General features: G+C 68.7%; 102 protein-coding genes (1 of these 102 running past the window's edge). 44 read left to right on the forward strand and 58 right to left on the reverse strand.

Annotated elements, in window-relative coordinates; all coding sequences use genetic code 11:
* A protein-coding gene (locus AC1DSC_RS21845) for a histone deacetylase family protein (RefSeq protein WP_012748473.1) crosses the window boundary here: on the reverse strand, positions 1 to 910 show its 5' portion. It extends 44 nt beyond the left edge of the window; the window shows 910 of its 954 coding nt (coding positions 1-910); it begins with the start codon at positions 908 to 910; the stop codon falls past the left edge of the window.
* An 86-nt stretch (positions 911 to 996) separates the two neighbouring features.
* Here AC1DSC_RS21845 and AC1DSC_RS21850 point away from each other — a divergent pair, with 86 nt between their 5' ends.
* The 5 genes from AC1DSC_RS21850 to AC1DSC_RS21870 are packed head-to-tail and all read left to right on the forward strand — an operon-like array spanning position 997 to position 6,757.
* The gene (locus tag AC1DSC_RS21850; protein ID WP_012748474.1) at positions 997 to 1,917 is read left to right on the forward strand and encodes an AAA family ATPase; all 921 of its coding nucleotides are present in this window, start codon (positions 997 to 999) and stop codon (positions 1,915 to 1,917) included.
* A 25-nt stretch (positions 1,918 to 1,942) separates the two neighbouring features.
* Positions 1,943 to 2,914: a DUF58 domain-containing protein gene (locus AC1DSC_RS21855; protein WP_012748475.1), complete on the forward strand. Its 972-nt coding sequence runs from the start codon at positions 1,943 to 1,945 to the stop codon at positions 2,912 to 2,914.
* A gap of 46 nt (positions 2,915 to 2,960) precedes the next feature.
* Positions 2,961 to 4,982: a transglutaminase TgpA family protein gene (locus AC1DSC_RS21860; protein WP_012748476.1), complete on the forward strand. Its 2,022-nt coding sequence runs from the start codon at positions 2,961 to 2,963 to the stop codon at positions 4,980 to 4,982.
* Between the two features lie 52 nt (positions 4,983 to 5,034).
* A complete protein-coding gene (gene mltB / locus AC1DSC_RS21865; protein WP_012748477.1) occupies positions 5,035 to 6,126 on the forward strand; it encodes a lytic murein transglycosylase B in 1,092 nt (363 codons plus the stop codon).
* A 4-nt stretch (positions 6,127 to 6,130) separates the two neighbouring features.
* Positions 6,131 to 6,757, forward strand: coding sequence for an HD domain-containing protein (locus AC1DSC_RS21870; protein ID WP_012748478.1), 627 nt, complete (start codon positions 6,131 to 6,133; stop codon positions 6,755 to 6,757).
* A gap of 31 nt (positions 6,758 to 6,788) precedes the next feature.
* Here the strand turns inward: AC1DSC_RS21870 and AC1DSC_RS21875 are convergent, their stop codons facing one another.
* The 16 genes from AC1DSC_RS21875 to glpD form a co-directional block, all read right to left on the reverse strand.
* Complete coding sequence (locus AC1DSC_RS21875) at positions 6,789 to 7,292, reverse strand: hypothetical protein (RefSeq protein WP_012748479.1); 504 nt, start codon at positions 7,290 to 7,292, stop codon at positions 6,789 to 6,791.
* Positions 7,289 to 8,368, reverse strand: coding sequence for a beta-ketoacyl synthase N-terminal-like domain-containing protein (locus AC1DSC_RS21880; protein ID WP_012748480.1), 1,080 nt, complete (start codon positions 8,366 to 8,368; stop codon positions 7,289 to 7,291). Before AC1DSC_RS21880 ends, AC1DSC_RS21875 begins: the two co-directional genes overlap by 4 nt.
* Positions 8,365 to 8,643 (reverse strand): acyl carrier protein, encoded by a 279-nt coding sequence (locus tag AC1DSC_RS21885; RefSeq protein WP_012748481.1) that lies wholly within the window; start codon positions 8,641 to 8,643, stop codon positions 8,365 to 8,367. Before AC1DSC_RS21885 ends, AC1DSC_RS21880 begins: the two co-directional genes overlap by 4 nt.
* Positions 8,640 to 9,797 carry an ABC transporter permease gene (locus AC1DSC_RS21890; protein WP_012748482.1) on the reverse strand — a complete coding sequence of 386 codons (1,158 nt, stop codon included), beginning with the start codon at positions 9,795 to 9,797 and terminating at the stop codon, positions 8,640 to 8,642. The genes AC1DSC_RS21885 and AC1DSC_RS21890 overlap by 4 nt, the downstream gene beginning before the upstream one ends.
* A 9-nt stretch (positions 9,798 to 9,806) precedes the next feature.
* Positions 9,807 to 10,715, reverse strand: a complete 909-nt coding sequence (locus tag AC1DSC_RS21895) for an ABC transporter ATP-binding protein (protein ID WP_012748483.1) — start codon at positions 10,713 to 10,715, stop codon at positions 9,807 to 9,809.
* A gap of 338 nt (positions 10,716 to 11,053) precedes the next feature.
* Positions 11,054 to 12,034 (reverse strand): BtrH-related acyltransferase DarH, encoded by a 981-nt coding sequence (gene darH, locus AC1DSC_RS21900; protein WP_012748484.1) that lies wholly within the window; start codon positions 12,032 to 12,034, stop codon positions 11,054 to 11,056.
* The gene (locus AC1DSC_RS21905) at positions 12,031 to 12,426 is read right to left on the reverse strand and encodes a DarG family dialkylresorcinol biosynthesis protein (protein WP_012748485.1); all 396 of its coding nucleotides are present in this window, start codon (positions 12,424 to 12,426) and stop codon (positions 12,031 to 12,033) included. The genes darH and AC1DSC_RS21905 overlap by 4 nt, the downstream gene beginning before the upstream one ends.
* Positions 12,427 to 12,428: 2 nt before the next feature.
* Complete coding sequence (locus AC1DSC_RS21910) at positions 12,429 to 13,562, reverse strand: beta-ketoacyl-ACP synthase III (protein ID WP_012748486.1); 1,134 nt, start codon at positions 13,560 to 13,562, stop codon at positions 12,429 to 12,431.
* Complete coding sequence (locus AC1DSC_RS21915) at positions 13,552 to 14,532, reverse strand: dialkylrecorsinol condensing enzyme (RefSeq protein WP_150106791.1); 981 nt, start codon at positions 14,530 to 14,532, stop codon at positions 13,552 to 13,554. The genes AC1DSC_RS21910 and AC1DSC_RS21915 overlap by 11 nt, the downstream gene beginning before the upstream one ends.
* Positions 14,533 to 14,695: 163 nt before the next feature.
* Positions 14,696 to 16,429: an ABC transporter substrate-binding protein gene (locus AC1DSC_RS21920; protein ID WP_012748488.1), complete on the reverse strand. Its 1,734-nt coding sequence runs from the start codon at positions 16,427 to 16,429 to the stop codon at positions 14,696 to 14,698.
* Positions 16,430 to 16,543: 114 nt separating this feature from the next.
* Complete coding sequence (locus AC1DSC_RS21925) at positions 16,544 to 16,852, reverse strand: DUF2160 domain-containing protein (RefSeq protein WP_012748489.1); 309 nt, start codon at positions 16,850 to 16,852, stop codon at positions 16,544 to 16,546.
* Positions 16,853 to 16,867: 15 nt separating this feature from the next.
* Positions 16,868 to 17,680 (reverse strand): carbohydrate ABC transporter permease, encoded by an 813-nt coding sequence (locus AC1DSC_RS21930; RefSeq protein ID WP_018907388.1) that lies wholly within the window; start codon positions 17,678 to 17,680, stop codon positions 16,868 to 16,870.
* A 328-nt stretch (positions 17,681 to 18,008) separates the two neighbouring features.
* Complete coding sequence (locus AC1DSC_RS21935; RefSeq protein WP_018907389.1) at positions 18,009 to 18,899, reverse strand: carbohydrate ABC transporter permease; 891 nt, start codon at positions 18,897 to 18,899, stop codon at positions 18,009 to 18,011.
* 145 nt (positions 18,900 to 19,044) lie between these two features.
* Positions 19,045 to 20,115 carry an ABC transporter ATP-binding protein gene (locus AC1DSC_RS21940; protein ID WP_062366553.1) on the reverse strand — a complete coding sequence of 357 codons (1,071 nt, stop codon included), beginning with the start codon at positions 20,113 to 20,115 and terminating at the stop codon, positions 19,045 to 19,047.
* Position 20,116: 1 nt separating this feature from the next.
* The gene (locus AC1DSC_RS21945) at positions 20,117 to 21,190 is read right to left on the reverse strand and encodes an ABC transporter ATP-binding protein (protein ID WP_369663096.1); all 1,074 of its coding nucleotides are present in this window, start codon (positions 21,188 to 21,190) and stop codon (positions 20,117 to 20,119) included.
* Entirely contained in the window at positions 21,190 to 22,863 is a 1,674-nt protein-coding gene (glpD, locus tag AC1DSC_RS21950) for a glycerol-3-phosphate dehydrogenase (RefSeq protein WP_369663097.1), read from the reverse strand. Before glpD ends, AC1DSC_RS21945 begins: the two co-directional genes overlap by 1 nt.
* A 121-nt stretch (positions 22,864 to 22,984) precedes the next feature.
* Between glpD and AC1DSC_RS21955 the strand changes: the two genes are divergently transcribed.
* Positions 22,985 to 23,752 (forward strand): DeoR/GlpR family DNA-binding transcription regulator, encoded by a 768-nt coding sequence (locus tag AC1DSC_RS21955; RefSeq protein WP_012748495.1) that lies wholly within the window; start codon positions 22,985 to 22,987, stop codon positions 23,750 to 23,752.
* A gap of 365 nt (positions 23,753 to 24,117) precedes the next feature.
* Positions 24,118 to 25,611 carry a glycerol kinase GlpK gene (glpK, locus tag AC1DSC_RS21960; protein ID WP_369663098.1) on the forward strand — a complete coding sequence of 498 codons (1,494 nt, stop codon included), beginning with the start codon at positions 24,118 to 24,120 and terminating at the stop codon, positions 25,609 to 25,611.
* Positions 25,612 to 25,614: 3 nt separating this feature from the next.
* Here the strand turns inward: glpK and AC1DSC_RS21965 are convergent, their stop codons facing one another.
* The gene (locus tag AC1DSC_RS21965; RefSeq protein ID WP_369663099.1) at positions 25,615 to 26,076 is read right to left on the reverse strand and encodes an SH3 domain-containing protein; all 462 of its coding nucleotides are present in this window, start codon (positions 26,074 to 26,076) and stop codon (positions 25,615 to 25,617) included.
* Between the two features lie 35 nt (positions 26,077 to 26,111).
* Between AC1DSC_RS21965 and AC1DSC_RS21970 the strand changes: the two genes are divergently transcribed.
* Positions 26,112 to 27,956, forward strand: a complete 1,845-nt coding sequence (locus AC1DSC_RS21970; protein WP_369663100.1) for a phosphoethanolamine transferase — start codon at positions 26,112 to 26,114, stop codon at positions 27,954 to 27,956.
* Between the two features lie 24 nt (positions 27,957 to 27,980).
* Here the strand turns inward: AC1DSC_RS21970 and AC1DSC_RS21975 are convergent, their stop codons facing one another.
* The 3 genes from AC1DSC_RS21975 to AC1DSC_RS21985 all read right to left on the reverse strand — a co-directional run bounded on the left by AC1DSC_RS21975 (position 27,981) and on the right by AC1DSC_RS21985 (position 32,987).
* Positions 27,981 to 28,937 (reverse strand): alpha-E domain-containing protein, encoded by a 957-nt coding sequence (locus AC1DSC_RS21975; RefSeq protein WP_012748499.1) that lies wholly within the window; start codon positions 28,935 to 28,937, stop codon positions 27,981 to 27,983.
* 11 nt (positions 28,938 to 28,948) lie between these two features.
* Positions 28,949 to 30,442, reverse strand: coding sequence for a circularly permuted type 2 ATP-grasp protein (locus AC1DSC_RS21980; protein WP_012748500.1), 1,494 nt, complete (start codon positions 30,440 to 30,442; stop codon positions 28,949 to 28,951).
* A 91-nt stretch (positions 30,443 to 30,533) separates the two neighbouring features.
* On the reverse strand, positions 30,534 to 32,987 hold the full coding sequence (locus AC1DSC_RS21985) for a DNA internalization-related competence protein ComEC/Rec2 (protein ID WP_369663101.1): 2,454 nt from the start codon (positions 32,985 to 32,987) through the stop codon (positions 30,534 to 30,536).
* 140 nt (positions 32,988 to 33,127) lie between these two features.
* Between AC1DSC_RS21985 and AC1DSC_RS21990 the strand changes: the two genes are divergently transcribed.
* The 4 genes from AC1DSC_RS21990 (at position 33,128) to AC1DSC_RS22005 (ending at position 40,973) form a co-directional block, all read left to right on the forward strand.
* A complete protein-coding gene (locus AC1DSC_RS21990; RefSeq protein ID WP_436287862.1) occupies positions 33,128 to 36,670 on the forward strand; it encodes a transglutaminase family protein in 3,543 nt (1,180 codons plus the stop codon).
* Between the two features lie 84 nt (positions 36,671 to 36,754).
* Complete coding sequence (locus AC1DSC_RS21995; protein WP_369663103.1) at positions 36,755 to 39,490, forward strand: circularly permuted type 2 ATP-grasp protein; 2,736 nt, start codon at positions 36,755 to 36,757, stop codon at positions 39,488 to 39,490.
* A gap of 47 nt (positions 39,491 to 39,537) precedes the next feature.
* Positions 39,538 to 40,518 carry a transglutaminase family protein gene (locus AC1DSC_RS22000; protein WP_012748504.1) on the forward strand — a complete coding sequence of 327 codons (981 nt, stop codon included), beginning with the start codon at positions 39,538 to 39,540 and terminating at the stop codon, positions 40,516 to 40,518.
* On the forward strand, positions 40,515 to 40,973 hold the full coding sequence (locus tag AC1DSC_RS22005) for a RidA family protein (protein WP_012748505.1): 459 nt from the start codon (positions 40,515 to 40,517) through the stop codon (positions 40,971 to 40,973). Before AC1DSC_RS22000 ends, AC1DSC_RS22005 begins: the two co-directional genes overlap by 4 nt.
* Positions 40,974 to 40,998: 25 nt before the next feature.
* Here AC1DSC_RS22005 and AC1DSC_RS22010 read toward each other — a convergent pair whose 3' ends face one another.
* The 11 genes from AC1DSC_RS22010 to AC1DSC_RS22060 form a co-directional block, all read right to left on the reverse strand.
* On the reverse strand, positions 40,999 to 41,658 hold the full coding sequence (locus AC1DSC_RS22010; protein ID WP_369663104.1) for an aspartate/glutamate racemase family protein: 660 nt from the start codon (positions 41,656 to 41,658) through the stop codon (positions 40,999 to 41,001).
* A gap of 44 nt (positions 41,659 to 41,702) precedes the next feature.
* Positions 41,703 to 43,157 (reverse strand): MFS transporter, encoded by a 1,455-nt coding sequence (locus AC1DSC_RS22015; protein ID WP_369663105.1) that lies wholly within the window; start codon positions 43,155 to 43,157, stop codon positions 41,703 to 41,705.
* A 208-nt stretch (positions 43,158 to 43,365) separates the two neighbouring features.
* Complete coding sequence (locus AC1DSC_RS22020) at positions 43,366 to 44,202, reverse strand: MurR/RpiR family transcriptional regulator (protein WP_012748508.1); 837 nt, start codon at positions 44,200 to 44,202, stop codon at positions 43,366 to 43,368.
* 50 nt (positions 44,203 to 44,252) lie between these two features.
* Positions 44,253 to 45,281 (reverse strand): LacI family DNA-binding transcriptional regulator, encoded by a 1,029-nt coding sequence (locus AC1DSC_RS22025; protein ID WP_012748509.1) that lies wholly within the window; start codon positions 45,279 to 45,281, stop codon positions 44,253 to 44,255.
* A 124-nt stretch (positions 45,282 to 45,405) separates the two neighbouring features.
* Entirely contained in the window at positions 45,406 to 46,392 is a 987-nt protein-coding gene (locus tag AC1DSC_RS22030; protein ID WP_369663106.1) for a 2-hydroxyacid dehydrogenase, read from the reverse strand.
* Between the two features lie 2 nt (positions 46,393 to 46,394).
* On the reverse strand, positions 46,395 to 47,348 hold the full coding sequence (locus AC1DSC_RS22035; protein ID WP_369663107.1) for a sugar kinase: 954 nt from the start codon (positions 47,346 to 47,348) through the stop codon (positions 46,395 to 46,397).
* 10 nt (positions 47,349 to 47,358) lie between these two features.
* Entirely contained in the window at positions 47,359 to 48,102 is a 744-nt protein-coding gene (locus AC1DSC_RS22040; RefSeq protein ID WP_369663108.1) for a sugar phosphate isomerase/epimerase family protein, read from the reverse strand.
* On the reverse strand, positions 48,102 to 48,857 hold the full coding sequence (locus AC1DSC_RS22045; protein WP_369663109.1) for an amino acid ABC transporter ATP-binding protein: 756 nt from the start codon (positions 48,855 to 48,857) through the stop codon (positions 48,102 to 48,104). Before AC1DSC_RS22045 ends, AC1DSC_RS22040 begins: the two co-directional genes overlap by 1 nt.
* 32 nt (positions 48,858 to 48,889) lie before the next feature.
* Entirely contained in the window at positions 48,890 to 49,696 is an 807-nt protein-coding gene (locus AC1DSC_RS22050) for a transporter substrate-binding domain-containing protein (protein ID WP_012748514.1), read from the reverse strand.
* Positions 49,697 to 49,746: 50 nt separating this feature from the next.
* Positions 49,747 to 50,400 (reverse strand): amino acid ABC transporter permease, encoded by a 654-nt coding sequence (locus AC1DSC_RS22055; RefSeq protein WP_307596546.1) that lies wholly within the window; start codon positions 50,398 to 50,400, stop codon positions 49,747 to 49,749.
* A gap of 29 nt (positions 50,401 to 50,429) precedes the next feature.
* Positions 50,430 to 51,101 (reverse strand): amino acid ABC transporter permease, encoded by a 672-nt coding sequence (locus AC1DSC_RS22060; protein WP_012748516.1) that lies wholly within the window; start codon positions 51,099 to 51,101, stop codon positions 50,430 to 50,432.
* 135 nt (positions 51,102 to 51,236) lie between these two features.
* Here AC1DSC_RS22060 and AC1DSC_RS22065 point away from each other — a divergent pair, with 135 nt between their 5' ends.
* Entirely contained in the window at positions 51,237 to 52,937 is a 1,701-nt protein-coding gene (locus tag AC1DSC_RS22065) for a hypothetical protein (RefSeq protein ID WP_369663110.1), read from the forward strand.
* Positions 52,938 to 52,941: 4 nt separating this feature from the next.
* On the opposite strand, the gene AC1DSC_RS22070 is transcribed toward AC1DSC_RS22065, so the two are convergent.
* On the reverse strand, positions 52,942 to 53,472 hold the full coding sequence (locus tag AC1DSC_RS22070) for a cysteine hydrolase family protein (RefSeq protein WP_307596548.1): 531 nt from the start codon (positions 53,470 to 53,472) through the stop codon (positions 52,942 to 52,944).
* A gap of 72 nt (positions 53,473 to 53,544) precedes the next feature.
* Positions 53,545 to 55,137 carry an esterase/lipase family protein gene (locus AC1DSC_RS22075; protein WP_012748519.1) on the reverse strand — a complete coding sequence of 531 codons (1,593 nt, stop codon included), beginning with the start codon at positions 55,135 to 55,137 and terminating at the stop codon, positions 53,545 to 53,547.
* Positions 55,138 to 55,335: 198 nt separating this feature from the next.
* On the opposite strand from AC1DSC_RS22075, the gene AC1DSC_RS22080 reads away from it, so the two are divergent.
* Positions 55,336 to 56,439, forward strand: a complete 1,104-nt coding sequence (locus AC1DSC_RS22080; RefSeq protein ID WP_369663111.1) for an MBL fold metallo-hydrolase — start codon at positions 55,336 to 55,338, stop codon at positions 56,437 to 56,439.
* Positions 56,440 to 56,451: 12 nt separating this feature from the next.
* On the opposite strand, the gene AC1DSC_RS22085 is transcribed toward AC1DSC_RS22080, so the two are convergent.
* From AC1DSC_RS22085 to AC1DSC_RS22105, 5 genes are read right to left on the reverse strand one after another with little or no spacing between them, the layout of a single operon-like run.
* Positions 56,452 to 56,640, reverse strand: coding sequence for a hypothetical protein (locus AC1DSC_RS22085; protein WP_012748521.1), 189 nt, complete (start codon positions 56,638 to 56,640; stop codon positions 56,452 to 56,454).
* A complete protein-coding gene (gene parC, locus AC1DSC_RS22090; RefSeq protein WP_028256241.1) occupies positions 56,640 to 59,045 on the reverse strand; it encodes a DNA topoisomerase IV subunit A in 2,406 nt (801 codons plus the stop codon). The genes AC1DSC_RS22085 and parC overlap by 1 nt, the downstream gene beginning before the upstream one ends.
* Before the next feature lie 46 nt (positions 59,046 to 59,091).
* Entirely contained in the window at positions 59,092 to 60,213 is a 1,122-nt protein-coding gene (locus AC1DSC_RS22095; RefSeq protein WP_028256240.1) for a Kelch repeat-containing protein, read from the reverse strand.
* A 43-nt stretch (positions 60,214 to 60,256) separates the two neighbouring features.
* Positions 60,257 to 61,144 (reverse strand): lytic transglycosylase domain-containing protein, encoded by an 888-nt coding sequence (locus AC1DSC_RS22100; RefSeq protein ID WP_049809385.1) that lies wholly within the window; start codon positions 61,142 to 61,144, stop codon positions 60,257 to 60,259.
* Between the two features lie 26 nt (positions 61,145 to 61,170).
* Complete coding sequence (locus tag AC1DSC_RS22105; protein ID WP_012748525.1) at positions 61,171 to 63,168, reverse strand: DNA topoisomerase IV subunit B; 1,998 nt, start codon at positions 63,166 to 63,168, stop codon at positions 61,171 to 61,173.
* A 178-nt stretch (positions 63,169 to 63,346) separates the two neighbouring features.
* Between AC1DSC_RS22105 and AC1DSC_RS22110 the strand changes: the two genes are divergently transcribed.
* The 6 genes from AC1DSC_RS22110 to AC1DSC_RS22135 all read left to right on the forward strand — a co-directional run bounded on the left by AC1DSC_RS22110 (position 63,347) and on the right by AC1DSC_RS22135 (position 68,301).
* On the forward strand, positions 63,347 to 64,570 hold the full coding sequence (locus AC1DSC_RS22110; RefSeq protein WP_012748526.1) for an MFS transporter: 1,224 nt from the start codon (positions 63,347 to 63,349) through the stop codon (positions 64,568 to 64,570).
* A gap of 23 nt (positions 64,571 to 64,593) precedes the next feature.
* Positions 64,594 to 64,734, forward strand: a complete 141-nt coding sequence (locus tag AC1DSC_RS22115) for a hypothetical protein (protein ID WP_012748527.1) — start codon at positions 64,594 to 64,596, stop codon at positions 64,732 to 64,734.
* 5 nt (positions 64,735 to 64,739) lie between these two features.
* A complete protein-coding gene (locus AC1DSC_RS22120; RefSeq protein WP_012748528.1) occupies positions 64,740 to 65,309 on the forward strand; it encodes a class I SAM-dependent methyltransferase in 570 nt (189 codons plus the stop codon).
* A gap of 43 nt (positions 65,310 to 65,352) precedes the next feature.
* The gene (gene dapA / locus AC1DSC_RS22125) at positions 65,353 to 66,279 is read left to right on the forward strand and encodes a 4-hydroxy-tetrahydrodipicolinate synthase (protein WP_370880727.1); all 927 of its coding nucleotides are present in this window, start codon (positions 65,353 to 65,355) and stop codon (positions 66,277 to 66,279) included.
* Between the two features lie 145 nt (positions 66,280 to 66,424).
* Complete coding sequence (bamC, locus tag AC1DSC_RS22130; protein ID WP_012748530.1) at positions 66,425 to 67,519, forward strand: outer membrane protein assembly factor BamC; 1,095 nt, start codon at positions 66,425 to 66,427, stop codon at positions 67,517 to 67,519.
* A 5-nt stretch (positions 67,520 to 67,524) separates the two neighbouring features.
* On the forward strand, positions 67,525 to 68,301 hold the full coding sequence (locus AC1DSC_RS22135) for an MBL fold metallo-hydrolase (protein ID WP_012748531.1): 777 nt from the start codon (positions 67,525 to 67,527) through the stop codon (positions 68,299 to 68,301).
* An 81-nt stretch (positions 68,302 to 68,382) separates the two neighbouring features.
* Here AC1DSC_RS22135 and AC1DSC_RS22140 read toward each other — a convergent pair whose 3' ends face one another.
* The 3 genes from AC1DSC_RS22140 to AC1DSC_RS22150 all read right to left on the reverse strand — a co-directional run bounded on the left by AC1DSC_RS22140 (position 68,383) and on the right by AC1DSC_RS22150 (position 70,402).
* On the reverse strand, positions 68,383 to 68,658 hold the full coding sequence (locus AC1DSC_RS22140; RefSeq protein WP_012748532.1) for a hypothetical protein: 276 nt from the start codon (positions 68,656 to 68,658) through the stop codon (positions 68,383 to 68,385).
* A gap of 93 nt (positions 68,659 to 68,751) precedes the next feature.
* Positions 68,752 to 69,267, reverse strand: a complete 516-nt coding sequence (locus tag AC1DSC_RS22145; protein ID WP_012748533.1) for a hypothetical protein — start codon at positions 69,265 to 69,267, stop codon at positions 68,752 to 68,754.
* Complete coding sequence (locus AC1DSC_RS22150) at positions 69,257 to 70,402, reverse strand: JmjC domain-containing protein (protein WP_012748534.1); 1,146 nt, start codon at positions 70,400 to 70,402, stop codon at positions 69,257 to 69,259. Before AC1DSC_RS22150 ends, AC1DSC_RS22145 begins: the two co-directional genes overlap by 11 nt.
* Positions 70,403 to 70,416: 14 nt before the next feature.
* On the opposite strand from AC1DSC_RS22150, the gene AC1DSC_RS22155 reads away from it, so the two are divergent.
* The gene (locus tag AC1DSC_RS22155) at positions 70,417 to 70,941 is read left to right on the forward strand and encodes an FKBP-type peptidyl-prolyl cis-trans isomerase (RefSeq protein WP_012748535.1); all 525 of its coding nucleotides are present in this window, start codon (positions 70,417 to 70,419) and stop codon (positions 70,939 to 70,941) included.
* Between the two features lie 78 nt (positions 70,942 to 71,019).
* On the opposite strand, the gene AC1DSC_RS22160 is transcribed toward AC1DSC_RS22155, so the two are convergent.
* The 4 genes from AC1DSC_RS22160 to coaBC form a co-directional block, all read right to left on the reverse strand.
* On the reverse strand, positions 71,020 to 71,520 hold the full coding sequence (locus tag AC1DSC_RS22160; protein ID WP_012748536.1) for an outer membrane lipoprotein: 501 nt from the start codon (positions 71,518 to 71,520) through the stop codon (positions 71,020 to 71,022).
* Positions 71,521 to 71,694: 174 nt separating this feature from the next.
* Positions 71,695 to 72,141, reverse strand: coding sequence for a dUTP diphosphatase (gene dut, locus AC1DSC_RS22165; RefSeq protein ID WP_012748537.1), 447 nt, complete (start codon positions 72,139 to 72,141; stop codon positions 71,695 to 71,697).
* Positions 72,142 to 72,143: 2 nt separating this feature from the next.
* Positions 72,144 to 72,593: a hypothetical protein gene (locus AC1DSC_RS22170; protein WP_018905901.1), complete on the reverse strand. Its 450-nt coding sequence runs from the start codon at positions 72,591 to 72,593 to the stop codon at positions 72,144 to 72,146.
* Complete coding sequence (gene coaBC / locus AC1DSC_RS22175) at positions 72,593 to 73,816, reverse strand: bifunctional phosphopantothenoylcysteine decarboxylase/phosphopantothenate--cysteine ligase CoaBC (protein ID WP_028256232.1); 1,224 nt, start codon at positions 73,814 to 73,816, stop codon at positions 72,593 to 72,595. Before coaBC ends, AC1DSC_RS22170 begins: the two co-directional genes overlap by 1 nt.
* A 123-nt stretch (positions 73,817 to 73,939) precedes the next feature.
* Here coaBC and AC1DSC_RS22180 point away from each other — a divergent pair, with 123 nt between their 5' ends.
* From AC1DSC_RS22180 to AC1DSC_RS22215, 8 genes are all read left to right on the forward strand, one after another.
* Entirely contained in the window at positions 73,940 to 75,619 is a 1,680-nt protein-coding gene (locus AC1DSC_RS22180) for a CTP synthase (protein WP_012748540.1), read from the forward strand.
* Complete coding sequence (gene kdsA / locus AC1DSC_RS22185) at positions 75,616 to 76,473, forward strand: 3-deoxy-8-phosphooctulonate synthase (protein WP_012748541.1); 858 nt, start codon at positions 75,616 to 75,618, stop codon at positions 76,471 to 76,473. The genes AC1DSC_RS22180 and kdsA overlap by 4 nt, the downstream gene beginning before the upstream one ends.
* Positions 76,470 to 76,760 (forward strand): DUF1330 domain-containing protein, encoded by a 291-nt coding sequence (locus AC1DSC_RS22190; protein ID WP_012748542.1) that lies wholly within the window; start codon positions 76,470 to 76,472, stop codon positions 76,758 to 76,760. Before kdsA ends, AC1DSC_RS22190 begins: the two co-directional genes overlap by 4 nt.
* 34 nt (positions 76,761 to 76,794) lie before the next feature.
* On the forward strand, positions 76,795 to 78,078 hold the full coding sequence (eno, locus tag AC1DSC_RS22195; protein ID WP_012748543.1) for a phosphopyruvate hydratase: 1,284 nt from the start codon (positions 76,795 to 76,797) through the stop codon (positions 78,076 to 78,078).
* A 17-nt stretch (positions 78,079 to 78,095) separates the two neighbouring features.
* Entirely contained in the window at positions 78,096 to 78,374 is a 279-nt protein-coding gene (ftsB, locus tag AC1DSC_RS22200; RefSeq protein WP_012748544.1) for a cell division protein FtsB, read from the forward strand.
* Positions 78,375 to 78,473: 99 nt separating this feature from the next.
* A complete protein-coding gene (pnuC, locus tag AC1DSC_RS22205; RefSeq protein ID WP_369663113.1) occupies positions 78,474 to 79,100 on the forward strand; it encodes a nicotinamide riboside transporter PnuC in 627 nt (208 codons plus the stop codon).
* Complete coding sequence (locus AC1DSC_RS22210; protein WP_369663114.1) at positions 79,097 to 79,798, forward strand: AAA family ATPase; 702 nt, start codon at positions 79,097 to 79,099, stop codon at positions 79,796 to 79,798. The genes pnuC and AC1DSC_RS22210 overlap by 4 nt, the downstream gene beginning before the upstream one ends.
* A gap of 3 nt (positions 79,799 to 79,801) precedes the next feature.
* Positions 79,802 to 80,767 carry a hypothetical protein gene (locus AC1DSC_RS22215; protein WP_062366497.1) on the forward strand — a complete coding sequence of 322 codons (966 nt, stop codon included), beginning with the start codon at positions 79,802 to 79,804 and terminating at the stop codon, positions 80,765 to 80,767.
* Between the two features lie 54 nt (positions 80,768 to 80,821).
* On the opposite strand, the gene hslO is transcribed toward AC1DSC_RS22215, so the two are convergent.
* Entirely contained in the window at positions 80,822 to 81,829 is a 1,008-nt protein-coding gene (gene hslO, locus AC1DSC_RS22220; protein ID WP_012748548.1) for an Hsp33 family molecular chaperone HslO, read from the reverse strand.
* Between the two features lie 123 nt (positions 81,830 to 81,952).
* The gene (locus AC1DSC_RS22225; protein WP_278876574.1) at positions 81,953 to 82,477 is read right to left on the reverse strand and encodes a gamma carbonic anhydrase family protein; all 525 of its coding nucleotides are present in this window, start codon (positions 82,475 to 82,477) and stop codon (positions 81,953 to 81,955) included.
* A gap of 37 nt (positions 82,478 to 82,514) precedes the next feature.
* Between AC1DSC_RS22225 and AC1DSC_RS22230 the strand changes: the two genes are divergently transcribed.
* Positions 82,515 to 83,327, forward strand: a complete 813-nt coding sequence (locus AC1DSC_RS22230; RefSeq protein ID WP_369663115.1) for a ferritin-like domain-containing protein — start codon at positions 82,515 to 82,517, stop codon at positions 83,325 to 83,327.
* Between the two features lie 9 nt (positions 83,328 to 83,336).
* Here the strand turns inward: AC1DSC_RS22230 and AC1DSC_RS22235 are convergent, their stop codons facing one another.
* The 6 genes from AC1DSC_RS22235 to AC1DSC_RS22260 form a co-directional block, all read right to left on the reverse strand.
* The gene (locus AC1DSC_RS22235) at positions 83,337 to 83,813 is read right to left on the reverse strand and encodes a MaoC family dehydratase (RefSeq protein ID WP_012748551.1); all 477 of its coding nucleotides are present in this window, start codon (positions 83,811 to 83,813) and stop codon (positions 83,337 to 83,339) included.
* A 39-nt stretch (positions 83,814 to 83,852) separates the two neighbouring features.
* Positions 83,853 to 84,986: a thiolase family protein gene (locus AC1DSC_RS22240; RefSeq protein ID WP_369663116.1), complete on the reverse strand. Its 1,134-nt coding sequence runs from the start codon at positions 84,984 to 84,986 to the stop codon at positions 83,853 to 83,855.
* 93 nt (positions 84,987 to 85,079) lie between these two features.
* Positions 85,080 to 85,670 carry a TetR/AcrR family transcriptional regulator gene (locus tag AC1DSC_RS22245; RefSeq protein ID WP_028256225.1) on the reverse strand — a complete coding sequence of 197 codons (591 nt, stop codon included), beginning with the start codon at positions 85,668 to 85,670 and terminating at the stop codon, positions 85,080 to 85,082.
* Positions 85,671 to 85,714: 44 nt separating this feature from the next.
* Positions 85,715 to 86,671, reverse strand: a complete 957-nt coding sequence (locus AC1DSC_RS22250; RefSeq protein WP_028256224.1) for a Bug family tripartite tricarboxylate transporter substrate binding protein — start codon at positions 86,669 to 86,671, stop codon at positions 85,715 to 85,717.
* Positions 86,672 to 86,717: 46 nt separating this feature from the next.
* Positions 86,718 to 87,629 carry a site-specific tyrosine recombinase XerD gene (gene xerD, locus AC1DSC_RS22255; protein ID WP_062366489.1) on the reverse strand — a complete coding sequence of 304 codons (912 nt, stop codon included), beginning with the start codon at positions 87,627 to 87,629 and terminating at the stop codon, positions 86,718 to 86,720.
* Positions 87,630 to 87,698: 69 nt separating this feature from the next.
* Positions 87,699 to 88,673, reverse strand: coding sequence for a tripartite tricarboxylate transporter substrate binding protein BugE (locus tag AC1DSC_RS22260; protein WP_012748556.1), 975 nt, complete (start codon positions 88,671 to 88,673; stop codon positions 87,699 to 87,701).
* A 106-nt stretch (positions 88,674 to 88,779) separates the two neighbouring features.
* Between AC1DSC_RS22260 and AC1DSC_RS22265 the strand changes: the two genes are divergently transcribed.
* Positions 88,780 to 89,697: an AEC family transporter gene (locus tag AC1DSC_RS22265; RefSeq protein WP_369663117.1), complete on the forward strand. Its 918-nt coding sequence runs from the start codon at positions 88,780 to 88,782 to the stop codon at positions 89,695 to 89,697.
* On the opposite strand, the gene queG is transcribed toward AC1DSC_RS22265, so the two are convergent.
* Positions 89,694 to 90,782: a tRNA epoxyqueuosine(34) reductase QueG gene (queG, locus tag AC1DSC_RS22270; RefSeq protein WP_018905885.1), complete on the reverse strand. Its 1,089-nt coding sequence runs from the start codon at positions 90,780 to 90,782 to the stop codon at positions 89,694 to 89,696. The genes AC1DSC_RS22265 and queG overlap by 4 nt on opposite strands.
* Here queG and tsaE point away from each other — a divergent pair.
* The 3 genes from tsaE to AC1DSC_RS22285 all read left to right on the forward strand — a co-directional run bounded on the left by tsaE (position 90,768) and on the right by AC1DSC_RS22285 (position 93,254).
* Positions 90,768 to 91,277 (forward strand): tRNA (adenosine(37)-N6)-threonylcarbamoyltransferase complex ATPase subunit type 1 TsaE, encoded by a 510-nt coding sequence (tsaE, locus tag AC1DSC_RS22275; protein ID WP_369663118.1) that lies wholly within the window; start codon positions 90,768 to 90,770, stop codon positions 91,275 to 91,277. The genes queG and tsaE overlap by 15 nt on opposite strands.
* Positions 91,274 to 92,830: an N-acetylmuramoyl-L-alanine amidase gene (locus AC1DSC_RS22280; protein ID WP_018905883.1), complete on the forward strand. Its 1,557-nt coding sequence runs from the start codon at positions 91,274 to 91,276 to the stop codon at positions 92,828 to 92,830. The genes tsaE and AC1DSC_RS22280 overlap by 4 nt, the downstream gene beginning before the upstream one ends.
* Before the next feature lie 133 nt (positions 92,831 to 92,963).
* Positions 92,964 to 93,254, forward strand: a complete 291-nt coding sequence (locus tag AC1DSC_RS22285) for a glycine zipper domain-containing protein (protein WP_230537887.1) — start codon at positions 92,964 to 92,966, stop codon at positions 93,252 to 93,254.
* 72 nt (positions 93,255 to 93,326) lie between these two features.
* On the opposite strand, the gene AC1DSC_RS22290 is transcribed toward AC1DSC_RS22285, so the two are convergent.
* Positions 93,327 to 93,995: a DedA family protein gene (locus AC1DSC_RS22290; protein ID WP_012748562.1), complete on the reverse strand. Its 669-nt coding sequence runs from the start codon at positions 93,993 to 93,995 to the stop codon at positions 93,327 to 93,329.
* 199 nt (positions 93,996 to 94,194) lie between these two features.
* Between AC1DSC_RS22290 and mutL the strand changes: the two genes are divergently transcribed.
* The 4 genes from mutL to AC1DSC_RS22310 all read left to right on the forward strand — a co-directional run bounded on the left by mutL (position 94,195) and on the right by AC1DSC_RS22310 (position 98,932).
* Positions 94,195 to 96,078: a DNA mismatch repair endonuclease MutL gene (mutL, locus tag AC1DSC_RS22295; protein WP_369663120.1), complete on the forward strand. Its 1,884-nt coding sequence runs from the start codon at positions 94,195 to 94,197 to the stop codon at positions 96,076 to 96,078.
* 185 nt (positions 96,079 to 96,263) lie between these two features.
* Entirely contained in the window at positions 96,264 to 97,262 is a 999-nt protein-coding gene (locus tag AC1DSC_RS22300; protein ID WP_012748564.1) for an alpha/beta hydrolase, read from the forward strand.
* Between the two features lie 33 nt (positions 97,263 to 97,295).
* Positions 97,296 to 98,285 (forward strand): tRNA (adenosine(37)-N6)-dimethylallyltransferase MiaA, encoded by a 990-nt coding sequence (gene miaA / locus AC1DSC_RS22305; protein WP_369663121.1) that lies wholly within the window; start codon positions 97,296 to 97,298, stop codon positions 98,283 to 98,285.
* Positions 98,282 to 98,932: an ABC transporter ATP-binding protein gene (locus tag AC1DSC_RS22310; RefSeq protein ID WP_369663122.1), complete on the forward strand. Its 651-nt coding sequence runs from the start codon at positions 98,282 to 98,284 to the stop codon at positions 98,930 to 98,932. Before miaA ends, AC1DSC_RS22310 begins: the two co-directional genes overlap by 4 nt.
* Before the next feature lie 5 nt (positions 98,933 to 98,937).
* Here the strand turns inward: AC1DSC_RS22310 and AC1DSC_RS22315 are convergent, their stop codons facing one another.
* Positions 98,938 to 99,894 (reverse strand): threo-3-hydroxy-L-aspartate ammonia-lyase, encoded by a 957-nt coding sequence (locus AC1DSC_RS22315; protein ID WP_369663123.1) that lies wholly within the window; start codon positions 99,892 to 99,894, stop codon positions 98,938 to 98,940.
* Between the two features lie 114 nt (positions 99,895 to 100,008).
* On the opposite strand from AC1DSC_RS22315, the gene AC1DSC_RS22320 reads away from it, so the two are divergent.
* From AC1DSC_RS22320 to AC1DSC_RS22340, 5 genes are all read left to right on the forward strand, one after another.
* On the forward strand, positions 100,009 to 100,713 hold the full coding sequence (locus tag AC1DSC_RS22320; protein ID WP_012748568.1) for a GntR family transcriptional regulator: 705 nt from the start codon (positions 100,009 to 100,011) through the stop codon (positions 100,711 to 100,713).
* Positions 100,710 to 101,585 carry a phytanoyl-CoA dioxygenase family protein gene (locus tag AC1DSC_RS22325; RefSeq protein WP_369663124.1) on the forward strand — a complete coding sequence of 292 codons (876 nt, stop codon included), beginning with the start codon at positions 100,710 to 100,712 and terminating at the stop codon, positions 101,583 to 101,585. The genes AC1DSC_RS22320 and AC1DSC_RS22325 overlap by 4 nt, the downstream gene beginning before the upstream one ends.
* Before the next feature lie 4 nt (positions 101,586 to 101,589).
* Positions 101,590 to 102,951: an NAD(P)H-dependent oxidoreductase gene (locus AC1DSC_RS22330; RefSeq protein ID WP_369663125.1), complete on the forward strand. Its 1,362-nt coding sequence runs from the start codon at positions 101,590 to 101,592 to the stop codon at positions 102,949 to 102,951.
* Positions 102,952 to 103,099: 148 nt separating this feature from the next.
* Positions 103,100 to 103,471 (forward strand): YciI family protein, encoded by a 372-nt coding sequence (locus tag AC1DSC_RS22335; protein WP_369663126.1) that lies wholly within the window; start codon positions 103,100 to 103,102, stop codon positions 103,469 to 103,471.
* On the forward strand, positions 103,468 to 104,697 hold the full coding sequence (locus AC1DSC_RS22340; RefSeq protein ID WP_278876029.1) for an RNA polymerase sigma factor: 1,230 nt from the start codon (positions 103,468 to 103,470) through the stop codon (positions 104,695 to 104,697). Before AC1DSC_RS22335 ends, AC1DSC_RS22340 begins: the two co-directional genes overlap by 4 nt.
* 19 nt (positions 104,698 to 104,716) lie before the next feature.
* Here the strand turns inward: AC1DSC_RS22340 and AC1DSC_RS22345 are convergent, their stop codons facing one another.
* Entirely contained in the window at positions 104,717 to 106,120 is a 1,404-nt protein-coding gene (locus tag AC1DSC_RS22345; protein ID WP_369663127.1) for a serine hydrolase domain-containing protein, read from the reverse strand.
* A 100-nt stretch (positions 106,121 to 106,220) separates the two neighbouring features.
* Between AC1DSC_RS22345 and AC1DSC_RS22350 the strand changes: the two genes are divergently transcribed.
* Positions 106,221 to 108,824: an FtsX-like permease family protein gene (locus AC1DSC_RS22350; protein ID WP_369663128.1), complete on the forward strand. Its 2,604-nt coding sequence runs from the start codon at positions 106,221 to 106,223 to the stop codon at positions 108,822 to 108,824.
* Positions 108,825 to 109,286: the final 462 nt, after the last annotated feature.

The following is a 109,286-nucleotide window of genomic DNA, read 5'->3' on the forward strand; positions in this document are numbered from 1 at the left end:
CGAGGGCGTCCAGGTTGTAGCCCCCTTCGAGCATCGAGACGATGCGGCCCTGCGCATGGCGCCGCGCGACGTCCCGCACGCGGCCGGTGATCCAGGCGAAGTCGTTCTCGGTGAGGCCGAGCTGGCCCAGGTCGTCCTCGCGGTGGGCGTCGAAGCCCGCGCTCACGAAGATCATCTCGGGCGCGAATTCCTCGAGCCGGGGCATCCAGGCGGCCTCGATCAGCTCGCGCACGTCCATGCCCCTGGTGTAGGCCGGGATCGGCAGGTTGAGCATGTTGGAGGCCGGGTGCTCGGTGCCGCTGTACGGATAGAACGGATGCTGGAAGAAGCCCACCATCAGCACGCGCGGATCGTTCGACAGGATGTTCTCGGTGCCGTTGCCATGGTGCACGTCGAAATCGACGATGGCCACGCGCTCCAGCCCGTGCACCTCGAGCGCATGCCGCGCCGCAATGGCCACGTTGTTGAGGAAGCAGAAGCCCATGGCCTGTTCGTAGCAGGCGTGGTGCCCGGGCGGGCGCACCGAGCAGAACGCGTTGTCGACCTCGCCCGCCATCACCGCGTCGGTGGCGGCAATGGCGGCGCCCGCGGCGCGGCGCGCGGCCAGCAGGGTGAAGCGGTTCAGAATGGTGTCGGGGTCGAGCTGCGCATGGCGGGGGCCGCCCGCCGGCTCGTCTGCCACCAGGCGCTGGTGCAGCGATTCGAGGTGTTCGAGATGCGCCTCGCTGTGTGCGCGGGTGATCTGGGCCAGGGTGGCCAGCGGCACGTCGCGGTGTTCGAGGGCATCGCCCACGCCGGTGAGCAGCAGCCTGTCCTCGATGGCGTCGAGCCGTTCGGGACATTCGGGGTGGCCCCGGCCCATGTCGTGCTTCCAGCAATCGCGATGTGTGAAGTAGCCGGTCTTGCCCATGTGTTTGCCGTGTCTCTGTCGTATCTAGACCTCACACGGCATGGGGCCGCGCAGTCTTACGGTATCGTTTGCATATGGATACAAATATGGACGTTGCTGCGAAGCTTGCCACTTTGCTGAGTCAGCTTAACACGGTGATCGTGGGCAAGGAGCCCCAGGTGCGCGACTGCGTGGCCTGCCTGCTCGCGGGCGGGCACCTGCTGATCGAGGATGTGCCGGGCGTCGGCAAGACCACCCTCGCCCATGCGCTGTCGCACACCTTCGGGCTGCAGTTTTCCCGCGTGCAGTTCACCGCCGACCTGATGCCGGGCGACCTTTCGGGCGTAGCGATCTACGACCGGGGCCAGCAGGCCTTCGTCTTCCACCCCGGGCCGATCTTCGCGCAGGTGCTGCTGGCGGACGAAATCAACCGCGCCAGCCCCAAGACGCAGAGCGCGCTGCTCGAGGCCATGGAAGAAAAGCAGGTCACCATCGAAGGCGAGACGCGGCCGCTGCCCACGCCCTTCTTCGTGATTGCCACGCAGAACCCGCAGGACCAGCTCGGCACCTTCGCCTTGCCCGAATCGCAGCTCGACCGCTTCCTCATGCGCATCTCGCTGGGCTACCCCGACCGCGCCGCCGAACGCGAGCTGCTCTCGGGCGCCGACCGCCGCGAAATGCTGGCCACCCTGCCCGCGCTCCTGACCGCGGGCGAGCTCACTGCGCTGCAGCAGCGCGTGCAGCAGGTGCATGCGGCCGAGCCGCTGCTGAACTACGTGCAGGACCTGATCGCGGCCACGCGCTCCGGCCGCTGGTTCCTGCAGGGCCTCTCGCCGCGCGCCGGCATTGCCGTGCTGCGCGCCGCCAAGGCGCAGGCACTGCTGGCCAACCGCAACTACGTTGCGCCCGACGACGTGCAGTCGATCCTGCCGCAGACCATTGCGCACCGCCTCACGCCGGTGGGCGACGCGGGCCGGGGCGCGGTGGAGCAGGTGCGCGCGATGATCGCGGACGTGCCGCTGCCGTGAAAACAAGCACGCCCGCCGGCCGCCGATGATCGCGTCGCTACGCTCGCGCATCGACGGCTGGTTCCTGTCGCGCCGGCCGCCTTCGGACACGCTCGAGCTCACGCAGCGCAACGTCTACATCGTGCCCACGCGCGCCGGCTGGACGCTGGGCGCCACGCTGCTGGTGCTGCTGATCGCGTCGATCAACTACCAGCTCAACCTCGGCTACCTGCTGACCTTCCTGCTCGCGGGCAGCGTGGCCGTGGGCATGCACGTGAGCCACGCCACGCTGCGCGGCCTGGCCATGCACATGATGGCGCCGGAGGCGCACTATGCGGGCGCCGCCGCGGTCTTTCGCGTGGTGCTGCACAACACGCGGCGCAGCGTGCGCTACGGCATCGGCATGGCCGTTCGCGGCAGCGGCCAGTGGGCCTGGACCGACGTCCCGGCCGAGGGCAGCGCCACCGTCGAGATCGCCTTCAAGCCCGAGCGGCGTGGGCTCCATCCAGTGCCCACGCTCACCGCCGAAACGCGCTTTCCGCTTGGCACCTTCCGCGTCTGGACGGTGTGGCGCCCGGCCGCGAAGATGCTGGTCTATCCCGCGCCCGAGGCGCATCCGCCGCCGCTGCCGCCGGGCGAGCCGCTGTCGGGCCCGGCCGCCACCTCGGCCGCGCTGCGCGCGCAGGCCGCCGGCGAATACGACGGCCTCCGTGCCTACCGGCGCGGCGATCCACTCAAGCTCGTGGTCTGGAAGAAGGCGGCCCGCGCGCAAGCCACCGGCTCGGAAGACCTGGTGAGCCGCGACACGCAGCAGACGCAGCGCGAAGAACTGTGGCTCGACGCCCAGGCCACCCAGCTGGCCGACACCGAAGCCCGGGTGTCGCGGCTGTGCGCCTGGGTGCTGATGGCGGACCGCGTGGGCGTGGACTACGGCATCCGCGTGGCCGCGCGCGTGGTGCAGCCCTCGCAGGGCGAAGCCCACCGAAGAGCCTGCCTGGAGGCGCTGGCGCTATGTTGAATCATCCGAACGCCGCTCGTTCTTCTCCAGGCCGGGAGCCGCGCACATGAACAAGTTCATGCGCGAGATCTCGGCGCTGCCACGGGACGCCCGGGACACGCTGTTCCTGCTTGCGGTGATTGCGCTCATCGTGCTGCCGCAGGCCGCGAACCTGCCCTGGTGGTGCACCGCCATCACGGCGATGGTGCTGGTGTGGCGCAGCACGCTCGCCGTGGAGGCCCGTCCGCTGCCGGGCAAGTGGGCGCGCGTGGGCCTGCTGGTGCTGGCGCTGGCCGCCACCTTCGCCACCCACCGCACCCTGCTGGGGCGCGACGCCGGGGTCACGCTGATCGTGATCCTGCTCGCGCTCAAGACGCTGGAGCTGCGCGCGCGCCGCGACGCCTTCGTCATCTTCTTCCTGGGCTTCTTCGCGATGCTCACGAACTTCTTCTACTCGCAGTCGCTGATGACCGCGGTCGCCATGCTGCTGGCGCTGCTGGGCCTGCTCACCGCGCTGGTCAATGCGCACATGCCGGTGGGCAAGCCGCCATTGATGCAGGCCGCGCGCACCGCCAGCTGGATGGCCCTGGCGGGCGCGCCGATCATGCTCGCGCTGTTCCTGCTGTTTCCGCGCTTTGCGCCGCTGTGGGGCACGCCCGCCGATGCGATGGCCGGGCGCACGGGCCTGTCGAACACCATGCGCGTGGGCACCATTGCCGAACTCGCGCTCGACGACAGCATTGCGGCGCGCATCAAGTTCGACGACAACCGCGCGCCGCCCCAGAGCCAGCTGTATTTCCGCGGTCCGGTGCTCGCGCAGTTCGACGGGCGCGAGTGGAGCGCGCTGCCGTCCTGGGCGCGCGGCGCGCCGCCATCGGGCAACCTGCGCACCAGCGGCCCGCCGGTGCGCTACGAGGTCACGCTCGAGCCCAACCACCGCCCCTGGCTGCTCACGCTCGATGCGGCGCCCACCGCACCGCAGGCGCCCGGCTATGAAGTCACGGGCACGCCCGACCTGCAATGGGTGGCGACCCGCCCCATCTCCGATCTCGTGCGCTACCGCGCCGAGAGCTACACGCAGTTCCACAGCGGCCCGCTGCGGCAGACGGCCGCGCTGCGGGCCTACCTCGCGCTGCCGCCCGGATCGAACCCGCGCACCGCCGCGCTCGCCGCGGAAATGCGCGCCCAGCCCGCGCTGGCCAGCGGCGGCACCCAGGCCTTCATCCGCGCCGCACTGCAGCGGCTGCGCACCGGCGGCTACAGCTACACGCTGGAGCCCGGCGTCTACGGCAACGACACGGCCGACGAGTTCTGGTTCGACCGCAAGGAAGGCTTCTGCGAGCACATCGCCTCGGCCTTCGTGGTGCTGATGCGCGGCGCGGGCATTCCAGCACGCATCGTGACCGGCTACCAGGGCGGCGAACTCAATGGCGTCGACAACTACTGGATCCTGCGCCAGAGCGATGCGCACGCCTGGGCCGAGGTCTGGGAGGACGGCACCGGCTGGGTTCGCGTCGACCCCACGGGCGCGGTGTCGCCGGGCCGGGTCGGCCAGCTGCAGCGGCTGGTGCCGCAGCCGGGCCTGTTCGCCGGCGCCATCGGCGCGATGAGCCCCACGCTGGCGCAGAACCTGCGCGCCGCCTGGGAAGCGGTGAACAACGGCTGGAACCAGTGGGTGCTCAACTACACGCAAAGCCGCCAGCTCAACCTGCTCAAGAGCATCGGCTTCAACGCGCCGAGCCTCGAGGACCTGGCCTACGTGCTGCTCTATCTGCTGGTGGGCGCAAGCCTTGCCGGCGCGGCATGGACCCTGTGGGAGCGCAGCCAGCACGACCCGTGGCTGCGCCTGCTCGGCCAGGCACGCGCGCACCTCGCCAAGGCCGGGCTCCAGTTGCCCGACACCGCGCCGCCGCGCCAGATGGCCGCCCAGGCCGAGGCGCGCTTCGGCCCGGCGGCACAGGCCGTGCGCGAATGGCTGCTGAAGCTCGAAGCCCAGCGCTACGCCCCGGCCTCGCCGGCTTCGCTCGCGGCGCTCCGGGCCGAGTTCCGGCGCCTGGACTGGCCGGCCGTGCCCACCGCGCGGCGCTGAGGCCGCACGCGTCCCGCCGAGGCGGGCTCGCGCGGACGGCACAATCGGCGCCATGCGATTTTTTCTTCCCGCGCCGCGCCGCGCCGCCGCCGTCGCCCTCCTCGCCGCCTGCTGCGCAGGGTCCATCGGGGCGCAGGCCCAGAAAGCTCCCAGCGCCCGCAGCGTGAAAACCGTGGCCGGCAGCACGCCCTACGCCACGCGCGACGACGCCATGCGCTTTGCCGACGAGGTGGCCGAGCGCCGCGGCCTCGACCGCGAATGGGTGCGCGCCACCATCGGCAGCGCGCGCTTTTTGCCCAACGTGCCGCGCCTGATGCTGCCCGGCCCGGCCGGCACGGTGAAGAACTGGCAGGCCTACCGCAGCCGCTTCATCGATGCGACGCGCATTGCCGCTGGCGTGCGCTTCTGGCGCAACAACGCCGGCACGCTCGCGCGCGCGGAGGCGATGTATGGCGTGCCGGCCGAAATCATCGTGGGCATCGTCGGCGTGGAGACCATCTACGGCCGCAACATGGGCAGCTTCCGCGTGATCGATGCACTGGCCACGCTGTCGTTCGACTTTCCGCAGGCCCATCCGCGCGCGGCCGAGCGCGAGGCCTTCTTCCGCGGCGAGCTCGAGAGCTTTCTGAGCACCGAAAGCCGCACCGCCGACAACCCCCTGCTGCCCGTGGGCAGCTATGCGGGCGCCATGGGCATGCCGCAGTTCATGCCCAGCAGCATCGCCAAGTACGCGGTCGACTTCGACGGCGACGGCCGCATCGACCTCGTCGACAACCCCGCCGACGTGATCGGCTCGGTGGCCAACTACTTCAAGGCCTTCGGCTGGACGCCCGGCATGCCCGCGACCTACCCGGTGCACTTCGAGGAGGCCCGCCTCAAGAAGGCGCTGCTGCTGGCGCCCGACATCCTGCCGAGCTTCAGCACCGACAGCTTCGTGGCGGCCGGAGCCGTTCCCGAAGGCGAGGGCCTGCGCCACAAGGGCCTGCTCGCGCTGATCGAACTGCAGAACGGCGCCGACGCAGAGCCGACCTACGTGGCCGGCACGCGCAACTTCTACGTGATCACGCGCTACAACTGGAGCAGCTACTACGCGATGTCGGTGCTCGACCTCGGCCGGGAGGTCAAGGCCGCCATGGAGCCATAGCCCGATGGCGCCCGAGGCACTGCGGAACCACTGGAACGCTGCCTGGCGCGCGCTGGGCGTGGCCGCTGCCGACGAGGCGCTCGGCATCGAGCTGCAGCGCCGCTACGGCGAGCCGCAGCGCCGCTACCACACGCTGCAGCACCTCGGCGAATGCCTGGCCTGGTTCGAGCGCGAGAAGGAAGCGGCCGAGCACCCCGGTGAAGTGGCGCTCGCGCTGTGGTTCCACGACGCGGTCTACGACGTGCATGCGCACGACAACGAGGCACGCAGCGCCGATTGGGCGCGCAGCGCCATCGTCTCGGCCGGTGCTCCGGCCGAGGCCGCAGAACGCGTGCATGCGCTCGTGATGGCCACGCGCCACGATGCCGTGCCCGAAGGCCGCGACGCCGAACTGCTGGTCGACATCGACCTGTCGATCCTCGGCGCGGATCCTGCACGCTTCGACGAATACGAACGGCAGGTGCATGCCGAATATGCCTTCGTGCCCGACGAGGTACGCCGGCCGCGCCGCCGCGCGATCCTTCAGCGCTTTCTCGCGCGCGAGGCGATCTACGCCACGCCGCGAATGCATGCGCTGCTGGAGGCAAGGGCTCGCGCCAACCTGGCACGGTCGATCGCGGCGCTGGCCTGATCGCCCGGTTCCGGAGCGGCTTTGCGGTGCTTCAGGCCGGCACCAGCCGCCACCATTCGGAGCGCGGCTTCTCGCCATTGCGCTCCTCTTCCACCACACCGACCAGCAAGCCGGCGCTTGCGGCGCCGAGCTTCGAGAGCTGCAGCAGCTGCTGCGGATCGCGGCACAGCGCAAAGCTCGCGTCGCCCTGCCATTCGAGGCAGCGGCCGACCTCCGCCAGCATCAGCGCGGGCTGGCCCTGCATGAAGGTGAACGGCATCAGCATGCCGGCGTCGAGTTGCGCCAGGCCCGCATGCGTCGCGCCCCAGGCGCCGCGCAGGCTCGATACGCGCAGGCGGGCACCCGCAGGCAAGGCTGCCTCGCCCGCGGCGTCGAGGCAGCGCCGCGCCCCGAACATCGCAAGCTCGGTCCAGAGCCCGACGCGCCGCGGCCGCCGGCCGAGCCGGTGCGCGAGCTGGTCGCGCCAGTCCGCAGGCAGCGGATCGGCCGAGAAGTGCGCGACGGTGCGCCATGCGGGGGCGGAACCGGCGTTCATCGGCCATCCTCCAGCACCAGCGAGGCGTGCCCGCCGCCGAACCCGACCACGTTGAAGAGGATGTTGCGCAGCCCGGAAGGCGCCCGCGTGCTCAAGGCGATGCCGAGTTCATCGTCGATGGCATAACCAGCGGACGGCCACACGCCACTCTCGATGCAGGCGACAAGCAAGGCCAGCTCGGCGGCACCCGAGGCGCCCAGCGTGTGGCCGATCGCCGACTTGAACGACACCAGCGGCGGCAGCGGATCGAAGACCTCTTTCAAGGCCAGCGCCTCGATCGCATCGTTGGCCGGGCTGCCCGCGGCCTGCACCTTGACCAGGCCGATGTCCTGCGGCCGCAGCCCGCTCTGCGCCAACGCTTGATGGCACATCGCAAGCACCGCGCTGGCCTCGGTGCCCGAGGGATTGCGCCCATCGACCACGTTGGCCCCGCCCGCAATGCGCCAGCGCGCCGCGCGCGAACCGAGCCGCAATGCGGCCACCGCCTCGCCGAGCACCAGCCCGTTGCGCCCGGCGCCGAAAGGCCGCGCGCCATCCGGCGAGAGCAGCTGCATCGCGCCGAAGCCGGCCACCGTGAAGCGGTTGCCGAGCTCGGCGCCGATCACCAGCGCCTCGTCGGCCTGGCCGCCTCGGATCAGGTCGCAAGCCGCGAGCACCGCATTGAGCGCCGAGGTGCAGGCCGTGGAGATGGTGAAGACCGGCCCCTGCCAGTCGAGCGCAGCGGCCACGAGGCCCGCAAAGTCCTGCAGGTCGCCGCCGAGCCGCAGGTCCTGCACCGTGTGCTCCATGCCACCGATGTCCAGCGAGGACGATGCGACGAAGAGCGGCCCGGACCGCGCTGCCGCTGTTCCTTCGCACGCCTGTGCGGCCACGCCGCGCACGACGCGCGCGAGCCGCTGCCGCCAGTCGCCTTCCTGCGGCGGCAGCATGTGGACCGGCCACTGCACGCCTTCCGAAACCGCGACCGGTACAGGCGGAACGCCGCCGCGTGCCAGGGCCTCCACGGCGGTCGGAAGATCGTTGCCCAGCGTGCAGGCCAGGCCCATGCCGGCAAGGTACACGCTCCTGACGCTCATGCCTTGCCCGCTTGCACCAGGTGGTCGGCCAGATGGACGACGGACGTGAGCGCACGGCGCGTTTCCTTGCTGTCGGGCATGCGCACGCCGAAGCGCTGCTGGATCGTCATGGACACCTGCAGCGCGTCGAGCGAATCGAGGTCGAGCCGGGCCTCGGGCCCGAACAGCGGCTCGTCGTCGCCAAGGCCGCCCGGCGGCGCGTCCTTTTCGACGGCCTCGAGCACCATGGCCTTCAGGCTGGCGATGAATTCAGCGGAATGGAAATGGGTGGTCACGATGCGCGCCTGCGAAACAGAAAGACGGCAAGAAGGAACATGGCCGCCGCAAACACCACGAGCCGGCCGACCTGCGGCAGCGTCTCGGCCACGCCGCCGCCGCGCAGCAGCACGGTGAGCAGCGCCTCCAGCCCCCAGTTCATCGGCGAGATCTCGACCAGCCGCTGCATGAAGCCCGGCATCACGAACTTGGGCACCATGATGCCGCCCGCCGCCGCCATCAGCACGTTGACCATCGGCCCGATGGTGGCGGCCTGCGCATGGCTGCGCACCGCGCAGGCCAGTGCCAGCGACAGGCTCACCGCGGCCAGGCTCACGGCCGCCAGCGCCAGCACCAGCGCGCCCCAATGGATGCCCGCGAGCGAAAGCGCGTCGCCGCCGATCAGCGGCATCAGCCAGATGCCGGCGGCCAGCATCAGCACGGCCTGCAGCGCATTGACGCCCAGGTAGGGCAGCGCCTTCGACATCAGCAGCATGACGCGCGACACGCCCAGGCTGCGCAGCCGGCCTAGCGCACCCGAGCTGCGTTCCTGCACGAACAGGCTGGAGAGCGAAGCGACCACGAAGAACATGCCGAACACCAGCCACGCGGGCACGTTCTGCTGCACCGAAGTGGGCCGCGGGCCGGCGGTGGCAAAGCGCTCGGCGTTCACCAGCGCCTGGATCGAGGCACCCGGCGGCGGGCCCGAGGTGCCGGGCACCGCGAGCGCCAGGCGCGCCTTCAGTTCGCCGGACGCGCCGACGAGCTCGGCCCGCAGTGCGTTGAACAGGTTGGCGTCGATGCCCGGCTCCGTCAGAAGCCGGATGTGGGCCTGGGTCGACAGCGCGGCCGATTCGAGTTCCGCCGACAGGCCGGGCTCCAGCACGATCACGTACTTGAGCGCGCCGCTTCGCAGCTGCGCCTGCCAGTCGGCATCGAGCGCCCTGGGCGCGCCGTGGCTGCGCTGCCAGATCTGCTGCAGCCATTGCGCGGGTGTCTCGGTGTCGCGCCGGTCGACCGCATAGCTCAGCTCCGCGAGCGGCGGGCGGTAGATGTCCTTCAGCGTGAGCGACATCAGCACGATGAAGACCATCGGCATCAGGAACAGCGCCGCCAGCCCGTGCATGTCGCGCACGAGTGCGAGCAGTTCCTTCTTGATGAGCGCGAGGAGCATGGTGCTTCTTCAGTCGCGCAGCGAGCGATGGGTGAGCGCCATGAAGAGCTGCTCGAGATCGTGGCGGCCGAACTCGGCGTGGCGTACTTCGATGCCTTCGGCCTCCAGCGCCTGCAGCACGGGGCCGGGCCCGGTGCCTTCGCGCAGGTGAATGCGCCAGTGCACGCCGCCCTGCTCCACCGTGCCGAAGCGCGAGAGCTTCTGCGCGTCGAGCCCGTCGGCGGCCAGCGTGAGCAGCATGGCGCTCTTGGACAGCAGTTGCTCGAGCGAGCCTTCGCGCAGTACGCGGCCATGGTCGAGGATGGCCACGCGATCGGCAATGGCCTCGATCTCTTCCATGTAGTGCGAGGCATAGATCACCGCCGCGCCCTGCTGCGCCAGGCTCTTGATGGCATCGAGGATGAAGGCGCGCGACTGCGGATCGACGCCCACCGTGGGCTCGTCGAACAGCATCAGCTCGGGCTCGGGCAGCAACGCGATGGCCAGGTTGAGGCGGCGCTTGAGGCCGCCCGAGAGACGTTCGGCGCGCACGCCGGCAAACTGTTCGAGCTGCGCAAAGTGCGTGCAGGCCTCGATGCGCGCCTTCTTGCGCGCACCGGCCAGGCCGCCCGCCGCGGCAAAGCATGCGAGGTTCTCGGCCACGGTGAGCATCGGATAGAAGGCCTGGTCCTGCGGCGCCACCGCGATGCGCGTGGGTGCCTTGGCGCGCACCTGCTGCAGCGGCTGGCCGTCGATGAGGATCTCGCCCCACTGCACGGCGAGCGCGCCCGACAGATGCGAGATCAGCGTGGTCTTGCCCGCGCCGTTGGGGCCGAGCAGGCCCATGACACAGCCCCGGGGCACCGCAAGCGAGACGTCGGTCAGCGCGGCCGCGTCGGCGTGCGGATAGCGGTGGCCTAGGTTCTTCAGTTCCAGCATCGGGCTGTGTCTTGTTCGGGAGGCTGCTGTTCGGGGTGCGCTCCCGCCGACGGGGTACCTTGCTCCGCGAATGTCCTCCGGCCTTCGGCCTCCCCCTTGATTTCGCTGCGCAAGGCACCCCATCGACGAGAGCGTTGGACAGAGCGGTGGTTGATCAGCGATACACACAGAGCGTGCCCTGGTGCACAGGGCATCGGGTGCTCCCCGCAGCGAAATAAAGGAGGAGCCGAAGGCGGGGGACATTCGCGGAGGGGAGTACCCGGTGGCCTGTGCACCCGCCCTGAACAGCAGCGCCCCGAATGCCCTCCAACGCGACTCATGGAAGAACAAGCTCCCATTCAGGCAACAGCGGCCCTGAGGTCGCGAAAGAAGGTTTCTTCCTGCTGCGCCTGCTCGCGCAGCTTGCCGGCCAGCGCCGCGGGATCGACCGGCTCGCGGCCCTTCACCATGCGCGCGGCCTTGAGTGCAAACGCACGCCAATCGTCGCCGATGGAGATCAGCCGCTCGGACATCTGCTGCAGCTGCGGCTTGTCGAGCAGCTGCGCCGCCTCCTGCAGGAAGCCCGCGTAGATGAAGCGGAAGCCCGCCCCGCCCGTGCCGATTTCTTCCTGCATGCGCACCACGTGGCCGATGAAGTCGACGCTGCGTGGATCGCCCGGCGACAGCTTCTGCATGCGGCTGGCCAGCGTGCGCATGCCGCGCACGCCGACGATCGGAACCGGCGCGAGCATGGTGCGCACCGTCTTGCGGATCGCCTTGGTCACCGACGCCGCATCGACCGTCTTGCGCTCGATGGCCTGCGGGTAGTACATGAGGCCCTTGGGCGCGAGCACGCCCTTGGCGAAGCGCGCTCGCGAAAGATCGGCGCTGGCGCAGCGCACCGGCTCCTCGAACACCGGGTCGCTGATCAGGTAGTCGTCGCCGTCCTTGCCGTACACCAGCAGGTTGTGCGCGTTGAAGTGGAAGCGCATGTTGGGCGGAAAGTACGGCAGCCAGTAGACCGAGGTCTGCAGCCCCACGATCTGCCCGCCCGCGAGCAGCGCATCGAGGCGCTGCGCGCCGGCCTCGGCGCTGCGGAAGGTCTCGAAGCGAAAGCGCGCGGCCATCGGTGCCAGCAGGCCCTTGATGATGGCCTTGGGCGGCATGCGGTACGAGATGAGCGGCAGGCCCGAGAGCTTGATGAACGGCAGGTAGGCGAAGGACAGCGCCGACGACAGGCCGAGCGCCATGCTCTCCGTCATGGGCACGCCGTGGTGGCGCATGAGGTTCGAGATGACGCCGCTTTCGCAATGCGCCGCTTGCTGGTGTTCGAATTTCACGGCAGGCCCTGCAAGGTGGAAACGGGAAGCCCCAGCGCCTCCGAATAGCGCGCCAGGTGTTTCTGGGGCAGCGCCGCGAAGTGCTTTGGCTTCAGGTGGCGCCGCACGCGCCATTGCCAGAAGCCGCTGGTCTGCGAGAGCAGCGCCACGTCCATGCGGCGCTCGTACATCCAGTATTCGAGCGGCGACGCAAGCCCGCGGGCCACGCGCTCCTTCGCTTCGCGGGCCTGCTCGACCAGCACGTCGACCGCATGGCTGGTGACGATTTCCTCCGCCTCCCAGCCGCGCGAGCGGGTGGTGACCACGCGGCCCTGCGCGTCGCGCGCATACATGAGCTTGGCGTGGCCGTCGAGCGTGGCGTTGCCTTCTTGCGGAACAGCGTCGAGGTCCATGGCTAGATGGCTTCCAGGTAGATGAAGCCGCTCGAGAAGCGGCCGCTTTCGGGCACGAACATCAGCAGCTTGTGGCCGGGCTTGATGCGGCCCGAGCGGAACAGTTCGTCGAGCATGATGTAGGGCGACGCCGACCCGGTGTTGCCCTTGGTCGCAAGATTGCTGAACCAGCGCTCGCGCGGAATGGCAAAACCCATCTGTTCGAGGCAGCGGCTCACGGGTTCGACGAAATAGCCGGACGACAGGTGCGGCAGGAACCAGTCGACGTCCGCTGCCTTCAGGCCGCGCTTCTCCACGATGGCCGCGAGCGGCTCGCCCAGCGTGGCGCGCACGATGTTCTCGTTGAGCAGGCGCACGTCCTGCTTGACGGCAAAGGTCGATTCGCGCCGCCAGTCTTCGGGATCGGTGCGCGCCCAGCCGTCGAGCCCGCCCTCGGCATTCTTGTCGGCGCCCGCATACATGCACACCGGCAGTTCGTGCGCGGCCGAAGACAGGTCGATCCATTCCACGCGCAGCGACAGCGGGCCGCGCGGCTCGCGCTCGAGCAGCACGGCGCCGGCGCCGTCGGAAAGCATCCAGCGCAGGAAGTCCTTTTCGAAGGCGAGTTCGGGCCGCTCTTCGAGCGCCTGGAGCTTGTGTTCGAGTTCGGCTTCGAACCTGGAGCCGCGCATCACGGCCGAGGCCAGTTCCGACCCGGTGGCCACCGCGCGCCGCGCATCGCCCGAGCGCACCGAGAGCCAGGCGTGCTTGAGTGCCGTGGTGCCCGCCAGGCAGATGCCCGCGCAAGCCACCACTTCGAGCCGCGGCCACCCGAGCTCGCCGTGCACCATCACCGCGTGGTTGGGCATGAGCTGGTCGGGCAGCGAGGTGCCGGTGGCGAGGCAATCCACCGGGCCGATGTCGCCGAGCGCCCGGATGGCCTCGGCCGTGAGCTGCGCATTGCTCATGGCGAGCCGGCCGGTGGCCCGGTCGATCGCGTAGTGGCGCGACTGGATGCCGTTGCTGCGAAGGATCAGCCGCCGCGCGCGCGAGGCCTTGCCGCCGATCCGGCCGAGCACGTCTTCGATGTCTTCGTTGCTGACCGGGGAAAAGGGCAGGAAGGCGGCGGTGCGGGTCAGGAAGACTTCAGTCGTCATAAAGGGGAGAACGGTCCGTGGCCGAGCCCGAAGGGCGTTCGAAGCGCGCCGTCATTTTAGTCAGCCACCCCTTGAACAACGGCCGCAGCAGCGCCTGCAGGCTCAAGCTCACCGGCACGACCGTGACAATGAGCACGAGCAGGAACACCACGTAGAGCAGCAGCAGCGGCTTGCGCTGCCAGGCGCCGGGCCGGCCCGCCGCCATGATCAGCTTGCCCCAGAGGAAAAAGCTGCGCGTGCCGGCCTTTTCGCTCACGAGAAGCCGCGCATCGGCCTGCACCGCGCCCAGGCCCGCGAGCAGCGGCTGCGATCCGCGCTCCCGGTCGCCGTGCAGCGCCTCGCGCAGCGCCCGGCCGAAACGGCCCGCGCCCTGGATCTGCGCATCGCTCAGCCCCGCGTCGGGCATGCCCCAGAAACCGCGCTTGCGTCCCCAGATCAGCCAGGCCGGCGTGGTGAAGAAGGTGGCGAGCGTCGGGCCGGGATCGGTGAGCACCACGTTGTCGATCAGGCGCGCGCCCACCGCGTCGAGCAGGCCCTTGAGCTTCTCGTGGGCCAGCAGCCACATGTTGCGGCAGGCAATGACCGTGACCACCGGCTTGCCCGCGAGCAGGCGCCGGGCCAGCGGATGCTTGAGAAAGGCGACGACCGGCTGCGACGGCGCCAGGAACCACACCTGGTAGGGCAGGATGACCAGGTCGAAATCCTCGTCACCCGTGAGCGAGAGCGGCGCCAGCGGCGGCGGCTTCATGTGGGCCGACTCCGGGAACGCGTCGAAGAAGGCCAGGAAGGGCCAGGGGAACGGGAAATCCGCCAGCGGACGCAGGGTTTCGACATGCACGGAAATCCCCGGATCGGCCCTGAGCGGCGCGACGATCTGCTCGGCGACGCTGCCGAGCTGGCCGGTCTGCGAATAGTGGATCATCAGGACACGCTTGATGCGCGCGGCGGGGCTGGAAATGCTTGAGTTCACGTGCTGGGGCAAGGCGAGGGCCGTCGAATGTAAGCCAACCGTAGCACTGGCGCATCTGCCATTGGTCATGCCGTCGCGTCGGCCCCACGAATGAGCGAAAAAAAGGCCGCACCCTTCGGCGCGGCCCTTCGTGGAACGCTGCTGTCTGCGGGAAAGCAGCCGCTCAGCGCACCTTGCCTTCCTTCCAGGCCGTCAGCAGCTTGTTGTAGTCGATGGTCTCGCCCTTGGGCTTCTCGTTGGCCAGCTTCTTCCAGGGCGCGTGGTCGTCGCTCAGGTACTTGGCCGGGTCGCCCTTCGGGTTGAGCTTGGGCGCGCACTTGGCCATGCCGGCGCGCTCGAGGCGGGCCATCACGTTGTCCATCTCGTCGGCCAGGTTGTCCATGGCCTTCTGCGGGGTCTTCTCGCCCGTGACGGCCTCGGCCACGTTCTTCCACCAGAGCTGCGCGAGCTTCGGGTAGTCGGGCACGTTGGTGCCGGTGGGCGTCCAGGCCACGCGCGCCGGGCTGCGGTAGAACTCGATCAGGCCGCCGTACTTGTTGGCGTTCTGGGTGAAGAAGTCCGAACGGATGTCGCTGTCGCGGATGAAGGTCAGGCCGGTGATCGACTTCTTCAGCGACGTGGTCTTGGCGGTGATGAACTGCGCGTAGAGCCAGGCCGCCGCCGTCTTGTTGGCGTCATGGCCCTTGAAGAAGGTCCACGAGCCCACGTCCTGGTAGCCGTTCTGCATGCCCTGCTTCCAGTACGGGCCGTTCGGGCCGGGGGCCATGCGCCACTTGGGCGAGCCGTCTTCGTTCACGACCGGCAGGCCCTTCTTGGTCATGTCGGCCGTGAAGGCCGTGTACCAGAAGATCTGCTGGGCGATCTGGCCCTGCGCCGGCACCGGGCCCGATTCGCCGAAGGTCATGCCCATGGCTTCCTTGGGCGCGTACTTCTTCATCCAGTCGATGTACTTGGTGAGCGCGTACACGGCAGCTGGCGAGTTGGTGGCGCCGCCGCGCGAGACGGCCGCGCCCGTGGGCGTGCACTTGTCCGCGGCCACGCGGATGCCCCATTCGTCGATCGGCATGCCGTTGGGAATGCCCTTGTCGGCGGCGCCCGCCATCGAGAGCCACGCATCGGTGAAGCGCCAGCCCAGCGACGGGTCCTTCTTGCCGTAGTCCATGTGGCCGTAGATCGGCTTGCCGTCGATGTTCTTCACGTCGACGCTGAAGAACTCGGCGATGTCCTCGTAGGCGCTCCAGTTGAGCGGCACGCCCAGGTCGTAGCCGTACTTGGCCTTGAACTTGTCCTGCAGGTCCTTGCGCGCGAACAGGTCGGCGCGGAACCAGTAGAGGTTGGCGAACTGCTGGTCTGGCAGCTGGTAGAGCTGGCCGTCGGGCGCGGTGGTGAAGCTGGTGCCGATGAAGTCCTTCAGGTCGAGGCCGGGGTTGGTGTACTCCTTGCCCGCACCGCCCATGTACTCGGTCAGCGACATGATCTTGCCGTAGCGGTAGTGCGTGCCGATCAGGTCGGAGTCGGACACCCAGCCGTCGTAGATCGACTTGCCCGACTGCATGGAGGTCTGCAGCTTCTCGACCACGTCGCCTTCCTGGATCAGGTCGTGCTTGACCTTGATGCCGGTGATTTCCTCGAAGGCCTTGGCCAGCGTCTTCGATTCGTACTCGTGGGTGGTCAGCGTTTCGGAGACGACGGACACCTCTTTCACGCCCTTGGCCTGAAGCTTCTTGGCGGCTTCGATGAACCATTTCATTTCTTCCATCTGCTTGTCCTTGGACAAGGTCGATGGCTGGAATTCGCTGTCGATCCATTTCTTGGCTTCGGCCTCGCCCGCCGATGCCGCACCGTGCGCGGCGAACATCGCCGCTGCCAGTGCCAATGCCGTGTAGCGCATCTTCATGAAAATTGTCTCCTCGGTTGGTGCTTCCCCGGTGTTGTGTCCGATCACGGCTCCGGGGAGGCGGAGAGCCGGAACGCTGTGTGGAAAAAAACGAAGCAGGCTGTCTTCGGCCGCTCAGCCCTTGCGCATCACCAGCGCGAGCAGCCCCATCGACAGCACGAAGCTGATCCAGATCGAGGGCTCGGCTTCCAGGCTCATCCATTCCTGGAACTTGCCGGCCAGGCCGATGAAGACCAGGTTCACATAGGCCGCGGCCAGCAGCCCGATGAAGAGCCGGTCGCCGCGCGTGGTGGCAATCGGCAGCCAGCCGCGCCGCATGGTGGTGGGCGACTTGAACTCCCACACCGTCATGCCGACCAGCATGAGCGCGATGCAGATGAAGAAAACGGCCACCGGGGTGGTCCAGACCATCCAATCGAACATGTTTCCGCCCTCCTCCTAGACCCGACCCATCGCAAAGCCTTTTGCGATGTAGTGGCGCACGAACCAGATCACGATCGCACCCGGCACGATGGTGAGCACGCCCGCGGCGGCCAGCGTGGCCCAGTCCATGCCGGAGGCGCTCACGGTGCGGGTCATGGTCGCGACGATGGGCTTGGCGTTCACGCTGGTGAGCGTGCGCGCAAGCAGCAGCTCGACCCAGCTGAACATGAAGCAGAAGAACGCCGCCACGCCCACGCCGGCCTTGATGAGCGGCAGGAAAATCTTCACGAAGAAGCGCGGGAACGAGTAGCCGTCGATGTACGCCGTCTCGTCGATCTCGCGCGGAATGCCGCTCATGAAGCCTTCGAGAATCCACACCGCCAGCGGCACGTTGAACAGCAGGTGCGCGAGCGCCACGCCCAGGTGGGTGTCCATCAGGCCGACGGTGCTGTAGAGCTGGAAGAACGGCAGCAGGAACACCGCGGGCGGGGTCATGCGGTTGGTCAGCAGCCAGAAGAAGACGTGCTTGTCGCCGAGGAACGAATAGCGCGAAAACGCATACGCCGCCGGCAGCGCCACGGTGAGCGAGATCACGGTGTTGATGGCCACGTAGATCAGGCTGTTGATGTAGCCCGAGTACCACGACTCGTCGGTGAAGATGCGCGCGTAGTTGGCCCAGGTGAGCTCGTGCGGAAAGAACGAGAAGCTGGAGACGATTTCCTCGTTCGTCTTGAAGCTCATGTTGACCATCCAGTAGATGGGCAGCAGCGCGAACAGGATGTACAGCACCAGGAAGATGCTGCGCTTGCGGAATCTCTTATCGTTCATGTCGGTTGCTCCATTTGTTTTTGTTCTTGTTGCTGTTGTTCTTGGCGCTGCCGTTCAGGGCGCGTGCACAGGCCACCGGGTACTCCCCTCCGCGAATGTCCCCCGGCCTGCGGCCTCCTCCTTGATTTCGCTGCGGGGAGCACCCGATGCCCTGTGCACCAGGGCACGCCGCTGGTGTATGGCTGATCAACAACTGCTCTGTCCAACGCTCCCGTCGATCGGGTGCCTTGCGCAGCGAAATCAAGGAGGAGCCGAAGGCGGGGGACATTCGCGGAGCAAGGTACCCCGTCGGCGGGAGCGCGCCCTGAATAGGAGGACCAGGAACAAATCATTTCTCGACCTCCACTTCCTGCGTCCCGACCCGCTGCATCCAGTTGTAGAGCACGAAGCAGAACAACAGGATGATCAGGAAATAGATCAGCGAGAAAGCAGCCGCCGGACCCAGGTCGAACTGCCCCACCGCCTTCTGCGTGAGGTACTGGCTCAGGAAGGTGGTGGCGTTGCCCGGCCCGCCGCCCGTCAAGACGAAGGGCTCGGTGTAGATCATGAAGCTGTCCATGAAACGCAGCAGCACCGCGATCATCAGCACGCCGCGCATCTTCGGCAGCTGGATGTAGCGGAACACCGCGAACTTGCTCGCGCCGTCGATGCGCGCGGCCTGGTAGTAGGCGTCGGGAATCGAGCGCAGGCCGGCAAAGCACAGCAGCGCCACCAGCGGCGTCCAGTGCCACACGTCCATCACCAGCACCGTGAGCCACGCGTCCGCCGCGCTGCCCGTGTAGTTGTAGTCGATGCCCAGCTTCTGCAGCGCATGGCCCAGCAGGCCGATGTCGGCGCGGCCGTAGATCTGCCAGATGGTGCCGACCACGTTCCAGGGAATCAGCAGCGACAGCGCCACCACCACCAGCACCGCCGAAGACTTCCAGCCCTTGGCCGGCATCGACAGCGCCAGGCAGATGCCCAGCGGAATCTCCACCAGCAACACCGACAGCGAAAAGCCCAGCTGGCGCCACAGCGCCTGGTGCAGTTCGTCGTCGCGCATCACCGAGGCGAACCACTCGGTGCCGACGAACACGCGCCGGTCGGGTGAGATGATGTCCTGCACCGAATAGTTGACCACCGTCATCAGCGGCACGATGGCCGAGAAGGCCACGCAGATCAGCACCGGCAGCACGAGCCACCAGGCCTTTTGATTGATGGGCTTGTTGGTTGCGTTCATGGCTTGGCTCCTTCCCCTTCCGGGGGAAGGTTGGGATGGGGGCAGACGGAGCGCCCGATGGTGGCGCCGCTTGCCCCCACCCCGGCCCTCCCCCGGAAGGGGAGGGAGAAAGACAAAGGCACCAGGCTGTTTGTGATCGGGGTGTTCATGCCACCAGCTCCTCGTCCTTGTAGTAGCAGGTGTGGGTGTCGAGCACCCGCAGCCACACGGTGTCGCCCACTGCCGGCGGCTGGTCGTCCGAGTGCAGCCGCACCTTGACCACGCCGCCGTCGACCTCGGCGCTCAGCATGGCGTGCGTGCCGACGTCCTGCACCTGCTTCACCACGGCCGGCACGGCGCCGGCGGCGCCCGCGTTCGACAGGCGCAGGTACTCGGGCCGGATGCCGATCTTGAGCGCGCCCTGCGGCAGTTCGCGCGTCGGCACGAGCGGCGTGCCCGCCACCTCGAGCGCGCCGTTCGCGCTCTTCGCCGAAAGAAAGTTCATGCCCGGCGAGCCGATGAAGTGGCCGACGAAGGTATGCGCCGGCCGCTCGAACAGCGCCTCGGCGCTGCCCACCTGCACGGCCTTGCCGCGCGTCATCACCACCACCTCTTCGGCGAAGGTGAGCGCCTCGACCTGGTCGTGCGTCACGTAGATCAGCGTGAGCTTGAGCTCGCGGTGGATCTGCTTGAGCTTGCGGCGCAGCTGCCACTTGAGGTGCGGATCGATCACCGTCAGCGGCTCGTCGAACAGCACCGCCGAGACGTCGCTGCGCACCAGGCCGCGGCCGAGCGAGATCTTCTGCTTGGCATCGGCCGCGAGGCCCGAGGCGCGCTGGTTCAGCTGCCCGCTCATGTCGAGCATTTCGGCAATCTCGCCCACGCGCTTCCTGATCTGGTCTTCGGGCACCTTGCGGTTGCGCAGCGGAAACGCAAGGTTCTCGGCCACGGTCATGGTGTCGTAGATCACCGGAAACTGGAACACCTGCGCGATGTTGCGTTCCTGCGGCGTGGCGCGCGTCATGTCGCGGCCATCGAAGGTCACCGTGCCCTGCGACGGCACCAGCAGGCCCGAGATGATGTTGAGCATGGTCGTCTTGCCGCAGCCCGAGGGCCCGAGCAAGGCGTACGCGCCGCCATCGCGGAAGCTCATCTTGAGCGGCAGCAGCGCATAGTCGCTGTCCTGCTTCGGGTTGGGGCGGTAGGCGTGGGCCAGGTCGAGATCGATGCGTGCCATGTCAGCTTCCTTTGCGCCATGCCGGCGCGAGCGCCAGCTTTTCGCCGGCATCGAACACATAGGCCTGCGAAGCACTGAAGTACAGCGTGATCGCCGTGCCCAGCTCGAAGCGGTGCACGCCGGTGAGCTGCGCCACCAGCTCGCCGACCGCCGTCTCCACGTGCACGAAGGTGTCGGAGCCCGAGATCTCGGCCAGCTCCACCTTGCCGGGCAAGGCGATGTCGCCCTCCCCCGCGTCCACGTTCAATGCACTCGCGCGCAGGCCGACGGTGACCGCGCCCGAAACGCTTTCAGGCACCGCCAGCGCCAGCACCGGTCCGCCTGCGAGTTGCACGCGGCCGGGCGTTGCGGTGCCGGCCAGCAGATTCATTGGCGGATCGCTGAAGGCGCGCGCCACGCGCAGCGATTGCGGCGCGTGGAACACCTCGGCGGTCGGGCCGTATTGCAGCAACTCGCCCTCGTCCATCACGGCCGTGTAGCCGCCCAGCAGCAGCGCCTCGCCGGGTTCGGTGGTGGCGTAGATGACCGTCGAATCGCCGGTGGCAAAAAGCTGCGTGAGCTCTTCGCGCAGGCCTTCGCGCAGCTTGTAGTCGAGGTTCACCAGCGGTTCATCGAGCAGCATCAGCGGCGCGTTCTTGGCCAGCGCGCGCGCCAGCGCCACGCGCTGCTGCTGCCCGCCCGACAGCTCGGCCGGCAGGCGGTCGAGGAACATGCCGATGTGCAGCTTGTCGGCCAGCGCCTTCACGCGCGCCTCGATGTTGGCCTCGCCGCGCAGCTTGAGCGGCGAGGCGATGTTGTCGGCCACGGTGAGCGACGGATAGTTGATGAACTGCTGGTACACCATGGCCACGTTGCGCTCGCGCACCGGCATGCCGGTCACGTCCTTGCCGTCGACCAGCACGCGGCCGGTGCTGGGCGTGTCGAGCCCCGCCATCAGGCGCATCAGGCTGGTCTTGCCGGCCTGCGTGGCGCCCAGCAGCACGGTGACCGCGCCGCTTTGGGGCGCAATGCTCTGTTCGTAGAGCCAGGTCTGCGCGCCGACCTTCTTGGTGACGCGCTCCAGAGTCAATTGCATCAGCGCTCCCCGTTGATCATGTAGCTGTTGTTGGTGGTGCGTGCCTGCAGCCAGGCGGCCACCTGCCGGCGCTCTTCGGCCGTGTAGCGCAGGCCGAGCTTCGAGCGGCGCCAGAGCACGTCGTCGGCGCTCACGGCCCACTCGTTCTCTTGCAGGAAGCGCAGTTCGCGCTCGTGGAGGCCGGGTGCCACGGCTTCGCCCATGTCTTCCATGGACTTGGCGTCGCCGAGCAGCTCGGCCACGCGCGCGCCGTAGGCACGTGCCAGGCGACGCGCGAGCTTGGCGTCCAGCCATGCATGGCGCGCCTGCACCGCGGCCACGAAGCGTTCGAAATCGTCGTCGGGCCGCGTGGCGGCGCCGATCCATGCGGAAAGATCGCCGCCGGCCAGGAAGGCGCCATCGGTCCAGGGCGGACGCTGCGCGCTCGACTGGCCGAGCATCTTGCCGACCTCGTCGGCCGCGTCCTCGGCCAGCTTGCGGAAGGTGGTGATCTTGCCGCCCCACACCGACAGCAGCGGTGCCGCGGTGGTGTTCGACTCGAGCATGTAGTCGCGCGTGACGGCCGACGGATCGCCCGACGCATCGTCGAGCAGCGGGCGCACGCCCGAATAGGTCCAGACCACGTCGGCCGGCTTCACGGGCTTGTCGAAATAGCGGCTCGCCTGCATGCAGAGGTAGGCGATTTCTTCCTCGGCGATGCGCGCGGCGCCGGGATCGTCGCCATTCAGCTCGATGTCGGTGGTGCCGATCAGCGTGAACTCGTCCTGGTAGGGAATCGCGAAGATGATCCGCTTGTCGGGGTTCTGGAAGATGTAGGCGTGGTCGTGTTCGAACAGGCGCGGCACCACGATGTGGCTGCCCTTGACCAGCCGCAGGTGCCGCGTGGCCAGCGGCTCGCCCTTGGCCGACTGCGCCACGCCGCGCAGGAACGATTCCGCCCACGGCCCCGCGGCATTGACCACGGCGCGGGCGCGCACCGTGCGGATGCCGCCGTCCGCGGCCTCGAGCGTGGCGGTCCAGCCATCGGCGTCGCGCTGCGCATGCACGCAGCGGGTGCGCGTGAGCACTTCGGCGCCGCGGGCCCTGGCATCGACGGCGTTGAGCACCACGAGCCGCGCATCGTCGACCCAGCCGTCGGAATAGACGAAGCCGCGCTTGAACTGCGGCTTGAGCGGCGCGCCGGCCGCATGGCTGCGCAGGTCGATGCTGCGCGAGCCCGGCAGCACTTCGCGCCTGGCGAGATGGTCATACAGGAAGAGGCCGATGCGGATCATCCAGGCCGGCCGCATCGACGGGTCGTGCGGCATCACGAAGCGCAGCGGCCACATGATGTGCGGCGCGCTCTTGAGCAGCACTTCGCGCTCCTGCAGCGCCTTGCGCACGAGCGAGAACTCGTAGTACTCGAGGTAGCGCAGGCCGCCGTGGATCAGCTTGGTGGAGGACGACGAGGTGTGCGAGGCGAGATCGTCCTTCTCGCACAGCACCACGCGCCAGCCCCGGCCGGCCAGGTCGCGCGCAATGCCGCAGCCGTTGATGCCGCCGCCGACGATCAGCACGTCGCAATCGGTTGCCGGCGAAGGCGGATTGGAGGAGAAATCGCTCACAGAAGATGGGCCCGTTGGTTCATGACTTTGGTCACGGAAGGGCGCCATTGTATTTTCGCGTCTTTTCATTTGGATTCCTTTTGGCGCGATTTTCCTCCGAGTTTTCCCTTAGTTGGATTCGTTTTCTTTCGTTTTAAAGTGGCGCGGCCTGTACTCTCTGGAGAGTCTTCACGCTTTCCACGACGCCTCTGTGAACTCCAATCCGCGCCAGATCAATCTTCTCGATACCGTGCGCACGCGCGGCTCGGTCACCGTCGAACAGCTGGCCGACATGCTGGGTGTCACGCTGCAGACGGTGCGGCGCGACGTGCAGCGGCTGGCCGACCAGGGGTTGCTCACGCGCTTTCACGGCGGCGTGCGCGTGCCGAGTTCCACCACCGAGAACATCGGCTACCAGCAGCGCGAAACGCTGCACGCGGAGGGCAAGGCGCGCATCGCGCGGCGCGTGGCCGAGCTGGTGCCCAACGACTGTTCGCTGATCCTCAACATCGGCACCACGACCGAGGCCATCGCCAAGGCGCTGCTGCGCCACACGGGCTTGCGCGTGATCACCAACAACCTGAACGTGGCGACGATCCTGAGCGGCAACACCTCGTGCGAGGTGATCGTGGCGGGCGGTTCGGTGCGCCCGCGCGACCGCGCGATCGTGGGCGAGGCGACGATCGATTTCATCCGCCAGTTCAAGGTGGACATCGCGCTGATCGGCGTGTCGAGCATCGAGCCCGACGGGTCGCTGCGCGACTTCGACCTGCGCGAGGTGAAGGTGGCGCAGACCATCATCGCGCAGGCACGCGAGGTGTGGCTGGCGGCGGATGCGAGCAAGTTCAACCGGCCCGCGATGATCCAGCTGGGCACGCTGTCGCAGATCGACCGCCTCTTCACCGACGCGGAGCCGCCGGCGCCTTTTGCCGATCTGCTGCATGCGGCGCAGGTTCGGCTCGAGATTGCACGCGATTGAAAATGCAAGCGTGCTTTTCTGTCCTTCCCTTTGGGCGTTGGGTGCTGTCTTCAGGGCGCGCTCCCGCCGACGGGGTACCTTGCTCCGCGAATGTCCTCCGGCCTTCGGCCTCCCCCTTGATTTCGCTGCGCAAGGCACCCCATCGACGGGAGCGTTATGCGGAGCGGTCGTTGATCAGCGATACACCAGCAGCGCGCCCATGTGCACAGAGCATCGGGTGCTCCCCGCAGCGAAATCAAGGAGGAGGCCGCAGGCCGGGGGACATTCGCGGAGGGGAGTACCCGGTGATCTGTGCACGCGCCCTGAACAACAAGAACAACAGCGCCAAGAACAAATGACATGACCCGACGAGGACCATTCAAGCCATGACCTACCTGCTCGCCCTCGACCAGGGCACCTCCAGCTCCCGCAGCATCGTGTTCGACCGCGAAGGCCGCATCGTCGCCATCGCGCAGAAGGAGCTCACGCAAATCTATCCGCGGCCCGGCTGGGTCGAACACGACCCGATGGAGATCTGGCACAGCCAGCTTGCCACCGCGCGCGACGTGCTCGCCAAGGCCAAGGTCCAGCCCGCGGACATCCACGCCATCGGCATCACCAACCAGCGCGAGACCACCCTGCTGTGGAACCGCAAGACCGGCCAGCCCGTGCACCACGCCATCGTCTGGCAGGACCGGCGCGCCGAGCCGATGTGCGCGCAGCTGCGCGACCAGGGCATGGCCGCCACCATCCAGGAGAAGACCGGGCTCGTCATCGATGCCTATTTTTCCGGCACCAAGCTGCGCTGGCTGCTCGACAACGTGCCCGGCGCGCGCGCCCAGGCCGAGCGCGGCGAGCTCGCCTTCGGCACCGTCGACAGCTGGCTCATGTGGCAGCTCACCGGCGGCAAGGTGCACGTGACCGACGTGAGCAACGCCTCGCGCACCATGCTCTTCAACGTGCACCGCAACGAATGGGATGCCGACCTGCTCAAGGCGCTCGACATTCCCGCTGCGCTCATGCCCAGCGTGCAGCCGTCGAGCTCGCACTTTGCCGACACCGACGCCGCCCTGCTCGGCCGCGCGCTGCCCATCGGCGGCGTGGCCGGCGACCAGCAGAGCGCCCTCTTCGGCCAGGCCTGCTTTGCGGCCGGCATGGCCAAGAACACCTACGGCACCGGCTGCTTCCTGCTGATGCACACCGGCGGCGAATTCCAGCCCTCGCACAACGGCCTGCTCGTGACCAGCGCCGCGCAGACCAGCGCCACGCCGCAGTACGCGATGGAAGGCAGCGTGTTCGTCGGCGGCGCCGTGGTGCAGTGGCTGCGCGACGGCCTGAAGGCCATCAAGGGCAGCGCGGAAGTGCAGTCGCTCGCCGAAAGCGTGCCCGATGCGGGCGGCGTGATGATGGTGCCGGCCTTCACCGGCCTGGGCGCGCCCTACTGGGACGCCGATGCGCGCGGCACCATCACCGGCCTCACGCGCGGGACCACGGTGGCGCACATCGCGCGCGCCGCGCTCGAGAGCATCGCCTACCAGAGCGCCGCGCTGCTGCAGGCCATGAGCCGCGATGCGGTGGCGGCCGGCGGCACGCCCGTCGCCGAACTGCGCGTGGACGGCGGCGCCAGCGTGAACGACCTGCTGATGCAGTTCCAGGCCGACCTGCTGGGCATTCCCGTGGTGCGGCCCGAAGTGATCGAGACCACCGCGCTCGGCGCCGCCTACCTGGCGGGCCTGTCGACCGGCGTCTACAGCGACGCGCGGCAGCTCTCGAAGCTGTGGAAGGTGGAGCGGCGCTTCATGCCGACCATGGGCCGCGCGCAGGCCGAGGAATCGATGGCGCGCTGGGAGCGCGCGGTGCGGCAGGCCACGGCGACCTGAGGCCTACCAGCCCCACACCAGGCGCCGCGCCACCCAGCCGGTGCCGCCGCCTTCGTGCCGGACCTTGACCCAGTCGCCGCGGCGCTCGAGCGTGCGCAGCACGTCGCCATACGCTGCCCGCTTCACCACCGGGCTGCGCGTGCTCGGCGACCTGCGCAGCACGGCCACCTTGGCCTTCACCACGTGGTGCGGCGTCTTGCTGGTCATCGGGCGGTAGACCCATGCCTTGTCGTTCTCGAAGTCGCTGACCCGCAGCCAGTCGCCCTTGCGGCCGATGACGCGGAACGGGTAGCCCTTGCCCACGGTCCAGTGCGCTTCGTAGCGCTGGCCGGGACCGGTGCGCATGTTCAGGGTGTTGGCCGCGGAACTGACCATCTGCCGCTCGGCGGCGGATGCAGACGGCAGTGCCACCCACGAGAGAACGAATGCGAGGAGCAGCGCGGGCAGTCGGCTGGATCTGAACATGGAGGGAGGGTTCCTTTCTATCGGGCTTCACGAAGATGTCCGGCGATGCCGGGCGAGCCCGTCTGGGCCTGCGAGGCGCAATAAGTTCCGTGGGGGATATCCCGCAGCGCCGCAGCAAAGACCCCGTTGCAGCCCGGACACTGGCAGGCAGCGCACACGCCGCGGGGCAAAATGCGCCCGCCCTCTCGACCTCCCGCTTTGCACGATTGACCACCCTCCACTCCGAAGCGTCCGCTGTCCGGAACGCCTCGCACCCCCTGCTCGCCTGCGGCGCGGTCGGTGCCACGCTGCTGGCATTCATCGTGCTGGGCCACGACGGCCGGCGCATCGCGCAGCTCGCGGTGCTCGCCGCGCCGATGGTGCTGTGGCTCGCGTGGCCGCTGCGCAGCGTGCGGCTGCGGCGCCTGCGCGCGGCGCTCGTCTGGCTCTGGGTGATGGGCTTCGCGCTCGACGGCGTGGCGCGCGCCTACCTGCTCGACACCTACCAGGCCGCGCCCGACGGCGCGATGGTGCTGGGCGCCGCGGCCAACACCAGCGTGCGCGAAAGCACCGAATACCTGAGGATGCACTGGCGGTCCGCCGTCGTCTGGTCGGCGGCGCTGGCGGGGGCCGCGGTGCTCGCGGGCATGTTCGTTCGGCGCGGTGCGGCGGCGGTTTCAGCTTCGGCGGCGCCGGGTGTGCGCCAACGCCTTCCGTTCTGGCTGAGGTCGCTGGTGCTCATGGTGCTGCTGCTCGCCTGCCTGGCCTATGCGAGCAAGCCGTGGCGCCGGCTGCATCCCGCGCTGTTCTGGTCCCAGTGGTCGCATTCGGTCCAGGCGCTGCGCGCCGCATGGGCCGACCAGCAGCAGGTGCGCGACCGCATGATGGCGCAGGCCAAGGCGATCGCGCCCGTGCCGCTGGAGGCCGGCCCGTCGACGGTGGTGCTGGTCATCACCGACAGCATCAACCGCGACAACATGGCGCTCTACGGCTACGGCCGCCCCACCACGCCGCGCCTGCTGGCGCACAAGGCGCAGGCCGGCGACCAGATGGCCGTGCTGCGCAATGCGTGGTCGGCGGACGCGAGCACCCTGCCCGCGCTGCGCAACCTGTTCCACTTCGGCTTGCCCCACACGGAGAACGGCGAGAACCCGCCGCACCTGCTGGCGCTGGCACGCGCCGCGGGCTACAAGGTCTGGTGGATCAGCAACCATGACGACCTGGCCATCGAGCAGCAGCATGCGCGCTTCGCCGATGTGGTGGACATGGTGAACCGCACGCCCGGCCGCGCCAGCGCCTCGCTGGACGGCGAGATCCTCGACTGCGTGCAGGAGGCGCTGCAGGATGCGGGCACCGACCGCAAGCTGATCGTGGTGCACCTGATGGGCGCGCACCCGCACTACAGCCTGCGCTTTCCCGAGAACGCCAATCCCTTCGACGACGACGTGGATGCGGTCGAGACCGGCCTGGTGAAGAACGGCCGGTCGGCCTGGGTGCGCCGCTTCCGGCAGGAGTACGACGCCGCGCTGCTGTACCACGACTTCGTGGTGTCCGAGCTTTTGCAGCAGACGCGCAGCGCGGGCAAGCCGCATGACTATCGCGCCTGGATCTACCTGTCGGACCACGGCCAGGAAGTGGGGCATGGCAGCGACCGTGCGGGCCACAGCCCTTCGACCGCTTCGGGCTACCGCATTCCGGCGGTGATCTGGCGCAACCGGCAGCCGCTGCCGGACGGCGCCGCGCAGCAGCAGCCCTTTCGCGCCGACTGGGCGGCCTGGACGCTGATGGACCTGCTCAAGATCCAGTGGCGCGGCCAGGTGCCCGAGCGCAACGTGCTGGACCCGGCCTACCGCTGGCAGCCTCCGAAGATCCCGGTGGCCGTCGAGTCGTTCTCGCGCTGAGGAAGGGCCGCCGGGGCTGCCCGCTCAGTGCGCCGGCACCAGGAAGTCCTGGCTGATGCGCCCGCCGAGCTCGTTCACCCGGTCGAGGAACTGCGTGAGGTAGGCATGCAGCCCGGTCGCAAGGATTTCGTCGACGCGCGCGTACTGCAGGTCAGCCAGCAGCTTGCCGGCGCGGCGCTGGGTTTCGGCGCTCTGCTCGTTCTGCACCTTGGCGAGGTTGTTCACCACTTCGACCAGGCTCGCATGCAGCGAGCGCGGCATGTCGGCGCGAAGAATGAGCAGCTCGGCCACGCGCTCGGGCTTGATCACGTCGCGGTACACCTTGCGGTACACCTCGAAGGCCGAGACGCTGCGCAGGATCGCGCTCCAGTGATAGAAGTCGTACTCCTGGTCTTCTTCCGTGGCGGTGCCGAAGAACTCGCTGTTGAGCGCGTGGAACTTCACGTCCACCAGCCGCGCGGTGTTGTCGGCGCGCTCCAGAAAGGTGCCAAGGCGCGAGAAGTAGAACGCCTCGTCCTGCAGCATGGTGCCGAGCGTGACGCCGCGCGACAGGTGCGAGCGGAACTTGACCCATTCGAAGAACTGGGCCGGGTCGCGCTCGAAATCGCCGGCGCGCAGCATGCGGTTGACCTCGAGCCAGGTGGTGTTCTGGGTTTCCCAGGCCTCGGTGGTGAGCGCGCCGCGAACCGCCCGCGCATTCTCGCGCGCGGCCTTGAGGCACGAAAGGATGGAAGACGGATTGCTCTCGTCCTTGACCATGAACTCCATCACGTCGTGCGGCGTGATCTGCTCGTACTTCTTGTTGTACGAAGGCAGCAGCTCGCTGATGGACAACACGCCCTGCCAGCCGTACTTGGCCACTTCGGCCGACTGGGGCAGCAGCGAGGTCTGGTAGTTGACGTCGAGCATGCGGGCGGTGTTCTCCGCGCGCTCGGTGTAGCGGGACATCCAGTAGAGGTGATCAGCGGTGCGTGACAGCATCTTTTGTGCTCCTACGATTGGCTTTGCGACTGTGCCGCCTTGTTGGGCCTGGGCGCGCGGTCGGCTTCGAGGATCCAGGTGTCCTTGGTGCCGCCGCCCTGCGATGAATTGACCACCAGCGAACCCTCCTTGAGTGCCACGCGCGTGAGGCCGCCGGGCACCATCTGCACCTCGCTGCCCGAAAGCACGAAGGGGCGCAGGTCGATGTGGCGCGGCGCAATGCCGGCGTCGACGAAGGTCGGCGAGGTCGACAGGCTCAGCGTGGGCTGCGCGATGTAGCCGTCGGGCTTGGCGATGACGGCCTTCTTGAAGTCCTCGATCTCGGCCTGCGTGGCGGCCGGGCCGATCAGCATGCCGTAGCCGCCGGCGCCGTGCACCTCTTTCACGACCAGGTCCTTCATGTTGTCGAGCGTGTACTGCAGCTCGTCCTTGTTGCGGCACATGTAGGTGGGCACGTTCTTCAGGATCGGCTTTTCGCCGAGGTAGAACTCGACCATCTTGGGCACGTAGGGGTAGATCGACTTGTCGTCGGCCACGCCGGTGCCCACGGCATTGCAGATGACGACGTTGCCTTCGCGGTAGGCGCGCATCAGGCCCGCGCAGCCGAGCGTGGAGGTGGGGCGGAAGACCTCGGGGTCGAGGAAGTCGTCGTCGACGCGGCGGTAGATCACGTCGACGCGCCGCGGCCCGCGCGTGGTGCGCATGTAGACGAAGTTGTCCTTCACGAACAGATCCTGCCCCTCGACCAGTTCCACGCCCATCTGCTGGGCGAGGAAGGCATGCTCGAAGTAGGCGCTGTTGTACATGCCGGGCGTGAGCACCACCACCGTGGGCTCGGCCGTGGCGGGCGGTGCGCTGGCGCGCAGCGTTTCCAGCAGCAGGTCGGGGTAGTGCGCCACGGGCGCGATGCGGTTCTGGTTGAACAGCTCGGGGAAGAGCCGCATCATCATCTTGCGGTTTTCCAGCATGTAGCTCACGCCGCTGGGCACGCGCAGGTTGTCCTCGAGCACGTAGTACTCGCCGTTGCCCTGGGCATCGGGGGCGCGCACGATGTCGATGCCCGAGATGTTGGAGTACACGTTGTGCGGCACGTTGACGCCCATCATCTCGGGGCGGAACTGCGCGTTGTTCAGGATCTGCTCGGCCGGAATGATGCCGGCCTTGATGATTTCCTGGTCGTGGTAGACGTCATGCAGGAAGCGGTTGAGCGCCGTCACGCGCTGCACCAGCCCCTTTTCCATGCTCTCCCACTCGTGGGCCGGAATGATGCGCGGCAGCAGGTCGAACGGTATGAGCCGCTCGGTGCCGGAACCGTCCTCGTCCTTGGCGCCGTACACCGCAAAGGTGATGCCGACCCGGCGGAAGATCATTTCCGCCTCTTCGCGCCGCGATCGCATCACCTCGCCGGGTTGCTTCGCAAGCCATTGGTCGTAGCGCTTGTAGTGCTGTCGGATTGCAGCCCCCGCATAGGGCAACTGCTCATACATCTCGTCGAATTTGTGCATGGAACGACCAATCTCCTTGAGCCATAGCTTAGCAAGTTCGAGGCCAGTGAAAGCCCTATGTTGAGGCGAAACACCGCGCCGCCGCCCGCTTTCACGGCAGGCGGTGGTGCCAATACCGGGCATTGCGCTCCCGTTCGCAGCCGACTTCGCCCGGTTCCCGGCTGCGCCACAGCACGGCGCCGCAAGGCACGCTCTCGACCAGCTTCACGCCCTGCGCGGCATAGCGCTCGACCACTTCCGGGGCCGGATGGCCGAAACGGTTGCGGTAGCCCGCCTGGACCAGCGCGATGCGCGGGCGCACCGCCTCGAGGAACGCGGCGCTCGACGAGCTCTTGCTGCCGTGGTGCGGCGCGAGCAGCACGTCGGCGCGCAGGTCGGCCGCGCGCGACACCAGCGCCGCCTCCTGCAGGCGCTCGATGTCGCCGGCCAGCAGCACCGTGGCGCCGCCGTTGGCGATGCGCAGCACGCAAGAAATGGCATTGGGCTTGGTGAACGACAGGTAGTCGCCCGCCGCCGGATGGAGGATCTCGAAATCCACGCCGTCCCAGCTCCAGCGCTGCCCCGCCTCGCAGCGCCGGGCCGGCCGCACCGACTGCAGCGGGTGCGCGGCTTCGATCGAGCTCGACAGCGCCGCCTGCGGCTGCATCGCGAGCACCGCGGGCGCGCCGCCGGTGTGGTCGCTGTCGCGGTGGCTCAGCACCAGCATGTCCAGCCGCTCGTCGAAGGCGCGCAGCAGCGGCACGAGCACGCGGTGGCCGGCGTCGCTCTCGAGGCTGTAGCGCGGACCCGCGTCGTACAGCAGGCTGTGCGTTGCGGTGCGCACGAGGATCGCGTTGCCCTGCCCGATGTCCGCAGCCAGCAGCTCGAACTGCCCCGCGGCCGGCCGGGGCGCGTGCCAGAGCAGCACCGGCAAGAGGAGCGGCAGGCCCAGCGTGCGCAGCGACCACGGCAGCCGCATCGCAAGCAGGACGCCGCCCGCCACGCCGCAGGCCGCCATCCACACGGGCGGCGCCGCCATCGAGAGCGTGGCGTACGGCAGTGCGGCCAGCCAGCGCAGCAGCAGGGCCAGCGCCTGCACGGCCCAGGCGGCAAGATCCCAGAGCGGCGGCGCCACCGCCCCCAGCATCGCCAGCGGCGTGACCACCAGCGTGACCCAGGGGATCGCCACCGCATTGGCCAGCAGCCCCACCACCGACACCTGCTGGAAAAGCAGCAGGCTCAATGGCGTCAGCGCCAGCGTGATCACCCACTGCTCGCGGAAGAAGGCCAACAGCCGGGCCGACCGGCCCGCCGCCTCCTCGGCCGGCCGCATGAAGCCGGTCGCGAACAGGATGCCGACCGCCACGAAGCTGAGCCAGAAACCGGCCTGCATCAGCGCCCACGGGTCGACGGCCACCACCACCGCCGCGATCAGCAGCCAGACATGGGGCCATGGCCAGCGCCGCCCCGTGAGCCGCAGCAGCGCCGCGGTCGCGAGCATCCAGACCGTGCGCTGCGAAGGCACGCCCCAGCCGCTGAAAAGCGCATAGAGCCCGGCCAGCAGCACGCCACCGGCCAGCGCGGCCTGCGGCGCGGGAACGCGCAGCATCAGCCGGCCGCTGCGCCGCCACAGCGCGCCCACCGCGTGCGCGGCAAGCCAGGCGAACATGGTGATGTGCAGCCCCGAAATCGACATCAGGTGGGCCACGCCGGTGGCGCGGAACACATCCCAGTCGCTGCGGTCGATGGCGCCCTGGTCGCCGGTCACGAGTGCGGCGATGACGCCGGCCTGCCGCGCGTCGGCCACGCGCTCGAACACCGCATCGCGCACCGCCTCCCGCGCACGCTCGATCGGATGCAGCCATGTGGATTGCAGGTGTGCCGGTGCGGCATCGCGGGCGCCGGTTCGCACATAGCCGCTGGCATGCACGCCCTGCTCCCAGAGCCACAGTTCGCTGTCGAAGCCGTGCGGATTGAGATTGCCGTGCGGCGCCTTGAGCCGCACGGTGAGGCGCCAGCGCTCGCCCGCATGCAGCGCGGCCGCGTCGCCGGCCGTGGCTCGGCCTTCCGTCGCGCGCCCCCAGAGAGAGCTGTCCTCGCGGTACCAGCCGAGCGCGATGCGCGCCGGAACGCGTGGCGCAGCCCCGGCGCGCCCATCCGCCCAGCGCGCCGACTCCACATCAAGCCGAAAGCGCGTGCCGCCCTCGTTGCGCTGGGGCATCTGCGCGACCACGCCCACCACCTGCAGGTCGCGGCCTTCGAGGGCCGGGTCGAGCGCGCCCGCTGCGTAGACCGCCGCGCGCCAGCCCGCGAGCCCGCCGGCGGCAAGCGCACCGCAGGCCAGCGCAAGGGCCATCGCAAGCCCTGCCGGCATGCGCCACGCACGAAGCGGCCATCGCCATCGGCGCGACAGTGCCGCCAGCCCCGCAAGGCCCGCGAAGAGCAGCGCCGCATAGGCACCCGCGCTCCACAGCCGCGGCTGCTGCAGTTGCAAGGCCGCGCCGAGCAGCGATCCGCCCAGCGCAGCAAAGGCCCACGACGCCGCCGCGGCACGTGCCGGCCTCACCGGCCAACTCCAGAACACATGATGCAAACCCTCCCCATGCTCGCGCTCAGTGGCGCGTTAATTGCTTTGCTTCTGGGCTAGTATGCGTCTCACAAGAGACATCTTTTCGATGCAATCTCGCAGTACTGCACACAAAACGCATGTCCATTCACGCCGCACTCCACCACGTCACCCACTACAAATACGACCGCCTGGTGCAGTTGGGCCCGCAGGTCGTGCGCTTGCGCCCCGCGCCGCACTGCCGCAGCAACGTCATCTCGTATTCGCTGCAGGTCGAGCCGGCCGAGCACTTCGTCAACTGGATGCAGGACCCGTTCGCCAACTACCAGGCGCGGCTCGTGTTTCCCGAGAAGACGCGCGAGTTCAAGGTCACGGTCGACCTGGTCGTCGAGATGGCGGTCTACAACCCCTTCGACTTCTTCCTCGAGCCGCAGGCCGAGAACTTCCCGTTCAAGTACACCGCCTCGCAGGCCGAGGAACTCGCGCCCTATCTCGTCACCGAGGAACCCACGCCGCTGCTGGCGGCTTACCTCGACAAGATCGAGCGCAAGGAGCAGCGCACCATCGACTTCCTGGTCGGCCTCAACCAGCAGGTGCAGCAGGACGTCAACTACCTGATCCGCATGGAGCCCGGCGTGCAGACGCCGGAAGAAACGCTCACCAGCGGCAGCGGCTCCTGCCGCGACTCGGGCTGGCTGCTGGTGCAGCTGCTGCGCCATTGCGGCCTGGCCGCGCGCTTCGTCTCGGGCTACCTGATCCAGCTCACGCCCGACGTCAAGGCGCTCGACGGCCCGAGCGGCACCACGGTCGACTTCACCGACCTGCACGCCTGGTGCGAGGTCTTCCTGCCCGGCGCGGGCTGGATCGGCCTGGATGCCACCTCGGGCCTCCTGGCCGGCGAAGGCCACATCCCGCTCGCCTGCACGCCCACGCCTTCGAGCGCCGCGCCCATCGAAGGCGGGGTGGACGAAGCCGAGGTCGACTTCGGCCATGAGATGAAGGTCACGCGCATCTACGAATCGCCGCGCGTGACCAAGCCCTACACCGAGGAGCAATGGGCCGAGGTGCTCGCGCTCGGCGACGCGGTCGATGCGCGGCTGAAAGCCGGCGACGTGCGCCTCACGATGGGTGGCGAGCCCACCTACGTGGCCACCAGCGACCGCGACGCGCCCGAGTGGAACACCGATGCGCTCGGCCCCACCAAGCGCGGCTATGCCACCGAGCTCGTGCACAAGCTGCGCGCCGAGTACGGCCAGGGCGGCTTCCTGCATTTCGGCCAGGGCAAGTGGTACCCGGGCGAGCAGCTGCCGCGCTGGGCGCTGTCGATCTTCTGGCGCGCCGACGGCCAGACGCTCTGGCACGACCCCGAACTCTTCGCCGACGAGCGCGTGCCCACGCACTACACGAGCGAAGACGCGCGCCGCTTCACCACCGTGCTGGCGCACAAGCTCGGCATCACCGAACGCTACGTCCAGCCCGGCTACGAAGACGTCTACTACTACCTCTGGCGCGAACGCCGCCTGCCGGTCAACGTCGACCCCTTCGAGTCGAAGCTCGACGACGAGCTCGAGCGCGTCCGCCTGCGCCGCGTGTTCACGCAGAAGCTCGACGCGGTCATCGGCTACATGCTGCCGCTGGAACCCGCCAACGCCGATGCCGACGCGCCCGCGCTCGAAGGCCCGGGCTGGAAGACCGGCCCCTGGTTCCTGCGCGACGACCGGCTCTACCTGATCCCGGGCGATTCGCCGATGGGCTACCGCCTGCCGCTCGATTCGCAGCCCTGGGCCAGCAAGGGCGACTACCCCTACCTCGTCGAGCGCGACCCCACCGCGCCGCGCGCCGCGCTGCCGAGTTCGGCCGACTACCGCGCGCGCTATGCCGTGCCGGCCGGCGGCGCAGCGGGCGCCGACCTGGGCGCCGTGCCTTATGCCTTCGGTGCGCCGCCGGTGGTGCCTGCGGCCCTGCGCATGCAGGCGCCGGGCGAGGCAGCCGCAGCAGGCACGGCCGCGGGCGGCGATGCCACCGCAGCCGACGACGCAGCAGCAGCCACCCGCTCTTCCGCCACGCCGTCCACGCGCCAGCCGGTGCGCGGCGAATCGGCCCACTGGGTCACGCGCACCGCGCTGTGCGTCGAAGTGCGCGATCCGCGCCGCGCCAACGGCCCCGCGGCCGAGAAAAAGGGCAGCGCCTCGGGCGTGCTCTATGTCTTCATGCCGCCGCTCGCGCGCCTGGAGGACTACCTCGACCTGGTCGCGGCCGTCGAAGCCACCGCCCAGCAGCTCGGCATGCGCATCGTGATGGAAGGCTATCCGCCGCCGCGCGACCCGCGCCTGAAGACGCTGGCCGTCACACCCGACCCGGGCGTGATCGAAGTCAACATCCATCCGGCCCACAACTGGAAGGAACTGGTCGCCCACACCGAGTTCCTCTACAACGCCGCGTTCGAGACCCGCCTCTCGGCCGAGAAGTTCATGACCGACGGGCGCCACACCGGCACCGGCGGCGGCAACCACTTCGTGATGGGCGGCGCCACGCCGGCCGACAGCCCGTTCCTGCGCCGGCCCGAGCTGCTCGCGAGCCTCTTGCTCTACTGGCACAACCACCCGTCGCTGAGCTACCTGTTCTCGGGCATGTTCATCGGCCCGACCAGCCAGGCGCCGCGCGTGGACGAGGCGCGCAACGACCAGGTCTACGAACTTGAAATCGCGCTGAAGGAAATCGCGAGAAGCCGCGAGATCCACGGCCAGAACATGCCGGCCTGGCTGGTGGACCGCACGCTGCGCAACATCCTGATCGACGTGTCGGGCAACACCCACCGCAGCGAGTTCTGCATCGACAAGCTCTACTCGCCCGATTCGAGCACCGGCCGCCTCGGCCTGCTGGAGCTGCGCGCCTTCGAGATGCCGCCGCATGCGCGCATGAGCATTGCGCAGCAGTTGCTCATTCGCGCGCTGGTGGCCCGCTTCTGGGACGAGCCGTACAAGGCGCCCGTCACCCGCTGGGGCACCGAGCTGCACGACCGCTTCCTGCTGCCGACCTTCGTCAAGATGGATTTCGACGACGTGATCAGCGAGATGCGCCAGGCCGGCTTCGCCTTCGATGCCGACTGGTTCGCGCCGCACCTGGAGTTCCGCTTTCCGCTGGTGGGCCAGGTGCAGGCCATGGGCGTGGAGCTGTCGCTGCGCAATGCGCTGGAGCCGTGGCACGTGATGGGCGAGGAAGGCTCGGCCGGCGGCACGGTGCGCTACGTCGATTCGTCGCTCGAGCGCATCGAGGTGCGCGTGACCGGCCTGAACGAAAGCCGCCACGTGATCACCGTCAACGGCAAGGTGCTGCCGCTGCAGCCCACGGGCACCGTCGGCGAATTCGTGGCGGGCGTGCGCTACAAGGCCTGGAACCCGCCGTCGGCGCTGCATCCGAGCATCGGCGCCCATGCGCCGCTCACCTTCGACATCGTCGACACCTGGATGAAGCGCTCGCTGGGCGGCTGCCAGTACTTCGTGGCCCACCCGGGCGGGCGCAACTACGACACCTTCCCGGTCAATGCCTACGAGGCGGAAAGCCGGCGCATGTCGCGCTTCACGCAGATGGGCCACACGCCGGGGCTGATGCGTACGCCGCCGGCCACCATCGAGCTCGCGGGCAGCCGCGAATTCCCGTTCACGCTCGATTTGCGGCGCTGACAGGGGTTTGAAAAGCCCGCAAGAGGACATTCAGCACATCGCCCGTCATCCGGCCGGTGACGGCAATGTGACAATCCACCTCCTGTGGAACCCCTGAACGAATCCCTGTTCGATGCCCAGGCGCTGGAATTTCCAGCCGCCCTGGCGTCGGCGCTCGCGCCGGCCGCCCTGCCCGGCCACTTCGACGAACTGCGCGGGCAGGCCACGCCCGCGGTGCCCGCGCGGCCGGCCGCGGGGGCAGCGCCCTTGGCGCCGATGCCGCCCATGCTCTACGACGCTGCGGCGCAGCCGCCGGGTCCGTCGCAGGCTCAATCACAGACACAAACTCAAACCCAGATCCTTCAGCCCGCCCCCGGCGACACCCCGCCGCTCACGCCCGCCTGGAACGCCTTCTTCGAGCAGCTCGGCCCGGGCGGATTCAACGACCTGCCACGGCGCGCGGTCAGCCTCGAGCGGCAGATCCGGGACAACGGCGTCACCTACAACGTCTATGCCGACGCCGACGGTCCGCAGCGGCCCTGGTCGCTCGACCTGTTCCCGCTGATCGTCTCGCCCGAGAGCTGGGCCCAGATCGAGACCGGCGTGCTGCAGCGCACGCGCGTGCTCGACCGCGTCATGGCCGATGTCTACGGCCCGCAGCAGCTGCTGGCCGAAGGCCTGCTGCCGGCGGCGCTGGTGCACGGCCATCCCGGCTACCTGCGCGCGATGCACGGCGTGAAGCCGCCGGGCGACACATGGCTGCACATCGCGGCCTTCGACCTCGCCCGCGGGCCCGATGGCAACTGGTGGGTGGTGTCGCAGCGCACCCAGGCGCCCTCGGGCCTGGGCTACCTGCTCGAGAACCGGCTGGCCATCACGCGCCAGTTTCCGCAGGCGTTCGAGGCCCTGCAGGTGCAGCGCCTGGCCGCCACCTACAGCGCCATGATGGACGGCCTGCAGCGCATGTGCCCGGCCGGCGTGCCGCCGCACATCGCGCTGCTGACGCCCGGCCCCTACAACGAGACCTACTTCGAGCATGCGTACCTCGCGCGCTACCTGGGCCTGACGCTGGTCGAGGGCAGCGACCTCACGGTGCGCGACCAGCGCCTCTACCTCAAGACCCTGCAGGGGCTGCGGCCGGTGCACGGCCTCATCAAGCGGCTGGACGACCAGTTCCTCGACCCGCTCGAGCTGCGCCCCGATTCCACGCTGGGCGTGCCGGGCCTGCTGCAGGCGATTCGCGCCGGCAACGTGCTGGTGGCCAACATGCCGGGCTCGGCCTTCCTCGAGTCGCCCGCGCTGCTGGGCTTCCTGCCCGGGCTCGCGCGCCGCCTCATCGGCGAAAAGCTCAAGCTGCCGGCGCTGCCGACCTGGTGGTGCGGCGAGCGCGCCGCGCTCGAGGCGGTGCTGCCGCAGCTGGGCGACTGCGCCATCAAGCCCACCTATCCCGGGTCGGACGGGCAGACCAGCTTCGACGCGGTGCTCGGCAGCAAGCTCAGCCGGCGCGAGCTCGACGAATGGGCCGGCCGCATCGTGCGCGAGGGCGAGGCCCACACGGTCCAGAGCTACCTGCCGCTGTCGCAGATGCCCACCTGGGCCAACGACATGGGCCCCGGCCACATCGCGCCGCGCGCGATGCTGCTGCGCGTCTTCGCGGTGAGCGATGGGCCGCAGTCCTGGCGCGTGCTGCCGGGCGGGCTGGCGCGGCTGGCGGGCCGCGATGCGCAGATCGCCTCCATGCAGCGCGGCGGCAGCAGCGCCGACGTGTGGGTGCAGACGCACGGCGAGGTCGACCGCACCACGCTGCTGCAGCCGCATGCCACGCCGGCCTCGCTCGCGCGGCACCGTGCGCCCGTGACCAGCCGCGCGGCCGAGAACATGTTCTGGCTCGGCCGCTACACCGAGCGCGCCGAAAACGCCGTGCGCCTCGCGCGCCTCACGCTCAACCTGCTGGGCAGCGAAGACCAATCGTCGCGCCCGCTGCTCGACTGGCTGCACCGCATGGCGCTGCGCAATGCGCTGGTGCCGGCCGAGGCGCCGAGCGCGCCGCAGTCGCGCCGCGTGTTCGAACGCGCGCTGATCGCCGAGCTCGGCGACGTGGCGCGCGGCGGCAGCGTGGGCTTCAGCCTGCGCTGCATCCGGCAGGCCGCCGCCGCCGTGCGCGAACGGCTCTCGCAGGACACCTGGAACCAGATCGTGCGCGCCGAGGCCGACTTTTTGCGGCGCGCGGCCGAGCAGGCCGGCGAAGGCAGCTTTGCCACCGGCGCCGCGCTGCGCGCGCTCGAATCCGCCAGCACCGCGCTCGCCGCCATGACCGGCGCGCAGACCGACCGCATGACGCGCGACGACGCCTGGCGCCTGCTGTCGATCGGCCGCCACATCGAGCGGCTGGGCTTTCTTGCGAGCGCGCTGGAGGCCGGTTTCGAGAACGGCGCCGTGCACGAAGTGAGCGGCTTCGAAGCCATGGTGGCGCTGTTCGACAGCACCATCACCTTCCACGCCCGCTACCAGCAGCGGCGCGACGTGGCCACGCTGGTCGACCTGCTGGTGCTCGATGCCGAGAACCCGCGCTCGCTGGCGTGGGTCACGCAGACGCTGCGCGGACGCATCGCGCGCCTGGCCGGCAGCGCGCCCGGCAAGCTCACCGCGCTGTCGTACGAGCTGCCCGACCCCGCCGCCTGGACGCTCGAGCATCTCTGCGCGGCCGGCGCCGAGGCCGACTACCCGGCGCTGGTGCAGCTTCTGGCCAGTTGCGAGACGGCGGCCTACCATGTGTCCGACGCCATCGGCACGCGCTATTTCACGCTCACCTCGGAATCGCTGCGCTCGGTCGGCGCCTGAGGCGGGACGGCCCGCGCCGCTTCGCACTGCAACCCCACAGGACCCTCATGCTCCTTCACGTCACGCACGAAACCCGCTACGAATATTCGCCCGCGGTCGAAACGGCGCAGCACCTGGCCCACCTGAAGCCGCTGGCCACCGCCTCGCAGCGGCTCGTGAGCCACAAGCTCGCGATCGAGCCGCCGCCCGCGCAGCGCAGCGAAGTGCCCGACGTCTACGGCAACACGCGCGCCTTCTTCGCGCTCGAGGCCACGCACGACAGCCTCGTCGTCACGGCCGAAAGCGTGGTCGAGACCGGGGCGCCGCAGCTCGCGCCCGGTATTGCGCGCGAGCTGCCCTGGGAGGCCGTGCGCGAGCGCTTCCGCTACCGCAAGGACGCCACCTTCGACCCGGCCTCGGAGTTCGTGTTTCCATCGCCCTACGTGCCGCGCCACGACGACTTCGCGGCCTATGCGCGCGCGAGCTTCGCACCCGAGCGGCCCACCTTCGACGTGGCCATGGACCTGACCGAGCGCATGTACCGCGACTTCGCCTACGACGCCGACAGCACCGAGATCAACACGCCCGCCGCCGAGGCGCTGGCGCAGCGCAAGGGCGTGTGCCAGGACTTCGCCCACATCATGATCGCGTGCTTTCGCGTCATGGGCCTGCCGGCGCGCTACGTGAGCGGCTACCTGCTCACGCAGCCGCCGCCGGGCCAGCCGCGGCTGGTGGGCGCCGACGCCTCGCACGCCTGGGTGTCGGTCTACCTGCCGGGCGAAGGCGACGGTCCTGAAAGCACCGGCGGCTGGGCCGATTTCGACCCCACCAACGGGCGCCAGCCCGGCGAAGACTACGTCGCGCTCGCCATCGGCCGCGACTACTCCGACGTCTCGCCGATGCGCGGCGTGCTGCACGGCGGCGCACGCCACACGCTCAAGGTGGGCGTGACGGTGCGTCCCATCGAGGAGCTGCGCGCGCAGGCCGAAGAGGCAGCGCAGTCACAATCACAGACTCCATCGCAACCCACTGAAAAGGATCTTCAATGAGCGTTTACGACAAGCTTTCCAGCCTCGGCATCACCCTGCCCCCGGTCGCTGCCCCCGCCGCGGCCTACGTGCCCTTCGTGCGCACCGGCAACCTCGTGTTCCTCTCGGGCCACATCGCCAAGAAGGACGGCAAGGTCTGGGCCGGCCAGCTCGGCGCGAACATCGGCACCGAAGAAGGCAAGCAGGCCGCGCGCGCCATTGCCATCGACCTGCTCGGCACGCTGCATGCGGCCGTGGGCGACCTGAACAAGGTCACGCGCATCGTCAAGGTCATGAGCCTGGTCAACTCCGTGGGCACGTTCACCGAACAGCACCTCGTGACCAATGGCGCGAGCGAATTCTTCGCCGAAGTGTTCGGCCCCGAAAAGGGCGCGCATGCGCGCAGCGCGTTCGGCGTGGCGCAGGTGCCGATGGGCGCCTGCGTCGAGATCGAGCTGATCGCAGAAGTCGGCTGATCTTCTTTCGTTGCCTCGCACCGCCTCAGGGCGTGACCGCGAGCTTCAAACAAAGCAGCCGCATCGCGGCGCCGATCGGCGCGATCACCGGCACCTTGAACCGGGGCGTCAGCGCGAGCGCCGCCTGCCCGAGCGGACCGCCGCCGATGATCACGGCCTCGGCACCATCGTCGGCGATGCAGCGCTGAACGGCCTGCGCCAACGCTTCCTCGAGCGCGCGCGCATCGGCCGCGAGCGTGCGCGGATCGCCCTGCGTGAGGCGGATGCCGCTGAACTGCGCGCGCAGCCCGAGCGCGGCGGCGCGCGCCTCGATGGGCGCCGCGAGATCGGGCGTGATGGTGGCGATGCCGAAGCGCCGGCCGCCCTCGCCCGCCGCGAGCATCGATGCCTCGGCGATGCCAACCACGGGCACGCACGCGTCGCGCCGTACCAGCTCCACGCCAGGGTCGCCGAAGGCGCTGACGATCACGCCGTCCCAGCGCTCGCCCGCCGCCGTCTGCCACACCTTCAGCACTTCGGCCGCAGCTGCGTCCAGCTCGCGTTCGTTGACGATCATCGGCGGGCCCTGGGTCGCCGTGCGGCCCGTCACGCGGCAGCCGGCGGGGGCTTCGGCCGATGCGATCCCGACCATCATGTCGGTGGTCGCGGCGGACGCGTTGGGGTTGATGAGCAGGATGTCTGGCATGCGGAAGGACGCTTTCTTCTTTGGGAGATCGGTTGTTGCGCGGCTCAGTTCGAACGCGCCAGCGACGCTGCCGGCGTCCCGTCGCCAGGCTCGGCCTCGCCGGCCAGCGGCAATGCATCGGGCGACCGGCCATAGGTCTCGGGCACGCACTGCACGCTGGCAACGAACACCGCGTACATCGCGGCGGCCAGGCCGAACACACCCACCAGCCCGAAGGCGTCGAACAGCCGGCCCGCCACCAGCGGCATCAGCGCGCCCGCGGCGGTGCCCGTGGCCAGGATGAAAGCGGTGCCGAAGGCGCGCACGCGCGTCGGATACAGCTCGGGGGCGAAGATCCAGATGGTGGTGTTGAGCAGCAGCACGAAGAACTGGAACACCGCGCCCGCGACCAGGATCACGGCGATGCTCTTGGCCACGAAGCCGATGGCCAGCGCCGCGAGGCAGGCGCACACGGCGCCGGCCGTCAGCACCCGCTTGCGCGGAAAGTGAAAGCCCAGCAGCGAGGCCGCAATGGCGCCCAGCAGGCTGCCGCCCTGCATCACCATCGTGAACATCAGGCTCTTGGACATGCTGTAGCCCAGCGTCACGAGGATGGTCGGCATCAGCGTGAGCACCGAGATCTGCGCGCCGTAGGTCATCCAGATCGTGATGCACAGCGCAGCGGTGCGCCGCGCCAGCGCGCCGCGGAATATTTCGGTCACGCGCACCTTCGGCCGTGCGGCCTGCGCGCCCATGCGGTCGTCGGTGATGTATTCCCGCTCGGCCGCCAGCTTGCCCGACAGCCGCCCCGAGGCCAGCCGCGAGAGCACCGCGTTGGTCTCCCTGACGCGGCCCTGCGACAGCAGGAAGCGCGGCGTCTCGGGGATGAAGCGGCGATAGAACGCGCCAAGCAGAGCCGGCACCATGAGGCAGGCGAACAGCCAGCGCCAGGCGTTGTCGCCCGGGAACATCCAGAACACCAGCAGGCCGAAAGCCGGCGCAAGAAAGTTGCCCAGCCCGCCGGCGCCCACGTTCACCAGCCCCACGGCCGTGCCGCGGAACTTGGTCGAGCAGAACTCGGCCAGCATGGTCACGGCAATGGCGATCTCGCCGCCCAGCCCGAAGCCCACCACCGCGCGGCCCAGCGCCATCACCGTGAAGTTCGGTGCCATCGCGCAGATGCCCGCACCGAGCGTGAACAGCAGCAGGTCGATCGACAGCATCACGCGGCGCCCGTAGCGGTCGGCAATGAAGCCCGAGACGATGCGCCCGGTGGCTGCGCAGGCGAAGGTGACGGTGTTCAGGAAACCGATGTCCGATGCACTCAGCCCCCACTGCTCGCGCAGCATGGGGCCGACGATGCCCACCGCGTTCTGCTCGAAGGCATCGAACAGGCAGCCGATGAGGATCAGGAAGATGATCGTGTGGTGCGAACGCGTGACGCCGATGGTGTCGAGCGCGCGATCGAGCTCGGCGACTCGGGGCGAGTCGGGCCCGGAGGAGAGTGCAGGTCCAGCCATGGAAAACCCCTTGAGAAAGGATTGAAGTGCTCGTTTGCGCGTCGCAGCCCGGTGTCGCGGAACGCATGGTAGGCGGCAACGCACCTGAATGGCATATGGATTTCACCTACTTGGTGCAATTGAAATCCAAATTTCATCCAGTCACAAGCCTGCGCAAGCTTCGTGCCCGTTTTTTTCGGCTTCGACAGCCGGGTGCCAGCTCAGCCCCTCAGAGCTCGCCGTTTTCCTCGTGCCCCAGCTCGATCGCCGCCAGCCGCTTGCGGCCGGCCGAACCGGCAGCCTCGACCACCATCGTGGCGATCAGGTCGCACACGCCCATCACGGCCGCGTGGTTGTCCAGCAGCCCCGGGCCGCGGCAGTCGCATTGCAGCGACCAGGTGGCATCCGCGAAATCAGGCGAGGCGCGGTCGCTGATGTAGACGATCTTCGCGCCGGCGCGGTGCGCGGCCGCCAGCAGGGTGTCGAGCTGGCGGGTCTGCCGGCGCAGGCCGAACACGATCACGCAGTCGCGCTCGCCCAGCCCCGCCAGGTGCTCGGCCAGCGTTTCGCCCGGTCCCGGGATGGCCGTGACGCGCGGCACCACCTGGATGATCTGCCAGCGCAGGTACAGCGCGAACGCATGGCTGCTGCGCGTGCCGAAGATCAGCACCTGCCCCGCGCCGATGATCGCCTTCACGATCTCGGCCATCTGCCGGTCGTCCAGGCGCTCGAAGGTGTTCGCGAGGTTGGCCTGCGACTGCTGGAAGTGCGTGGCCACGAGATGGCCGCGCTTGGAGGCTTCGGTGGCGTTCTGGAACAGCGGGGAGCCGGTCTGCTTTTCTTCCCGCACGTGGCGCCGTGCCTCTTCATAGTTCTCGTAGCCGATGCGCCGGATGAAGCGGCTCACCGTGGAAGGCGACACGCCCGCGAGTTCCGCGAGTTCATTGCCCGCATAGCTGGCCAGTTCGCCGGGAAACTCCAGGACGAAATCGGCAAGCTGGCGTTCGGTTGCGGGCAACTGGTCGAGCTGGCTGCGAACGCGGCGGACGAAGGAATCGGCGGACATGGGTGGGCGGTGGGAAGCGTCGCACGATGATGCCACGCCGCCTCGCGGCGCTACGGCTGTGCCTGCGACGAGCCCCGCACCACCAGCTGCCCCGGCAGCAGCAGCTGGCGCGGTGCGGCATCGAGCCCGCGCAGCCGCTCGATCAGGCAGGTGGCGGCCGTGCGGCCGATGGCGTCGGTCGGCTGCGCCACGGTGCTCAGGCCGGGGCCGATCAGCGAGGCCCATTCGGGATCGTCGAAGCCGACGAAGCCCAGGTCCTGCCCGAACTGCCAGCCCAGCCGCGCCATCGACTGCGCGATGCGCAGCGTGACCACCGCATTGCCCGCGACCACGGCCGCGCGGCGCCCCCGTTTGGCGCGCTGGCGCAGCGCACGCAATGCCTCGTCGAGCGCATCGCCGTCGCCCTCCACGCTTTCGAACACCTCGCCCGCCACGCGCGGCTCGTGCGCGGCCACGCAGGCACCGAAGGCGGCCGTGCGTTCGCGCCGCGAGCTCACGCCCTTCTGCGGCTCGGTCACGTAGAGCAGTTCGCGGTAGCCGCCCTCGACCAGGTGGCCGCAGGTGTCGCGCATGGCCGAATGGTTGTCGAGCGCGACGAAGTCGGTGTGCATGCCGGTGTGGCGGCGGTCCACCAGCACCGCGGGCTTGCCGTGCAGCGTGACCGCGTCGACCACGTTGCTGCCGCGGCCCAGGGTGTTGAGAATGAAGCCGTCGACCTGGTAGCCCGCGAGCGCATCGATGGCCTCGCGCTCGCGTTCGCTCTCGTTGCCCAGGTTGAACAGCATCACCAGGTAGCCCGCGTCCTGGCAGGCCTTCTCGGCACCGCGCAGCACGGCCACCGAATAGGGGTTGGTGATGTCGGCCACGATCAGGCCGATGAGGCGCGAGCGCCCATGGCTCAGCGCCTGCGCCATCGGGCTCGGCGTGTAGGCCAGTTTGGCGATGGCCGCTTCCACGCGCGCCGCGATGTCGCGGCTCAGCAGGCGCTCGCGGTGGTTGAGAAAACGCGAGACGGTGGCCTTGGAAACGCCGGCCGCCTCGGCGACGTCGGCGATGGTGGCGCGGCCGCTGGGGTTCATGGATTGGCTCCTTCCCCTTCCGGGGGAAGGTTGGGATGGGGGCAGGCAGGGCGCTCGATGGATGCGCCGCGGGCCCCCACCCCGGCCCTCCCCCGGAAGGGGAGGGAGAAAATCCTCGGGGAGATCACGCCGCCGCCGTGTCGTACGGCGCCGTCGGCTTCTCGCCCGCCAGCACCTGCAGCAGGTTGGTCGTCGCGAGTTCCGCCATGGCGTGCCGCGTCTCGTGCGTGGCCGATCCGATGTGCGGCAGCGGCGTCACGCGCGGATGGGTGCGCAATGGCGAATCGGCGGGCAGCGGCTCCTTCGCGAACACGTCGAGCCCGGCCGCGCGCAGCGTGCCGTGGTCGAGCGCGTGCAGCAGCGCTTCTTCGTTGACCGTGGCGCCGCGGCCGCCGTTGATGAAGGACGCACCGGGCTTCATGCGCGCGAAGAAGGCCGCGTCGATCATGCCGCGCGTGGCATCGGTCAGCGGCAGCATTGCCAGCACGATGTCCGAGCGCGCGAGCAGATCGTCGAGCGGCGTATGCGTGGCGCGGCCCTGCAGCTCGGGCGCCTGTGCAGCCAGGTCGACCGGGCGGCGCGCGTGGTAGAGCACCGGCATGCCAAAGCCCAGCGCCGCGCGCCGGGCCACGGCCTGGCCGATGCGGCCGAAGCCGAGGATGCCGAGCGTCTTGCCGTGCACGTCGGTGCCGAAGAGTTCGTCGCCGATGTTCTTGGTCCAGCGGCCTTCGCGCACCATGGTCGAGAGCTCGACGACGCGGCGCTGCGTGGCCATCAGGATCGCGAACACCGTGTCGGCCACGGTCTCGGTCAGCACGTCGGGCGTGTGGCACAGCACGATGCCGCGCTTGTGCAGTTCCGCCAGCGGGTAGTTGTCGACGCCGACCGATATGCTCGAAATCACCTGGAGCTGCGGCGCCGCGTCGAGCAGCGCCGCATCGACCGTGTGGCTCGCGCCGATCAGTCCATGTGCGCTGGGCAGCGCAGCGGCAAAGGCCTCGGGCTCCTTGCGCGGATCGGCCACGGTCACATGGTGCGCCGCCTGCAGGCGCGCCAGCTGGTCTTCAGGCAGGGGCCGGAAGACCAGCACGTTCTTTTTTGTCGTCGTCATGGTCAGAGTCCTGCTTCTTCGAGTTGCCCGCGCGTCGGCAGGCCTTCGGTGTCGCCCAGCACCTGCACCGCGCGCGCGCCGATCCAGGCGCCGCGGCGCACGGCCTCGGGCACGCTCCTGCCTTCGAGCAATGCGCTCACCACGCCGGCTGCGAAGCCGTCGCCCGCGCCCACGGTGTCGATCACTTCCTTCACCGGGAAGCCGTCGACATGCCCGGTGCCCGCCACGTCGCTGTCGTAGTAGGCGCCGGCTGCACCGAGCTTGACGACCACGAGCTTCGCGCCGCGCTGGCGGTAGAACTTCGCCACGTCTTCGGGCTTGTCATGGCCGGTCAGCAGCAGGCCTTCCTCGATGCCCGGCAGCACCCAGTCGGCGCGCGAGGCCAGCTCGTTGATCCAGTGGCGCATGGTCTCGGTCGACGGCCACAGCGTGGGCCGCAGGTTGGTGTCGAACGAGATCGTGCGGCCGGCCGCGCGCATCACCTCCATGGACTTGAGCGCGGCCTGCAGGCTGGTGTCGGAGATGGCCGCGAACACGCCCGTGGCATGCAGGTGGCGCGCCGAGCGCAGCCAGGCCTCATCGATATCGGCCGGACCCATCTGGCTCGCGGCCGAGCCCTTGCGGTGGTATTCGACCGGCGGATCGCTGCCGTCGGTGACGCGGCCCTTGAACTGGAAGCCGGTGCGCTGCGCCGGATCGCAGATGACGTGCGAGCAGTCGATGCCCTCGCCCTTCATCGCCGCGATCAGGTAGCGCCCCATCGAATCGGTGCCCAGGCGGCTGGCCCAGCCCACCTTGAGCCCCAGGCGCGAGAGGCCGATGGCCACGTTGGTCTCTGCGCCGGCGGTGCGCTTGTGGAACGCCTGCGCGTCCTCCAGCGGGCCCGGCCGGTCGGCCACGAGCAGCAGCATGGCTTCGCCGAACAGGGCAACGTCGAAAGCGGTGGGTTCTGTCATGTGTGTCTCCCTAGCCTCGCGCGGCGCGGATGAAGTCGACCTGCGCGCGCACGACGGCCGGCAGGTCGTCGCCCGCCAGAGGATATTCGATGGCGTGCGGCACATCGGCAGGCAGCGCGCGCAGCACCGCGCGCCACGGCGCGGCCGAGTCGGCCAGCGGCACCGCCACCCACTTGTGCGGCAGCCGCTGCGCGCCCTTGCAGTGCACGTAGCGCACGCGGCGGCCCAGCGCCTGCGCGGCCTGCAGCGGGCACTCGCCGAGCCAATGCCAGTTGCCCATGTCGAAGGTCATGCCGAGTTCGACACCGGCGTGGTCGGCCGCATCGAAGAAGGCCTGCAGCGCGGGCAGCGTGCCGGCGCGCACGGTCTGGTCGTTCTCGATCAGCAGCTCGACACGGGTTTCCGCAAGCTGCACCTTCAGGCCCCAGAGCGAGCCGTGCGAAGACGCGCGAAAGTCGCCGATCGACATCTTGAGCCGCCGGGCGCCGAGCCTGGTTGCGGCCGCGATGCCGCGTGCCAGCGCAGCGCTATCGAGCCAGCCGCCTTCAGCCCAGAGCCCCTCGGGGCTCGAATACACCGAGGCCAGGCCGGCCAGCGAAGGCAGCTCCGCGTCGGCGTTGCGCAGCATCTCGCCGCGCACCTCGACCGAATCGGCACCGGCCTCCAACGCCATCTGCGCACACCAGAGCTGGCCATGCCTGCCCACCTCGGCCGCACCGAAGGACGACAGAGAAATCAATACCTGGAAGGACATCAGTGGGCCTGGTGCGAACTCAGGATCTGGCCGAGGAACTGGCGCGTGCGCTCGTCCTTCGGGTTGCCGAAGAATTCCTGCGGCGGCGCCTGCTCGACGATCTTTCCGTCGGCCATGAAGATCACGCGGTCGGCCACGCTGCGGGCAAAGCCCATCTCGTGCGTCACGCACAGCATGGTCATGCCGTCTTCGGCCAGGCCGATCATGGTGTCGAGCACTTCCTTGACCATCTCGGGGTCGAGCGCCGAGGTGGGCTCGTCGAACAGCATGATCTTGGGCGACATGCACAGCGCCCGCGCAATCGCCACGCGCTGCTGCTGGCCGCCCGAGAGCTGGCTGGGGTACTTGCTTGCCTGCTCGGGAATGCGCACGCGCGTGAGGTACTTCATGGCCACCTCTTCGGCCTGCGCCTTCGTCATGCCGCGCGAGCGCATCGGCGCGAGCGTGCAGTTCTCCAGGATGGTGAGATGCGGGAACAGGTTGAACTGCTGGAACACCATGCCCACTTCGGCGCGCACCGCGTCCACGTTCTTGCCGCCTGCGGTGAGCTCGATGCCATCGACCACGATGCGGCCCTTCTGCACCGTCTCGAGCCGGTTGATGCAGCGGATGAGCGTGGACTTGCCCGAGCCCGAGGGCCCGCAGATCACGATGCGCTCGCCCTGGCGCACCGACAGGTCGATGCCGGTCAACACCTGGAATTCACCGTACCACTTGTTGACCGCTTCCATGCGGATGATCGATTCCGTCGTCATGCCAGGATTCCTTCTTCTTCAGCCTTCGAAGCTCACTGCATCTTGGGCAGGTCGGCCTGCAGCCACTTCTGGTAGAGCTTGTTGAGCTCGCCGTTGGCGGTGTTCTTGGCGACGAATTCGTTCACCGCCTTGGTCAGCTCTTCCTGGCCCGGACGCATCGCGATGCCCATCGACTGCTGCACCAGCGTGAACTTGTTCTCGTAGGTGCCGGCGGGCACGCGCTTGGCGATCTGCGCGGCCACGGTCACCGAGCAGCCGATCGCATCGACCTGGCCCGAGATCAGCGCCTGCATGGCCGAGGCGTCGTCGTCGAAGCGGCGGATCTCGGTGCCTTCGGGCGCGGCCTTGGTCACGGCCACGTCTTGCGTGGACGCACGGGCCACGCCCACGCGCAGGCCCTTCAGGTCGCCGGCCGCCTTGATGGGCGCCTTGGTCGCGCCGTACAGCACGATGGTCGCGGCCGCGTAGGGCTGCGAGAACTGCACCTGCTTGGCGCGCTCGGGCGTGATGGCGAGCGAGGCGACCAGCAGGTCGACCTTGTTGGTCAGCAGGAAGGGAATGCGGTTCGGGCCGGTCACCGGCACGATGTTGGCCTTGACGCCCCAGTCCTTGGCCAGCAGCCTGGCGACGTCGGCGTCGTAGCCGTCGGGCTGGTTCTGCGCGTTGGTGGTGCCGTAGGGCGGAAAGTCGACCAGCATGCCGATGGTGATCTCGCCCTTCTTCTTGATGTCGGCCACGGACTGTGCCGAGGCGAAGGGTGCGAACACGGTGAGCGCGGCGCCCAATCCCAGGGATGCAAGTGCTGCCAGCGCTGCGCGGCGGGTGGTGGTACGGGTCATGGAAAGTGTCTCCTGGATAAAGAAGGAAGCAATGTGAAAGGGAAAAGGAATCAGCGGGCCAGCGCCCGCGCGCGCTTGCGCTCCATGCGCGCCGCGAGCAGCGACAGCGGCCAGCAGATCGCGAAGTAGATAGCGGCCACCACCGAGAACACGACCAGCGGCTGGAAGGTGGCGTTGTTGACGATCTGCCCGGCGCGCGTGACCTCGACGAAGCCGATGATCGCGGCGAGCGACGTGCCCTTGATGATCTGCACCACGTAGCCCACCGTGGGCGCGAGCGCGATCTTGAGCGCCTGCGGCAGCACCACGTCGCGCATGCGCGCCGCGTACTTGAGGTTGAGCGCCTGCGCCGCCTCCCACTGGCCGCGCGGAATGGCCTCGATGCAGCCGCGCCAGATCTCGCCGAGGAAGGCGGCGCTGTTCAGGATGAGCGCAACACCGGCCGCCACCCAGGGGTTGATGTCCAGCCCCAGCACCGGCGCGCCGAAGAACACCAGGAACAGCTGCAGCAGCAGCGGCGTGCCCTGGAAGATCTGGATGAAGGTGGTCGACACGCCGCGCGCCCAGGGCGACTCCGACGTGCGCATGAGCGCGATGGCAAGCCCCAGGATCGCGCCGCCCACGAAGGCAATGGCCGACAGCGCGAGCGTCCACTTGGCCGCTTCGAGGATGAAAAGGAATTCGGGAAAGCCGAAGGTACGCATGGTTTTTTCCTGCTCCGCTCTGGGGCCTGCTACCGGCGGTCCGGGTAGTTGAGCGTGCGCTTGTAGATCAGCTTGAACATCGCCGAGAAGGCCAATGCCAGCGCAAGATAGATGGCGGCCACCACGATGTAGATCTCGAAGCTGCGGAAGGTCTGCGACTGCAGGTTGGCGGCCACCGAGGTCAGGTCGTCGGCCGAGATGACCGACACCACGGCCGAACTCAGCATCAGCAAAATGAACTGGCTCGTGAGCGCCGGGTAGATGGCCTTGAGCGCGGGCTTGATGATCACGAAGCGGAAGATCTCCCAGGGCTTGAGGTTGAGCGCCCTGCCCGCCTCGATCTGCCCCTTGGGAATCGACTCGATGCCCGCGCGGATGATTTCCGTGGCGTAGGCGCCCAGGTTCACCACCATGGCCACCAGCGCGGCCGTCTGCGGCGACCAGCGCAGCCCGATGGCCGGCAGCGCAAAGAAAAAGAAGAACAGCTGCACGAGGAACGGCGTGTTGCGGATCACCTCGATGTAGGCGTTGACGACAAAGCGCAGCCAACCGGGCCCCGAGGTCTTGCCCCAGGCGCAAAAAATCGCGACCACCAGGCCCAGCAGCGTGGCCACGAGCGAGAGCTGGATCGTGATCCAGGTGCCCTTGAGCAGCAGCGGCCAGGCAGCGAAGACGGCGTCGAATTGAAACTGGTAGTTCATGGGTGGGGCGAGCACGGCGTGGCCGTGCGCATGCCTCGAAAGCAATGCTTGCAGCTTATATGAAACCGGTTTCAGGCCAAGCCAGGGATTTCCCTAGGTCAGTGTTTTGACAGCCCTTCTGCCTACACTCGCGCGATGCTGAATACATCCGAGGCCATCGCGTCCGCAGAGGTGCTTGCACCTCCTGCCGTGCAGCATTTCAGGCAAGCCCTGCTCTGGCCGCTGCGGCTGGTGCCGGCGCCCGACGCCAAGCCCACGCACCACGGCCCCTGGCATGTGCTGCGCGAGATGGGCGAGGCCTCGCCCTGGCGCGAGGAGATCGACGAATACACCGGCGACAGCAGCCGCTTCCACGAGCGGCACTACAACGAGTTCGTGAGCTTCCTGCCCTACGTGCAGCGCTTTCTCTACGGCGAGGGCCGCTCGAAGAACAAGGACGGCACGGGCACCGGCAGCGACGGCGATTCGCCGATGCGCATCTTCCGCCGCCACGACATTGCGGCCGTGCGCGTGGTGGCGCAGCAGGGCGACGCGCCGATCACGCTCGACGTGGTGCATTGCGACCTGTACTTCTTCTTCGACATCGACGTGGTGCTGCTCAACCTCGAGGTCGGCGCCAACCACCTGAGCCTTGCACAGGCGCAGGACCTGCTCTACCGCTTCGGCCGCGCCTACCCTGCGGGCTGGAACGCCGAGGGCGGCGCGCTGCATTGCATGGCCAGCGTCGAATGGCTGGCCGCCGACGGCCGCGTGCTCGCGCGCTCGGATGCGCAGCAGCGCGAAGCCTTTCTCTCGCACGTGGCCCAGCACCGCGCGCCGCGCATCTCGGCCCACTGGGCCTACCTGATGCAGCCGCTGGTGAGCGACCATTCCGACGAGCCCGGCGCGCTGCGCTACCGGCAGATCGAGTACTACCGCATGCCGCTGATGGCCTACCTTTCGCTCGACGATCCGAAGCGCCTCTCGCGCAACGACTTCATCCGGCTCGGCCTCGTCACCGGCGCGGCCGAGGCCGATGCGGCGCAGCATGCCCACCTGCCCTACGCGGAGCAGCACCTGGCCGACTTCGAGCACCGCTACTGCTACGACCGCTTCTGGGTCGATGCCGGCGCGGCGCCCAACACGCGCTACCTGTGCAACGGCCATGCGCTGATCGTGGTGGGCGATGCACGCTCCGAATTCTTCTGCTGCCGCGACCGCGGCGTGCTCGCGCAGTTCCGCCACCAGCACTTCCTGCTGTTCCTGATCGCGCATTTCCAGAAGGCGGCGCTGCTGATGTTCTCGGACCAGCTGGTCGAGGCCCTCAAGCGGCTCGACATCCACAGCACGCCGAGCGTGAAGCAGTTCAAGCGCGCGATCCGCTCGAGCTTCGAGCGCTTCCTGCGCTTCACGCACCGCTACTGGTTCCACGAGATCTCGGAGCAGGCGCAGGTGCGCGCGCTCTCCCACATGTGCACCGCGCACCTCGGGCTCGACCCGCTCTACGACGAGGTCAAGGCGCGCATCGCCGACATGAACACCTACCTGGATGCCGACAGCCTGCGCCGGCAGGCCAGCACCGTGGTGCGGCTCACGGTGGTCACGCTGTTCGGCCTGATCGGCACGGTGACCACGGGCTTCCTCGGCATGAACCTGCTGGCCGAGGCCGACGCGCCGCTGTGGCGCAAGGCGCTCTGGTTCGGCGTGGTGTTCGTCTTCACGACCTGGCTCACGATCTACACGATGGTGAAGTCGCAGCGGCTGTCGGACTTCATCGACGCGCTGTCGAACGACCGGCTGAGCTTCAAGGGCAAGCTGGCCGCGCTCGCGCGCGTGTGGCGGCGCGGAGCGGACTGAACGGTCAGAACACGATCTTCGCGCTGGGCACCGCGCGGATCGGCACGCCGAAGCTCGTGATGTCCGACAGCGTGGCGTTGTGGTGGGCGCGGATGAAGTCGCCGGTGGCGTGCGGCTTGTCGTGCGAGGTGTGCGCGTCGGCCGCAAGCACGACCTCGTAGCCGAGCGCTGCGGCGCGGCGCGCGGTGGTGTCCACGCAGAACTCCGACGAGTAGCCGCAGACCACCACGCACTGCACCGCATGCCCCGCGAGCCATGCCTGCAGCGGCGTGCGCAGGAACGAATCGGGCGTGGCCTTGCGGATCTTCGTGTCGTCCGGACCGACCTCCAGCGCGCTCGAAAGCTGCCAGCGCTCGGAATCGAATTCGAGGTCGACGGCGTTCTCGTGCTGGATGAACGCCACCGGCACGCCCGCGGCACGCGCACGCGCGGTGAGCTCGTTGATGCGCTGCGCGACCTCGGCGGCCTCGTGGGGCCGCGGCAGGTCGTCATAGAGGCCACGCTGCATGTCGATGACGAGAACGGCAGTTTTCATGGGGGAGGAGGAGAAGGCAGGATCCTGGACCGCCCCGAGTATGACGCCGGCACCCGCCGGACGACGCGCCCCTCAACTCCAGGCGCTCACCTCCAGCCGCACCTTGCCGCTGATGCCGGGCGCCGCCGGTGCCGCGCCCAGGCTCGAAAGCGGCACGATGAACTGCAGCTTGCCATCGGCCAGCTGCTTGGGGCTCATCGGCAGCGAGGCCTGCCCCGCGGTGTCGGTCTGCCAGCCGTACTTCACGTTCCAGTTCTGCGCCGGGTCGTCGGGCTGCGGCGGCGCGATCTCGATCACCAGCGTGTCGCGGAACAGCGAGCTGCCTTCGTAGTGGCCGTCGAGCCAGAACTTCTTGTTCACCTGGTAGTCGGGCACGCGCACGCCGAGCGTCATCGCATAGGCCAGCGTCGGCCGGTCCTGCTTCACGCGCGCCTTGTTGGCAAGGAACACGGTCGAGAGATAGATCGAGCGGCGCTCGGGCTTTTCGGGGTCGGTCAGTTCCTTGTGCGTGCGGCAGGCGGGCGAGTCTTCCTCGGCCACGCGCCGGCTCAGGTACCAGCGCTTGCCGCGCGGCGCGGCCAGCAGTTCGACCTGGTAGAGCGCGTCGACGTCGGCGTCCTTGGGCAGGTCCGGCGGCAGGGTCACGCCATCGACCTCGAACCAGAGATCGACGCGCACGTCGCCGAACAGGAAGCGCACGAGGTTCTGGTAGGCCTCCTCGGAGTTGACGATGCCGAAGTAGCCCGAGTGCGAACGAAAGGCGTAGGCGGTGGCCACCGGCTTGCTGCGCCTGGCCTCGTCGATGGACCAGAGCGAGGCGTTCTCGATGCGCACCAGCCCGTCGCTGCCGTGGCCCGCGAACATGCGCGAGAGGCCTTTGGCGGCCTCGTAGTCGCCGCGGTTGGAGCCCACCATGCAGAAGAAGCGTTCGGGCGGAAACGCGGCGGCCGGCAGGTAGTCCATGCGGCCGTCGACCGGCGCCGTGTCCATGAACTCCGACATCCGCTCGCGGTTGAAGGTGTTCATCTCGTTGGCCGTGAGCCAGGCCGGCACGTTGATGCCGCCCATGTCGATGCCGTTGTGCGGCGTGGCGTAGGTGAACACCTTGTCGACGCAGGCGCGCGCCGCCGCATCGCCGAGCGCCGGGTTCTGCAGGAAGGCCCGCACCACCAGCCCGCCCATCGAGTGCGCCACCAGGTAGCAGCGGAAGTCGGCCGGCGAGAAAGCGGCTCCTTCGCGCAGTGCCACCAGGTCGCGCACGCGAAGGATCAGCTTGCTCAAGCCCTGCGCGTAGATCTTCACGTCGCGCGACTTGCCGTCGCCCAGCAGCTCCGAGCCGCCGTCGTAGTAGCGGTAGATGACGATCGATGCGGCCGGAATGCCGTCCACGTCCTTGCCGGTTTCGTCGGGCGAAGGCTTCCAGTCGTTGTCGAGGATATCGAGGCCGTTCTGGTAGACGCTCTGGTACTGGAAGTCGGCCAGGAGGCGCACCACGGGCGATTCGAAGACGAACTTCTGCGCCGGCGCATCCTTCTTCACGGTGGCGCGGTAGACGGTGGAGCCCACGTTGAATCCGCAGAACGGATCGGCCGCGGTGTCGTCGCGCTCGGCCTCGGTCATGGCGTAGCCGCGCACGTAGATGATGGGATAGCGGTTGCTGCTCATGGTCTGGTCGCCTCCTTGAAGCCCGCGGAACGTGGCGCGCTTCAGTGTGCCGCGCGATGCCGCAGGCGGCCATAGAACGCATGGCATACGACGAGCGGCGCGGAAATGTCCCTGTGCGCCGAATGTTTCTGCCGCTGAAACCATTGGTGGCGGGGCGGCGGCTAAGCTCGCGCCGCAAAAACCGGACAACACCTCGCCATGATCTCCTTTCTGAAGCGCCGCCTTCGCAGCTATGGCACCTCGCTCTTCGCGGCGAGCTGCGCGCTCGTCGCGGGCTGCACCAGCAACAGCGGATGCGAGGCGCGCTACGACGCATCGCCGCAGTTCAAGGGCTGCAGCTTCCAGAACCCGCCGAACCCGGACGTGCTGCCTTCGGCCAGCGGCTGGCGGATCTGGTCGCGCTTCATCGTCGGCGACAAGGTGGGCACCGTGCCGGTCGACCCGATCCCGGTGCGCATGCTGTCCACCGCCGACCTGGAGGCGCTCGACCCCAGGGCCAACCACGTGGTGCGGCTCGGCCATTCGTCGCACCTGCTCAAGCTGCAGGGCAAGTACTGGCTGATCGACCCCGTGTTCAGCGAGCGCGCGTCGCCGTTCACCTTCGTCGGTCCCAAGCGCTTCCACAAGCCGCCGCTCACGCTCGAGCAGTTGCCACCGATCGAAGGCCTGATCCTCTCGCACGACCACTACGACCACCTCGACGTGGCCACCATCGAGTACCTCGCGCTGCGCGTGCAGCGCTACTTCGTGCCGCTGGGCGTGCGCGCGCGGCTGGTGGCCATGGGCGTGCCTGCGGAGCGCGTGACGGAGCTCGACTGGTGGCAAGGCAGCGAGCACGACGGCGTCAAGCTCACCGCCACGCCGGCGCAGCACTTTTCGGGCCGGACGCTGACCGACCGCGACCGCACGCTGTGGGCTTCATGGGTGGTGCAAAGCGGCGAGCAGCGCATCTTCTACAGCGGCGACTCGGGCTACTTTGCGGGCTTCAAGCAGATCGGCGAGCGCTTCGGCGGCTTCGACCTGGCGCTGATGGAAAACGGCGCCTACGACGCCTACTGGCCGGCCGTCCACATGACGCCCGAGCAGAGCGTGCAGGCCTTCGAGGACCTGCGCGGCAAGGTGCTCTATTCGGTGCACAACAGCACCTTCGACCTCGCCTTCCACACCTGGCACGATCCGCTGGACCGCATTGCCGACCTGTCGCAGGCCAAGAAGATCGAGCTCGCCACGCCGGTGATCGGCGAAGTGCTCACGGTGGGAAAGGCCCGCACCAACGAGCGCTGGTGGCAGGGCCTGCGCTGAGGCGAAAAGGCGCTAGCCGCGTTCCTTGCGCTCGCGCGCCCGGCGCTGCTGCCGGGTCTCGCCGGCCTGCGCCGCGATGCGGTCCTTCTCGCGCTGCTTGGCCCCGCGCTTCAGGCGCATGCGCCGGCCGAACCAGAAGCTTGCAAGGCCCGTGATCACCGCGATCACGAGGCCGATGATGCTGATGTCGATGCCGCCCATCACAGCACCCGCACGATGCTCGTCGGCTTGAAGCCGAGGTCGGCCGCCTTGCCCTTGCGCGCTCGGCTGCCGCGCGCATTGTTGAGCGTGCGGATTTCCAGGGTTTCATCGCGCTCCTTGCCGCCGCGGCCGATGCCTTCGATCTTCACGCTGCGCGTGTAGGCCGCGGCACCCGCCAGCGTGTCCTTGGCGTCGAGGTCGATCAGCGTGAGCCCACGGCCGCCCTTGGGCAGGCTCTTGAGCTCGGCGATGTCGAAGGTCAGGATGCGGCCGCCGGTCGAGGCGCAGGCCACGTGCGTGGCGGCCGGCATCGGCTCGGCGCCGCTCGCCCCGCCTACCAGGGACGGGCGGCACAGCTGCTCGCCCTCGCCCACGTCGATGAAGGCCTTGCCGCCGCGCTGGCGCGACATCATGTTCTCGACGGTGGCAATGAAGCCGTAGCCACCGGTGTTGGCCAGCAGCACGCTGGCGCCCACCGGGCCCGCGAAGAAGTGCGTGACGTGCGTGCCGGCATCGAGCTCGATCAGCGTGGTCACGGGCTGGCCGTCGCCGCGCGCACCGGGCAGCGAGGCCACGGGCACGGTGTAGACGCGCACGCTCTTGTCCTTGGCCGAGCCGAACACCAGCAGCGTGTCGACGCTGCGGCATTCGAAGGCGCCGTAGAGCGCATCGCCCGACTTGAAGCTGTACTCTGGCGCGGCCGAGCCGTTGGCGCCGTTCGCCGCGGCCTTCTCGCTCGCCCAGCCCTTCTGCGCGCGGACCCAGCCCTTCTGCGAGACGATCACGGTCACAGGCTCGTCGACCACCTTCACTTCGGCCACGGCGCGCTTCTCGGCCTGGATCAGCGTGCGGCGCGGGTCTTCGAAGGTCTTGGCATCGGCCTCGATTTCCTTCACCAGCAGGCGGCGCAGCGCGGCCGGGCTGCCGAGGATGTCCTCGAGCTTCTTCTGCTCCGTGCGCAGCTCGTCGAGTTGTTGCTGGATCTTGATGGCCTCCAGCCGCGCAAGCTGGCGCAGCCGGATTTCAAGAATGTCTTCCGCCTGGATTTCGCTGAGATTGAAGCGCGCGATCAGCGCAGCCTTCGGATCTTCGGCCGCGCGGATGATCGCGATCACCTCGTCGATGTTGAGCAGCACCAGCTGCCGCCCCTCGAGGATGTGGATGCGGTCCATCACCTTGTTCAGGCGGAACCGCGAGCGCTTCTCGACGGTGACCTCGCGGAACGCGATCCACTCGTTGAGCATCTGGCGCAGCGACTTCTGCGTGGGCTTGCCGTCGATGCCCACCATCGTGAGGTTGATCGGCGACGAGGTTTCGAGCGAGGTCTGCGCAAGCAGCGTGGTGATGAACTCGTCCTGGCTGATGCGCGAGGTCTTGGGCTCGAACACCAGGCGCACCGCGGCGTCCTTGCTGGACTCGTCGCGCACCACGTCGAGCACCGAGAGCATCGCGGCCTTGAGCTGGGTCTGGTCGGCGGAGAGCGCCTTCTTGCCGGCCTTGACCTTCGGATTGGTGATTTCCTCGATTTCCTCGAGCACCTTCTGCGTGCTGACGCCCGGCGGCAGCTCGTTGACCACCAGCTGCCACTGGCCGCGCGCGAGGTCCTCGATCTTCCAGCGCGCGCGCACCTTCAGCGAGCCGCGGCCGGTGCGGTAGGCGTCGGCGATGTCGGCCGGGCCGCTGATGATCTGCGCGCCGCCCGGGTAGTCGGGGCCGGGCACGATCTGCAGCAGCTCCTCGTCGCTGAGCTTGCCGTTCGACTTGATCAGCGCCACGCAGGCATCGGCGATCTCGCGCAGGTTGTGGCTCGGGATCTCGGTGGCCAGGCCGACCGCGATGCCGCTCGCGCCGTTGAGCAGCGTGAAGGGCAGCCGCGCGGGCAGAAGGCGCGGCTCCTCGGTGCTGCCGTCGTAGTTGGGGATGAAGTCGACCGTGCCTTCGTCGATCTCGTCGAGCAGCAGGCTGGTGATGCGCGCGAGGCGCGCCTCGGTGTAGCGCATGGCCGCGGCGCCGTCGCCGTCGCGGCTGCCGAAGTTGCCCTGGCCGTCGACCAGCGGATAGCGCTGCGAAAAATCCTGCGCCATGCGCACCAGCGCGTCGTAGGCGGCCTGGTCGCTGTGCGGGTGGAAGCGGCCGAGCACGTCGCCGACCACGCGCGCGCTCTTGACCGGCTTGGCGCCCACGGTGCCGTTGGCGCCGCCGAAGCCCAGGCCCATGCGCGACATCGAATACAGGATGCGCCGCTGCACCGGCTTCTGGCCGTCGGACACGTCGGGCAGCGCGCGGCCCTTGACCACGCTGAGCGCGTATTCGAGGTAGGCGGTCTGTGCGTAGTCGGCCAGTGTGAGGGTGGTGTCGCCGTCGGTGGGACCCTGGAGATCGAGCGGAGGTTGGGAGTCGTCCATGGAGAAGAGAGAAAGAAAAACAGTTGCGGGCCGTGCGCTTGCGCGTTCAGCCTAGTGTGAAAGCCTCGTGCACTGCGGACTGCACGGCGCCGCCGAGCACCGCGCCGCCGCCGGCCACGTAGATCCAGTCGCCGATCACCGCGGCGCCCACCGCATGGCGCGGCGTGGGCATCGGGGCATGGCGCTGCCAGCTGTCGGCCACGGGATCGTAGCTCTCCATCTGGCCGAACACCCTGGCCTGGCGCGGCACGCCGCCCACCAGGAAGCCGCCCTCCCCGCCCATCGCGAAGAAGCGGCCGCGGTACACCACGAGGCCGTGGCCCGAGCGCGCCGTGGGCAGCGGCGCACGCAGCTCCCAGGTGTCGCGCGCGGGCAGGTAGACGTGGTGCAGGTCGGTGTTGTATTCGAAGGTGTTGAAGCGCCCGCCGATCACGTGGATCTGGCCGCCGTGCGCCACGCAGCCCACGTGGTCGCGCGCACCGGGCAGCGGCTTGGCGGAGGACCAGCGGTCCGCCTTGGGGTCGTAGACCTCGTGCCAGCCCACGCTCGCGCGTTCGGCCGCAGGCTCGGAGGCGCCGCCGATCAGGTGCAGCACGCCGCCCTGCATCACCGCGGCCGCGGCGCCGCGCGGTCGCGGCAGCGGCGCGATGGCGCTCCAGCGGTTGGCTGCGATCTCGTACACGTAGGCGTTGGTGTCGGAGCGGCGGTTCTGCTCGACGAACCCGCCCAGGGCGTAGATCCGGTCGCCATCGGCCGCCACCGCCACGTGGTTGGCGCCGCGCGGCAGCGGTGCGCCGTCGAGCCAGCCGTCGGCCTTGGGGTCGTAGATGTGGTGGTAGTCGCGGTTGACCGCGCCCTCGCCATAGCCGCCGACCACGTGCATCCGCCCTTGCGCCGCAGTGGCCCAGGCCATCTCGCTGCGCGGAATGGGCAAGGCCGCGCGCTGCTCCCAGCGCCCCTGCGGGCCGGCCGGTGCGGGGCTGTCGGTGACGCGCTGTGCTTCCTGCTCGGGCGTCATGTGGTGCGGAACGCCGCCCTGCAGCCGCGCATAGGGCTCCTTCGACGAAGGCGCCGGCGGCAGCGTGTCGTGGGTGGCCGCGTGCTGCGCGCGCGCGGCCCCGGCCACCGCACAGGCGGCGGTCGCAAGGACGAAGCTTCGGCGGTGCATGAAGAAGGGCTCCTTCATCGGCGGGGAAAGGCGGGGCGGGCCATCAGGACACCGGAGCGTCCGGGCCGCTGTCCGGCACCGCCGATGGCTCGGGCGCATCGGGCATGGCCGGCATGGCGCCCGGCGAATCGGGCGGCATGTTGCCGCGGCCCAGGGCACCGCCCTTGGGCACCGTGAGTTCCATGCGGATGCGCCCCGGCGCCTTGCCGCCGCGCGCGCCGCCGCCCGCCATGGCCGAGCCCCCGGCCGACGGCTTGAGGTAGGCGTAGAGCTGCAGCACGGTCTGCACGTAGTTCTGCGTTTCCTTGTAGTTGGGGATCTTGTTGCCCGCGCGCTGCACCGCGCCCTCGCCCGCGTTGTAGGCAGCGAGCGCCAGCTCGATCTGGCCCGGGAACATGGCGATCAGGTCGCGCAGGTAGCGCGAGCCCGCGGCAATGTTGATGCGCGGGTCGAACAGCTTCTTCTCGATGGTGCTGCGCTTGTCGGCTGCGACGCCGTAGCGCTGCGCGGTGGCCGGCATGAGTTGCATGAGCCCCATCGCGCCCTTGGGCGAAACGGCCTGGGCATCGAAGCCCGATTCGGTGGCGATCAGTGCCTGCAGCAGTTCGTAGTCGATCGAATGCTTGTTCGACGCATCGCGCAGCGCGGCCTTGGCGGTCTTGTAGCTTGGCGAGGCTTCGAACAGCGCCAGCAGGGTTTGCGAGGCCTGCGGCACCTTTCCATCGAGCTTGCGCCCGCCGCGCGCGAACGGCGCCAGGCCCTGCGCGGTGTCGAAGCTCTGGCCGCGGCGAAAGAAGACCTGGTAGCGCTCGTCGATCTTTTCCGACGCGAAGTGCGCCACGCCCTTGCTGTCGATGTAGCCGTAGACGTCAGCGGCGTGCGCGAGCCCCTGCTGCGCGCACAGCAGCAGGGCCAGGAGCAACGGACGCATGAAATCTGGAATTTTCACGAGGGTGGTCAAACATCGATGTCGACATCGTCGGCGCGCAGTTCCATCAGTTCGCGCCGGGCGGCTGCCTCGCCCTTGCCCATGAGCTTGGTGATCTCGCCCTGGGTGGAGCTGAAGTCGAAGCGCCCCAATTGCACCTTCATCAGGCGTCGGGTATCGGGATTGAGCGTGGTTTCCCACAATTGTTCCGCGCTCATTTCGCCCAGGCCCTTGAAGCGGCTGATGCTCCAGGCGCCTTCGCGCACGCCATCTTTACGCAATTTGTCGAGCGTGGCCGTGAGTTCGCCCTCGTCGAGCGCATAGACCTTGGAGGCCGGCTTCTTGCCGCGCGCAGGCGCATCGACGCGGAACAGCGGCGGCTTTGCGACATACACGTGGCCGGCTTCGATGAGTTTCGGAAAGTGGCGGAAGAACAGCGTGAGCAGCAGCACCTGGATGTGCGAGCCGTCCACGTCGGCATCCGAGAGGATGCAGATCTTGCCGTAGCGCAGGCCGCTCATGTCGGGCGAATCGGTGGGGCCGTGCGGATCGACGCCCACGGCCACCGAGATGTCGTGGATTTCGGTGTTGGCGAACAGCCGGTCGCGCTCCACTTCCCAGGTGTTGAGCACCTTGCCGCGCAGCGGCAGGATGGCCTGGCTTTCCTTGTCGCGGCCCATCTTGGCGCTGCCGCCGGCGGAGTCGCCCTCGACCAGGAAGACTTCGTTGTGGCTGATGTCCTTGCTCTCGCAATCGGTCAGCTTGCCGGGCAGCACGGCCACGCCGGAGCCCTTGCGCTTCTCGACCTTCTGGCCGGCGCGCTGGCGCGTCTGCGCGGCCTTGATGGCCAGCTCGGCAAGCCTGCGGCCGTAGTCGACGTGCTGGTTGAGCCAGAGCTCGAGCGCCGGTCGCACGAAGCTCGACACCAGGCGCACGGCATCGCGCGAATTGAGGCGTTCCTTGATCTGGCCCTGGAACTGGGGGTCGAGCACCTTGGCGCTCAGCACGTACGAGGCGCGTGCGAACACGTCCTCGGGCAGCAGCTTCACGCCCTTGGGCAGCAGCGAGTGCAGCTCGATGAAGCCCTTCACCGCGGTGAACAGGCCGTCGCGCAGGCCGCTCTCGTGCGTGCCGCCGGCGCTGGTGGGAATCAGGTTGACGTAGCTCTCGCGCACCGGCTGGCCGTCTTCGGTGAAGGCCACGCACCAGTCGGCGCCCTCGCCCTCGGCGAAGTTGTCGGCGTTCTTGTCGGCGTGGCCGCTGCCTTCGAACAGCGGGATCACGGGGTCGCCGTTGAGCGTCTGCATCAGGTAGTCGCTCAGGCCGCCCTTGTAGAGCCACTGCTGGGTTTCCTTGGTCTTCTCGACCGTGAGCGTGACGCTCACGCCCGGCATCAGCACGGCCTTGCTGCGCAAGAGGTGGGTGAGCTCGGCCATCGGCAGCGCGGCGGTCTCGAAATACTTGGCGTCGGGCCAGGCGCGCACGGTGGTGCCCTGCTTGCGCTCGCCGGCTTCGAGCTTGCGCACCTGCAGCGGCTCGATCACGTCGCCGCCGCTGAAGGCCAGCCTGGCGACCGAGCCTTCGCGGTGGGTCGTGACTTCGAGCCGCTTCGACAGCGCGTTGGTCACCGACACGCCCACGCCGTGCAGGCCGCCCGAGAAGCTGTAGGCGCCGCCCGAGCCCTTGTCGAACTTGCCGCCGGCGTGCAGCCGGGTGTAGACCAGTTCGACCACGGGGGCTTTTTCTTCAGGATGCAGGCCGAAGGGAATGCCGCGGCCGTCGTCCTCGACGCTGACCGAGTTGTCGGCATGCAGCGTGACCTTGATCTTCTTGCCGTGGCCCGCCAGCGCCTCGTCGGCGGCGTTGTCGAGCACTTCCTGGATGACGTGCAGCGGGTTGTCGGTCCGGGTGTACATGCCCGGGCGCTGCTTCACGGGCTCCAGGCCCTTGAGCACGCGGATGGAGCCTTCCGAGTACCCGGAGGACGCGGACGATGAACTGGGGGGAGTCTTGGGGGGAGTCGCCATGGGGGCGGATTGTAGTCAGTCGCCGCCAAACAACTGGATACCCATACAGGCACGCGGCGCGTTCACGGCAGGGCGCGGGCTTTGATGCCTGTTGCGCATCAAAGCCGGCGCCACAAATCATCAATGGCCTTGGCCGCCAGCGCACCTGCCAAAGTGGCCAGTCGCTACATTCGACGCCATGCAAGCCTCTTCTCCCACTCTCTCGATCAAGCAGGTGCTGATCTGCGGCGCCATGATCGTCACGCTCTCCATGGGCATCCGCCACGGCTTCGGCCTCTGGCTGCAGCCGATCACGCAGGCGCAGGACTGGAGCCGCCAGACCTTCTCGTTCGCGCTGGCCGTGCAGAACCTGTCGTGGGGCATCTTCGGCGTGTTCGCGGGCATGGTGGCGGATCGCTTCGGCGCCTTCCGGGTGCTGATCGCCGGCACGGCCTTCTATGCGCTGGGCCTGCTGGGCATGGCGTATTCGCCCACGCCGCTGCTGTTCACGCTGAGCGCCGGCGTGCTGATCGGCGCGGCGCAAGCCGGCACCACCTATGCGGTCGTCTACGGCGTGATCGGGCGCCAGATCCCGGCCGAGCGGCGCTCCTGGGCCATGGGCGTGGCGGCGGCGGCCGGCTCCTTCGGGCAGTTCCTTTTGGCGCCGATCGAGGGGCTCTTGATCAGGCAGCTGGGCTGGCAGAGCGCGCTTGCGGCGGTGGCGATGCTGGCGCTGGTGATCATGCCGCTGGCCTTCGGCCTGCGCGAACCGCAGCGCGGCGCGCTCGCCGGGCACCGTGACCAGTCGGTGCTGCAGGCGGTGGGCGAGGCCTTCCGCTACCCGAGCTTCGGGCTGCTGATGGCGGGGTATTTCGTCTGCGGCTTCCAGCTCGCCTTCATCGGCATCCACATGCCGACCTACCTGCGCGACCAGCGCCTGCCAGCCGAGGTGGCGGGCTACGCGCTGGCGCTGATCGGGCTCTTCAACGTGTTCGGCACCTACACGGTCGGGCTGCTGGGCCAGAAGCTGGCCAAGCGCAAGATCCTGGCGGCCATCTACTTTGCGCGGGCGGTCTCGATCGCGCTGTTCCTCCTGGCGCCCATTTCGCCGCTCAGCGTGTACGTGTTCTCGGCGGCCATGGGCTTTCTCTGGCTGTCGACGGTACCCGCCACCAACGCGATCATCGCGGGCATCTTCGGCGTGGCGCACCTGTCGATGCTCAGCGGCTTCGTGTTCCTGAGCCACCAGGTCGGCTCGTTCATCGGCGTCTGGCTGGGCGGCTACCTGTACGACACCACGGGCAGCTACGACATCGTCTGGTACATCGCGATCGCGCTGGGCGTGTTCGCGGCGCTGATCAACCTGCCGGTGAAGGAAAGCGCCATCGCGCGCGGCGGCCGGCCGGCCGCCATGCCCGGCTGACCCTGGCCGTGGACAATGGCCCCATGACTCCGCAGATGCGCCACCGCCTCGTGCACGCCGGCTGGCTGGCCGCCGCGCTGGCGGCGCTGGGCGGCGTCTTTGCGCTCTACGTGCACCCGGATTTCCTGGTCACGCTGGTCGACCAGGTCTGGTCTTGTTTCTGATTGCTATGAAAGATGTAGCGCCTTCGCATGGCGGACCGGAGCCGTCGGGATGGATCGTGCGGTGGTCGCACCTGCTCGCCCCTGGGGCCACCGTGCTCGACGTGGCCTGCGGCCATGGGCGGCACATGCGGTGGTTCGCGGCGCGCGGGCATGCGGCGACGGGCGTGGACCGCTCGGCGGAAGCCGCCGAGGCCGCGGGCGCCTTCGGCCGCGTGCTGGTCGCCGACATCGAGGCCGGCCCCTGGCCGTTCGCGGGCCAGGCCTTCGGCGCGGTGGTCGTCACCAACTACCTGTGGCGCCCGCGCATGGCGGACATCGTGGCCGCGGTCGCCCCCGGCGGCGTGCTTCTGTACGAAACCTTCGCGGCCGGCAACGAGACGGTGGGCAAGCCCTCGCGCCCCGACTTCCTGCTGCAGCCCGGCGAACTGCTGGCCGCATGCAAGGATTTGCGCGTGGTGGCCTACGAGGACGGCTTTGTTGCCGAACCGGCGCGCTTCGTGCAGCGCATCGCGGCCATCCGCGCCGGCAATGCCGACGCCGGCCAGCCCCCGCGCCATCTGCTGCAGGGAAACTGAGCCCGCCGGGGCGGCCGTTTCCGGGAATGCCGGAGTCAGTAGAATCGGCGCTTTCGTCCACCCGACAGAGAGATTCCCCTTGGAGCAACTGACAGGCAGCATCGTCGCTCTCGCCACGCCGATGCACGACGACGGCAGTGTCGACTACCCCGCCCTTCGCCGGCTGATCGACTGGCACATCGACGAAGGCACCGATTGCCTCGGCGTGGTCGGCACCACCGGCGAATCGCCCACGGTCGACGTGGAAGAGCATTGCGAGATCATCCGCGTGGCGGTCGAGCAGGCCAAGGGCCGCGTGCCCGTGATGGCCGGCTGCGGCGCCAACTCGACCAAGGAAGCCATCGAGCTCGCCAAGTTCGCCAAGGGCGTGGGCGCCGATTCGCAGCTGCAGGTCGTGCCCTACTACAACAAGCCGACGCAGGAAGGCCAGTACCAGCACTTCAAGGCCATCGCCGAAGCCGTGGGCGACCTGCCCACCGTGCTGTACAACGTGCCGGGCCGCACCGTGGCCGATATGGCGCACGACACCGTGCTGCGCCTCGCGCAGGTGCCGGGCATCATCGGCATCAAGGAAGCCACCGGCAACATCGAGCGCGCGCAGTGGCTCATCCGCGACCTGCCCAAGAACTTTGCCGTCTATTCGGGCGACGACCCCACTGCAGTCGCCCTCATGCTCTGCGGCGGCCAGGGCAACATCAGCGTCACGGCCAACATCGCGCCGCGCAAGATGCACGAGCTGTGCGTGGCGGCCATCGCAGGCGATGTACGCCGCGCGATGCAGATCCAGTTCGAGCTGATGCCGCTGCACCGCCACCTGTTCGTGGAGCCCAACCCGATCCCGCTGAAGTGGGCCATGTCCAGGCTCGGGCTGTGCGGCGGCGCATTGCGGCTGCCGCTCACCGAGCTGGCGGAAACGAACCGGCCCGTGGTCGAGGCTGCCTTGCGCGCCACCGGCCTGCTCAAGGGCTGACCCTCCCCGCTTTTCTTCCCGACACCTCCCATCGCTTTCCCCTGCCGCATCGAGGTTACGCAACCTTTTGCCTGAACCGTGCTCAGAGAGTGCGGGCAAAGCGGCCCACAGATTGACCGAACCCATTCCAACAAGGAAGACGACGTTGAAGAACCTTTCGCACATTTCGCGAGCTGCATTGCTGGCCACCCTCGTTGTCAGCCTCGCCGCCTGCTCCGTTCTCGAGAGCGACAAGATCGACTACAAGAGCGCCGGCAAGGCCCCGACGCTCGAAGTCCCGCCCGACCTGTCGCAGCTCTCGCGCGAGAACCGCTATGCGGTGCCGGGCGGTGCGGTCACGGCCAACGCCTACCAGGCCGGTGCCGCCAATGCGCCGGGCATTCCCACCGCGGTGGCCAACATCGGCGACGTGCGCATGGAGCGCTCGGGCACGCAGCGCTGGATCGTCATCAACCGCTCGCCCGACCAGCTCTGGGATCCGGTGAAGGACTTCTGGCAGGAAAGCGGCTTCCTCCTGACCACCGAGCAGCGCAACCTCGGCATCATGGAAACCGACTGGGCCGAGAACCGCGCCAAGCTGCCGCAGGACATCATCCGCGGCACGCTGGGCAAGCTGGTCGACTCGGTCTACTCGACCGGCGAGCTCGACCGCTTCCGCACGCGCCTGGAGCGCACGCCCACGGGCACCGAGATCTTCATCAGCCACCGCGGCATGCAGGAGGTCTACAACAACAGCCGCCAGGACCAGACCGTGTGGCAGCCGCGTCCGAGCGATCCTGAGCTCGAGACCGAGTTCCTGCGCCGCCTGATGGTCAAGCTCGGCGTGACGCAAGAGCAGTCGAAGATCCTGGCCGCCACCACGGCGCCCTCCAAGACCGCGACCGTCGCCAACGTGAGCGGCCAGCCGGTCGTGCAGATCAACGAAGGTTTCGACCGCGCATGGCGCCGCGTGGGCCTGGCGCTCGACCGCACCGGCTTCACCGTGGAGGACCGCGACCGCAGCGCCGGCATCTACTACGTGCGCTACGTGACCCCGAACCCCGACAAGAAGGAGCCCGGCTTCTTCGGCAAGCTGTTCGGCAGCTCCGAGAAGAACGAAGCACCGATCAAGTTCCGCATCCTCGTGAAGGGCGGCCAGGGCGAGAGCACCACGGTCTCGGTGCTGAACGCGAACGGCGCGCCCGAAACCTCGGCGAACGCGCAGCGCATCGTCCAGGTCATCGCCGACGACCTGAAGTAAGCCGCATGCTCCGCTTCCGAAGCCTCGGCAGCGGCAGCACGGGCAACGCCGCGCTGGTGGAATCCACCAGCGGCGGGCGCACTTCGCGGCTCCTGGTCGACTGCGGCTTCGGCCTGCGGCAACTCGATATTCGGCTTGCCAAGGCCGGCCTCGAAGCCGGCGACATCGACGCGGTCTTCATCACCCACGAGCACGGCGACCACATCGGCTGCGCCCACTCGCTGTCGCGGCGCAGCCGCATTCCCGTCTGGATGAGCGAAGGCACCTGGCTGGCCACCGGGGCCCGCGATTTCGAAGGCCGGCTCAACCTGGCGCGGGACGATGCCGAGTTTGCGGTCGGCGACATCGCGGTGCGGCCTTTCACCGTGCCGCACGATGCGCGCGAGCCGCTGCAGCTTCGCTGCTCCGACGGCGCGCGCACGCTGGGCGTGCTGACCGACCTCGGCCATGCCACCGCGCATGTGCTGGCCCGCCTGAGCGGCGTGCATGCGCTGCTGCTCGAGTTCAACCACGACAGCGAACTGCTCGCCAATTCGGCCTATCCGGCCTTCCTGAAGCTGCGCGTTGGCGGCAGGCACGGACACCTGTCGAACGATGCGGCCGCGGAAATCGCACGCGCGGTGCGCCACGACGGCCTGCGCCACGTGGTCGCGGCCCATCTGAGCGAGCAGAACAACCGTCCCGACATCGTGCGGCGCCTGATGGCCGAAGCCCTCGGCGGGCACGAGGCCGAGATGCTCACGGCCAGTGCGTCGGAAGGCTCGCCCTGGCTGGACGTGTGATCGCGCGGCGTTGCTGTTGCGCGCCCCCATGCAAAAAGCCGCCACCAGGCGGCTTTTTGCTGGGTGAACGAACACCCGGGTCTATTGCTTCGGCGCTTCGTTCTTCTTGGCGGCCTCGGTCGCGGCATTGGCGGCGTCCAGCGCCGAGGATGCACCCGGCGAAGGCGTGGTTGCGGCCGACGGATCGGTGCTGGTCGACGGGGCCGGTGCGGCGGCGGGCGGCGGCGGGGCCGGTTCGGTCACCGGGGCGGGCGGGGGTGTCACAACCGCCGGCGCGGCGTCCTCTTTCTTTCCGCAGGCCACGAGTGCGGCAGCGGCGATCAACGAAGCGAGCAGGACGGACGATGACTTCTTCATGGAAACTCCTTTGGCAATGGATGTCAGAACGAAAAAATTCTAGACCCGCATCGCCGCCCGTTTGTGTCTCGCGGCCTCATTCGCGGCATTGGCTTACAAGCCCAGTGTCGACGCCGGAAAGGCGGCAACGCCCACTCGCCACGACTCATCGATTGTTTCACGCAGTTCGCGCCGCGCCCGCGGATCGAAGCCGCACAGGCCCCGGCTGCGCTCGGGATCGGTGCGTTGGACGAACCACCCGGGCGTCCAGATGGCGCTCGGCACCGCGGTGCTGCCCGCCTCCGCACGCACCGCGCGGCATTCGATGATGTGGCCCCACATGCGCCGCCACGCAACGAAGCGCGCATGTGAACGTTCGACCGCATCGAAGCGCTGCGCCAGCAGCACGAAGCGGCGGCCCGCGGCCGACCAGGCCTGGAGCGCGTCGATGCTGGCCCGCTCGCCGAGCGGCCAGTCGGCAAAGTCGGGGTCGCTGAAGACCAGCTCTTTCCACCCCTGCCGGGCTGCGTTCGACAGCGCGGCCCGCACCATGCCCGCGAAGGCTTCGGGGCCATCGAAGCGTCCCTCGGGCAAGGCCGGTGCGGCCGCCGCGAAACTCTCACTCGGCATGGGCCCACCCCGCTTCGCACCACTCGGCCAGCAGTGCGAGCGCACCGTCGCTCGCGCGCGCCAGTTCGCGCGGCCCGAGCGCGCGCCGGTCGGCCAGCCGCCGCATCAGCGTTGCATCGGCCCCGCCTGCCCGAAAGCTCTCGCCGTTGATGTAGAGGTGCCGCGCGTCGTAGAGCATGCGCGTGCGGCGGTCGAGCGCCACGGCGTGCAGTTCCGCCGGTGCCTCGGCGCCTTCAGAGTCGAACCAGACGTTGGCCTTGGGCTCGGTCAGCGATTCGCCCAGCGCGCGGTCGATGGCGTCCGGATCGCGCAGCGCGGCGTCGACCGCCTTGCGCGCAAAGGCCTGCAGCGCGGCCGGCATCGCGGCCGGCGCCTCGACCGCGGGCTGCGTCGGATCGCGGTAGCGCGCGAGCTCGGCCGGGCCCGCATCTTCGAGCGCCTCGGCATAGGCCTGCGCCACGCGCGCCAGCAGGTCGGCGCCAAGCTCCCCCACCGCGGACGACCGCAGGCCGATGGAGCAGGTCATGCAGTTGTCGCCGACCGCCACGCCGTCGTGCGCATAGCGCGGCGGCAGGTACAGCATGTCGCCCGGCTCGAGCACAAAGCTCTGCTCGGGCTCGAAGTTCTCGAGGATCTTGAGCGGCACGCCCTGCTGCAGGCGCAGGTCGCTCTGCCGGCCGATCGACCAGCGCCGCCTGCCCTGCGCCTGCAGCAGGAACACGTCGTAGCTGTCGAAATGCGCGCCCACGCCGCCCTGGTCGCTCGCATAGCTGATCATCAGGTCGTCCAGCCGCGCATCGGGCAGGAAGCGGAACTGCTGCAGCAGCGCATGCACGCCGTCGTGATGCAGGTCGACGCCCTGCACCAGCAGCGTCCAGGCCGGCTGCTTGCGCGGCGGCAGCGCGCGCCGCGCGAGCGGCCCGTGCCTGAGCGTCCAGCCGGCCTTGCCGTGGCGGATGAGGCGCGATTCGACGTCCTCGCGCTCGGCCAGGGCAAAGAGCGCGCTGCGCTCGATCGGTGGCACCATGGCGGGTATGGCCTGGCGCACCAGCAACGGTTTCTTCTGCCAGTGCCGCCGCATGAACTGCGCGGCGCTCAGGCCGCCGAGCAACGGCAGCGGTTGTGTAATCTCCATGGGAGAATTCTGCAATGGAAATCTCTGAACAATGCGTGGTCGGCCTGACCTGGACGATGAAAGACACCCTGGGCGAAGTTCTGGACGTGCTCGACGAACCGGTGGAATTCATGGTGGGAGGCGATGACCTCTTCGACGTGATCGAAGCCGCCCTGCAGGGCCACGAGCCCGGCGCACGGGTGCAATTGCAGCTCGAGCCCGAACAGGGCTTCGGCGACTTCAACGACCAGCTGCTCTTTCTGGAGCCGCGTTCGCTGTTCCCCGAAGGCACCGAGGAAGGCATGACCTTCGACGGCGCCGCCCTGCCCCCAGGCGTGAGCGACGCCATGCCCAAGGACGTGATCTACACCGTGGCCGAGATCTACCCGGACCACCTGGTGCTCGACGGCAACCATCCGCTCGCCGGCATCGCGATCCGGCTCGACATCACGGTGCGCTCGGTGCGCGAGGCCACGGAAGAAGAAGTCGGCCGCGGCACGGCGGGCACGGCCTTCTTCAAGGTGCCGCCCACGGCGCCCGGCAACGACCTGCTGCACTGACTGCCGGCTGAACAAACCGCCGAAGCAAGCAAAAAAAGCCGGGCATTGCCCGGCTTTTTGCTTGCTGCGGCGCACGGGCTACATGCGCGAGATCTGGCCGTTGTCGATGCGCACGCGGTCGCCGATGCGCAGGTCGCCCGGATGCTGCACGTCGAAGGCACGGTAGCCGCCGCGGTCGGTCTGCACCGAGATGCGGTAGCTCTCGTAGGCGCGCGGCCCGTTGGCCTGTCCCTCGATGGTGTTGCCCAGCAGCGCGCCGCCCACGATGCCCAGCGCGGTGGCCGCGGCGCGGCCGCTGCCGTGCCCGAACTGGTTGCCCACCACGCCGCCGAGCACACCGCCCGCCACCGCGCCGCCGCCGGTGGTGCCGGTGCCCCCGGTTTCGCTGCGCAGCACCTCGATGTTGGCGACGTGGCCGTATTCGACATAGGCCGCCTCCTGGTAGGGCACCGCCTGCGGCGGCGCCTGGTAGGGATAGCGCGTCGTGTGATAGACCGGCGCGGGAGCAACGCAGGCCGTGAGCGTGGCAAGCGCCACCACGGAAGCGGCAATGGAAATGAAGCGCGTTGAAATTTTCATGTTGAGAGGCTCCTCGGATAAATCGGCGCATCCCGATGCGCCAAAGCCTGTATCCAACGTCTTGCCCGCCGTGGGGATGACGCAGGACACACACCGAAACGTAGGAGCGCGCCGCGAACCGCCAGTTCCGGTCTTTACGGGCCCGACACGAAGCCGCGCAAAGACGGGGAGCGGTCAGTGCTTGCCGGTGGAGCCGTAGCCGCCTTCGCCGCGTTGCGAGGCTGCAAATTCTGTGACCACGCGAAACTGCGCCTGCACCACCGGCACGATCACGAGCTGCGCGAGCCGCTCCATCGGCTGGAGCACGAACGGTGTGTCGCTGCGGTTCCAGGCGCTGATCTTGAGTTCGCCCTGGTAGTCGCTGTCGATCAGGCCCACCAGATTGCCGAGCACGATGCCGTGCTTGTGGCCGAGGCCCGAGCGCGGGAGGATCAGCGCCGCATAGGCCGGGTCGGCCAGGTGGATCGCGATGCCGGTGCCCACGAGCTGCCAGCCGTTGGGCTCCAGCGTGATCGGCGCATCGAGGCAGGCCCGGAGATCGAGCCCTGCGCTGCCGGGCGTGGCATAGGCGGGCAATTGGTCCACCATGCGTGGATCGAGGATACGGACGTCTACTTTCACTTCTACTTGCCTTGCTTGTGTTGCTGTTCTCTTTGCTTGCGGGCGGCTTCCTCGAGCAGCTGCTGCCACTTGGCGACACCGGGTGTGAGCTTCAGTCCCTTGAGCTTGCTGGCGAGCCAGAAAGCCGCGCCCGCCAGGAACACCAGCACAACGAGGGAAACGCCGGCCGACCACAGCGCCAGCAGCACCACGGCCCCCACGGCGGCCATGAGCTTGAGCGCCATGGGCGCCAGCGCCCCGGCGCCTGGCGCGGAGGCATCTCCGTTCGACGATTCGCGCCGCTGGGCCGCGGCCGCTGCCGCGCCCTGCGCGCCCGGTGCGGGCGTGATGCCCACGTCCAGGCCGTGGTCGCCCTCGTGCGCCGCCCGCTTCGGCAGCGCGGCCTGGGCCGACAGCCGCTCGACGTAACTGGCGAAGTCGCCATTGGGCGGCGTGTTCCATTGGGGGTTCATCAGACTCTCCAGTCGGGCAGCCGGGCGGCGATCTCGGTCATGAGTTCGCGTGCCAGGGTGAGCTTGGGCGCACGCGGCAGTTCGCGCGTGCTCGTTGCGTCCACCAGCAGCAGTGCATTGTCGTCCTGCCCGAAGGTCAGCGGCCCGATGTTGCCGACCAGGAGCGGAATTCCCTTGCGCTCGCGCTTGGCCTTGGCGTGCTCGGCCAGGTTCTCGCTCTCGGCCGCGAAGCCCACGCAGAACAGCTTGCGGGCCTGCGCGCGTTCGCTCTTGGCCACCGCCAGCAGGATGTCGGCGTTCTCGACGAAATTGAGCACCGGCGTCTTGCCGCTGCCGTCCTTCTTGATCTTTTGCTCGCTATGGGTGGCGGGCCGCCAGTCGGCGACAGCCGCCGTCGCTACAAAAATGCTAGCGGTCTGCGCGGCGTGAAGGGTGGCTTCGAGCATGTCCTGCGCGCTGAGCACGTCGATGCGGCTCACCCCGCGCGGCGTCGGCAGGTGCACCGGGCCGGCCACCAGCGTGACTTCGGCACCGGCCTCGCGCGCAGCGCGCGCAATGGCAAAGCCCATCTTGCCGGACGAATGGTTGGTGATGCCGCGGATCGGATCGAGCGGCTCGAAGGTGGGGCCCGCGGTCACCAGCACCTTCTGGCCCGCCAGCAGCTTGGGCACGAAGAAGGCCGTGATGTCCTCGAGCAGCTGCGCCGGCTCGAGCATGCGCCCGTCGCCGGTCTCCCCGCAGGCCTGCCAGCCGCTGCCCACGCCCAGCACTGTGGCGCCGTCGGCCGCCACCTGCACCAGGTTGCGCTGGGTGGCGGGATGCGCCCACATCTCGCGGTTCATGGCCGGCGCGATCAGGAGCGGCACGCGGTCCATGGGTCGGGCGAGGCACATCAGGCTCAGCAGGTCGTCGGCCCGGCCCTGCACCAGCCGCGCGATGAAGTCGGCGCTGCAGGGCGCCAGCACGATGGCGTCGGCCTCGCGGCTCAGGTTGATGTGCGGCATGTTGTTGGGCTCGCGCACGTCCCACTGCGAGGTGTAGACGGTGCGCCCCGAGAGCGCCTGCATCGTGACCGGCGTGATGAACTGCTCGGCCGCCTCGGTCATCACGACCTGGACGGTGGCGCCCGCCTTCACGAACAGGCGGCACAGCTCGGCCGACTTGTAGCAGGCGATACCACCGGTAAGGCCCAGGACGATGTGTTTGCCGGCGAGATCTTGCATGAGTCATATTGTTGCTCACATACCGACAAGATCAGGAACGGGATGGCCTTGGGCCGAAGGGGCACAAAGGGGACACCTATAATCGCAATTTCCCACTGCCCGGATCTCTGGTCCGGAACTGGCATGACCAAATTTGTCTTCGTCACCGGTGGTGTCGTATCTTCCCTTGGCAAGGGAATCGCCTCCGCCTCCCTCGCCGCGATCCTCGAATCGCGCGGCCTCAAGGTCACCCTCATCAAGCTCGATCCGTACATCAATGTCGACCCCGGCACGATGTCACCGTTCCAGCATGGCGAGGTGTTCGTCACCGACGACGGTGCCGAGACCGACCTCGACCTCGGCCACTACGAGCGCTTCATCACCACGCGGATGCGCAAGGCCAACAACTTCACCACTGGCCAGATCTACAAGACCGTGCTCGAGAAGGAGCGCCGCGGCGACTACCTGGGCAAGACGGTGCAGGTGATTCCGCACATCACCAACGAGATCCAGGAATACATCAAGCGCGGCGCCGGCCTGGGCACCGCGCATGAGGTGGACGTGGCCATCGTCGAGATCGGCGGCACGGTGGGCGACATCGAATCGCTGCCCTTCCTCGAAGCCGTGCGCCAGATGAGCCTGCGCATGGGCCCGAACAACTCGGCCTTCGTGCACCTCTCCTACGTACCGTGGATCGCCGCCGCCGGCGAGCTCAAGACCAAGCCCACGCAGCACACCGCCAAGGAGCTGCGCGCCATCGGCATCCAGGCCGACGCGCTGCTGTGCCGCGCCGACCGCCCGATTCCCGACGACGAGCGCGCCAAGATCTCGCTGTTCTCGAACGTGCCCGAATGGGGCGTGATCTCCATGTGGGACGTCGACACCATCTACAAGGTGCCGCGCATGCTGCACGAGCAGGGCCTGGACGGCCTGATCTGCGACAAGCTGCGCATCAACACGCCGCCGGCCAAGCTGCAGCGCTGGGACGAGCTGGTGTACGAGGTCGAGCATCCGCAGCAGGAAGTCAGCATCGCGATGGTCGGCAAGTACGTCGACCTGTCCGACAGCTACAAGTCGCTGAACGAGGCGCTGCGCCACGCCGGCATGAAGAACCATGCGCGCGTGAAGATCGACTACATCGATTCCGAAACCATATCCCCGCAAGATGTCTCGCGGCTCGCCAAGTACGACGCGATCCTGGTGCCCGGCGGCTTCGGCCAGCGCGGCGTCGAGGGCAAGATCTCGGCCGCCCGCTTCGCGCGCGAAGGCAAGGTGCCCTACCTTGGCATCTGCCTGGGCATGCAGGTGGCCACCATCGAATACGCGCGCCACGTGGCGGGCCTCAAGAACGCCAACAGCACCGAATTCGACCCCGAAACGCCCTGCCCCGTGATCGCGCTGATCACCGAGTGGAAGGACGCCGACGGCACCGTGAAGACGCGCAACGAGAAGTCCGACCTCGGCGGCACCATGCGCCTGGGCGCTCAAAGCTCCGACGTCTCGGCCGGCACGCTGGCCCACAGCATCTACGGCGACGTGGTGACCGAACGCCACCGCCACCGCTACGAAGCCAACGTCAACTACCTCGACGAACTGCGCGCCGCCGGCCTGGTCATCTCGGCGCTGACGCAGCGCGAGCACCTGACCGAGATCGTCGAACTGCCGCAGGACGTGCACCCGTGGTTCATGGGCGTGCAGTTCCACCCTGAATTCAAGTCGACGCCGTGGAGCGGCCATCCGCTCTTCAATGCCTTCATCAAGGCGGCGCTCGACCACAAGGCCCGGAGCGCGGGCGGCGCAAAGAACCTGAAGGCTGTGGCATGAAACTCTGCGGATTCGACATCGGGCTCGACCAGCCTTTCTTTTTGATTGCCGGCCCCTGCGTGGTCGAATCCGAGCAATTGCAGATGGACACGGCCGGCACGCTGAAGGAAATCACTTCCTCGCTGGGCATTCCGTTCATCTTCAAGAGCAGCTTCGACAAGGCCAACCGCTCCTCGGGCACCAGCTTTCGCGGCCCGGGCCGCGAGAAGGGCCTGGAGATCCTGGCCAAGGTGAAGCGCGAGCTCGGCCTGCCCGTGCTGACCGACGTCCATACCGAGGACGACATCACCGAGGCCGCCAAGGTGGTCGACGTGCTGCAGACGCCCGCCTTCCTGTGCCGCCAGACCGACTTCATCCGCGCGGTGGCGCAGTCGGGCAAGCCGGTGAACATCAAGAAGGGCCAGTTCCTTGCGCCGCACGACATGAAGAACGTGATCGACAAGGCGCGCGCTGCCGCCAAGGAAGCCGGCCTGCCCGAAGACAGCTTCATGGCCTGCGAGCGCGGCGCGAGCTTCGGCTACAACAACCTGGTGTCGGACATGCGCTCGCTCGCGATCATGCGCGAGACCGGCGCGCCCGTGGTGTTCGACGCCACCCACTCGGTGCAGCTGCCGGGCGGCCAGGGCACGACCTCGGGCGGCCAGCGCGAAATGGTGCCGGTGCTCTCGCGCGCGGCCGTGGCCGTGGGCGTGGCCGGCCTTTTCATGGAAACGCACCCCGATCCCGCCAAGGCGCTGAGCGACGGCCCCAACGCCGTGCCGCTCAAGCACATGAAGGCCCTGCTCGAGACGCTGCTGGCGCTCGACCAGGTCACCAAGAAGAACGCATTTCTAGAGGACGTCTTTCAATCATGAGCAGTGGTTATGTCATCGCCCACGTCGAGGTCACCAATCCGGCGCAGTACGAGGAATACAAGAAGTGGTCGAGCGCCGCGATGCAGGCGCACGGCGCCGAGGTGTGCGTGCGCGGCGGCCAGGTCGAAGTGCTCGAGGGCGATTGGACGCCTTCGCGCCTCGTCATCCTGAAGTTCCCCAGCTTCGAGAAGGCCAAGGCCTTCTACGAAACGCCCGAATACCTGAAGGCACGCGAAGCCCGTGCCGGCGCCGCGGTGATGCGCATGGTCGCTGTCGAAGGCCTTTGATCAATCGAATCGAGACTGAAAGAAAGAGAAACGCATGAGTGCAATCGTAGACATCGTCGGCCGTGAAATCCTCGACAGCCGCGGCAATCCCACCGTCGAGTGCGACGTTCTGCTCGAATCGGGCACCATGGGCCGCGCGGCCGTGCCCTCGGGCGCATCGACCGGTTCGCGCGAAGCCATCGAGCTGCGCGACGGCGACAAGAAGCGCTACCTCGGCAAGGGCGTGCTCAAGGCGGTGGAGAACATCAACACCGAGATCTCGGAATCCGTGCTCGGCCTGGACGCCAGCGAGCAGGCCTTCCTCGACCGCACGATGATCGACCTGGACGGCACCGACAACAAGGGCCGCCTGGGCGCCAACGCCACCCTCGCCGTCTCGATGGCGGTGGCACGCGCCGCGGCCGAGGAGTCGGGCCTGCCGCTGTACCGCTACTTCGGCGGCATGGGCGGCATGCAGCTGCCGGTGCCGATGATGAACGTCATCAACGGCGGCGCGCACGCCAACAACAGCCTGGACCTGCAGGAGTTCATGATCATCCCCGTGGGCGCGCCGAGCTTCCGCGAAGCCGTGCGCTACGGCGCCGAGGTGTTCCATGCGCTCAAGAAGATCCTGGGCGACCGCGGCATCAGCACGGCCGTCGGCGACGAAGGCGGTTTCGCGCCCAGCGTCGAAAGCCATGAAGCGGCCATCCAGCTGATCCTCGAAGCCATCGACAAGGCCGGCTTCGTGGCGGGCGAGCAGATTGCGCTCGGCCTGGACTGCGCCGCGAGCGAGTTCTACAAGGACGGCAACTACGTGCTCTCGGGCGAGAACCTCACGCTGTCGGCCGGCAACTGGGCCGACATGCTGGCCACCTGGGTCGACAAGTACCCGATCATCAGCATCGAGGACGGCATGCACGAAGGCGACTGGGACGGCTGGAAGCTGCTGACCGAACGCCTGGGCAAGCGCGTGCAGCTGGTGGGCGACGACCTGTTCGTCACCAACACCAAGATCCTGCAGGAAGGCATCGACAAGGGCATTGCCAACTCGATCCTGATCAAGATCAACCAGATCGGCACGCTGACCGAGACCTTCGCCGCCATCGAGATGGCCAAGCGCGCGGGCTACACGGCCGTCATCTCGCACCGCTCGGGCGAAACCGAGGACAGCACCATCGCCGACATCGCGGTGGGCACCAACGCGGGCCAGATCAAGACCGGTTCGCTCTCGCGTTCGGACCGCATCGCCAAGTACAACCAGCTGCTGCGCATCGAGGAAGACCTCGGCGACATCGCCAGCTATCCCGGCCGCGGCGCGTTCTACAACCTGAAGTAGCACGCGAAGCCGGCGGCATGCGCTCGCGCCTCGTTCCACCCATCGTGCTGTTGCTGCTGCTGGTCATCCTGCAGTGGCAGCTGTGGAACGGGCGCGGCAGCGTGCGCGACGTGGCGCAGCTGCAGTCCAAGCTGGCCGACCAGAAGGCGGCCAACGCCAAGGCCGTGGTCAACAACGAGCGGCTGGCCTCCGAAGTCAACGACCTCAAGATCGGCCTCGAGATGGTCGAAGAGCGTGCGCGGCAGGAGCTGGGCATGGTCAAGCCCAACGAAGTGTTCGTTCAGGTCACGCACTGAATATGGCCCCCACGCTCGGCACTGCGTGTCCTCGCTGCCCCCCGAGGGGGCCGCTCGCGCCTTGGGGCGGCCCGGCGGCGCTCGACGCCTGACGCGCTGATGCCCGAGTTCTTCTCGGCCCCCGCATTCGCGCTCTGGGGCTCACCGGTCAGCTGGCTCGAACTCGTGGCGGCGGTGCTGGCGGTTGCGATGGTCGGCTGCAACATGCGCGAGATCCATTGGGGCTGGCCGCTGGCGATCCTCAGTTCGCTGCTCTACGTGGCCGTGTTCGCGCAGGCACGCATCTACGGCGACGCCTCGCTGCAGGTGTTCTTCGCCGTGGTCGCGCTCTGGGGCTGGTCGCAATGGCTGCGCGGCCACCGCGCCGATGGCAGCGCATTGCGCGTGAGCCGGCTTTCGCCGCGCGGCGTGGCGCTGGCACTCGCGGCCTGCGCACTGGCATGGCCCGCGGTCGCGCTCTTCCTGCGCCGCTTCACCGACACCGACGTGCCCTGGTGGGACGGCTTCTCGACCGGGCTCAGCCTCGTCGGCCAGTTCCTGCTCGGGCGCAAGTTCATCGAGAACTGGCTGGTGTGGCTGGCGGTGAACGTCGTGAGCGTGGGTCTCTTCATCCACAAGGGCCTGTGGCTCACGGTCGGGCTCTACGCCGTGTTCGCGGTGCTCAGCGTGGCAGGCTTTCTTGCGTGGCGTGCGCGCATGCACGGCGGGGCGGCAGCGCGCGCATGACGCCCACCTTGCCGACCGGATGCGTGATTGCGCTGCTCGGTGCCGAGAGCACCGGCAAGACCGAACTCGCCCGCGCGCTCGCGCAACGCCTGCAGGAACGCGGCATTGCCACCACGCTGGTGGGCGAATACCTGCGCGAATGGTGCGAGCGCGAAGGCCGCACGCCGCGCCCCGACGAGCAGCGGGCCATTGCAGAGGAGCAGACGCGCCGCATCGAAGCCGCGGCCGCTTCGGGCGTGGTGGTGGCCGACACCACGGCCCTCATGACCGCGGTCTACAGCGAACTGCTGTTCGGCGACACCTCGCTGCATGCCGACGCGCTGGCGGCGCAGGCGCGCTGCGCGATCACCCTGCTGACCGCGCTCGACATCCCGTGGATCGCCGACCCGCTGCGCGATGGCGACCACGCGCGCGAACCCACCGATGCGCTGGTGCGTGCGGCGCTCGCGGGCGCGGGGCTTTCTTTCGCCGTGGTGCACGGCACCGGCAGCGAAAGGCTCTCCAATGCGTGGAACGCCATCAATTCCATTGCCGGCAGCGAAGGCCGGGCCCGCGCACGGAGCCGCCTCGAATCCAAACCCGCTTCCTGGTCATGGCCTTGCGAGAAGTGCTCAGACCCGGAATGCGAGCATCGGCTTTTCAGCGACCTGATCGGACGCCGCGACGACACGCCTTCAACCCCCAGCTCGGAGACCTGATCGATGTTCCCGCCTCGCTTCTCTCGCTTTTGCGGCTTCTTCCTTGCCGGGCTGCTGGCAACGGCTGCCACGGCCGCGCCTGTCGCCGCCACCGTGGAGAACGCCACCACGGCCACCGCCTGCGCCGAGGAAGACAACGTGTCGCTGGTGCTGCGCGGCGAAGGCATCCGGCGCATGCGCATCGAGGCGCTGCAGCCGGCCTACCTCGACAGCATCGGCAACGACGTCACCGCCCCCGACTTCTCGGGCTGCAACTTCGACGGCGGCGCGCATCCCACCGATCCCGCGCACAAGTTCAAGCCGCGCCGCGTGGTGCTGCTCGACGACGCGCAGTGGCGCATCGTCGGCATGACGCTGCCCAGCTTCTGGCGGCCGCAGCAGGTGCCGGTGCGCGTGGGCGCGCGCACGGACCGCGGCTTCCACATGCTGCAGATCTTCCGCAAGGAAGAGGGCAAGGCGCTCGAAGCGCTGGTGCTCTACCCGGCCGACGGCTACTGGCGCATCAAGCCGCTGCCGCAGGCGCGCTTCGGCGACGGGGTGTATGGCTCCTCGTTCCTGCTCGGCCCGGTCGAACAGGGCAGCCGGCCGGTGGTCGACATCGCATCGATCCGCATCGTGCCGAAGCCGCTGGCCATCCACCTGCGCTTCGTCGGCGGCGGCAGCGCCGTGGCCAAGGTGTCCGAGATCAGCCGCGAGCGCACCGCACTCGACGTGACGCTTTCCAAGCCCACGGCGAGCGCGCGGCCCTTTGCCGTGCTGCGCTCGATGTACGTGGCGCCCGACAACGCCGACGTGAGCGAGCTGCGCTGGCAGGAATCGCCCGAGGCCGCGGAGCAGGTGCTGCCGCTGCCCGACGTGAAGACGCTGAACGCCACGCAGGTGCGCTTCGGGCGCAGCCTGCCTTCGCGCCACAACACCAGCGCGCCCGACATCGCGTTCAGCGATTTCGACGGCAAGGTGCCGCGCTGAGCGGAGCGCGCGGCCGGCTCACCGGCGCGCCGAATCTCGCCCCGGTGAAAAGCGTTACTGGACGATCGGGCTGCCCGGGATCTGGTCCGTCGGCGGCCTGAAGATCTGCGCCGCATCGACCGCATCGAAGCGGTACTGCTTGCCGCAGAAGTCGCAGCCCACCTCGATGTCGCCGCGCTCGGCCAGGATCTCCTCGGCCTCCTCGACGCCGAGCCCGCGGATCATCTGCGCCACGCGGTCGCGGCCGCAGGTGCACGCGAAGTGCGGACCCAGCAGGCCCGCCTGCGGCTCGAAGCGCAGCAGCTTCTCTTCCCAGAACAGGCGGCGAAGAATGGTCTCGATGTCGAGCGTGAGCAGCTCGTCGCGCGTGAGGCTGGAAGCGAGGATCGAGATGCGGTTGTAGTCCTCGTTGCGGCCGATCTGGTCTTCGTTGGCCTGGTCGTGGTCCTTGCCGGAAGTGCCGGAAGTGCCCTCGAGGTTGCCCTCGCCCTTCACCGGCAGGCGCTGGATCAAAAGGCCCGCCGCCACCTGGTCGTCCGCCGCGAGCACCAGCGTGGTGTCGAGCTGCTCGCTTTGCAGCATGTAGTGCTGCAGCACGTCGCTGAGCCGGCCGAGCTTCTCGCCCTCCTCGTCGAACAGCGGCACCACGCCCTGGTAGGGCGTCGTGCCCGGCAGCTTGTCCTTGGGGTCGAGCGTGATGGCGCAGCGGCCCTTGTTGTTGACGTTGACCATCTCGGGCAGGCGCGCATCGGCCGGCAGGTCGCCGATCACCTTGGCGGTGGCACGCAGGCTCAGGTCGGGCTTGGCCTCGGCCACGGCCACCTTGACCGGACCATCGCCGAAGATCTGCAGGATCAGCGCGCCGTTGAACTTGATGTTGGCCTGCATCAGCGTGGCCGCGGCCGTCATCTCGCCGAGCAGTTCGGCCACCGGCGGCGGGTAGGCGCCGGTGGCGGTGTTGGAGGCGCGCCGCGCCAGGATTTCCTGCCACGCATCTGTCAGGCGCACGATCATGCCGCGCACCGGCAGGCCATCGAACAGGAATTTGTGCAGCTCGCTCAAAACATCATCCTTCTCTAAATAAGCAGTCTTCGCGCGGAATACCGCGGAACCGGCTCCGCCGGGCCGCTGGTATTGCCCCCTGCAAGGGGGTGGGAGGCCACACGAAGTGGGCAAGCCAGGGGGTTAGCCAATCCTCTTCAAGCCCTTCGCATAGCGAATGGCATTCTTGACGTAGTGATCGGAGCCGTGCCGCAGGCGCGCGGCGTCTTCGTCGCTGATCGTGCGCATCACCTTGGCGGGCGAGCCGAAGATCAGGGAGTTGTCGGGAAACTCCTTGCCCTCGGTCACGACGCTGCCGGCGCCAACAATCGAATTGCGGCCGATCTTCGCGTTATTCAAGACCACCGCCTGGATGCCGATCAGCGAGTTGTCGCCGATGGTGCAGCCATGCAGCATGACCTGGTGGCCGATGGTGACGTTCTCGCCGATGGTGAGCGGGCTGCCGGGGTCGGAATGCAGCATCGACATGTCCTGCACGTTGCTGTTGCGCCCGATGGTCATCTTCTCGTTGTCGCCGCGCAGCACCGCGCCGAACCAGATGCTCGCGTTGTCGCCCAACTGCACGTTGCCGATCACCTCCGCGCTATCGGCGACCCAGGCGCCGGTGCCGAGTTGCGGCGCAACGCCGTCGAGTTCATAGAGGGCCATCGTGGAGTCTCCGGGGGCAAAACCTAGAATTGTAGGGATGCACCCCCGATTGAGCGCGCTGGCCGCGCTGCGACTCACCGACCCTGAACAGAAAGTTGCGGCAACGCGCGCCACTGCTGCCCTGGCCGCTACCAATTCCATAGCGACCGACCCTCTGCGCGTCGTGGGCGATGACGTCGGCGTGCCGGGCCGCCCCGAACGGCCGCTGCGCGTGGCCGCCACCGCCGTGCAGAAGCGCTCGCCCTTCACGCCCGAAGGCCGCGCCGCGCTGATCCATTCGATCTGCCACATCGAGTTCAACGCCATCAACCTCGCGCTCGACGCCGTCTGGCGCTACGACGGCATGCCCGAGGCCTACTACCGCGACTGGCTGCGCGTGGCCGACGAAGAGGCGCAGCACTTCACGCTGCTGCATGCGCACCTGCAGGACATGGGCTGGCGCTACGGCGACTTCCCCGGGCACGACGGACTCTGGAGCATGTGCGAGAAGACCAGGGACGACGTGCTCGCGCGCATGGCGCTGGTGCCTCGCACGCTCGAAGCGCGCGGGCTCGACGCCACGCCGCTGATCCAGGCCAAGCTCAAGCGCGTGAACACGCCCGATGCGCTGCGCGCGGTCGAGATCCTCGACATCATCCTGCGCGACGAAGTGGGCCACGTGGCCATCGGCAACCGCTGGTACCGCTGGCTCTGCGAACGCGCCGGCCGCGACCCGGAGGCGACCTATCCAGAACTCGTGGCGCGCTACGAAGCGCCGCGCCTGAAGCCGCCCTTCAACCTCGAAGCCCGTGGCCGCGCGGGCTTCAGCGCCGAAGAGCTGCGCGCGCTCTCGGTCGGCGGCAGGGACTGAACGGCAGGCCTACGCGGGCCGGGCGTGCACGACCAGCTTGGGCGTGAAGTACTGGAGCACCTCGCCGCGCTGGTTGAGCGTGCGGCAGCGCATCGTGACCATCGCGCGGCCCGGCTTGGACCGCGATGGCGTGATGTCGAGCACCTCGCTCACCACGTGCAGCACGTCGCCGGGCCGCGTCGGCTTGGGCCACTGCAGCTCGCCGCCCGAGCCGATGATGCCTTCGGCCAGCGGAATGCCGCTTTCCACCATCAGCTTCATGGTGAGCGCCGCCGTGTGCCAGCCGCTGGCCGCGAGGCCGCCGAAGAAGGTGGTCTTCGCGGCCTCTTCATCGGTATGGAAGGGCTGCGGATCGAACTGCGATGCAAAGGCCTTGATCTGCGCCACATCCAGCGCATGTTCGCCGCTCTGGAAGCGGTCGCCGACCGACAGGTCTTCGAGGTAAAGCGCGCGCTTGGCGCCCGTGTCGTCAGGGAGTGCCGCCATGGGAGTTCCTTGTAGTGCCTGCGCGCATTCTCGAACTATTCAGATGCGCTCGAGAATCGTGGCAATGCCCTGCCCGCCGCCGATGCATTGCGTGGCCAGCGCATAGCGGCCGTTCTCGCGCGCGAGCAGCGACGCCGCCTTGCCCGTGATGCGCGCACCAGTCGCGCCCAGCGGATGGCCGATGGCAAGGCCGCCGCCGTCGAGATTGATCCTCGCCGCATCGAGGCCGAGGTCGCGGATGCAGGCCAGCGCCTGCGACGAGAAGGCCTCGTTGAGTTCGATCACGTCGAGGTCGGCGGCCTTGAGCCCGGCGCGCGCCAGCGCCTTGCGCGTGGCCGGAATCGGGCCGATGCCCATGATGGCTGGGTCGACGCCCACGGTCGCGAACGCGCGGATGCGCGCGAGCGCCTGCAGGCCGTGCTTCGCGGCGAAGGCATCGCTGGTCACGAGCACGGCGGCGGCGCCGTCGGTCAGCGGCGACGAGGTGCCGGCCGTCACCACGCCATCAGGACGGAACGCCGGCTTGAGGCCCGCCAGCGCCTCGGCCGAGGTGGCCGGGCGGATGCAGCCGTCGGCATCGACCACCTCGCCCGAGGCCAGGCGCACCGGCACGATCTCGCCCGCGAGCCGCCCTTGCGCGCGCGCAGCGGCGGCCTTGCGGTGCGACTCCACCGCAAAGGCCTCCTGGTCGGCGCGGCTCACGTTCCAACGCTGCGCAACGTTCTCGGCGGTCTCGCCCATCGAGATATAGGCATCGGTGTTTTCTTGCAGTTCGGGGTTGGGCGAGAAGTTGAAGCCGCCCTGCGGCACCATCGTCATCGACTCCACGCCCACGCACAGGAAGGCCTCGCCCATGCCCGCCTCGATCTGCGCCGCGGCAATGTGCACCGCCTGCATCGACGAGCCGCAGAAGCGGTTGACCGTCATGCCGCCCACCTCGTGCGGCAGGCCCGCGAGCAGGCCGACGATGCGAGCGAGATTGTTGCCCTGCGAGGCCTCGGGGTAGGCGCAGCCCAGGATGATGTCCTCGAGCAGCGCGGGGTCGAGGTCGGTGCGCTGCAGCAGGCCGCGAACCACGCCGGCGGCCAGCGTGTCGGGGCGCACCTCGGCAAGCGCACCCTTCTTCGCGAAGTGGAAAGGCGAGCGGGCATAGGCGGAAATGACGGCTTTCATGGAAACACTCCTTGGCGAAACCTACCATCCAATCGGTAGGCAACGAGGTCAAAAAATAGGCACGCGCCGCGTGCCCGCGAGGCCGCCCGGCGATCAGCCGGGCAAGGAACTCCTGAGCTGCGCAATGGCTTCGTCGAAGTCTTCGACGCGGCCCGTCATGCGCGATGCGAGCAGCGCGCCCTGGCACACCGAGAACACATAGGCCGCCTGCGATGCAAGCGATGCGCCCTTCTTCTGCCGGGCCGGCGCCAGTGCGCCCAGCACGCCCGTGAGCCACAGCACCTGGGTGTTGCGCAGTTCCTGCACGGCCTGGCGCAGTTCCTCGTCGATGCAATCCCAGCCGGGCGCCAGCGCCCCCGCGGGGCACATGCCCGAGCCTGCCTTGAGCGTGTCGCGGTACATGCGGAAATAGGATTCGAGCGCGTCCTTCGGCGTGCGCACCCGCGCCGCGTCCCAGTCCTTGAAGAGCTGCGTGGCCTGCCGGATCACCGCAATGCCCAGCGCTTCCTTGGTCGGAAAGTGGTGGTACAGGCTCGCCTTGCGGACGCCGACCGCATCGGCCACATCCTGGAAGCTGAAGCCCAGGTAAGAGCGCGTTTCGATCAGGCGGCGCGCCACCCCGAGGATCTGCTCCCGGGTGCTGCCGGCGGCGAGTGCGGTCGAGGGGGCGATGGCGCTGCTCATCTACCTACTATAAGGTAGGGAAATCGGGACCACAAGCCGCAGGGTCAATCGGCCTTGATGTTCGCGGCCTTCACGATGCGCGCATTGCCTTCGAACTCCGAGGCGATCTCCGCAGCGAAGGCCGCGGGGGTGCCGCCGGTCGGCACGTTGTCGGTGGCCGTGAGCTTGGCGCGCAGCTCGGGGCTGGCCAGGGCCTTGTTGATCTCGGCGTTGTACTTCTCGACCAATATGGGCGGCGTGGCCGCGGGCGCGAAGACGCCGAACACCGAATTGATGTTCGCGGCACTGAAGCCCAGCTCGCCCAGCGTGGGCACCTGCGGCAGGCTCTCGAGCCGCGCGGGCGCACCCACGGCCAGCGGACGCAGCTTGCCCGAGCGGATGTGCGAAGTGAGCGTGGGGCTCGCATTGCTCGAGAGAATCTCGAACTGCCCGCCGAGCGCATCGTTGAGCTGCTGGCCGCCGCCCTTGTAGGGCACGTGCGTGATATCGACGCCCGTGGCCGCCTTCACCTGCTCGAGCACGATGTGGCCGAGCGATGCCGGCCCCGAGGTGGCCCAGCGCACCGCGCCGGGCTGCGCCTTGGCATCGGCGATCAGCGCGCGGAAGTCGCGCGCCCTGCTGGCCGGCGTGGCGATCAGCAGCACCGGCGAATACATCACGCTCGCCACCGGCGCGATGTCCTTGAGCGGATCGAAGGGCAGCTTGCCGAGGTGCGGACTCAGCACCAGCGGGCTGATGGCCGAGAAGCCCAGCGTGGCACCGTCGGGTGCGGCCTTGGCCACGGCATCCATGCCGATGGCACCGCTGGCGCCGGCGCGGTTGTCGACCACCACCGTGGTGCCCATCTGCGCGGCGAGCCTGTCGCCGAGCGCACGCGCGACCACGTCGCTGACGCCGCCCGCGGGGTACGCCACGATGAGGCGGATGGTCTTGGGAATGGCCTGGGCCTGTGCGCCGCCGGCAGCGAGCAATGCCGCCGCGACCCAGATTCTTTTCTGCATGAACGAAGTCTCTTTGCTGTTGGTGAAGTGAAGGAACACCGCGCCTTCAGCCGCGCGGGTGGTGCTGCGCATGCAGCTGCTTGAGGCGCTCGCGCGCCACGTGGGTGTAGATGGTGGTCGTGGAGATGTCGGCATGGCCGAGCAGCAATTGCACCGCGCGCAGGTCGACGCCGTGGTTCAGCAGGTGCGTGGCGAAGGCGTGGCGCAGCGTGTGGGGCGACAGCGGCACATGGATGCCGGCCGCGGCGGCCTGCTTCTTCACGATGATCCAGAACATCACGCGCGTCATGCCTGCGCCGCGCGCGGTCACGAACAGGTCGGGCGTCTGCTGCCCGTCGAGGATGGCGGGGCGCGACTCGTCCAGGTAGCGCTCGATCCAGCGCCGCGCCTCGCCGCCGAAGGGCACGAGGCGCTCCTTGCTGCCCTTGCCGAGTACGCGCAGCACGCCGTCGTTGAGGCTCATGTCGATGACCTTGAGCGCCACCAGCTCGCTCACGCGCAGGCCGCTCGCATACATCAGCTCGAGCATCGCGCGGTCGCGCAGGCCAAGTGGGGTTTCCACGTCGGGTGCGGCCAGCAGGTCGTCCACCTGCTTTTCCGACAGCGTCTTGACGGCCCGCGGCATCTGCCGCGCGGGCGCGAGCCGGATGCTCGGATCGGCTGCGATGCGGCGCTCGCGCAGCGCCCAGCGGTAGTAGCGCTTGAACACCGTGAGCCGCCGGTTGGCCGAGGTGGCCTTGCCCCGGGTCGACAGGCGCGCGCCCATGTAGGCCTGCAGGTCGGACTCCTGCGCCGTGTCGAGCGCGCGGCCGCTGCGCTGGCTGCCCAGCCATTGCGCGAACAGCGCGAGGTCGCGGCGGTAGGCGGCCAGCGTGTTCTTCGACAGCCCGTCCTCGAGCCAGAGGGCATCGATGAAGTCGTCGATCTCGGGGGTTTGCGTGGCGGCGGCCTCTGTCATGCGCTGCAAGATATCAAAAAAAGAAAAGCCGCCCGTGGCGCGGGCGGCTTTGCGGAAGGAAAAAGCGGCTCAGTCGAGCTTGAGCTTCTGCTTCACCACCACCTGCTTGTAGACCTCGTATTCGGCCTTGATCTGCGCGGCGAACTGCTCGGGCGTGTTGGCGACGATCAGCGAACCGGTGTCCTCGATGCGCTTCTTCACGGCCGGGTCTTCCACCGCCTTCTTCACGCCGGCGCTGACCTTGTCGACCACTTCCTTCGGCAGGCCCTTGGGGCCGAGGATGCCGTAGTAGGCCATGCGGTTGACCGGCTCGAGCCCCACTTCCTTGAAGGTGGGCACGTTGGGCAGCGCGGCCAGGCGCTGCGGCGCCGACACCACGATCGGAACCAGCCGGCCGCTCTGGATGAAGGGCATGGCCGACGGGATGTTGTCGAACATGATCGGCACCTGGCCGGCCACCACGTCGTTGAGCGCCGGGCCCGCGCCGCGGTAGGGAATGTGCGTGACGAAGGTGTTGGTGAGGCTCTTGTAGAGCTCCATCAGCAGGTGGCCGATGCCGCCGGTGCCCGACGAGGCGTACGAGTACTTTCCGGGGTTCTTCTTGAGCTCGGCCACGAACTCCGCATAGTTTTTGGCCGGGAAGCTCGGGTTGACCGCAATGATGTTGGGCGTGGCCGCAATGTTGATGATCGGCGTGAAGTCGTTGATCGGGTCGTACGGCACCTTGGGGTTGATGGCCGGATTGGCCGCCGTGCTCGACACCGTGGCAACGCCGAGCTTGTAGCCATCGGGCGTGGCGCGCGCCGTTTCGGCTGCGCCCACGATGCCGCCGCCGCCCGCGCGGTTGATCACCACCACCGGCTGGCCCAGCACCTTGCCGAGCGGGTCGGAAATCACGCGCGCCACGATGTCGGTCGTGCCGCCCGGTGCAAAGGGCACGCTCAGCTCGACCGGCTTGTTCGGATAGCCCTGCGCGAAGCTCTGGCCCGCGGCCGCGACCAGCGCGGCGGCTCCCACCATGGCGCCCCATTGACGACGTTGCATCTATAACTCCTTGATTGAATGGTTGATGTCGAAAAACCAAAGCCCCGGATGCTAGCGGCTTCGCACCGCGCTCATGCTGTGGATTACCCATGGTCCGCCACGGTTTATGCTCGAAGCGGTGAACTTCGCACAGCTGCTCTTTCCGGATTTTTCGCTCATCGCCATCGGCTGGCTTCTTTGCCGCTACACGGCGCTCGACCGCCGCGTGTGGGACCAGGTCGAAAGCCTGGTCTACTACTTTCTATTTCCTGTGCTGCTGTTCCACTCGATCGTGCGCAGCCCGCTCGACTTTGCCGCCACCTCGAGCCTGCTCACCGCAGGCGTGGGCATCGGCTTGTGCGGCATCGCGATGGCCTACGCGCTGCCGTTCGTGCCCGGCCTCGGTTCGCACGTCGACCGTCGCGACCATGCGGCGAGCGCGCAGATCGGGTTCCGCTTCAACTCCTTCATCTGCCTGGCGCTCGCCGAGCGGCTGGCCGGTGCGCAGGGCCTGCTGCTGATTGCGGTGCTGATCGGCGTGTGCGTGCCGATGTTCAACATCGCGGCCGTCTGGCCGATGGCGCGGCATGCCGAGAGCGGCTTCGCGCGGCAGCTGGTGCGCAATCCGCTGATCGTCGCCACGCTGGCCGGGTTGCTGGCCAACGTGCTGGGCTTCACCGTGCCGAACTGGGCCACGCCCACGCTCACGCGCATCGGCGCCGCATCGCTCGCGCTCGGCCTGCTGGCCGCGGGCGCGGGCATGCAGTTCGCCACGCTGGGGCGCGGCAAGGTGCTCGCGGTGTCGGTGCTGTCCATACGGCACCTGTTCCTGCCGCTGGTGGCATGGGGCCTGTCGCTCGCGCTGCGGCTGGACGCGACGCAGGCCTCGGTGCTGATGGCGTTTTCCGCCGTGCCCACGGCCTCGAGCGCCTATGTGCTGGCGGCGCGCATGGGCTACAACGGACCGTACGTGGCGGGCCTCGTGACCCTGTCGACGCTGCTGGGCGTGCTGAGCCTGCCGTTTGCGCTGGCGCTGCCGCGCTAGGACGCGTTCGGCGTTTCGGGGCGCTGCGCCAGCGCCCACGCCACGTGCTCGCGCACCAGTTCGCTCGGGTCCGAGGCACGCGTGGCCAGGGCCTCTGCGGCGCCGCTTTCGCCCGCGCGCAGTGCGTTGCCAAGGGCCACGGCGATGTTGCGCAGCCAGCGTTCATGGCCGATGCGGCGGATCGGGCTGCCTTCGGTGAAGCGCAGAAATTCCTCTTCGCTCCAGGCAAAGAGCGCGGCCAGCGACTGGCCGGTGAGCCCCTCGCGCGCATCGAAGTCGGGCAGCGCGCTCTTCTTCGCAAACTTGTTCCAGGGGCAGATCAGCTGGCAGTCGTCGCAGCCGTAGATGCGGTTGCCCATCAGCGGCCGAAGCTCCAGCGGAATCGGCCCGCCGTGCTCGATGGTGAGGTACGAAATGCAGCGCCGCGCATCGAGCCGGTATGGCGCGACGATCGCCTTGGTCGGGCACACGTCGATGCAGGCGCTGCAGCTGCCGCAGTGCGCGGTGACCGGCTCGCTTTCGGGCAGCGCCATGTCGACGTAGATCTCGCCCAGGAAGAACATCGAGCCCGCGCTGCGGTCCAGCACCAGCGTGTGCTTGCCGCGCCAGCCCTGGCCGCTGCGGGATGCAAGCTCGGCTTCGAGCACCGGCGCCGAATCGGTGAAGGCGCGGTGGCCGAACGGGCCCACTTCCTCGGCGATGCGCTCGGCCAGCCGGGCCAGCCGCGCACGCATCACCTTGTGATAGTCGCGGCCGCGCGCATAGACCGAGACGATGGCTTCGCCGGGCCGCGAGAGGCGATCGAACTCCACGGCCTGCCAATCGTCGAGCGGCGTGCCGCGCGGCAGGTAGTCCATGCGCGCCGTGATGACGCTCACCGTGCCCGGCACCAGCTCGGCCGGCCGCGCGCGGCGCGTGCCGTGCGTTGCCATGTATTTCATCTCGCCATGGAACCCATGGGCCAGCCATTGCATCAGACCTTCCTCGGCGCTCGATAAATCGACGCCCGCGATTCCGATTTGGGAGAATCCGAGTTCCCGGGCCAATGCCTGAATACGAGCAACGAGTGGATGGCTGACGATCACTTGCCGATTGTAGAAACGCCGAAGAACGCCGGCCGCACGCTGCACTGGCGCAGCGAAGAAGACACCGACGCCTTCGCGCGCGCACTCGCGGCCTCGCCCGCGCTGCGCGATGCCTTCATTGCGCTGCACGGCGACCTCGGCGCCGGCAAGACCACCTTCGTGCGCCACCTGCTGCGCGCGCTCGGCATCGAGGGCCGCATCAAGAGCCCGACCTATGCCGTGGTCGAGCCGCACGAAGCGCCCGACGGCCTGGCCATCTTCCATTTCGATTTCTACCGCTTCAACGATCCGCGCGAGTGGGACGACGCCGGCTTCCGTGACATTTTCGCGGGTCCGGGCCTCAAGCTCGCGGAGTGGCCAGAGAACGCTGCCGGCCGCACACCAATTGCCGACCTCGCTATTAAAATAGAAGCAATGACAGACGACACACGCAGCGTGACCCTCCTGGCGAACACTCCCCGCGGCAGCACCCTGCTGACGCAGCTCGGCGCATGAAGGCCACCGGCCTCAAGCGGCGCGTGCTGCTGCAGGGCGGCAGCATCGCGCTGATGCTCGGCGTGCACCAGATCGCGCGCGGCGCCACCATCCTCGCAGTGCGCGTGTGGCCCGCGGCCGACTACACGCGCGTGACCATCGAATCCGATGCGCGGCTGCATTCGCAGCAGCTGGTGGTCGGCAGTCCGCCGCGGCTGGCGGTGGACATCGAAGGCATCGATCTCAACCCCGAGCTGCGCGACCTGGTCGGCAAGATCAAGCCGGGCGACCCGTACATCAACGGCCTGCGCGTCGGCCAGAACGCACCCAAGGTGGTGCGGATCGTGTTCGACCTCAAGCAGGCCGTGGTGCCGCAGGTGTTCTCGCTGGCGCCCATTGCCGCGTACAAGCACCGGCTGGTGCTCGACCTCTACCCCGAAAAAGCCATCGACCCGATGGAAGCGCTGATCACCGAGCGCCTGCGCGAAGCGCCGCGCGGCAGCAGCGCCGGCGGCAGCAACGGTGCCGTGGCAAGCGCACCGTCGGTGCCGCCGCCGGCCGCGCCCTCCTCGGGCCTCGCGCCCGACGGCGGGCCGCCGATCCTCGTGCGGCCGTCGCCCAACGTGCCAGCGCCGATCCCCGCGCCCGGCAGCATCGCGCCATCTCCCGCCCGCCCGCCGGCCACGGCGGCCGGGCCCGCACCCGATCCGCTGGGCGAGCTGATGGCGCAGCAGTCGACGCGGCCCGGCCCCGTCGTGCCACCCGCGCCGCCCATTGCGCCTGCCGTACCCGTGGCGCCTCCCGCGCCCCTCGCGTCCGCGCGCGGCAGCGCCACCGCGAGCCGCACCGACCGCATCATCATCGTGGCGCTCGATCCCGGCCATGGCGGCGAAGACCCGGGCGCCATCGGCCCCAACGGCACGCGCGAAAAAGACATCGTGCTGCAGATCGCGCATCGCCTGCGCGACCGCATCAACGCGAGCAGCGTCAACGGCAACCCGATGCGCGCGTTTCTCACGCGTGACGCCGATTTTTTCGTGCCGCTGGGTGTGCGCGTGCAGAAGGCGCGGCGCGTGCAGGCCGACCTCTTCGTGAGCATCCATGCCGATGCATTCACCACGCCCGCCGCGCGCGGCGCGAGCGTCTTTGCGCTGAGCCAGAGCGGCGCCTCGAGCAGCGCCGCGCGCTGGCTCGCCAACAAGGAAAACGAAGCCGACAAGGTCGGCGGCGTGAACGTGGGGAACCACGAAGTGCAGGTGCAGCGCGCGCTGCTCGACATGAGCACCACGGCGCAGATCAACGACAGCCTCAAGCTCGGCGGCGCCATGCTCGGCGAGATCCGCGGCATCGGCGCGCGGCTGCACAAGCCCGCGGTCGAGCAGGCCGGCTTCGCGGTGCTCAAGGCACCCGATATCCCGAGCGTGCTGGTCGAAACGGCGTTCATCAGCAACCCCGAAGAAGAAGCCAACCTGCGCAGCGTCAGCTACCAGGAAAACCTTTCCGATGCGCTGATGCGCGGCATCCAGCGCTACTTTGCGCAGAACCCGCCGCTCGCGCGCAGCCGCCAGCTCTGAGCCCGCGCGCGCCGTGCCGTCCCACGCGGGCCGGCCCGTGGCAACGCACAGGCAGGCGCGGCAGGCTCCTACACGGGGGACCGGCGCCTTTTGTCCATCATGGCTCCATCACTCTAGAAAGGTGGACACCATGATGATGAAGGCACGAATCTGGATTTCCGCTGCAGCGGCAGGCGCGGTCATGGCGCTGGCCGGCTGCGCGTCCGGCCCCAACCAGAACCTGGGCACCGGCATCGGCGCGCTCGGCGGTGCGGCCGTGGGCCACGCCATCGGCGGCAACACCGGCAGTACCCTGGGCGGCGCGGCCATTGGCGGCGTGATCGGCAACCAGGTGGGCCGCAGCGTCGACGAGCGCAACTACTACGAGAGCCAGCGCGCCTATCCGCCGAACACCTATTACCCGCGCAACGGCCCGAACTACTGACCTTTTACCAATCCTGACTCTCTCTCTGCTCGAGCGCGCCATCACTGGCGCGCTTTTTTTTTCCGGTGCCGATCAAGCCTTCGAAGGCAGCTGCGCGCGCGCCTTCTCTGCACGCGATGCGCGCCAGGCACCGAAGATCGCGATCAGGCCCGGCACGAAGATCAGCGCCCAGATGATCTTGTCGAGATGCTCGCGAACGAACGGCAGGTTGCCGAAGAAGTAGCCCGCCGTCGCGATGCCCAGCACCCAGATCAGCCCGCCCACCACATTGAACATGGTGAACTTCGCGCGGCTCATTTCGGCCACGCCGGCCACGAAGGGCGCGAAGGTGCGAATGAAGGGCATGAAGCGCGCAAGGATGATCGTGATGCCGCCATAGCGCTCGTAGAAGGCATGGGCCTGGTCGAAGGCCTTGCGGTTGAAGAAGCGCGAGTCCTCCCACTTGAACACCTTGGGCCCGAAGTAGCGGCCGATGCTGTAGTTGCACTGGTCGCCCAGGATGGCCGCCGCAATGAGCACTGCGCAGGCCAGCGGAAAGCTCATGAGCCCCACGCCGCACAGCGCGCCCACGATGAAGAGCAGCGAGTCGCCGGGCAGGAAAGGCATCACCACCGCGCCTGTCTCCACGAACACGATCAGGAAGAGCAGCGCATAGACCCAGGGACCATAAGCAACGACGAAGGCCTCGAGGTGTTTGTCGACGTGCAGGATGAAGTCGACGAGAAAGCTGATGATTTCCATGGTCGCGGATTATCCTTGCTGCGCGCCGCATGACGTCCCATGACGAATTCGGAGATCCAAGATGACAGGTCGATACATCCAGACCTGTTCTGGCGCCAGCAGCCCGATGTACCTGGCGGCCTGACACGCTGATGCCAGGCTGAAAGGGCTCCCGCGGGCAGCGGCGCGGCGGGGGCAACCCGGCTTCTAGAATGCTCGCGTGAGCGCCCTTCCCTCTTCCATTCCGTCCCTCCAGCGCCGTCCGATCCGCGAACTTCCCGACGAGCTGATCAGCCAGATCGCCGCGGGCGAAGTGGTCGAACGCCCGGCCTCCGTGGTGCGCGAACTGCTCGACAACGCGCTGGACGCCGGCGCGCGCCAGGTCACGGTGCGGCTGGCCTCGGGCGGCGTGCGGCTGATCTCGGTGGAGGACGACGGTCAGGGCATTCCGCGCGAAGAACTCACGGTGGCACTGCGCCGCCATGCCACCAGCAAGATCGCGAGCCTGAACGATCTCGAGACCGTGGGCACCATGGGCTTTCGCGGCGAGGCGCTCGCGGCCATCAACGCCATTGCGGAGCTCAGCATTCTTTCCCGCTTTGCGGGTGCCGACGGCGCCTTTGCGCTCGACGGCCGCACCGGCGAACTGCGGCCGGTGGCCCGTGCCGTCGGCACCACGGTCGAGGTGCGCGAGCTTTTCTTCGCGACCCCCGCGCGGCGCAAGTTCCTGAAGACCGACGCCACCGAACTGGCCCACTGCATCGAGGCCGTGCGCCGCCATGCGCTGGCGCGGCCGGAGGTCGGCTTTTCGGTGTGGCACGACGGCAAGCTGATGGAACAGTGGCGCGCCGCCGACCGGCGCGAGCAGCGCCTGGCCGACGCGCTCAGCGACGACTTCGTGGCGCAGAGCGTGGCCGTCGAGTACATGGGCGGCGCGGTTCGCGTGGCCGGCCGTGCCGGCATTCCGGATGCGGCCCGCTCGCGCGCCGACCAGCAGTTCTTCTATGTCAACGGCCGCTTCGTGCGCGACAAGGTGCTCTCGCATGCCGTGCGCAGCGCCTACGAAGACGTGCTGCACGGCCAGCGCCAGCCCGTGTATGCGCTGTACCTCGAAATCGATCCGTCGCGCGTCGACGTGAACGTGCATCCGACCAAGATCGAGGTGCGTTTTCGCGATGGCCGCGAGGTGCACCAGGCGGTGCGCCATGCGATCGAGAACGCGCTTGCGGCACCGCGCGCGGGCGATGCCGTCACGCCCGCGGCGCCGCAGCAACCCTTTTTCAAACCGAACGTGCCCGCGTCGGGTGCAGCCTGGGCCCAGCCGGGCATCAATTTCGTGGCGGCGGAGCGCGGCGCCGGCGATTTCGAGGCCCTGTGGCCCCAGCGGACCGGCGCCTCGAACCCCGGATCCGGCGCTTCCCCCTGGCCCGCTGCCGAAGCGGCGCCCGCAGCGTTCCGGGCCCCCGCCGGGCTGCCGGCCGAATCGACGGCTCCTGGCGCCCTGTCCACCAATGAGCAAGCCTGGCCCCTGGGCCGCGCGCTGGCGCAGCTGCAGGGCATCTATATCCTGGCCGAGAACAGCCAGGGCCTGATCGTGGTCGACATGCACGCGGCGCACGAACGCATCGTCTACGAGCGGCTCAAGACCCAGCTCGACGGCGCCGCCATCACGAGCCAGCCGCTGCTGATCCCGGCCACCTTCGCGGCCACGCCCCAGGAAGTGGCCACCGCCGAGGCCTGCGCCGCGGTGCTGCCCACGCTGGGGCTGGAAATCACGCCGTTTTCGCCGCGCACCCTTGCGGTGCGTGCGGTGCCGGGCACCCTGGCCGATGGCGATCCGGTGGAGCTTGCGCGCAGCGTATTGGCCGAACTGGCGCAGCACGACGCCAGCACCGTGGTGCAGCGGGCGCAGAACGAATTGCTCTCGACCATGGCCTGCCATGGTGCGGTGCGGGCCAACCGCAGGCTCACGATCGACGAAATGAACGCTTTATTACGTCAAATGGAAGCCACCGAGCGTTCGGACCAGTGCAACCATGGCCGTCCGACCTGGCGGCAGCTGTCGATTCGGGAGCTGGACGCGCTTTTTATGCGCGGCAGATAGCAAATCGGGGCATTTTGAGGGTTTTTCCGGAGTTTTTGGAGGTCATCCGCGAAGCGGGCACGGGCGTTGCATATGTAGAACAAAGTGCCACTTGAGGGCGCTTGGGGGGAAGTGCTGGGGCGCAGTGTCGGCGCGCTCCTTGCTCGAGCATGAACTTTCCGCCGGCTTCGCTGTCCCTCTAGTCCATGAAACGCTGGTCCCTCCTTGCCTCCGTTCTTTCGCTGTGCGCCCTCCTGGCCGCCGGCTGCTCCACATTCGACGAACAGCAGCGCGAGTGGATCTTCCAACCCAGCGACCGCAGCTGGGGCAACACCGCGACCATGACCGAGGGCATGCAGGACGTCTGGATCGACTTCCAGTCCTCCATCACCGGCGAATCCGCCCGCCTTCACGGCCTCTGGCTCGGCGGCGAGCCCGAGACCACCGACCGTCCGGTCATGCTGTACCTGCACGGCGCCCGCTACAACGTGGCCGGATCGGCGCCGCGCATCCAGCGCATGCACGAGTTGGGCTTCTCGGTGCTGGCCATCGACTACCGCGGCTTCGGCAAGAGCTCCAAGGGACTGCCCTCGGAAGAATCGGCGCGCGAGGACGCGCGCGCCGCCTGGACCTGGCTCGCGGCCCGGCATCCGCGGCAGCACCGCTACATCTTCGGCCACTCGCTGGGCGGCGCCATCGGCATCGACCTGGCCGCCAGCGTCAACGACGAGAGCGGCACCATCGTCGAAAGCACCTTCACCTCCATTGCCGACGTGGTGAGCGGCTTCAAGTGGGGCTGGCTGCCGTTCGGCCCGTTCATCACGCAGCGCTTCGAGGCCATCAACCGCGTCAAGGACATCGGCGCGCCGCTGCTGGTGGTGCATGGCACCGCCGACAGCCTGATCAACCCCACGCTGGGCCGCAAACTCTACAACGCGGCCACCGTGCCCAAGCTCTTCGTGCTGGTGGAGGGTGGATCGCACCACAACACCAATTCGATCGGCGAGGCGCAGTACCGCTCGGCGCTCTCGCAGCTGTTCCGCATGAAGCCCGAGACCACGCTGGCTTCGCGCCAAGGGGAAGGCACGCCGGTGCTGCGCGGCACGCCATCGCTGCCGGCCGCACCGGCGTCCCCGCGCACCGATTCGCCCGCCCTGCCGCAGGAAGCGCGCGGCAAGGCCAGCGCCAGCGCGCAGGCGATCTGAAGCTTCCGGTTTTGTTGTTACCCTCGGGCGCTTATGCCGCCCTCCGCTGCCGCCTCCGCCCTTCCTGAAAACCCGACATACATCGCGCTCGCGGGGCCGACCGCCTCCGGCAAGACGGCGGTGGCGCTCGCGCTGGCGCGGGTGCGCCCGGTGGAGATCGTCAGCGTCGATTCGGCGCTGGTCTATCGCGGCATGGACATCGGCACCGCCAAGCCCAGCCGGGCCGAGCAGGCCGCCGTGCCGCACCACCTGATCGACATCCTCGATCCGCGCGAAAGCTACAGCGCCGCCGCCTTCGTGGCCGACGCGACACGGCTCATCGGCGAGATCCGCGCGCGCGGCGCCTTGCCGCTGCTGGTGGGCGGCACCATGCTCTACTTCAAGGCGCTGTTCGACGGCATCGACGCCATGCCCGCCGCCGATGCCGCCGTGCGCGCGCGCATCGACGCCGAAGCCGCCGCGCTGGGCTGGCCCGCCATGCATGCGCGGCTCGCCAAGGTCGACCCCGTGACCGCGGCGCGCCTGGCGCCGCAGGACAGCCAGCGCATCCAGCGTGCGCTCGAGGTATGGGAAAGCAGCGGGCAGCCCTTGTCGAGCTTTCATGCCGGCGAGAGAGACAAGGCAGTGAAGGGATTGGCCGGCGGCGCGCTGTTCTCGCTCGAACCCGCCGACCGCGCCTGGCTGCATGCGCGCATTGCCGAGCGCTTCGACGCCATGCTGGCCGCCGGCTTCCTCGACGAGGTCAGGGCGCTGCGCGCACGCGGCGATCTTTCCACCGAGCTTCCCTCGATGCGCTGCGTGGGCTACCGGCAGGCCTGGGAAATGCTCGACGCATGCGGCGGCGCGCAGCCCGATGCCAAGGCCGTCGGCACGCTGCGCGAGCGCGGCATCGCGGCCACGCGCCAGCTCGCCAAGCGGCAGATCACCTGGCTGCGCAGCATGCCGGCGCGCACCGTCATCGCCTGCGACGCGCCCGGCGCGTTGCAGACCGCTGTTCAACGCATCGCAGGCACCACCGCATGACGCTACGCATCTCGGGGCTCGCCAAGCACTACGGCGACGTGCCCGTCTTCGAGAACGTGACGCTCGGCGTCGAGCCCGGCGAGTTCGTCGCCATCGTCGGCGAATCGGGCGTCGGCAAGTCGACGCTGCTCAACTGCATGGCCGGGCTCGACAGCTGGGACGCGGGTACGGTCACGCACGGCGGCATCGACATCGGCACGCTCGACGGCGAAGCCTGCGCGCTCTGGCGCCGGCGCCACGTGGGCTTCGTGTTCCAGGCTTTCCACGTGCTGCCGCACCTGGACGTGGCGCAGAACGTCTCGCTGCCGCTGATGCTGCTGGGCGGCAAGCGCGATGAAGGCCGCGTCGCGCACATGCTCGATGCGGTGGGCCTGCCCGGCATGGGCGCGCGGCTGCCGCAGACGCTCTCTGGCGGCCAGCTGCAGCGCGTGGCCATCGCGCGCGCGCTGGTGCACCGGCCCGCCCTGCTGCTGGCCGACGAGCCCACCGGCAACCTCGACCCCGGCACCGCTTCGAAGGTGATGGAACTGCTGATCGGCCAGACGCGCGAGCACGGCGCTTCGCTGGTGCTGGTGACGCATTCCGAGAGCGCGGCAGCCCGTGCGGACCGCCTGCTGCACCTCACGGCCGAGGGAATCCGCGCCTGAGCGGGCTACGCGAGCAGCGCCGCGTAGCGCGAGAGGTCGACGTTGCCGCCGCTGACCACGATGCCGATGCGCTGGCCCGCGATGGCCTTGCCCGCAGCAATGGCGCCCGCAAAGGCGAGGCAGCCGGTCGGCTCCACCACGGTCTTCATGCGCTCGGCAAAGAAGCGCATTGCATCGACGAGCTGCGGGTCGGTCACGGTGAAGATGTCGTCCACGTCGCGCTTGATGATGCCGAAGGTGTACTGCCCCAGGTGCTGCGTCTGCGCGCCGTCGGCAATGGTCTTGGGCGTTTCGATGTGCACGATCTTTCCCGCGCGCAATGATTGCTGGCCGTCGTTGCCCGCCTCGGGCTCCACGCCGTAGACCTTGCAACCGGGCGCCAGCGCGCGCGCCGACAGCGCCGAACCCGACAGCAGCCCGCCGCCGCCCAGGCACACGAACAGCTGGTCGAGCGGACCGGTCTCCTCGATGAGTTCCTTCACCGCCGTGCCCTGCCCCGCGAGCACGTCCGGGTGGTCGTAGGGCGGGATCATCGTCATGCCGCGTTCCTGTGCGAGCCGCTTCGTGAGCGCCTCGCGGTCTTCGGTGAAGCGGTCGTACATCACCACTTCGGCGCCGTAGCCCTTCGTGGCCGCAACCTTGGCCGCGGGCGCGTCCTTGGGCATGACGATCACGGCCGGCATCGACAAGAGCCGGGCCGACAGCGCAATGGCCTGCGCATGGTTGCCCGAAGAGAACGCGATCACGCCGCCCTTGCGCTGCGCGGCGTCGAACTTCGACAGCGCATTGAACGCACCGCGGAACTTGAAGGCACCCATGCGCTGGAAGTTCTCGCACTTGAAGAAGAAGCTGGCGCCCCAGCGCTCGTCGGCCGTCTGCGATTGCAGCACAGGCGTGCGGTGGGCGTGGCCCTTGAGCCGCGCGGCCGCGGCGATGACGTCGTCGTAGGTAGGTAGTTGCATGGGCCGAGCTTAGCGGCGGGTTACCTTCTTTTGCAGCCCCCATGGGTAAAAACCCGGGATACGCGGCGGCTCCGGATTCCGTACTCTGTATACAGAGTTCAAGGAAAGCCATCCATGCCCGCCCAGCTCGTCAGCATCGAAGCCGCGCCCGACCTCGTCGACCAGGTCTACCGCGCCCTGCTCGGCGCCATCAGCAGCGGCGCGCTGGCGCCTGGCGAGCGGATCACGCAGGAAGACATCGCGCAGCGCCTGTCGGTGTCACGCCAGCCCGTGCTGCAGGCGCTACGCCTGCTCAAGAAGGACGGTTTCGTGCACGATGCGCCCGGCCGCGGCGTGCTGGTGGCGCCGCTCGATGCCGACTGGATGCGCAAGGTCTACCAGGTGCGCGGCGCGCTCGACGTGCTGGCCGCGCGGCTCGCGGCCGCACAGCGCTTTCGCATCGACCCCAGGCTGCTGGAGCGTGGCCGCCGTGCGGCGCGCGGGCGCAATGTCGAAGCCATGATCGATGCCGACCTGGCCTTCCACCAGGCCATCTACGAGGCCTCGGGCAATCCGCTGATCGGCCAGAGCGCCGGTCAGCACTGGCGCCACCTGCGCCGCGCGATGGGTGCGGTGCTGCAGGCCGAGCCGCAGCGCGAGACGCTCTGGGACGAGCACGAAGCCATCGCCGCCGCCATTGCGGCCGGCCATGCGCAGCGCGCCGCGCAGCTGAGCGAGGAACACGTCGCCCGGGCCAGCGAGGCACTGGGCCGGCGGCTCGCGCAGCAGCTCGCGCGCACCGCATCCACCACCCCCACCCGCAAAGGAGACAAGGCATGAAGTTGACCCCCGAGCAACGCGCGCAGTTCGAGCGCGACGGCTACCTGTTCTTTCCCGGCCATTTCTCGCCCGAAGAAACCAGGGCGCTGACCGATGCGGTGCCCGACCTGTACAGCAAGCGCGCGGCCTTCAACGTGCGCGAGAAGGGCTCGGATGCGGTGCGCACCAACTTTGCCGCGCACCTGATCAGCGAGCCCTTCGCGCGGCTCGCGCGCCATCCGCGCATGGTGGAGCCGGTGATGGACCTCTTCGGCGAAGAGGTCTACATGCACCAGTTCAAGATCAACGGCAAGATGGCGTTCGAAGGCGACGTATGGCAGTGGCACCAGGACTACGGCACCTGGCTCAACGACGACCTGATGCCCACCGAGCGCGCAATGAACGTCGCGATCTTCCTGGACGAGGTGAACGAGCACAACGGCCCGCTGATGTTCATTCCGGGCAGCCACCGCAAGGGCGTGGTGGATGCGAAGCACGACCTCACGACCACCAGCTATCCGCTGTGGACGGTGGACAACGACCTGATCCGGCAGCTGGTGGACCGCGCTGGCGGCAAGCATGGAGGCATCGTCTCGCCCAAGGGGCCCGCCGGCTCGATGATCCTGTTCCACAGCTGCCTCGTGCATGCCTCGGGCAGCAATCTTTCGCCGTTCAACCGTGTGGCGGTGTACCTGAGCCTGTGCGCTGTCAGCAACCACATCCGGCGCCACAAGCGGCCCGAGTACATCGCGCACAGAAACTTCGCGCCCATCGAGCTGCTGCCCGACGACTGCCTGCTCAAGCCCTACCCGGTCGAGGTGCCGTGGAAGAACGGACTGCCCGAGAGTGCCCTGCAGACCTCGCTCGAAGTCCTCGACACCGCGGAGGCCTGACGCCATGAGTCTCTACGCCCGCCTGCAGCAGCGCGCCGCCGAAGGCCGCCCCATCCGCATCGGCCTGATCGGCGCCGGCAAGTTCGGCTCGATGTACCTCGCGCAGATTCCGCGCACGCCCGGCGTTCAGCTGGTGGCGATTGCCGACCTCTCGCCCGCGGCGGCGCGCGCCAACCTCGAGCGCGTGGGCTGGAACCCGGAGCGCGCCGCGGCGGGTTCGGTGCAGGAAGCCCTGAAGACGGGCAGCACCTGGATCACCGACGACTGGCAGGCCGTGACGCGCGAACCCGCCATCGACATCGTGGTCGAGTGCACCGGCAACCCGGTGGCGGCCGTCGAGCATTGCCTGGATGCGTTTGCGCATGGCAAGCACGTGGTCAACGTGACGGTCGAGGCCGATGCCTTCTGCGGCCCGCTGCTCGCGCGCCGCGCGCAGCAGGCCGGCGTGGTCTATTCACTGGCCTTCGGCGACCAGCCCGCGCTGATCTGCGACCTGGTCGACTGGGCGCGCACCTGCGGCTTTCCGGTGGTCGCGGCCGGACGCGGCCACAAGTGGCTGCCGCACTTCACCGAATCGACGCCCGAGACCGTCTGGGGCAACTACGGCCTGACGCCCGAACAGGCGCTGCGCGGCGGCCTCAATCCGAAGATGTTCAACAGCTTTCTCGACGGCTCCAAGCCGTCCATCGAAAGCTCGGCGGTGGCCAACGCCACCGGGCTCACCGTGCCTTCGGACGGCCTGCTCTACCCGCCCGCGAGCGTGGAGGACATTCCCTTCGTCACGCGCCCCCGGAGCGAAGGCGGCGTGCTCGAACGCAAGGGCATGGTCGAGGTCATTTCCTCGCTCGAGGCCAACGGGCGAAAGATCCCCTACGACATCCGCATGGGCGTGTGGGTCACGGTCGAGGCCGAGACCGACTACATCAAGAACTGCTTCGAGGAATACAACGCCCACACCGACCCGAGCGGGCGCTACTTCACGCTCTACAAGCGCTGGCACCTGATCGGCCTGGAGGTCGGCATGTCGGTGGCCAGCGTTGCCTTGCGCGGCGAGCCGACCGGCGTGGCCACCTGCTGGAACGCCGACGTGGTGGCCACGGCCAAGCGCGACCTCGCTCCCGGCGAAATGCTCGACGGCGAAGGCGGCTACACCGTCTGGGGCAAGCTGCTGCCGGCCGAGCGCTCGCTCGGCCTGGGCGGGCTGCCCCTCGGGCTCGCGCACAGCGTCAAGCTGGTGCGACCGGTGAAGAAGGGCCAGAGCCTCTGCTGGGCCGACGTGGCCATGGACACCTCGACCTCCGCCTATCGGCTGCGAAGCGAGATGGAGGCCATGTTCGCCCCCGCCGCGCAGGCCAAGGCGGCCTGAAAGCCTAGGTAGCGCAACCGTTGCGCCGAACGGCAATCGCGTAAAAAATCATCTGCTCGACACGGACGCCGTGTCGAAATGACCGGCTGCGGGCCGTCATTGTGGTGAGCGATCCTGCTCAGCCTCTTTTCCACGATGGAGAGACACCATGCAGTACATGTTGATGTTCTATCAGCCCGCGGCCGAATTCGAACAGCGGAACGACGCGTCCTCGCAGGCCTACCGGGCCAGCTGGGTGGCGTATGCCGATGCGGTGCGCCAGTCGGGCATTTCGCTCGGCGGGCACGGCCTCCTGCCGCCGATGACCGGCACCACGCTGCGCGTGCGCGGCGACAAGCGCCAGGTGCAGGACGGCCCCTTTGCCGATACCAAGGAGCAGCTCGGCGGCTACTTCGTGGTGGACGTGCCGGACCTCGATGCCGCGCTCGAATGGGCGGCCCGCGCGCCCTGCGCGGCCAGCGGGGGCGTGGAGGTGCGGCCGGTCTTCGCGGCCACGGCCATCGCGGCGGCCACACCGTGAACCACCCGGCGGCTCACCAGGCCGCCGAACGTGCGGCGCGCGAGTCGTACGGCCGCCTGCTGGCCATCCTGTCCGCGCGCACGCACGACATCGCCGCATCGGAAGATGCGCTCGCCGAGGCCTTCGCGCGCGCACTGGAGCGCTGGCCGGCCGACGGCATTCCCGCACAGCCCGAGGCCTGGCTGCTGAGCGTGGCGCGGCACCGCAAGCTCGACGCCTGGCGCCACAGCCGCGTGCAGGACGATGCGACGCAGTCGCTGCTGCTCTTGGCCGGCGAGATGGACGACGCCCCTGAGGGCGCGGCCGTGCCCGACGAGCGGCTGCGCCTGATGTTCGTCTGCGCGCATCCGGCCATCGATGCGGCGGCGCGCGCGCCGCTGATGCTGCAGACCGTGCTCGGGCTCGACGCGGCCCGCATGGCCGGTGCCTTTCTCACCGCGCCTTCCACGCTGGGCCAGCGGCTGGTGCGGGCCAAGGCACGCATCCGGGCCGCTGGCATTCCCTTCGAGTACCCGCAGGCGCGCGAACTTCCGCAGCGGCTGCAGGACGTGCAGGGCGGCATCTACGCCGCCTACGGCACCGGCTGGGACGACGTCGACGGCGCCGACGCCCTGCCGCGCGGCCTCACCGCCGAGGCCATCGACCTCGGCCGCATCCTGTGCAGCCTGATGCCCGATGAGCCCGAGCCGCTGGGCCTGCTCGCGCTGATGCTCTTCTGCGAAAGCCGCGCCGCGGCCCGGCGCAGCGAGGCCGGCGCCTACGTGCCGCTCGACCAGCAGGACCCGCTGCGCTGGAACCCCGACCTGCTCGCGGAGGCCGAACGCTGCCTGCGCCGGGCCTCGGAGATGAAATCGCTCGGCCCCTACCAGCTGGAGGCCGCCATCCAGTCGGCCCATTGCGAGCGCCGTGTGGGTGCGCCCGTGCCGCCCGAAGTGCTGGTGTCGCTCTATGAAGGACTGCTGGCGCTGCGGCCCAGCATCGGTGCCCAGGTCAGCCTGGCCTGCGCACTGGCCAATGCGCGCGGCCCCGACGTCGGCCTGCGCGCGCTGGAGGCCATGCCGGCGGCCGAGGTGCAAAGCTACCAGCCGTTCTGGGCCGCCCGCGCGCACCTGCTCGCAGCCGGCGGTGCGCGCGCCGCGGCACGCCAGGCCTACGACCGCGCGATCGGCCTCAGCAGCAACGCCGCCGTGCGCGCCTACCTCAACGCAATGTCGGAACGGCTTTGATCTTCTGGCGCCGGAGCGGTCAATCCTGCGGAGCGGCCACCGCCTCGCCCATCCTCTGCGCATCGAGCCGGCTGCCGCCCTGCGCCAGCGTCACGCCGACCACCGCGTTGCCTTCGCCGCGCCGGAAAGTGACTTCGGCGCCGATGGCCGTGACCGCGAAGCGGTCGCTGCCGATGGGCGTGAGCGCGTTGTAGCCCCAGCCCGCCTCGCGCACCAGCAGGCGGCCGCTGCGCACCGCAAAGCCCAGCGTCTTGGCCCTGTTGATGCGGAACTCGCCTTCGTAGTCCGCAAGGCGCTGCGGATCGATCGGCACCGGGGCGGTCGGCACCGGATAGCGGCTCTTGCCGATGGCCAGCATCACGGACTGAAGCGACGCGCGCGCATTGCTGCCGAGCACGATCAGCGCTTCTGCGGTGTCGGGCGCAAGCAGCCACAGCGTGCGGTAGCCCTCGGTCACGCCGGCGTGGTAGTAGGTGCGCCGGCCGCCCTCGGGGCCGCGCACCATCACCGCATAGCCGATCTCGGCGCCTTCGTAGCGCGCGAGCGGCGTGAGCATGCGCACGGCCGCGGGGCCCAGCGGACCGCTGGCGCCGGCGAGGATCGCGCGGCTCAGCGTGAGCATGTCGGCCGCCGTGGAACGCAGCGCGCTGGCCGGCGCATAGGCCGCTATGTCGAGCAGCTGCTGGCGACGGTCGCCGGCAAAGGCCGGTGCCATGCGCGAGGCCTTGTCGCCGAGCTGGATCACCGTGTCGTTCATGCCCAGCGGCTCGGTGATGCGCGCGCGCACCAGCTCGCCCCAGGTGGTGCCGAGCCGTTCGGCCAGGACCTGGCCCAGCAGCGCCATCCCGAAATTGCTGTACGCCGCTTCGCAGGGCGGCGCCGGCGCCGTGAGCCGGATGCGCGACAGCGCATCCCAGAACGCCGCCTTGTCGAAGGCACGGAACTGCGCGGCCAGCGCGGGCCCGCCGGCCACGCCATCGGCCATCACGGGCATGCAGCCGGTGTGGGTCACGAGTTGGCGCAGCGTCACGGAGGCCACCGCGGGAGAGAGCGGCGACGCCAGCCTGCCGGCGAGCAGCTGGCCCACGGTGTCGTCGAGCTTCACCTCGCCACGCTCCACCGACTGCGCCAGCAGCAGGCCCGTGAACACCTTCGTCACGGAGCCGATCTCGAACATCGGCTGCTCGGCGCTGTTCGGCTCGATGGCGCGCGGCGCCGCAGCGGGCTCCGGGTTGTGCGCCATGCCATAGGCGGCGTTGCCGCCGCGCAGCACGCCGACCACCAGCGTTCCCCTTTCGGCGCCCAGCGCCGTCTTCGCGATGGCGGCGGGTTCGCTGGCCAGGGTGATGGGCAGCGGCTGTGTCCATGCGGCGGCGGCCGGCAGCAGGGCAGCAAGCCAGGCGGCCGTCCATCGGCGGGCCAAGGCGGAGCAAGAAAGCCGCATCGTGGAATTCCCCAGGCATCGAAGAGGCGCCATGGTGCCACGGCCGCGGAACTTCGCGCGCGCCGGCCACAATCGCGGCATGCGTGCCTTGCTCTCCACCTTCTCATGGCAGGAACTGCGCCACCATCCCTGGCGCAACGCCGCGGCCGTGCTGGCCGTGATGCTGGGCGTGGCGCTCGCGTTCTCGGTGCAGCTGATCAATGCTTCCGCGCTCGATGAATTCTCGAGCGCCGTGCGCTCGGTCAACGGCCAGCCCGATCTCGAAGTGCGCGCCGTGCAGGGCAGCTTCGACGAAGCGGTGTTTGCACGGCTCGCGCAGCATCCGCAGGTGGCGCTCGCGAGCCCGGTGCTCGAATTCCAGGGGCTCGCGCTGGCCGGCGAACGCCAGCTGCCGATGCGCGTGATCGGCATCGATGCGCTGGCGCTGCCCACCATCGCGCCGGCGCTGATGCCGCAGCCCGGCAGGAACGCCGCGCGCTTTGCGATGCTCGCGCCGGGCCATGTGTTTCTCAACGCGGCGGCGCGCAGCGCGCTCGGGCTCCCGGCCGAAGCAACAGAAGGCCGCGTGGAGACGGTGCAGCTGCGCACGGGCGGCGGCGCCTGGCAGCGGCTCGAGGTGGCAGGCCACGTCGCCGCCGGCGGCGCGGCGCTGGCGGTGCTGGACATCGGGGCCGCGCAGGACCTGTTCGACAAGCTCGGCCAGCTCAGCCGCGTCGACCTGAAGCTCGCTCCCGGCACCGACCGCACGGCCTTCACTGCATCGCTGCAGCATTCACCGGGCTGGCCTGCCGGCCTGCAGTTTGCCGAGCCCGGCGATGCGGCCGAACGCGTGAGCAATCTCTCGCGCGCCTACCGCGTCAACCTGACGGTGCTCGCGCTGGTGGCGCTTTTCACCGGGGCCTTCCTGGTGTTCTCGGTGCTCGCGCTCAGCGTGGCCAAGCGCGCGCAGCAGTTCGCGCTGCTCGGTGTGCTGGGCCTGACGCCGCGCGAGCGCTTGCGCCTGGTGCTGGTCGAATCGCTGGTGCTGGGCCTGATCGGGAGCGCCGCCGGCCTTGCGCTGGGCACGGCGCTCGCGGCCTTCGCGTTGCGCGTGCTCGGCGGCGACCTGGGCGGCGGCTACTTCGAGGGCGTGGCGCCCACGCTGCACTGGAGCAGCGGCTCGGCGCTGCTGTACGGCGGGCTCGGCGTGCTCGCGGCGCTGGTGGGTGGCTGGTGGCCCGCGCGCGCGGCGCAGGCGCTGCCCGAAGCGCAAACGCTCAAGGGCCTGGGCGCCGCACCCGTGCAGAGCCGCAGCCACTGGCCCGCGCTCGGCCTCATTGCCGCCAGCGCGGCACTGGCCAACATGCCGGCTGTCGGCGGCATTCCGATAGCGGCGTATCTCTCGGTGGGCTGCCTGCTGGTGGGCGGCATCACCGCGCTGCCCTGGCTCATTGCGCTGCTGTACGACCGCGTCGCGCCTGTGTTCGCAGAGCGCGTGCTGCCGATGCTGGCCATCGAGCGCGCACGGCGCATGCGCGGCACCGCGGCCGTGGCGGTGAGCGGCGTGGTCGCGAGCCTGAGCCTTGCAGTGGCGCTCACGGTGATGGTGGCGAGCTTTCGCGATTCGGTTACGCATTGGCTCGACGTGGTGCTGCCGGCCGACCTCTATGTTCGTGCCACCTCGAGCGGCCGCTCCGGCAATTCGGGCACCCAGAGCAGCAGCGACACGGCCACCTTCGCGCCAGCCTTCGTGCAGGCGCTGGCACGGCTGCCGGGCGTGGAACGCATCGGTACGCTGCGAACCCGCTCGCTGCAGCTCGACCCCGCACAACCCGCGGTCACGCTGATCGCGCGAAGCCTCGAGGGCGGCGCCTCACAGGCGCTGCCGCTCGTGGGCCCCGCGCTGCCGGTGCCCGCCGGCCAGGTCGGCATCTACGTGAGCGAACCGATGGTCGAGCTGTATGGCGCGAAGCCGGGTTCGCTGTTCACGCCGCTGTCGTCGGCATTGGCCACCACGAACGCCGCCCCAACTGCGTTCTTCGTCGCGGGCGTGTGGCGCGACTATGCGCGGCAGTTCGGCGCCATCACGATGGACGCGCGCGACTTCGAGCGCCTGACGGGCGAACGCAACGTGAGCGACGTGTCACTGTGGCTCGCGCCCGGCACGTCCGAGGGCGCGGTGCAGGCCGCGGTGCGCGAGCTGGCGGCCCGCGGCGGCTCCGATTCGACTGCGACGAACGTCGAGATCTCGTCGGTCGGACAGATCCGCGCCACCTCGCTGCGCATCTTCGACCGCAGCTTTGCGGTGACCTACTGGCTGCAGGCCGTGGCCATTGCCATCGGCCTGTTCGGCATTGCCGCGAGCTTCAGCGCGCAGGTGCTGGCGCGGCGCAAGGAGTTCGGACTGCTCGCGCACCTGGGCTTCACGCGGCGGCAGGTGCTGGCGGTGGTGGCCGGTGAAGGCGCGGCGTGGACCGCGATCGGCGCCGTGGCGGGGCTCCTGCTCGGGCTCGCGGTGTCGGTGGTGCTGGTGAAGGTGGTCAATCCACAGAGCTTTCACTGGACGATGGATCTGCTGGTGCCCTGGGGACGGCTGCTGGTGCTCTGCGCTGCCGTGGTTGCCGCGGGGACGGTCACTGCGTGGCTGGCGGGGCGGGCTGCTGCGGGGAGGGATGTTGTTTTGGCTGTGAAGGAGGATTGGTAGAGGTTTGGTTTCGGGGCCGGGTCTCGCCCCGGCGGGCGACTCACTTTCTTTTGCTTCGCCAAAAGAAAGTAAGCAAAGAAAAGGCGACCCCTACTGTCTGCGTCCCTCCGCTTCGCTACGGGAAACCTGCGGTGCTCGATTCCGGCGGGGGTCCGCAGAACTCGCTTCGCTCAAACAGCTGCGGCCCTGATCCCGCCTCCATCTGCGCTCCTCGGCGCATACAGAAGGGGTGGGAGCGGGCGGCCTTCGCTCTCGCTCGGCCCCAAGACCAACAGCCCAACTCAATATCAACCACCGCAGGCGCTACGCGCCTGCGGTGGCTTGGTGGCCGAGCGAAGCAAAGGCCCGTGTGGTTTGCCCTCCCCTCTGTATGCGCCGAGGAGCGCAGCGTTTCGCGGATCAGGGCTCGCAGCTGTTTGAGCCGAAGGCGAGTTCTGCGAGACCCCGCGAAACGCGAGCACC

The sequence above is a fragment of the Variovorax sp. 01N425 genome (assembly GCF_056399465.1).

Bases quoted from the DNA above. Each gene is read 5' to 3' on its own strand.
- AC1DSC_RS21850 (WP_012748474.1), top strand. From the start codon at position 997: ATGGACGTTGCTGCGAAGCTTGCCACTTTGCTGAGTCAGCTTAACACG.
- AC1DSC_RS21855 (WP_012748475.1), top strand. From the start codon at position 1,943: ATGATCGCGTCGCTACGCTCGCGCATCGACGGCTGGTTCCTGTCGCGC.
- AC1DSC_RS21860 (WP_012748476.1), top strand. From the start codon at position 2,961: ATGAACAAGTTCATGCGCGAGATCTCGGCGCTGCCACGGGACGCCCGG.
- mltB (WP_012748477.1), top strand. From the start codon at position 5,035: ATGCGATTTTTTCTTCCCGCGCCGCGCCGCGCCGCCGCCGTCGCCCTC.
- AC1DSC_RS21870 (WP_012748478.1), top strand. From the start codon at position 6,131: ATGGCGCCCGAGGCACTGCGGAACCACTGGAACGCTGCCTGGCGCGCG.
- AC1DSC_RS21875 (WP_012748479.1), bottom strand. From the start codon at position 7,292: ATGAACGCCGGTTCCGCCCCCGCATGGCGCACCGTCGCGCACTTCTCG.
- AC1DSC_RS21880 (WP_012748480.1), bottom strand. From the start codon at position 8,368: ATGAGCGTCAGGAGCGTGTACCTTGCCGGCATGGGCCTGGCCTGCACG.
- AC1DSC_RS21890 (WP_012748482.1), bottom strand. From the start codon at position 9,797: ATGCTCCTCGCGCTCATCAAGAAGGAACTGCTCGCACTCGTGCGCGAC.
- AC1DSC_RS21895 (WP_012748483.1), bottom strand. From the start codon at position 10,715: ATGCTGGAACTGAAGAACCTAGGCCACCGCTATCCGCACGCCGACGCG.
- AC1DSC_RS21905 (WP_012748485.1), bottom strand. From the start codon at position 12,426: ATGGACCTCGACGCTGTTCCGCAAGAAGGCAACGCCACGCTCGACGGC.
- AC1DSC_RS21910 (WP_012748486.1), bottom strand. From the start codon at position 13,562: ATGACGACTGAAGTCTTCCTGACCCGCACCGCCGCCTTCCTGCCCTTT.
- AC1DSC_RS21920 (WP_012748488.1), bottom strand. From the start codon at position 16,429: ATGAAGATGCGCTACACGGCATTGGCACTGGCAGCGGCGATGTTCGCC.
- AC1DSC_RS21925 (WP_012748489.1), bottom strand. From the start codon at position 16,852: ATGTTCGATTGGATGGTCTGGACCACCCCGGTGGCCGTTTTCTTCATC.
- AC1DSC_RS21930 (WP_018907388.1), bottom strand. From the start codon at position 17,680: ATGAACGATAAGAGATTCCGCAAGCGCAGCATCTTCCTGGTGCTGTAC.
- AC1DSC_RS21935 (WP_018907389.1), bottom strand. From the start codon at position 18,899: ATGAACGCAACCAACAAGCCCATCAATCAAAAGGCCTGGTGGCTCGTG.
- AC1DSC_RS21940 (WP_062366553.1), bottom strand. From the start codon at position 20,115: ATGGCACGCATCGATCTCGACCTGGCCCACGCCTACCGCCCCAACCCG.
- AC1DSC_RS21945 (WP_369663096.1), bottom strand. From the start codon at position 21,190: ATGCAATTGACTCTGGAGCGCGTCACCAAGAAGGTCGGCGCGCAGACC.
- glpD (WP_369663097.1), bottom strand. From the start codon at position 22,863: ATGAAAAGACGCGAAAATACAATGGCGCCCTTCCGTGACCAAAGTCAT.
- glpK (WP_369663098.1), top strand. From the start codon at position 24,118: ATGACCTACCTGCTCGCCCTCGACCAGGGCACCTCCAGCTCCCGCAGC.
- AC1DSC_RS21965 (WP_369663099.1), bottom strand. From the start codon at position 26,076: ATGTTCAGATCCAGCCGACTGCCCGCGCTGCTCCTCGCATTCGTTCTC.
- AC1DSC_RS21970 (WP_369663100.1), top strand. From the start codon at position 26,112: ATGTCCGGCGATGCCGGGCGAGCCCGTCTGGGCCTGCGAGGCGCAATA.
- AC1DSC_RS21975 (WP_012748499.1), bottom strand. From the start codon at position 28,937: ATGCTGTCACGCACCGCTGATCACCTCTACTGGATGTCCCGCTACACC.
- AC1DSC_RS21980 (WP_012748500.1), bottom strand. From the start codon at position 30,442: ATGCACAAATTCGACGAGATGTATGAGCAGTTGCCCTATGCGGGGGCT.
- AC1DSC_RS21990 (WP_436287862.1), top strand. From the start codon at position 33,128: ATGTCCATTCACGCCGCACTCCACCACGTCACCCACTACAAATACGAC.
- AC1DSC_RS22000 (WP_012748504.1), top strand. From the start codon at position 39,538: ATGCTCCTTCACGTCACGCACGAAACCCGCTACGAATATTCGCCCGCG.
- AC1DSC_RS22005 (WP_012748505.1), top strand. From the start codon at position 40,515: ATGAGCGTTTACGACAAGCTTTCCAGCCTCGGCATCACCCTGCCCCCG.
- AC1DSC_RS22010 (WP_369663104.1), bottom strand. From the start codon at position 41,658: ATGCCAGACATCCTGCTCATCAACCCCAACGCGTCCGCCGCGACCACC.
- AC1DSC_RS22015 (WP_369663105.1), bottom strand. From the start codon at position 43,157: ATGGCTGGACCTGCACTCTCCTCCGGGCCCGACTCGCCCCGAGTCGCC.
- AC1DSC_RS22020 (WP_012748508.1), bottom strand. From the start codon at position 44,202: ATGTCCGCCGATTCCTTCGTCCGCCGCGTTCGCAGCCAGCTCGACCAG.
- AC1DSC_RS22025 (WP_012748509.1), bottom strand. From the start codon at position 45,281: ATGAACCCCAGCGGCCGCGCCACCATCGCCGACGTCGCCGAGGCGGCC.
- AC1DSC_RS22030 (WP_369663106.1), bottom strand. From the start codon at position 46,392: ATGACGACGACAAAAAAGAACGTGCTGGTCTTCCGGCCCCTGCCTGAA.
- AC1DSC_RS22035 (WP_369663107.1), bottom strand. From the start codon at position 47,348: ATGACAGAACCCACCGCTTTCGACGTTGCCCTGTTCGGCGAAGCCATG.
- AC1DSC_RS22040 (WP_369663108.1), bottom strand. From the start codon at position 48,102: ATGTCCTTCCAGGTATTGATTTCTCTGTCGTCCTTCGGTGCGGCCGAG.
- AC1DSC_RS22045 (WP_369663109.1), bottom strand. From the start codon at position 48,857: ATGACGACGGAATCGATCATCCGCATGGAAGCGGTCAACAAGTGGTAC.
- AC1DSC_RS22050 (WP_012748514.1), bottom strand. From the start codon at position 49,696: ATGACCCGTACCACCACCCGCCGCGCAGCGCTGGCAGCACTTGCATCC.
- AC1DSC_RS22055 (WP_307596546.1), bottom strand. From the start codon at position 50,400: ATGCGTACCTTCGGCTTTCCCGAATTCCTTTTCATCCTCGAAGCGGCC.
- AC1DSC_RS22060 (WP_012748516.1), bottom strand. From the start codon at position 51,101: ATGAACTACCAGTTTCAATTCGACGCCGTCTTCGCTGCCTGGCCGCTG.
- AC1DSC_RS22065 (WP_369663110.1), top strand. From the start codon at position 51,237: ATGCTGAATACATCCGAGGCCATCGCGTCCGCAGAGGTGCTTGCACCT.
- AC1DSC_RS22070 (WP_307596548.1), bottom strand. From the start codon at position 53,472: ATGAAAACTGCCGTTCTCGTCATCGACATGCAGCGTGGCCTCTATGAC.
- AC1DSC_RS22075 (WP_012748519.1), bottom strand. From the start codon at position 55,137: ATGAGCAGCAACCGCTATCCCATCATCTACGTGCGCGGCTACGCCATG.
- AC1DSC_RS22080 (WP_369663111.1), top strand. From the start codon at position 55,336: ATGATCTCCTTTCTGAAGCGCCGCCTTCGCAGCTATGGCACCTCGCTC.
- AC1DSC_RS22085 (WP_012748521.1), bottom strand. From the start codon at position 56,640: ATGGGCGGCATCGACATCAGCATCATCGGCCTCGTGATCGCGGTGATC.
- parC (WP_028256241.1), bottom strand. From the start codon at position 59,045: ATGGACGACTCCCAACCTCCGCTCGATCTCCAGGGTCCCACCGACGGC.
- AC1DSC_RS22095 (WP_028256240.1), bottom strand. From the start codon at position 60,213: ATGCACCGCCGAAGCTTCGTCCTTGCGACCGCCGCCTGTGCGGTGGCC.
- AC1DSC_RS22100 (WP_049809385.1), bottom strand. From the start codon at position 61,144: ATGCGTCCGTTGCTCCTGGCCCTGCTGCTGTGCGCGCAGCAGGGGCTC.
- AC1DSC_RS22105 (WP_012748525.1), bottom strand. From the start codon at position 63,168: ATGGCGACTCCCCCCAAGACTCCCCCCAGTTCATCGTCCGCGTCCTCC.
- AC1DSC_RS22110 (WP_012748526.1), top strand. From the start codon at position 63,347: ATGCAAGCCTCTTCTCCCACTCTCTCGATCAAGCAGGTGCTGATCTGC.
- AC1DSC_RS22115 (WP_012748527.1), top strand. From the start codon at position 64,594: ATGACTCCGCAGATGCGCCACCGCCTCGTGCACGCCGGCTGGCTGGCC.
- AC1DSC_RS22120 (WP_012748528.1), top strand. From the start codon at position 64,740: ATGAAAGATGTAGCGCCTTCGCATGGCGGACCGGAGCCGTCGGGATGG.
- AC1DSC_RS22135 (WP_012748531.1), top strand. From the start codon at position 67,525: ATGCTCCGCTTCCGAAGCCTCGGCAGCGGCAGCACGGGCAACGCCGCG.
- AC1DSC_RS22140 (WP_012748532.1), bottom strand. From the start codon at position 68,658: ATGAAGAAGTCATCGTCCGTCCTGCTCGCTTCGTTGATCGCCGCTGCC.
- AC1DSC_RS22145 (WP_012748533.1), bottom strand. From the start codon at position 69,267: ATGCCGAGTGAGAGTTTCGCGGCGGCCGCACCGGCCTTGCCCGAGGGA.
- AC1DSC_RS22150 (WP_012748534.1), bottom strand. From the start codon at position 70,402: ATGGAGATTACACAACCGCTGCCGTTGCTCGGCGGCCTGAGCGCCGCG.
- AC1DSC_RS22155 (WP_012748535.1), top strand. From the start codon at position 70,417: ATGGAAATCTCTGAACAATGCGTGGTCGGCCTGACCTGGACGATGAAA.
- AC1DSC_RS22160 (WP_012748536.1), bottom strand. From the start codon at position 71,520: ATGAAAATTTCAACGCGCTTCATTTCCATTGCCGCTTCCGTGGTGGCG.
- AC1DSC_RS22170 (WP_018905901.1), bottom strand. From the start codon at position 72,593: ATGAACCCCCAATGGAACACGCCGCCCAATGGCGACTTCGCCAGTTAC.
- coaBC (WP_028256232.1), bottom strand. From the start codon at position 73,816: ATGCAAGATCTCGCCGGCAAACACATCGTCCTGGGCCTTACCGGTGGT.
- AC1DSC_RS22180 (WP_012748540.1), top strand. From the start codon at position 73,940: ATGACCAAATTTGTCTTCGTCACCGGTGGTGTCGTATCTTCCCTTGGC.
- kdsA (WP_012748541.1), top strand. From the start codon at position 75,616: ATGAAACTCTGCGGATTCGACATCGGGCTCGACCAGCCTTTCTTTTTG.
- AC1DSC_RS22190 (WP_012748542.1), top strand. From the start codon at position 76,470: ATGAGCAGTGGTTATGTCATCGCCCACGTCGAGGTCACCAATCCGGCG.
- eno (WP_012748543.1), top strand. From the start codon at position 76,795: ATGAGTGCAATCGTAGACATCGTCGGCCGTGAAATCCTCGACAGCCGC.
- ftsB (WP_012748544.1), top strand. From the start codon at position 78,096: ATGCGCTCGCGCCTCGTTCCACCCATCGTGCTGTTGCTGCTGCTGGTC.
- pnuC (WP_369663113.1), top strand. From the start codon at position 78,474: ATGCCCGAGTTCTTCTCGGCCCCCGCATTCGCGCTCTGGGGCTCACCG.
- AC1DSC_RS22210 (WP_369663114.1), top strand. From the start codon at position 79,097: ATGACGCCCACCTTGCCGACCGGATGCGTGATTGCGCTGCTCGGTGCC.
- AC1DSC_RS22215 (WP_062366497.1), top strand. From the start codon at position 79,802: ATGTTCCCGCCTCGCTTCTCTCGCTTTTGCGGCTTCTTCCTTGCCGGG.
- AC1DSC_RS22225 (WP_278876574.1), bottom strand. From the start codon at position 82,477: ATGGCCCTCTATGAACTCGACGGCGTTGCGCCGCAACTCGGCACCGGC.
- AC1DSC_RS22230 (WP_369663115.1), top strand. From the start codon at position 82,515: ATGCACCCCCGATTGAGCGCGCTGGCCGCGCTGCGACTCACCGACCCT.
- AC1DSC_RS22235 (WP_012748551.1), bottom strand. From the start codon at position 83,813: ATGGCGGCACTCCCTGACGACACGGGCGCCAAGCGCGCGCTTTACCTC.
- AC1DSC_RS22240 (WP_369663116.1), bottom strand. From the start codon at position 84,986: ATGAAAGCCGTCATTTCCGCCTATGCCCGCTCGCCTTTCCACTTCGCG.
- AC1DSC_RS22245 (WP_028256225.1), bottom strand. From the start codon at position 85,670: ATGAGCAGCGCCATCGCCCCCTCGACCGCACTCGCCGCCGGCAGCACC.
- AC1DSC_RS22250 (WP_028256224.1), bottom strand. From the start codon at position 86,671: ATGCAGAAAAGAATCTGGGTCGCGGCGGCATTGCTCGCTGCCGGCGGC.
- xerD (WP_062366489.1), bottom strand. From the start codon at position 87,629: ATGACAGAGGCCGCCGCCACGCAAACCCCCGAGATCGACGACTTCATC.
- AC1DSC_RS22260 (WP_012748556.1), bottom strand. From the start codon at position 88,673: ATGCAACGTCGTCAATGGGGCGCCATGGTGGGAGCCGCCGCGCTGGTC.
- AC1DSC_RS22265 (WP_369663117.1), top strand. From the start codon at position 88,780: ATGCTCGAAGCGGTGAACTTCGCACAGCTGCTCTTTCCGGATTTTTCG.
- tsaE (WP_369663118.1), top strand. From the start codon at position 90,768: ATGGCTGACGATCACTTGCCGATTGTAGAAACGCCGAAGAACGCCGGC.
- AC1DSC_RS22280 (WP_018905883.1), top strand. From the start codon at position 91,274: ATGAAGGCCACCGGCCTCAAGCGGCGCGTGCTGCTGCAGGGCGGCAGC.
- AC1DSC_RS22285 (WP_230537887.1), top strand. From the start codon at position 92,964: ATGATGAAGGCACGAATCTGGATTTCCGCTGCAGCGGCAGGCGCGGTC.
- AC1DSC_RS22290 (WP_012748562.1), bottom strand. From the start codon at position 93,995: ATGGAAATCATCAGCTTTCTCGTCGACTTCATCCTGCACGTCGACAAA.
- AC1DSC_RS22300 (WP_012748564.1), top strand. From the start codon at position 96,264: ATGAAACGCTGGTCCCTCCTTGCCTCCGTTCTTTCGCTGTGCGCCCTC.
- miaA (WP_369663121.1), top strand. From the start codon at position 97,296: ATGCCGCCCTCCGCTGCCGCCTCCGCCCTTCCTGAAAACCCGACATAC.
- AC1DSC_RS22310 (WP_369663122.1), top strand. From the start codon at position 98,282: ATGACGCTACGCATCTCGGGGCTCGCCAAGCACTACGGCGACGTGCCC.
- AC1DSC_RS22315 (WP_369663123.1), bottom strand. From the start codon at position 99,894: ATGCAACTACCTACCTACGACGACGTCATCGCCGCGGCCGCGCGGCTC.
- AC1DSC_RS22320 (WP_012748568.1), top strand. From the start codon at position 100,009: ATGCCCGCCCAGCTCGTCAGCATCGAAGCCGCGCCCGACCTCGTCGAC.
- AC1DSC_RS22325 (WP_369663124.1), top strand. From the start codon at position 100,710: ATGAAGTTGACCCCCGAGCAACGCGCGCAGTTCGAGCGCGACGGCTAC.
- AC1DSC_RS22330 (WP_369663125.1), top strand. From the start codon at position 101,590: ATGAGTCTCTACGCCCGCCTGCAGCAGCGCGCCGCCGAAGGCCGCCCC.
- AC1DSC_RS22335 (WP_369663126.1), top strand. From the start codon at position 103,100: ATGCAGTACATGTTGATGTTCTATCAGCCCGCGGCCGAATTCGAACAG.
- AC1DSC_RS22350 (WP_369663128.1), top strand. From the start codon at position 106,221: ATGCGTGCCTTGCTCTCCACCTTCTCATGGCAGGAACTGCGCCACCAT.